Genomic DNA, 114761 nt, shown 5'->3' on the forward strand with positions numbered 1-114761 from the left:
GCGGCACGATGTGCGGGTCGAGGTGGTGCCCGACGACGAGAGCGGCGCCCTGTCCGTCGAGGCGCTGCGAGACATGATCGACGAGCGGGTCAAGCTGATCGCCGTCACCCACGTGCCGACCCAGGGCGGCCTGGTCAACCCGGCGGCAGAAATCGGCGCCGTGGCACGGGAGGCGGGGGTGACGTTCCTGCTGGACGCCTGCCAGTCGATCGGGCAGTCGCGGGTCGACGTCCGGGAGATCGGCTGCGACCTGTTGTCGGCGACCGGCCGCAAGTTCCTGCGCGGGCCGCGTGGCACCGGGTTCCTGTACTGCTCGCGGCGGATGCTCGACCGCCTGGAGCCGCCGTTCCTCGACCTGCACGCCGCCACCTGGACCTCCGCGGACTCCTACGAGGTGCGCGGCGACGCCCGGCGGTTCGAGAACTGGGAGGGCTATGTGGCCGGCAAGATCGGCCTCGGTGTGGCGGCCGACTACGCGCTGAGCCTCGGGCTCGACGCCATCGAGGAGCGGGTGACCGGCCTCGCCGGGGCGCTGCGCGGGCGGCTGGCCGCGATCCCCGGGGTGACCGTGCACGACCGGGGCGCGCGGCGGTGCGGCATCGTGACGTTCACCGTGGACGGGCACGACAGCCGGGACGTGGCCGCCCGGCTGTCGGCCGCGAAGGTCAACGTCTCGGTGTCCGCGGCGTACTCCGCCCGATGGGACTTCGAGGCCCGGGCGCTGCCCTCGCTCGTGCGGTCCTCGGTGCACTACTACAACACCGAGGACGAGCTGGACCGGCTGTGCGAGGCCCTGCCCTCCGCCTGAGCTACAGACTCCAGTCGATGACCGGCCCCGCGGGCACGATGCGCAGGGGGTTGATCTTCGGGTGGGTGCCGTAGTAGTGCCGTTTGATGTGGGCGAAGTTCGTCGTGCCGCCGAAGGCCGGGTTCGCGTAGAGGTCGCGGGCGTAGCGCCAGAGGTTGGGGTAGTCGGACAGGCGGCGGAGGTTCGCCTTGAAGTGGGTCACGTAGACCGCGTCGAAGCGGGCCAGCGTGACCCACAGGCGGACGTCCGCCTCGGTGAGCCGGTCGCCGAACAGGTAGCGGCCGCCGCCCAGGCGCTCCTCGAGCTCGTCGAGCGCCGCGAACAACGTCGTCACGGCCGCGTCGTACGCCTCCTGGCTCTCGGCGAAGCCGCACTTGTACACGCCGTTGTTGACGTCGGCGTACACGCGCTCGTTGAGCACGTCGATGTCGCCCCGCAGGTCCTCCGGGTAGAGGTCGATCCCCGGCCTGGCCCACCGCGCGAACGCCTGACCCAGGTCGAGGCTGATGTCGGGGAAGTTGTTGCTGACGATCCGGCGGGTGCGCCGGTCCCACAGGACGGGCACCGACACGTGGCCGTCGTAGCCGGGCTCGGTCGCCTCGTACGCCTCTCGCAGCAGCGTGAAGCCGTTCAGCTCGTCGGGGCCGTGGCCGGGGCCCTCGCGGAACGCCCACCCGCGACCGTCGCGCACGGGATCGACCACGGACATCGACACCACGTCCTCCAGGCCGAGGAGCGCCCGGACGATGACCGAGCGGTGGGCCCACGGGCAGGCCAGCGACACGTACAGGTGATACCGGCCGGGCTCGGCGCGATATCCGCCGCTCCCGTCGGCCGTCACGCGGTCGCGGAAGCGGTACAGGGGCCGCTCGAACGACCCGTCCGGCCGGGTGGCCGCTTTGATCGTGTAGTCGCCGTAGGTCGCGAAGTCCACCGGACTCGCGACGGGGGCCGTTGTCGTCACGCCGCCACCGTCCTCTCGTCTCCGACGAGACGAGCGTAACGGGAGCCGGTGACACGACCGCCATGGCGTGGCGTCGACCGCCGGCGTCGACCGCCTCGGGACGGTGGTCCCGGGCCCGGGACGGCGGTGCCGCGCCTGCGCGCCGCGTGGCCGGCGCGGGGCGGGGCGCCGCCAGCCGGAGGCCGGAGTCCGGTCAGTGGGCCGGTCCCATGTGCGCCGATCCCGTCGTGCGGAAGCCGCCGGGCTGCCCGCGCTCCATCATGCCGAACCGCATGGTCGCCAGGCCGAAGAGCAGGATGAGCGCGCCCACGACCACGTTGCTGATGATCGTCGCGGTGGTCGCCATGCCCCCGCGGATCACCCAGGGGGCGATGATGGTCCAGATACCGAGCAGCGGGGCGACCCAGGAGATTCCGTAGGTGCGCCCGAACGCCGAGCTGTACCCCATCGCCAGGAGCGCCACAGCGAGGCCCGTGATCAGGTTGTTCACGGCAAGCGGAGTTCGCGTGCCGCTGAATCCGACGATCCACGGCGAGAGCGCTAGATACAGGCCGCTCAGGAGCGTGAGACCGTCGGCGAGCTGCGCGGCGGGATTCGCCGCGGCGGCCTCGTAGCGAGCGCGCATCTGCATGATGTCGGGATGCGTCCCGATGTCGGCGCCGTGTGTCATACGTCACACCACCCTTCAGAGGTGTGTGCTGTAGTCCTTATTCCTAGCGTACGCCCGGTTCGTCACTTTTTCCCGTTTTGGTGGGATTGTGTTTGCGGGGTGTGAGCGGCGACACGTCGAGCGGCGTTTAGCCCCTTCACCAGCGGAAAGAGGGAGTTCGTCAGCTTCTGGAACCGAGAGGAGCGTCCGGATGAGCACGGAGGACAAGTTCCGCAACAAGTCGGAAGAGGTCGCCGGCAAGGCCAAGGAGGGGCTCGGCAGGATCACCGACGACGAGAGCCTGGAGGCCGAGGGCCGGGCCGACCAGTCCGAGAGCCACATGAAGCAGGCCGGCGAGAAGGTCAAGGACGCCGCCGGCAAGGTGAAGGACGCCTTCAAGGACTGACCCGCGCGGGGACGACGATCCCGCGGGAGGTGACAGGCCGCAAAGGGCCCGGTCGGACGGGCCGGTGGCCGTCGCCGGGGGGCGAGGGGCCGCCGAGCCGGGCACGATCGCCCGGCGCTCCCGTCCCCATTGATGGTGTGGAGAGCGGCCGGCTCCGCGAGGAGCCGGCTTCCGCGTTCACCGGGCTGTTCACTGACTGTTCACCTGACGCAACGGTCGTCTCGGGGAGAGCCGTTGGTTCCGGGCCGGCGGCTCCGGCCCGCGATGACGAAAGACGCCCGCCGGTCAGGCCGCGTGCGGCAGCCGGACGCGGAAGGTCGACGTCACAAGAGCCTGGACGAGACGCACGAGCAGCGCCTCCAGGACCATGATGGCCGCCCGGGAGAGTACGGCGGCGAGGAACTCAGACACTTCACACCTCATTAGGACAAATCGGCTTCTATGGAAGAGTGACGCATCAACCTCCCAAAACGGCGTAGTTAAGGTTACCGTTCGGTGAACGGTCGGTGACCGTTGCGGATACGCGTCCTGATCATGCGTCCCCTGCCATGTCCCCGATCATGATTCGCCCCCCGGGTGGCCGTGGGCGTGCCCCGGGCCACGCGACTCACGCGCCGGCCCCGCACCGCTCCCGTGCCCGTGGTCGCCGCACAGTGGTCCCCGCACAGTGATCCCCGCACATCGCCCGCCGGATGCCGCCGGGCGCGGATGTCGCCGGGCGCGCGCCGATCGCGCGGTGCCGCCGGTTCGCGGACCCGCGCGAGGCGCCCCGCGTTACTTGGCGCCGGCCCTGGTGCGCCGGGCGGTGGTGGTGCCGGTGGTGGCGGGGGTCTTCGCCTCGCCCTTGGCCGTGCTGGTTCTCCTCCCGGCCGCCCGCCCTGTCGTCGGCGTCGCGGGCTCCTGCATGGCTCCGGCTCCGGTGGCGGGCGTCCCCGGTGTGGGCGCCCCGCGGGTCTCCCTCTGCGCGCCGCCGAGGGGCGACCAGCGCTGCTCACGGCCCCTGGCGCGCTGGGCGATCATCGTTCCCGCGCCGATCGCCGCCGCCACCGGCCACTCCAGGATGCCGAGCGCGGCCAGTGCGCCGAGACCGCCGTAGTACATGATCCGCTCGGGCGGCGGAAGGAACGTGCGGGCGACGTCCATGGCGTGCCCGACGTCACGTCCGCTGATGTGCGGCATGCCCACGTGCGGCAGGTGCATCTCGGGCGCCCGTAGCTGGAGCCGCAGGAACGGCAGGTTCAGGTCCAGCTGGGGCCGGTGCTCCTCCTTCATCTCCATGCCCGGGCCGGTGGGCGGAGCCGGAGTGGGCGTGGGTGTGGGCGGCGTGGTCGTCCGGGCACGGGTCGCCCGGCCCCGGGCGGTCGTCGTGCCGGTCGTGGCCGTGCCGGCAGTCGTGCCTGCCGTGGTCGTGCCCGGCGTCGCCTCGGTCGTGGTCATGGATCCTCCCCGATGACGTGTCCCCGACGCGGATCTCTGCCCGATCCGCGAGAGCTTCGGGAAAATGACCTTTCTATCCTCTATCGAGCCCCCTGTGGTTGCTGGTGCTGATAGCGACTATTTGCCCACTTTTGCCGGTGCTTTCGTCTCCGTACGCCCCTGCGCGAGGATGGCGGGCATGACACGGATAGGGATCTTGCTGTTCGACCGGGTGGAGGAACTGGACGCGGTGGGCCCGTGGGAGGTCTTCGGCGTGTGGACGAAACTGTTCCCGGACGAGGCGGAGGTCGTCGCGTTCGCGCCGCGGGCGGGAGCCGTACGGGCGTCCAAGGGGCTGACGCTCCATGCCGACAGGTCGGCGGCCGACGTCGGCCACCTGGACGTCTTCCTGCACCCGGGCGGCGCCGGGACCCGTCCCCAGCTCAAGGACCCGGACCACCTCGCCTGGGTGCGGGACCTGCGCGGACGCGTGCCCCTGATGACCAGCGTCTGCACCGGGTCCCTCGTCCTCGCCGCGGCCGGGCTGCTGGCGGGCCGCCCGGCGACCACGCATTGGGGCGCCCTCGACCTGCTCGCCGAGCTGGACCCGACCATCGACGTCCGGCGCGAGGAGCGCTTCGTCGACGACGGCGACGTCGTCACCTCGTCCGGGGTGTCGGCGGGCATCGACATGGCGCTCCACCTGGTGGCACGGCTCGCGGGGGTCGAGCGGGCCCGCGAGGTGCGCCGGCACATGCAGTACGACCCCGAGCCCCCCGTGTGATCACCCGGCCGGACGAGCGCCCCCCGGCAGTGCCAGGGCATACGGCGTGCGCACTGGATACGGCCGCGGTCGCCGGGGAGACGCCGAGCAGCAGGTGTGCGGTCTGTCACCAGGTCTGCTCGCCGGCGCGCACGAGGATCTCGTTGACGGCGACTCGACGGTCCCGGGTGACGATGTAGGAGACGGCGTCGGCGATGTCCTCCGGACGCAGCAACTCGATGTTCTCGATCTGGCGCTCTACGGCCTGTCGCACGCCGTCGCGGAGGTGGGAGCTCAGCTCGGTGTCCACCGTGCCGGGCTCGACCACGCTCACCCGGAGGCCCTTCCCCACGACCTCCTGCCGCAGGGCCTCGGTGAACCCGTTGACGCCGAACTTCGTCAGGTTGTAGACGGCCGTCCCGGGCCGGGCGACCCGGCCTGCCGTGGAACTGATGTTGACCAGGTCCGCCACCTTCCGCGGGGAGTCCTCCGCGGCGCGGAGGAGGTGCGGCAGGGCGGCATGGGTGGTGTACAGCAGGCCCTGGACATTGACCGCGAGCATGTGATCCCACTCCTCGAGCGGGGAATCCGCAGCCTGCCCCACGCCCATGAAACCGGCGTTGTTGACGAGGGTGTCCAGGCGGCCGAGCTTGGTCACCACGCTTTCCACCGCCGCTGCGGCCTGCCGCCGGTCGGTGATGTCGGCCTCCACGACGAGGGCGGTGCCGCCGTCGGCCCGGACCTTGTCCGCGAGCTCCTCCAGCCTGCCGCGTCGCCGCCCGAGGACGGCGACGGCCGCGCCCTCCGCGGCGAGGCCGCGGGCGGTCGCCTCGCCGATTCCGCTGCCGGCGCCGGTCACCAGCGCCACCGTCTTCCGTAGTCGTCCGGTCATGTCGTCTTCCTCCAGATGTCGTGGTCGTGGCCTTCGCGGGCCCCGAGCTGCGGCCGTCCGCGGCTGTGAACCTCGAGAGGGCCCGGCGAGTGTGTCGCCGCCGTGCCGCCTGCTGTGGAAAGTGCTTCCTGCTCGGGCCCGCCGGAGCTCACCCCGTGCCGGCGGGGGTGAGGAGCGGCGCGTGACGTCCGCCGGTGGACGGCCGAGTACGGCCGCTCGCGGAGAAGCCCGAAGCCGCGATAGCCTCGTATCCGGAACCGGTTCCGGTTGAACCATAACCGGAACTGGTTCCGGTTTCAAGCGTGAGAGAAAGGGCTGGGATTGGCCGACAACGGCGAGGACGGCGCCGCACGGCGGCACAGGCCGCTGCGAGCCGACGCGAAGCGCAACGAAGACCGGCTGCTCAAGGCCGCGGCAGCCGTCTTCGCCCGCGACGGAGCCGACGCCTCGGTCAAGGACGTCGCCCGCGAGGCCGGCGTGGGTGTCGGCACGCTCTACCGCCGGTTCCCGTCCAAGGAACTGCTGATCGAGGCGGTGTACCGGCACGAAGTGCGGCTCCTGTGCGAGGCGGCGCCCGAGCTCGCGGCCTCGCTGCCCCCGGTGGACGCGCTACGGACGTGGATGGAGCGCTTCATCGACTTCATGGCCGCCAAGCACGGCATGGCCGGCGCCCTCCGCGTGGTGCTGACCGACGACAGCGAGCGGCTGCAGACCCGCGCCGCCCTCGTCCAAGCAGTGGAACGCCTTCTCGCTGCCGGGAGGAGCCAAGGGGCCATGCGGGAACAGGCGAAGCCCCAGGACGTCCTGATGGCGCTCGGCGGCATCAGCTACATGGCCGGCGCCGAGCAGGAACCCGGCCTCGCCACAAGGCTCATCGACCTGCTCCTGCACGGCATCGTGACGAGCTGAACGGCACCTGGCCCGCGACGCCGGCGTCGCCGGCGTGGTCCTGGTCGGCGTTATTCGAAAGAACGAAGCACTAACGGTCGAGGACGTGCAGCGCGCGGGAGCCGGTGCTGAGCAGCTCCGGCCCCTCCTCACCGCACACGACCACGTCGGCCACCCGGGCGCCGAAGAGGTCGGGCAGGTAGATGGCGGGCTCCAGGCAGACGGCCATCCCGGCCTCGAACCTCTCCCCGGCCGCCAGCCAGGGCCCCTCCACCGGGCTCAGCCCGATGCCCCGGCCGGCCCGGGCGGCGGCGTAGTCGCCGTAGCCGCTGCCGTCGATGACCTCGCCGGCGATCGCCGCGGCCTCGGCACACGCCACTCCGGGGCGTACGAGGTCGACGGCGGCCCGCTGCGCGGCGAGAACGACCGAGTACATGGCGTCGAAGTCCTCCGGCGGCTCGGCGACCGCGAAGACCCGGGCGACCTCGGCGCAGTAGCCGTTCCAGCGCCCGCCGACCGAGACGAGCAGCGCGTCACCGGGGTTGATCACCCGCTCGCACGGCTGGTGACGCTCGTCGGCGGAGTGCTCGCCCGCCGCGACGAGCACGGAGGGCGCTCCCTCACAGCCCGTCTCGGCGAGCATCGCCCGCAGCCTGCGGGCCATCGCCAGCTCGGTGGCGCCGAACCACGCCAGCTCGCGGGCCGCGAGCAGCACGGCGTCGGCCGCCGCGGCGGCGTGCCGCATCGCGGTCACCTCGTCGGCCCGCTTGCGCAGGCGGAGCGGCGCGAGCACGGCCGAGGCCAGCACGAGCTCCGCGTCCAGGCGCAGCGCGAACAGCTCGGCGGCGTGCATCTGCGGGTCCACCGCCACGCGGCGGGCCGTCGGGGGCACGAGGGCCGCCGCCTGCGCGGGGTCGCCGGCCGGGGTGGGCGGCCCGTCGAGCGCCACCACGAGATAGCTCTCGTCGCCCGCGCCCGACAGCGGGGCCGCTCGCAGGTACCGGAAGTCCGGGGAGGGCCGCAGCACGAGGGCGTCGATGCCGGCCCCGGCCATTCCGGCGCGTACGTCCTCCAGCATGAGGGGGTCGATCATGACGGGGAGGACGGCTCCGGCTCGTGCAGCCAGCAGGCCACCGGCCCGAACTGCGCCGATCCACCCAAGGGCTCCCGCTCCCGGCACACGTCCATGACGAACGGGCAGCGGGGGTGGAACCGGCAGCCCGCCGGAGGATCGGCGGGGTCGGGCACGTCCCCGGGCAACTCGGCGGGCAGCACCCCGGCGCCGTCGGGGGAGGGGATCGCGGCGAGCAGCGCCCGCGTGTACGGGTGCTTGGGGTCGGCCCACACCTCCGCGGTCGGCCCGGTCTCCACGACCTTGCCGAGGTACATGACCGCGATCCGGTCGGCGATCAGCCGCACGACGGACAGGTCGTGGCTGATGAACAGCAGGCCCGCGCCGGACTCCACGGCGAGGTCGCGCATCAGCCGGGCCACCTGAGCCTGGGCGGAGGCGTCCAGGGCGGAGATGGGCTCGTCGCCGATCAGCAGCGACGGCCGGGCGGCGAGCGCCCGCGCGATGGCGACGCGCTGCCGCTGCCCCCCGGAGAACTCGTGCGGGTATCGGCCGGCGAACGCGCGCGGCAGCCCGACCCGTTCGAGCAGGTCGGCGGGGCTGGTCGTGGTGTCGCCCGCCGTCCGCAGCCCGTCGGCGATCTGCGCGCCCACGCGGCGGCGGGGGTTCAGCGAGGAGTACGGATCCTGGAACACCATCTGCACGCCGGTCAGCGCGGGGTCCCTGCGGCGCAGCCCGAGGGGCGTCACCGGGTGCCCGCCGATGAGGATCCGTCCGGAGGCAGCGCCGTGCAGCCCGCACACCGCCCGGGCCAGGGTGGACTTGCCGCATCCCGACTCGCCGACTAGGCCGACGACCTCGCCGGCGGCGACGTGCAGGCCGGTCCCGGCCACGGCCCTCACGACCGGGCGGCCCGGCGTGCGGTGCTCCACGACCAGGTCCTCCACGGACAACAGGGGCCCTGTCAGAGGCATGGTCATGGCGAGTTCTCCCCAGGAGGCACGGGCAGGGCGTCGAGCAGCGAGCGGGTGTAGGGGTGGCGCGGCTCGCGCAGCACCTGGCCGCGCGGGCCGGTCTCCACGACCAGCCCGTCCTTCATCACGCTCACCTCGTCGGCGACCGCCGACATCACGCCGAGGTCGTGGGTGACGAGGAGGACGGCGAGGCCGAGGTCGTCGCACAGGCCGCGCAGCAGGCGGAGGATCCCGGCCTGCACGGTCACGTCGAGCGCGGTCGTCGGCTCGTCGGCGATGAGCACCTCGGGCTCGCAGGCCAGCGCGACGGCGATGGCGATCCGCTGCCGCATGCCGCCGGAGAACTGGTGCGGGTAGCGCTTCAGCGCCTCCTCAGGACCCGGGATGCGCACCTTGGCGAGCAGGCCTGCGGCCCGCTCGCGCGCTTCCTTCCTGCCGATGCCGAGGTGGTGGCGCATGTGCTCGGTGAGCTGCCGCTCGACCGTCAGCATCGGGTGCAGGCTGGTCGCCGGGTCCTGGAAGACCATGGCGATCTTTGCGCCGCGCACCTCGTTGAGCTCACGGGCGGGCATCTCCAGCAGGTCACGGCCGCCGAAGGCGATCCGTCCCGACGCGCGGGAGCCGTGGGGGAGCAGGCCGAGCACGGCGAGACCGGTCATGGTCTTGCCCGAGCCGCTCTCGCCGGCGAGGCCGTGCACACGGCCCGCCTCAAGGGTCAGGTCGACGCCGTGCAGGACGTCGTGGCCGCCGATCGACATCCGCAGCCTCTCGATCGTCAACGCCGCCGTCTTCTGTGCGGCCGTCACAGCGCACGCTCCTTGATCGCCCCGGCGGTACGCGGGTCGAGCGCGTCGCGCAGCGTGTCGCCGAGGAAGTTGAACGCGAGGACGACCGTCAGGATGGCCAGCCCGGGGAACGTCGCGACCCACCAGCTGTCGAAGACGTCCACGCCGGCGGCGACCATCGCGCCCCACTCGGGCGACGGCGGCTTCGCGCCGAGCCCGAGGAACGACAGGCCCGACAGCAGCAGCAGCGCGGTGCCGATGTCGAGGGTGGCGAGCACCAGGACGGGTCCGGTGACGTTCGGCAGCACGTCCACCCGCAGCGACCGCCAGGCGGAAAAGCCCAGCAGCCGGCCGCTCAGCACGAACTCCCGCGCCCGTACGCCGAGCACGAGGCCGCGGGTCACCCGGGCGTAGGCCGGCCAGGCGACGACGAGCACGGCGAGCACCGCGTTGCCGAGGCTCGCGCCGAGGGCGGCGGCGACGACCATCGCGAGGATGACGGTGGGGAAGGCGAACACGAGGTCGGCCAGGCGCATGATCGTCTCGTCCACCCACCGGCCGAAATACCCGGCGCAGGCGCCGAGCAGGCCGCCGACCGCCACCGACAGCGCCACGAGCAGCAGCGTGAGCGGGATGGACACCCGCGCGCCGTACATGATCCGGCTGAGGATGTCGCGGCCGAGCTGGTCGGTGCCGAGCCAGTGGCCCGGGCCGGGCGGCGCGAGCCGGGGCAGCTCCTGCGCCAGCGGGTCGTGCGGCGCGAGCACCGGCGCGGCCAGCGCGACCACGATCCAGGCCAGCGCGACGACGGTGCCGACGACCGCCAGCGGCCGCCGCCACGCCTGCGGGAGCCGGCTCACGCGGCTGCGCGCGAACAGGCCGGCGCGCTTCATGAGACCCTCACCCTCGGGTCGATGACGCCGTACAGCACGTCGACGACCAGGTTGATGACGAGGTAGACCACGCCCACCACGAGACCGACGCCCATGACGGCGGGCAGGTCGAGGGTGGTGGCGCTCCTGTAGGCGTACTGGCCGACCCCCGGCCACGCGAAGACGGCCTCCACCAGCACGGTGCCGGACAGCAGGCTGCCGAACGCCAGGCCGGCGACGGTGATGACGGGCACAAGCGCCGGGCGCAGGACATACCGGAACAGCACCACGCGGCCGGGCAGGCCCTTGGCGCGGGCGGAGCGTACGTAGTCCTGCCCGAGCACCTCCAGCACCGCCGAGCGGGTGAACCGCGTCAGCAGGCCGATCGTGTAGAGGGCCAGCACGAGCGCCGGCGCGGCCAGGTGGCCGGCGGCCGAGGAGAGCACGTCCCAGCGTCCCGACAGCAGGGCGTCGACCGTGTAGAGGCCGGTGACCTGCGGCGGCGGGGTCATCCCGGGATCGATGCGGCCACTGCCCGGGGTGATCTGCAGCCGGAAGAAGAACACGTAGAACGCCACCAGCGCGAGCCAGAACGTCGGCACCGAGATCCCGACCAGGCTCAGCACCCGCAGCACGTGGTCGGAGAGCCTGTCCCGGCGCAGCGCCGCGACCACCCCGAATCCGACGCCGAGGACCAGCGAGACGAGGATGGCGGCCCCGGCCAGCTCCAGCGTGGCCGGCACGGACTCGGCGAGGTCGTCCAGCACCGGGCGGTGGCTCTGCTGGCTCGTCCCGAGGTCGCCGTGCAGCAGCCCTTCGAGGTGCATCAGGTATTGCTGCGGCAGCGGCCGGTCGAGGCCGTGGTCGGCGCGCCACTGGGCCACGATCGCCGGGTCGCCGAGCGCGCGCTGGCCGAGGTTGGCCGCCACCGGGTCGCCCGGCACCAGGTTGGTCAGCACGAAGGTGACCAGCGTGATCCCCACCGCCAGCAGCAGCGCCGTGACGATCCGCCGCACCAGGAACCGGGCGAGCGGGCTGCGCACCGCCCGGTTCCCCGTACGGCGTCTACTTGGCGCCGAGGTCGGCGACATTGATCGTCCACACGGGGTGGTACTCCACGCCGGTGACGGACGCCGCCGTCACGATGTTCTGGCCCGGCTGGATCAGCGGCATGAACGGACCGGTCGCGTTGAGCTTCTGCTGGAAGTCGGTGTACGCCTGCTTGCGGTCGTCGTCGGTCACCGCGGCGCCGGCCTTGTCGGCCGCGGCCTCGACGTCCTTGTCCGCGCCCGCCTTCCATCCGGCCCGCAGGCCGACCAGCTTGCCCGGGGCGAACGACAGGTAGTTGCTGGGGTCGGGGAAGTCGGGGCCCCAGTACCACAGGCCCAGCTCCTCCTTGCCGTTGCGGTAGTTGTCCAGCGCGGTGGTGACCGGAGCGGGCGTCAGCTCGACCGTGATGCCGACCTCCTTGAGGTTGGCCTGGATGCGCTCGGCCAGCGGCTGGAACGACAGGCCGTTCACGGTCAGCTCGCTGGGGTACTCGAGCTTGACCGTGGGAGCGGTCACGCCGCTCTGCGCCAGCGCCGCCTTGGCGCCCTCGACGTCGCGCTTGGCCGCCTGGTCGGCCGGGAGCGCGCCGAGGAACATCGACGGGATGATGCCCGACGCCTGGGTCGAGCCCTCGCCGGCCAGCTCAAGCAGGCCCTGGTAGTCGATGCCCTTGCGCACGGCTTCGACGAACTTGGGGTTGGAGGTGACCTTGCTGACGCCCGAGTCCTGGTTGGCGAGCAGGAAGAACACGTACGCCGAGGCGGTCCGCTTGACCTGCAGGCCGCCGGAGATGCCGGCCACCTGGTCACCGGACAGGTTCAGCGCCACCTGGCTGTCGCCGCGCTGCACGTTGAGCTTCTGCGTGGCCGACTCGACGTTGCGGATGACCACCTTGTCGTAGTACGGCTTCTTCGCGCCCCAGTACTGCGCGTTGGCCTTCAGCACGACCTGGCTGCTCACGTTGAAGGACTCGATCGTGTACGGCCCGGAGCCCGCCGAAGCGGAGTTCAGGTACTGCTCGGCCTTGTCGTTCGGGTCGTTCGTCGCGCCGTGCTCCTTGGCCGCCTTCGAGTTGAGGATGCCGAGGGCCGGGTTCGGCAGGATGTACGGAAGCGCCGGGTTCGGGGTCTTCGACGTCAGCGTGATGGTCGTGTCGTCGGTCTTGGCGATCTCCACGCCGTCGAGCAGGAACGACGGCGTGCCCTTCATGTCGCGCACGCGGGTGAGGGAGAACACCACGTCGTCGGCCGTCACCGGGGAGCCGTCGGCGAACTTGGCGCCCTGCCGCAGCTTGAGTGTGAGCTCCTTGCCGTCGGACGACAGTTCGTACGACTCGGCGAGCGACGGCACCGGCTTGGTGACGTCGGAGCCGTCGAACGTGAGAAGCGTGTCGTAGGTCGCCTTGTCGACGATCAGGCCGGTCGGCTCGTAGGTCCGCCCCGGGTCCGCCGTCTTGAGGTCGAACGAGGTGTCGATCACGAGCGTCTTGCCCGCGGCGCCGCTTGGGGTGCTGCTGGACGAGCCGCCGCCGGAGCAGGCCGCGAGGGCGAGGGCGCCGGTGAGCACAACCGGGAGCAGGCCGGCCCTCACCTGCCACGAACGGGTCGTCATTATGTGTCCTCCGAAAACAGGCCAACTCGTGGCCGTATGGACGTTTGGTCGCCGATCGTCCAGGATTGTCCGGCAGAAAGTCCAGCTCGTGCGGCCAAGCCGAGACGAATCTCCCGTGGAGGAACAACCAGTGACCGAAACGTCAAGCAACTCGGGGTCCGGGGGCGGCGCAACTGGACGGATCGGCATCGGCCTGGAGCTGGACGCCACCCATCTGAAGATCCTCGAGGTGCTCAGGGACAACGGGCGCGTCTCGGTGTCCGCCCTCGCCGAGCGGGTGGGGATCTCCCGGGCCAACGCCTACACGCGCTTCGAGGCGCTGCGCGCCGACGGCGTGATCAGGCGCTTCACCGCCGAGATCGACCACCAGCGCGCCGGCCTCGGCATCGTGGCGCTGATCTTCGTGACCGTGCGCCAGCAGATGTGGCCGCAGTTCCGCGCCCAGCTCGCGCAGATGCCGGAGGTGGAGTACTGCGCCATCACCACCGGGCAGCACGACGCCATGATCCAGGTGAGGATGGCCGACGTGGCCGAGGTGCACGCGATGGTCACAGAGCGCCTGGCCAACATCCCGGCCGTCAAGGCCACCGAGACCGTGTTCATCCTCGACGAGGTGCTCAGGCGGCCGTACGTGCTGCCGAGCGACAGGGAGCGGGACCGGGGCCGCGGCGTCCCGCGGCGGCCCGCCCCCTCGGCCTCGTCGGAGCCCGAACAGGGACAGGGGCTGCCGCTCGGCAAGATGCGCTTCGTCGGCGCGGCCGAGGGCCGCGCCGCGCTGCGCGACGCGACGTAGAAGGGACGAATCAGGAGACCACTTCGGCGCAGACGCTGACGTGGGTGGCGTCGTCGTCCTCGAACTGGAACTCCTCCACCAGGCGCAGCCGGCCGTCCTCGGCCGTCTCGATGCGGCTGGTGCTGCGGCCGCTCGCGCGTTCGCCGGTCTTCAGCAGATGGACGTAGGACAGCTCGATGCGGTCGGCGTCCCGGGTGCCGACGAACCGCCCGTGGATGACGGTGTCGCCCGTGTAGTGCCCCCAGATGACGCCGCCCGACTCCTCGTACGCGAACTCGGTGGGCGCGTCGGCGTCCACCGCGCTGGCCGTGGAGCTGATCATGACGAAGCGGCGGCCGTTGAGCAGGTCTGTGTCGTTCACGAGTCCGCATCGTGCCGAACCGAACGAGATTCGCAACCCGCTCTGGACGTTCCGCTCACCGGACCCCGGCCGGGCGGGTGATCCGTCCAGATCACTCGCCGTGGCCGGGCCCGATCGTGAACAGGTGTCAGCGGCCGACGATCTCGGCGAGGGCGGCGAGCGCCGCGCCCCGGGCGCCGGCCATGTCGAGGTCCTCGACCAGCGTCACCGTGGCCACCCGCCGCTGCTCCTCGCGCAGCAGGGTGTGCTCGCGGACCTTCTCCAGGAACCACTCGCGGAAGTGCGGGGCCGCCTCGACCACCCCGCCGCCCAGGAAGTACGCGTCCGGGTCGGTGAAGTTGGCCGCGATGGTGAACAGCCTGCCGATGGCCATGGCCTGCTGCTCGAAGACCTTGAGCGCGAGCGGGTCGCCGTTCTCGGCGTAACCGCGCAGCAGCTTGGCGGCCTTCCCGGCGGGCTCGACCCCGTGGAGCTCGTGGCCGGGGAAGCGGGTCAGCCAGTAGGGCAGCAGGTTCTTCTCGATGCCGGTCAGCGAGGCGACGCTCTCGGCGTCGCCGACGAAACCGCAGTTGCACTCGGGCAACGGCTGGCCGTCCTCCAGCAGGCCCTGCAGGGGGATGTGGACGTGCCCGAGCTCGCCGGCCATCCCGGCGGCGCCCTTCACCACGTGCCCCGACTGGATGACGCCGCCGCCGAGGCCGGTGCCGACGATCGCCGAGACCGACGAGTGCTGCCAGGCGTCCGGCCCGAAGCGTACGTGGTGGGAGTAGAGGGCCGCGGCGTTGCCGTCGTTGTTGTAGGCGACCGGCAGCCCCAGCCGGGACTCCAGGGCCCCGCGGAAGTCGAAGCCGAACCAGCCCGGATCGACGAAGTTGGTCGCGCCCTTCGAGGAGATCACGCCGTCGGCGCTGGCCGGGCCTGGGGTGTCCAGGCCCACCGCGCGGACGGTGGAGCGCGGCGTGCCGGTCAGCTCCAGCACGTTGTCGAGGGCGAGCAGAAGCTGCTCGACCGCGACCTCAGGACCCTCCCGTACGAGGCTGGGGGTCTCGACCATCCGGTCCACCAGGAACCGCCCTGAGGCGTCGAGAACGGTCGCGTTGTTGCTTGTGCCGCCGTTGTCGAGCCCGACGACGACCCAGGACCCTGCATCTGCCATTGGGGGTTGTCCTTTGCGTTCGCGCGTGTCAGTGCGAAGACTACGAGAGTCGGGTGCTCGGGGGCACCGGCCGGGGCCGGACAGGCAGGGCGCGTGCCGTGCGCGGGCGCGCAGGGGCCCGGTGGCGAGGGCGGGCCCGGGTGCCCACGGTGAAAGATTCAGTTCGCGCCGTCGCCCGCGCCCGGCCGTCTCCGGCCCATGTCGTGCCCGTGAGCTGCGCGGGCGTCGTCGCCGCTCGGGCGGGACCGGCCCGGGGGCGGCGGCGTCCGTTGACCCGTTCCGCGACCCGGAGAAAACATCTGCGTCCGGGGGCCGCAGCGTCGCGACCCATCTGTCCCAGTGGCTGCGGCCCCGAGCGGGAGCGCCTGACCTCGCCTGTCCATGCTCGTTCCGGCAGGAGGGCGGGACGCGCGAGCCGGGTGGCGTGCCGTACGAGCAGATGCGCAGAAATCGAGGTACGCATGAAGCAGTTCCGTCCCGTCCGAGGGCATCGCCCCGCCGCCCGCGGCCTGCCGGGCTCTCCGGCGGCGCGCCTGGTCGCGGCCCTGGCCGCGCTGGTCGCCGGCCTCGTGGTCGTGCTGGTGCCCGGCCCCGCGACCGCGGCTCCCGTCTGCAAGGTGGACTACACGACCAACCAGTGGCCGGGCGGCTTCACCGCGTCGGTGCGTCTCACCAACCTCGGCTCGGCGGTCAGCGGATGGACGCTGCGCTGGACGGCGGGCACCGGCCAGCAGATCACCAACGCCTGGAGCGCCCAGGTCAGCCAGTCGGGCACGACCGTGACCGCGACCAACGTCGGCTGGAACGGCTCGCTGGCCACGGGCGGCACCACCGACTTCGGGTTCCAGGGCACCTGGTCGGGCAGCCTCACGACGCCGTCCGACTGGTCGCTGAACGGCGTGCCGTGCGACGGCACCTCCTCTCCCTCTCCCTCTCCCTCTCCCTCGCCGTCGCCGTCGCCGTCGCCGACCGTGGACCACTCGCCGTCGCCGTCCCCTTCGCCCTCGGCGTCGCCGTCCTCATCGCCGTCCCCTTCGCCTTCACCGTCCCCTTCGCCTTCGCCTTCGCCGTCCCCCTCGCCCAGTCCTTCGGTGACGCCGTCGCCGTCCGGCTGCTCGGGGAACGGCCTGGTCGTCTGCTCCGGCTTCGAGGACCAGTCGGGCACGCCGTCGGGTGAGTGGCAGGTGACCACCCCGAACTGCTCGGGCACCGGCACCGCCACGATCGACACCGCCACCGTGCACAGCGGCGGCAGGTCGTTGCGGATCAACGGCGGCGGCAACTACTGCAACCACATCTTCGCCGCGACCACCAAGAACGTCTCCTCCGTCTCGCCCGTGGTGTACGGGCGCATGTGGGTGCGCCACACGACGGCGCTCCCGGCGGGCCACGTCGCGATGATCACCATGGCGGACTCCAGGGACGGCGGCAAGGACCTGCGCATCGGCGGCCAGAACGGCGCGCTGCAGTGGAATCGGGAGTCCGACGACGCCACGCTGCCCGAGCAGAGCCCCTCCGGCGTCGCGCTGAGCGCCCCGCTGCCCGTCAACCGCTGGGTCTGCCTGCGCTTCCAGATCGACACCACGCAGCAGGCCATGCGTACGTACCTGGACGACCAGGAGATCGCCGGCCTGCGGGTGGACGGCACGCCGACCACCGACGTGGACGCCCAGTGGCTGCGCCGCTCCACCGCGCCGCGACCCACGACGTTCCGCCTCGGATGGGAGAGCTACGGCGGCGACTCGGACACCATCTGGTACGACGACGTGGCGCTGGGGTCGAGTCCGATCGGCTGCTGATCACCGCGCCCCAGGGGTAAGTAGCCGGGTGTCCGCCAAGTGCGGTCAGGCTCGACCGTGGTCCCGTTTCGTCCGGCGCCCGGCCTCCCGTGGGAGGCCGGGCGCTGTATCCGAGGGGAGAGGGACATGACCGACGTGCAGCACCCGGTGCCCGAACTGATGAAGGAAGGCGACGTCGTCGACCTGCTCGTCCATCAGCACGCGCTGATCAGGGACATGTTCGACGAGGTGGAGCACGCCGCGCCGGGCACGCGCCACGAGCCGTTCCGGCGGCTGGTGCGCATGCTGGCCGTCCACGAGACGGCGGAGGAGGAGATCGTCCACCCCTATACGCGGCTGCGGGTGGACGGGGGAGCGGGCGTGGTGGCCGACCGGCTCAAGGAGGAGCGCGAGGCCAAGGAGATGCTCCGCAGGCTGCACGAGATGGGCCCGGAGCACCCCGGCTTCATGCCCGAGCTGAACAAGCTGCGAATGGCCGTGCTCACGCACGCGCGGGCCGAGGAGCGCTACGAGTTCACCAGGCTCCGGGCCGAGACGACGGCGGCCGAGCGGCGGGCGATGGCGCTCGGCGTCCGGGCCGCCCTGGCGATGGCCCCGACCCGTCCGCACCCGGGGGTGGAGTCGATGACGAGGAACCTGCTGCTGGGCCCGCCCGCGGCGATCATGGATCGGGCGCGCGACCTGATCCGGCAGGCGCTTCGCAGGTAGGGACATGATCCCCGGCCCGGGTCCGTACGCGTACGCGCGCGGGCACGGGCCGGGGCCCGCCCTCAGTGGGTGCGCAGGCTGTAAAGGGGGTGGGTGCCCTCGGTCTCCAGGCGGTACTCGTCGCCCGACCTGGCGCGGTTCTCGTCGATGACGCGCTCGCTGGGCGGTTCCTCCCCGCCCATGAGCTGCTCCTGCCAGCGCTGGAACCGCTCGTGGGCCTCCTGGACATACCCGGTGCCCAGGGTCGTGTAGTCGATCTGCGTGGCGATCAGCTCGCGCAGGTAGTCCTTGTTCGGCTCGAACGTCACCGGCTTCGGCAACTCCCGGGCCACCAACTGCTCCGGGTCGCGCCCGTCGTGCTGGCGGAACAGGTCCGCGGCGATCCGCAGGTGCTCCAGCTCCATGTTCAGATGCAGCTCCCAGATCGCCCTGATCCTCGGGTCGGACTCGGTCTCCATGAACGAGTGGTACAGGTAGCACTCGTTGTACTCGTGGTTGAGCCACTGCTCCCACCACGACTCGCCCGGATCGAGCAGCGACTCGTAGTGCGTGACGTGCTCTTCCTCGATGAGCCCGATCTCCTGGTAGAGCTGCCGCGCGATCGGCTCCATGTACATCGGGCCGACGTTCATGTAGAAGTTCATCGTCTGCTGCTCGGCGGACATGATGGTCAACGCGTGCAGTTTGGATATCGCCTGCGTCGTCTCCCGGTTGTAGTGCTCGCGGACGTTGTCGGCCGGGTGGCGGTGGTGCATCTTCGTCGGCCGGCCCGGCATCACCTCGGTCAGCTGGTCGACGATCTTCTCGGCCTTGCGGTGCTCGATCATCTCGTACAGGTTGGCGTACCGATACAGGTGGTCGAAGTCCTCCAGCACGCCGAACTGGTAGGCCTGCTTGAGATAGGGGTCGGGCTCCATCCGGGCCACCCAGGCGGTCAGGTCCACCGCCACCTGTTCGTAGGCGAGGGTCGTCTCCAGCACCGAGGCCGGCCCAGGCAGCAGCCAGTTGACCGCCTTCTGCTGCTGGGCCTCGATGTAGCGCACCTCCGCCAGGCGCTGCCGCACCTCCAGGTCGGGACAGCGCCTGGCGAAATGATGGCTGAACATGATCGCTTCGATCTCGATGCCGTTCATCGTGATGATCCGGCACCGGGTGTAGGGGTCGGCGCGGTCGGGATCGATCGGCGTGACATTCAGCTCGCGCCAGTTGCGCAGCTGCCGATCCAGCGGGATCCCCCGCTCCTGCAGCGGATTGAACGTCATCTCGGTGCTCCTCCCCACGATTGGCGCTGGGCGTACCCAAAGCATGGAATGCGACAAACGTGGACATTCGGAGGCTTTGACCGGGATTGTCATCCGGTGGCGTGGGGTCCCTCAGCCGCTGGACGCCGTCTCGGAGTGCGGGTCGCCGACCTTCTTCGACTGCGGTGAGCCCCGCTCGCGCAGGAAGATCGCCAGCAGGACCATGGAGGCGACCGCCAGGAACTCCGACTGCCAGTTCTGCAGGGTGCGGTTCCAGAAATCGGGGGAGGTCACGTAGCCGCCCCAGCTGACCGGGTCCTCCAACTGGGCGAGCTGCTCGTTGTTGTACGCCGCGAGGCCGGCGACCGACTGGGCCAGCCAGGACAGCAGGAAGAGCAGGCCCATCGCGATGCCCAGGGAGTGGCTGAAGACCGTCTTCCGCCAGCCGTCCGCCGCCGCCCAGGCGGGGGAGCCGGGGGCGGCGTGCGGGCCGACCTTCTGCTCGGCATCGGACTCCAGGCCCTCCTCGCCTCTCTTCTTCGACTCCGGCGAGCCGCGCTGGATCAGCCAGACGGTGATGAGGATGTAGAGGAAGAACTGCAGGTACTCCGACTGCCAGTTCTCGGCGACGTCGACCGCGAAGCTCGACGAGGTGACGTATTCGGCCCACGTGACGGAGGAGCCGCCGTTGGCCACCTGCTCCTCGTTGAAGGCCGCCGTGCCCGCGACCGACTGCCCGGCCAGGGTGGCCAGGAACAGCAGCAGGAAGCACAGCGCGAGCGCGTTGTCCCTGACCAGACGCTTCATCGCCGCTACCTTCCCGCCAGGCCGACGACGATCACGTACGCGAGGACCAGCGCGATCGTGACCAGCAGCACCGCGTAGAGCGTGCGCGCACCGTTCACGTGTTCACCTCGCATTCGTACGGCTGCCCTGTGTGCGACTGATCCGGGCGGGGCTCGCAGCCCGCGGCCCGCACCCGCCAGCCGTCGGGGAACCGGTGCAGGAAGAGCGTGTCGCCGTCCACCCATACGCGTGCCTCGTCGCCCCAGACGTCGACACCGCGCACCACGCCCGCCCGCAGCCCGACCGACACGATCTGTTTCTCGCAGTCGTCCAGCGATCGCGCGGCCTCGGGGGCCAGGAGAAGGCACGCCTGTCCTCCCCGGCCTTCCCCTGCCGCGGACAGGAATCGCTCCGCCGTCGAGGTGACCGAGGTGCCCTCCGCCGAGGCGCACCCTGTGGTGATCAGTGCGGTGGCGACCAGCGCGAGGCAGACGACCACCGTTGCTCGTATGCCCATGGACCGCGACTACCCGGGGGGTGGAAGTGAAACCTGAGCAGAGTTTTCGTCGGCGATATGGGATTAATCACCCGTCGCGCGTAAAATGGGCGAGGCCGGAAGCGGTCCGGATAGGCTCGTCTCACCAGCGGAGGTGGGACCCTTGCACGACTTCCAGGTGTCGGTGGCGCAGTCGCCTCCCTTCACTCTAGTCACCCTCAGCGGCGAACTCGATGTGATCACGGTCCCCCGGCTGCGTGAGAAGGTGGCCCCTCTCCTGGCCTGTCCCGCGACGCGCATCCTGTTCGACGTGGAGAAACTGCGGTTCATCGACAGCGCCGGCATGAGGGTGCTCATCGACGCCTGCGTCCGCACGCCGCCGAAGGACGGCGACGGCGCGGTCTGCGGGATGAGCCCGCAGATGCGCCACCTGTTCTCGCTGCTCGGCCTGATCTCACGGCTCACCGTGTATCCGACCCGCGCCGACGCGTTGAGCCATCCGGCGGCCATGCCCTCTGAAACGGCCCACACCGACACGGCCCACACCGACACGGCCCGGATGAACTGACCGGCCGGCGCGGGACCGGCTACTCAGATGATCGTCTGCCACCAGCCGTCCACCGGCGGCGGATCGTCGAGCGTGACGCGCTCGCCCGGCCGCGGCACCACGAGGCGCACGTCGCGTGCCTTGGCCTCCCGCCACAGCTGGTCGATCGGGTCGTTCCAGGCGTGCGGGGCGAGTGAGAACGTGCCCCAGTGCACCGGCAGCAGCACCCGGGCGCGCACGTCGAGGTGGGTGAGGATCGCCTCCTCGGGCGTCATGTGGATGTCCGGCCAGCCCTTGCTGTATGCGCCGATCTGGATCACCGACAGGTCGAAGGGGCCGTACGTCTCGCCGATCGCGGCGTACCCGTCGAAGTAGCCGGAGTCGCCGGTGTAGAAGACCCGCCGGCGCTCGCCCGCGACCACCCACGAGGCCCAGAGGGTCTGGTCCCGGCGGAACCCGCGGCCGGAGAAGTGACGGCCGGGGGTCGCCACGAACCGGAGGCCGGACACCGTGGCCTCCTCGTTCCAGTCGAGCTCGATGATCCGGGACGCGGGCACCCGCCACCGTTCGAGATGGGCGCCGACCCCGAGCGGCACCAGGAACGGCGCGGACTGCGTGCGGGCCAGCAGGCGCACCGTGTCCATGTCGAGGTGGTCGTAGTGGTCGTGCGAGATGACGATCGCGTCGAGCTCGGGCAACTGGTACAGGGGCACCGGCGGAGGGTGCAGACGGCGCGGCCCGGTGAACGACGCCGGGGAGCAACGCTCGCTCCACACCGGGTCGAGCAGCACCCGCCGCCCCTCGATCTCGATCAGCGCAGAGGAGTGGCCATACCAGACGGCGTCGAGGTCGCCGCCCTGGGACGGACCGGGAGTCATCAGGGGAACGGGCAGGCGGGGCTTGCGCTGCGTCCGGCGGAGGAACTCGCGGGCGACCTGCTGCCTGGTCCCCGGCGGGAGGATGGGACTGGGCGTCGTGTTGCGGAACGCGCCGTCACGGAACTGTTTCGAGCGCCGCACCCGACTCGCCCGCTCGCCCGACGGTCGCGCCCCTAAAGCGGCGGGGACGTTCCGCACCGCCCACACCGCCGCCGCCAGGGCGGCCGCTCCCGCCACGAGCCCCACGCGACGGCCCAGGTCACTACTTCTCAAACCACCGGTCTTCAACGGCAATCTCCTTGCTGGGTTCTGCCGATCAGACTAGGCAATCTCCGCGCCGGTCGCGCTGACGGCGCCTTGCCTGTGGACAACCCTCCCTGGAGACTGCGTGTTGAATGAAAGTATGCAGACCGAACGGCCCGGCACGGGCAGGCGAGGCGAGGGGACGATGAACACCGGCCACAACGCGGACGACGGCCCGGCCGGCCACCGCGACAACCGCCACAACCGCGACAACCGCCACAACCGCGATGACCGCCACAACCGCGATGACCGCCACAACCGCGATGACCGCGACCAGGGCGACGACCGCGACGTTCCCGATGACCTCAGCGGCCTCGGCGGTCTCGGCGGCCTTGACGGCGACGCCGCGTCCCGCCTGCTGCGGCTGTTCGAGGGGCAGCGACTGACGCCCGTGCAGCGCAGGATCGCCCACTGCCTCGCGCAGCACGCCGCCGAGGCGCCGTTCCTGTCGAGCATCGAAGTGGCCGAGTTGGCCGGGGTCAGCCAGCCGTCGGTGACCCGCTTCGCGATGGCGCTGGGCTACAGCGGATACCCCGGCCTCCGGCGCAGGTTCCGCGAGCTGGGCGTGCGGCCCGGCCGGGGATGGGACGGCACCGGCCGGAACGGGGAGGACGCCGGTCCGGATGCCGGCCCCTCCGCGCGCGCGGCTGCCCTCCGGCTCCCCGACGCCGGTGCGGCCGTGCGGAGCGGGGGCCGAGAGGGGGTCGGGGAGACGCTTCCTGCGACGGCGGAGGACTCTCGTCGCCCGTCGTCGCGACCCGGCGCGCCCGCGCGCCCGACGCCTCAGGATCCCGCCGCCCAGAATCCCGCCGCCCAGAATCCCGCCGCCCAGAATCCCGCGGCCCAGAATCCCGTCACCGCGGATCCCGTCCCCCTGGGTCCCGCGCCCGCGGATCACGATCCCGGCCTGGATCGGGCAACGGGCCCGGGTGGCGAATACCGGCGGGCCGTGCTGGCGGAGATCGAGAACCTGCGTGCCCTCGCCCGGTCGCTCGACGACCCCGGACCCGTCGCCGCGGCCGCCCGCCTGCTCGCCGCCTCGCGGCCGCTGCCGGTGCTGGGCCTGCGGGCCGCCGCGGCCCAGGCCGCCGGGTTCGCCTACTTTGCGGCGAAGGTCCACCCCGACGTACGGCCTCTGCACGAGGCGGGGTCGCTCCTGGCCGACCGTGTCGAGCAGGCGGCGGCGGCCGGGGCGACGGCTTTGCTGTGCTTCGCCCTGCCGCGCTACCCGGCCGAACTGGTGGACGCCCTCCGGACCGCCCGCACCGCCGGGCTGGCCGTCGTCACGGTCGCGGACCGGCGGGTGCCGTCCCTCGCCGCTCTGTCGCACGTTCTGCTCACCGCCGCGGTGGGCACGCACCTGGTGTTCGACACGGCGTGCGCGCCGATGATGCTCGGCCGGGTGCTGCTCGAGGCGATGTGCGACGAACTGCCCGGGGCGCAGGCCCGCCTGGAGGCGTTCGAGGCATCGGCCACCGCCCGTGGAGTGTTTCTCATTGACTGAATCTATTCATTCACCCAGGATGGATGAGACTCGCTGAATGGGACCATGCGCCGCGCGCGCGGGTGGAAGGAGGACTCGTGGCCGACGACGGCGGCAGCGCCCTCGACGACGGCGCTCTCGACAACAGGGCTCCACGCGACAGGGCTTTCGACAACCGGGCTTCCGGCGACCGGGCTCCCATCCGAGCTCCACGCGGCGGCACCCTGAACACGCGCGGCTGGCAGCAGGAGGCCGCCCTGCGCATGCTCATGAACAACCTCGACCCCGAGGTCGCCGAGCATCCGGAGCGGCTCGTCGTCTACGGCGGCAGCGGCAAGGCTGCCCGCGACTGGCCGTCGTACGACGCCATCGTGCGCGAGCTCACCACCCTGCGGGCCGACGAGACGCTGCTGGTGCAGTCGGGCCGGCCGGTCGGCGTGATGACCACCCACGAGTGGGCTCCCCGGGTGCTCATCGCCAACTCGAACCTCGTCGGCGACTGGGCGACGTGGCCGGAGTTCCGGCGGCTGGAGCGGCTCGGGCTCACGATGTACGGGCAGATGACGGCCGGTTCGTGGATCTACATCGGCACTCAGGGCATCCTGCAGGGGACGTACGAGACGTTCGCGGCGGTCGCGGCCAAGCGGTTCGGCGGCAGTCTCGCGGGGACGATCACGCTCACCGCCGGGCTCGGCGGCATGGGCGGCGCGCAGCCGCTCGCGGTCACGATGAACGGCGGCGTGGCGATCTGCGTGGACTGCGATCCGCGCAGCGTCGATCGCCGGATCGGCCACCGCTACCTCGACGTCCGGGCCGAGAGCCTGGACGAGGCGCTGCGCCTTGCGTACGAGGCCAGGGACGCGCGCCGCCCGCTGTCGATCGGGGTCGTGGCCAACGCGGCCGAGGCCGTGCCCGCCCTGCTGGCGGGGGGTGCGGAGATCGACATCGTGACCGACCAGACCAGCGCGCACGACCCGCTGGCCTACCTGCCGCTGGGCGTCGCGTTCGAGGACATGGCCGCGCTGGCGCGCAAGGACCCCGAGGGCTTCACCCGCCGGGCCCGCGAGTCGATGGCCCGGCATGTCGAGGCGATGGTCGGCTTCCAGGACGCGGGCGCGGAGGTGTTCGACTACGGCAACTCGATCAGAGGCGAGGCGAGCCTCGCCGGATATGCCCGGGCGTTCGATTTCCCGGGATTCGTGCCGGCCTACATCCGGCCGCTGTTCTGCGAGGGGAAGGGCCCGTTCCGGTGGGCGGCGCTGTCCGGCGACCCGGCCGACATCGCGACGACCGACCGTGCGATCCTCGATCTCTTCCCCGACAACGAACCGCTGGCCCGGTGGATCCGGATGGCGGGGGAGCGGGTGCGGTTCCAGGGCCTGCCCGCGCGGATCTGCTGGCTGGGGTACGGCGAGCGCGACCGGGCCGGCGAGCGGTTCAACGACCTCGTCGCCTCAGGGGAGATCTCCGCGCCCATCGTGATCGGGCGCGACCACCTCGACTGCGGCTCGGTCGCCTCGCCCTACCGCGAGACGGAGGGCATGCTGGACGGCTCCGACGCGATCGCCGACTGGCCGCTGCTCAACGCCATGGTCAACGTCGCCTCCGGCGCGTCCTGGGTGTCGATCCACCACGGCGGCGGGGTCGGCATCGGCCGTTCCATCCACGCCGGACAGGTCACCGTCGCCGACGGCACGCCGCTGGCGGGGGAGAAGATCCGCCGGGTGCTGACCAACGACCCCGGCATGGGCGTGATCCGGCACGTGGACGCCGGATACGACCGGGCCGCCGAGGTCGCCCGGGAGCGCGGCGTACGCGTTCCGATGGCCGAGGCGGAGCCGGCCGGCCCCGACGCCGATGTCTGAGGGGGCGGCGCGGGTCCTGCCGGAGGAGGTGGCGGACGGCTTCCGCCGGATGTGGCGCGACCTGCTCCCCGTGGGCCGGTGCGACGCGACGGGCGGCTACCGCCGGCACGCCTGGACGGCGGCCGACGCGGAGTGCCGGGCCTGGTTCGCCGAACAGGCCCGGGAGCGTGGCCTGACGTACGAGACCGACGGCAACGGCAACCAGTGGGCCTGGCTGGGAGATCCCACGGCGGGTGACGCCGTGGTGACCGGCTCCCACCTGGACTCGGTGCCCGACGGCGGGGCGTACGACGGCCCGCTGGGCGTGGTGGGAGCGTTCGCCGCGCTCGACGCGCTGCGGGCGCGCGGGCTCCGGCCGGAGCGGCCGCTGGCGGTGGTGAACTTCACCGAGGAGGAGGGTGCCAGATTCGGCCTCGCCTGCCTGGGATCGCGGCTGATGACCGGAGCCGTCCGCCCGGAGACGGCGGGGGCGCTGCGCGACGCGGACGGCGTCACCCTGACGGCGGCGATGGAGCGGGCGGGACGCGATCCGGCGTCCACCGGGCGTGACGACGAGCGCCTCGCGCGGATCGGCGCGTTCGTGGAACTGCACGTGGAGCAGGGCCGCCACCTCGCCGCCACGCCGCACCCGGTCGGCGTCGCCTCCGCGATCTGGCCGCACGGCCGCTGGCGTTTCGACTTCCGCGGGGAGGCCAACCACGCCGGGACCACCCGGCTGGAGGACCGGCGCGATCCCATGCCGGTGTACGCGGCGGCGGTGCTGGCCGCCCGGGCGAACGCCGAGCGCCTGGGGGCCCTGGCCACCTTCGGCAGGATCAGGGTCGAGCCCAACGGCACCAACGCCATCGCGTCGCTGGTCAGCGCCTGGCTCGACTGCCGGGCGCCGGACGCCGCCCTGCTGGACAGGCTCGTCGAGGAGACGGCCCGGGCGGCCGAGGGGGCCGAGGTGATCCGGGAGTCCTACACGGCGGTCGTGAACTTCGACGTGCCCCTGCGTGACCGCGTCGCGCGCGTACTGGGCGGCGCGCCCGTGCTGCCCACGGGGGCGGGACACGACGCGGGCATCCTCGCCGGCGAGGTCCCGGCGGCCATGCTGTTCGTGCGCAATCCCACGGGCGTCTCGCACTCACCGTACGAGCACGCCGAGGAGGCCGACTGCCTCGCCGGGGTCGCCGCCCTCGCCGCCGTCCTGGAGGACCTGCTCACGTCGGCCGCCGACGGCCTCGACGCGGCTCGCTGAGCGCGCGGACGGCCTCGCCACGGGCGAGGCGGAGGCGGTCGTGAGGACCTTCGAGGTCATGGAAGCAACAATTGGAATCCCAAATCGGGGGAATTCGCTCCGGGTCTCGGCAAAGCCGTAATCGCCGACCTGTTCGAGTGGAGGCAGACATCCCCGCACTTTCGGGCCCATGTGCTTTTTGATGCCAAAAATTCTTATTTGCCCCCTGATGGGTGACTGGGGCGTTTGTTGCCTCTAGCGTGAGAATCAGGGTCCAGATCCAGGGTTCGATGGATCGATTCGAGCTCCGTGAATTCGGATGTCGTCCGCTTTCTCGTCACGGAGCCGACGGAGGGATACCCATGTTCAAAGAAGCATTGGCTGCTGCCGTCATGACGGCTTCGGCCCTCGTCGTCCCTGTCGCGATGCAGACGCAGCCGGCCAACGCCGCCGGCACGACCGAGCAGGTCATCCGGCCGTCCACCACGGGGGACTGCCCGGGAGGCAGATGCCGCGGCAGGCACCACCATCACCGTCACTACCGTCACCACCGCCACCATCGGGGGGAGTTACCGCAGCAGCAGCAGCAACAACAGCAACAGCAACAGGGCCGCGGCGGTCAGCAACAGCAGCAGCAGCAACAGCAGCAGCAACAACAACAGCAACAGCACGGCCGTGGGGGTCAGCAGCAGCAACAGCAGCAGCAGTGACCCAATGACCGTCCATCGTGCCTGATCAACCCTGTGCCCCGCGTATCGCCTCGCGGGGCATTTTCCGTCGCCGGCGGACGCGGGCCCGGCGCACCGAAGGCGGCGCCGGGCCAGAGAGGCCGGATCGAGTGGGACCGTCAGCGGGAGCGGCGGTCACCGGAGCCGGGATCGGCCAGACCGGCCCGGCGCAGCGCCTCGGCCATGGCCCCGCCCAGCGGCGCGCCGCTCGAGCCCCGGCCGTTGCCGCGGCCCGATCCGCCCCTGCCACCCGGGTTCTGGCCACCCTGGTTCTGGCCGCCCTGGTCTTGGCGGGACGGGTTCTGGCGGGACGGGTTCTGGCGCGACTGGCCGCGGCGGCCGCCCTGCCGGTCGTCGCGGGCCTCGCCGTTCGGCCCGCCCCTGCGGCCGTTGCCCGCTGTCTCGTCGTCCAGACGTAGCGTGAGCGAGATGCGCTTGCGCTGGAGGTCCACGTCGAGCACCTTGACCCGGACGATGTCGCCGGGCTTGACCACCTCGCGGGGGTCCTTCACGAAGGAGTTGGACATCGCGGACACGTGGACCAGGCCGTCCTGGTGCACGCCGACGTCGACGAACGCCCCGAACGCGGCGACGTTGGTGACGACGCCCTCCAGGATCATGCCGGGCGACAGGTCGGACGGCTTCTCGACGCCCTCCTTGAAGGTGGCGGTCTTGAACGCCGGGCGGGGGTCGCGGCCCGGCTTCTCCAGTTCCTTGAGGATGTCGGTGACGGTCGGCAGGCCGAAGGTGTCGTCGACGAACTCCGACGGCTTCAGCGAGCGGAGCGCCGAGGTGTTACCGATCAGCGTGCGCAGGTCGCCCTTGGTGAAGTCGAGGATGCGGCGCACCACCGGGTAGGCCTCCGGGTGCACGCTGGAGGCGTCGAGCGGGTCGTCACCGCCGGGGATCCGCAGGAAGCCCGCGCACTGCTCGAACGCCTTCGGGCCGAGCCGCGGCACCTCCTTCAGCCCGGTCCGCGAGCGGAACGGCCCGTTGGCGTCGCGGTGCGCGACGATGTTCTCCGCCAGTCCGGCGCCGATGCCGGAGACGCGGGTCAGCAGCGGGGGGGACGCGGTGTTGACGTCCACGCCCACCGCGTTCACGCAGTCCTCCACCACCGCGTCGAGCGAGCGCGACAGCTTCACCTCGGACACGTCGTGCTGGTACTGGCCGACGCCGATGGACTTGGGGTCGATCTTCACCAGCTCGGCCAGCGGGTCCTGCAGACGCCGCGCGATCGACACCGCGCCGCGCAGCGAGACGTCCAGGCCCGGCAGTTCCTGCGAGGCGTAGGCCGACGCGGAGTACACCGAGGCCCCGGCCTCCGAGACCACGATCTTGGTGACGTGTGGCATGTGCTTGACCAGCTCACCGGCGAGCTTGTCGGTCTCCCGCGACGCGGTGCCGTTGCCGATGGCGATCAGCTCCACCTTGTGCTCGGTCGCCAGCCGGGCCAGCACCGCGAGCGACTGGTCCCACTGCCGCTTGGGCTCGTGCGGATAGATCGTCTCGGTGGCCACGACCTTGCCGGTGCCGTCCACGACCGCGACCTTCACGCCGGTGCGCAGCCCCGGGTCGAGGCCCATGGTCGGCCTCGCCCCGGCGGGGGCGGCGAGCAGCAGGTCGCGCAGGTTGGCCGCGAAAACGCGCACGGCCTCCTCCTCGGCCGCCTGCCACAACCGGGTGCGCAGATCGATGCCCAGATGCACGAGAACGCGGGTGCGCCAGGCCCAGCGCACGGTGTCGAGCAGCCACTTGTCGGCCGGGCGGCCGAGGTCGGCGATGCCGAAGCGCCGGGCGATCCGCGCCTCGTAGTCGTTCGGCTCCTCGGCCTCCGGGTCGAGGGTGAGCGTGAGCACCTCCTCCTTCTCGCCCCGGAACATCGCGAGGATGCGGTGCGAGGGCAGGCGGGTGAAGGGCTCGGAGAAGTCGAAGTAGTCGGAGAACTTGGCCCCGGACTCCTGCTTGTCCTCCCGCACCTGGGAGATCAGCCGCCCGCGGGACCACATCCGCTCCCGCAGGTCGCCGATGAGGTCGGCGTCCTCGGCGAAACGCTCGACCAGGATGGCCCTGGCGCCCTCCAGCGCGGCGGCGGCGTCGGCCACGCCCTCGCGCACGTACGCCTCGGCGGTCGCCTGCGGGTCCAGCGACGGGTCGGCGAGCAGCGCGTCCGCCAGCGGCTCCAGCCCCAGCTCCCTGGCGATCTGCGCCTTGGTGCGGCGCTTGGGCTTGAAGGGCAGGTAGATGTCCTCCAGCCGGGCCTTCGAGTCGGCCTCCATGATCCGCGCTTCCAGGGCCTCGTCGAGCTTGCCCTGCGAGCGGATCGAGTCGAGGATGGCGGCCCGCCGCTCCTCCAGCTCGCGCAGGTAGCGCAGCCGCTCCTCCAGCGTGCGCAGCTGGGCGTCGTCGAGCGCGCCCGTGGCCTCCTTGCGGTAACGGGCGATGAACGGCACCGTCGCCCCGCCGTCGAGCAGGTCGACGGCCGCGGTGACCTGACTCTCGCGCACGCCGAGCTCTTCGGCGATCCGCTGCTGAATGGACGTGGTCACGATCCTGATCCGCCTTCTTCCGAGTCCGCCCTCTCCGGGGGCCACCCTCTCCGGAGGCTCTCATTCTGCCGGATCCGCCGGGCCCCCTCGCTCCACCTGTGGACAACCCGTGCGGGCCGCGATGTCGGATGCCACCGCCATCGAATCCTCCGCCCGGCCATTGGAGGAGAAAGGACGACGGGCTTGTCGCCCTTGTCGTGCATATGGATCCCGGTATGCCGCTCGACACGGACACGAGGCGATTCCGGCCCGCGACGCAGTGGGAATCGCGCGGCGACGGCTCACGCGTTCTGTACGACCAGAACGAGCCCGAATGCCTGTACGGCAGCTGGGGCACCCTCAAGGAACGGCGCCGGGAGACCTATTGCGGCGCCTTGCACAGCGGCGCGACATCGCGCCGCACGGAGACGCACTCCCTGTTCGAGGGAGCCGTCACCCTGACCGAATACCGCGATCCATTCGACGACGGCGTGCGCTTCGTGCTCGAAAGGATCCGTGAGCCGGGACCCGGGCGACCTCCACCGGCCTCCGCCGGCCTCCGCCGGCCTCCGCCGGCCTCCACCGGAGGACGCCGCGGCCCGGGCGCATGCTCAGCGGACGTGGAGCCGCTCGTACAGACCGGCGCCGGTCAGCAGCAGGAGCGCGAGGGTGAGCAGCGCGTGCGACGCGAACGGCGCGCCCCGGGCAGGTGTCTCGCCGGCCGGGGCCTTCACCGCGGGCCGGCCCAGCGTGATCTCCGGATGGTGGGCCAGGTAGCCGGTCGGGAACGTGGTCACGGTCCCGCAGCCGCATCCTGGGCAGGTCATCCCGGACCAGGGCGGCTGGACGGCCACGTCGTCCCGCGTCCACACCACGACGTCGACGCCCTGCTCGTCGCGCGCGCGGTGGACGACATACTCCTCCTCCCAGACGCGCAGGCAGTGCAGGCACTCGAACGGCCACGTCTCCCTGGCGCTGATTGCCTCCCGCACCGGTACCACCCCCGAACTCACGACCTCCGCCTACGAGTCTCAACACAGGGTGAAACCACTGCAAGTGGTGCGAAGGACACGAACAGTAATGATTGCCCAGTCGGGCGGTGCTTCTCGTGCTCCGTCAGACCACCTCGAGCAGCTCGTCGACCAGGCCGAGCGCCAGCGTCTTGTAGCCCACGGAGTCGAACAGCACGGTGATCCGGTCCTGCTCGCGGCTCATCACGATCCCGTGTCCCCACTCGGCGTGCCGTACGTTCGCGTGCATGGGGAACCGCCCGTCGCCGGTCTCCGGCGGGGTCGCAGTCCCGGAGCGGCAGGTGTCGCAGTCGCCGCACGACCGCTCGTACGGCTCGCCGAAGTACTCCAGCAGGAAGCGGCGCCGGCAGCCGGTCGTCTCCGCGTAGCCGCGCATCATCTCCAGCCGGGAGTCCTCCATCCGGTGCCGGAGATCGTCGATCTCCACCGCGCGGGCGGCGGCCTCGTCCGGCGGCGGGCCGTCCGGCGCGTAGTGCAGGGCGCCACCGTGGCTGACCTCGACCGCGCCCGCCCGTTCCAGCAGGTTGACGTGCGAGGTCAGCCTGGCGGTCCCGATGTCGAGGAGCTCGCGCAGGTCGGCGGCGGCCACCTCCCCGCCGTGCTCGTGGACCAGCGTCGCGACGCGCCGCATCAGGGCCTCGTCCGCGCGGCCCGAGGCGAAGAACTTGCGCAGCCCCAGGTCCTCGGGCCGGTAGAACAGCACGGTCTCGGCCGGGTTGCCGTCCCGGCCGGCCCGGCCGATCTCCTGGTAGTACGCGTCGAGCGACTCGGGGGGCGCGGCGTGCAGCACGTAGCGCACGTCGTGCTTGTCGATGCCCATCCCGAAGGCCGAGGTCGCCACGACGGTGTCGAGGTCGTCGTCCTGGAACCGCTCGTGGATGCGGCGGCGTTCCTTCGTCTTCATCCCCGCGTGGTACGCCTCGGCCCGGCGGCCGCGCTCCTTCAGCAGGTCGGCGTACTCCTCGGCCTGGCGCCGCGTCGCGACGTAGACCAGCCCCACGCCGTTCAGCCCGGCGGCGTGGTCGGCCAGGGCCCTGCGCTTGTCGTCGTCGCTCGTGAACCGGTGGACCTCGAGATGCAGGTTGGGCCGGTCGAATCCCCGCACGATCTGCTGGGCCCCGATCAGGCCGAGCGATTCGACGATCTCCTCGCGGACGGTCGGCGCGGCCGTGGCCGTCATCGCGATCACCGGGGGATGGCCCAGACGCTCGATGACCTTGCCGAGCCGCAGATACTCCGGCCGGAAGTCGTGGCCCCAGGTGGACACGCAGTGCGCCTCGTCCACGGCGATCAGGGAGGGCCGGGCCTGGGCCAGCCGCTCGACCACCTCGGGCTTGGCGAGCTGCTCCGGCGACAGGAACACGTACTCGGCGTCGCCCGCGGTGACCTGGTCGAGCCCCGCCTCGACCGAGCCGGCCGAGTTGACCGCCACCGCGCCCGCGGCCCCCGCCTTGAGCAGGCCCATGACCTGGTCGCGCTGCAGGGCGATGAGAGGCGAGACGATGACCGTCGGGCCCTCGAGGAGCAAGCCGGGCACCTGGTAGACGGCCGACTTGCCGCCGCCGGTCGGCATCACCAGCAGCACGTCGCGTCCCGCGAGCAGGAGCTCCATCGCCTCCTGCTGGCCCGGGCGCAGCTGCTGCCAGCCGAAGGCCTCCCTGGCCGTGGCCCGCAGGCGCCTGCCCCTGCGTCCGTAATGCCGGCCGAAGCGGCCCCCCGCCCAGCCTCTGGCCCAGCTTCCCGACCAGTCCCTCGACCAGCCGCCTCCCGTGCCGCCGAGCCTGTCACCGGCCCTTCCACCGGACAGGCCCCCATACCTCTGCCTGACGCTCATTCCACCGCACCCCCTCGCCCGATCGGCCTGCAACTACCCGAGCGGAAAGGGCCGAACCGGAATAGCGTCACGGACCCGGCGGCTTAGAGCCGGTATGAGAGCGATCGTGTATTCCGAGACCGGTGACAGCGGTGTCCTGCGCCTGACCGACCGGCCGGTGCCCGAGCCGGGGCCCGGAGAGGTACGCGTGCGAGTGGTGCGCTCGGGCGTCAATCCGACCGATTGGAAGGCGCGGCGCGGCGCGTTGAGCCATCCGGAGGCCGTGCCCAACCAGGACGGCGCCGGAATCGTGGACGCCGCCGGGCCGGGCGTGACAGGAGTGGCACCGGGAGACCGCGTGTGGCTGTGGGAGGCCGCCTGGGGGCGGCCGGACGGCACCGCGCAGGAGTACGTCGTCCTGCCCGAACGGCAGGTCGTGCCGCTGCCGGGCGGGGCCTCCCTCGACCTCGGCGCGAGTCTCGGCATCCCCGCGCTGACCGCGCATCGCTGCCTGACCGTGGCCGAGGGCGGGCCGGACCGGCTCGCCCCCGGGGCCCTCGACGGCAGGACCGTCCTGGTCGCGGGTGGCGCCGGGGCCGTGGGCAACGCGGCGATCCAGCTCGCCCGCTGGGCCGGGGCGACCGTGGTGACCACGGTCAGCGGGCCGGAGAAGGCGGCGCTGGCCCGGGCCGCGGGGGCGCACCACGTGGTCGACTACCGCACCGGGGATCCGGCGGCGGCGATCCGCGCCGTGGCCCCGCAGGGCGCCGACATCGTGGTGGAGGTCGCGCCGGCGCCGAACGCCGCCCTGGACAGGGCGGTCACCGCGCCGCAGGGGGTCGTCGCGGTGTACGCCAACAACGGGGGAGACGAGGTCGCGCTTTCGGTGCGCGAGCTGTTCACCCGCAACATCCGTTACCAGTTCGTCCTCGTCTACACCGTGCCCGACGCCGCCAAGGACGCCGCCGTGGCGGACGTGCGCGCGGCGGTCGAGGCGGGCGCGCTGCGGGTGGGGGAGGAGGCCGGGCTGCCCCTCCACCACTTCCCGCTGGAGCGCACGGCGGACGCCCACGACGCGGTCGAGTCGGGTGCGGTCGGCAAGGTGCTCGTGGACGTCGCACCGGAGTGAGCCCCAGGTGAGTCCGGGGGCCGGGAGGGGCGGTGGATCTTTCCCCGGCGGACGGTAGCGTCGGGGCATGCGACTCGGAGTCCTGGACGTCGGTTCCAACACGGTGCACCTGCTGGTGATGGACGCGCATCAGGGTGCCCGGCCTCTGCCCGCGTTCTCCCACAAGGAGGAGCTGCGGCTGACCGAGCATCTCGTCGACGGCGACAGGCTCAGCGAGGAGGGCGCGGCGCGGCTCGGGGCCTTCGTGCGCGAAGCGGCACGCATCGCCGAGGACAAGGGCGTGGAGGACCTGGTCGCCTTCGCCACCTCGGCGGTCCGCGACGCGGTCAACGGCGAGGACGTGCTGGCCCAGATCAAGGCCGACACCCGGGTGGACATCCAGGTGCTGTCGGGGGACGACGAGGCCAGGCTGACGTTCCTGGCCGTCCGCCGCTGGTTCGGCTGGTCCTCGGGGCGGCTGCTGGTGACCGACATCGGGGGCGGGTCGCTGGAGATCGCCTCCGGCGTCGACGAGGAGCCCGACGTCGCCGTCTCCCTCCCGCTCGGCGCGGGACGGCTCACCCGCGACTGGTTCACCGCCGACCCGCCCGATCCCGAAGAGGTCCGCGCGCTGCGGAGGCACGTACGCACCGAGATCGCGCGGACGGTCGGGGCGGTCGCCAGGTACGGCAGGCCGGACCACGCGGTCGCCACGTCCAAGACCTTCCGCCAGCTCGCACGCATCGCGGGGGCGGCGTCGTCCAGCGAGGGCCCGTACGTCAAGCGGACGCTGACGCACGAGGACCTGGTCGAGTGGACGGCCCGGCTGGCCACGATGCCGGCGGCCCGCCGGGCGGAGCTTCCCGGCGTGTCCGCTGGGCGGGCCGCCCAGCTTCTCGCCGGCGCGGTCGTCGCGGACGCCGCGATGGACCTGTTCGAGCTGCCGGTGCTGGAGATCTGCCCGTGGGCGCTGCGGGAGGGCGTGATCCTGCGCAGGCTCGACGGCCTGCCCATGGGTCGGCCCCCGCTAGCCGATCAGTAAGGTATGAGGGTCATCCAAACGGGGCAAGGCACCAATAACCGGCAATTTCCGTTCCTCTACGTGGCAGGTGATCTTCCGCCGGCCACCGGAGTGCCGTAATCGGGGTCGACCTCTGGAGGAATCTAAATGGTGGAGCTGCTGGGAGCCGTGGTCTCCCTGGCGGCGGTGGCGGTGCTGGTGCTCGGAGCCGTGGTGGTCATCGCGATCGCGACCCTCGTATGGCTGGGTGCGATGGCGGTGAGCACCGGGCGCGAGTCCTATGGGCGGGCGAAACCCGTCCCGGCGGGCACGGATGCGGACGCGTCCGGGATATCGCCCGTCAACGCGTCCGGGATAGCGCTCATCACCGCGTCCGGCAACGGACACGTGAACGGGCGCGCCGCGGGCCGGGGCGTGGACCGGCAGGTCCGGGCCGTCGCCGCCTCCGCGCGTCGCGCGTAGCGAGGCCCACGCCGGCGTCGGCGTCCCCGTCAGGTCTGTCCTGGCGGGGACGCCGTCGTCTGGGGCGCCTCGCTGCCGGACGGGCCGCCGTCAGCGGCTCTCCCTGCTCTGGCCGGACAGCGTCTTGACCAGCTCGGTCAGGTGGGCGACCTGAGTCTCCAGCCCGCGTACGCGCGCCTCGAGCTCGGACAGGGTGGGGGCCTGGTAGCCGTCGGCGATCTGCCTGCTCATCGTTCCTCCCAAGCGGGACCGGCCGGGGGAGACCGGTGTAGGGGTGCAGGACATGAGGGTCGTGCGGGTCGTGGATCTCTATTCCCCGAATATGTGATTTGGCACCTCTTCTCCGCGGGGAAGATGGAACGGTGAAGGTCGTCGTGCTCGCGGACACCCATGCTCCCCGGCGCTGGAAGTCCTGCCCGCCCGCGGTCGCCGAGCACCTGCGGGGGGCGGACCTGATCCTGCACGCCGGCGACGTCTGCACCGCCGACGTCCTGGTGGAGCTGTCCGCGTACGCTCCGGTCCACGCGGTGCTCGGCAACAACGACGGCCAGGACGTCGCGGCCTGGGGCGCTCCCGAGACGCTCGAACTCGACCTCGGCGGGCTCCGGGTGGCGATGATCCACGACAGCGGACAGGCCGCCGGACGGACCGCGCGCATGCGGCGCCGCTTCCCCGAGGCCGACCTGGTCGTCTTCGGCCACTCGCACATCCCCATGGACCTGACCGGCGACGGGATGCGGGTGTTCAACCCCGGCTCGCCCACCGACCGCCGCCGTCAGCCGCACGGCACCATCGGAATACTCGACGTCGAGAGCGGCGTGCTGCGGCGGGCCGAGATCGTCCCCGTCACCTGACCTGCCTAAGGGCCGTACGGCGGGGCATGGGGCCGGTATGAGAGAGAACAGACCACAGCCCGACCCGCGTTCGCGGTTCGAGGACGAAGGCATTCCGGACCTGCAGGAGGGCACGCCCGAGCAGCAGTGGGCCGAGGACCCGCAGGAGATGCCGCTGCCCGGCGACCGGCCCCTGGGCCTCGACGAGTACGGCACCACGCCCAACGAGATGCGCGAGGGCGAGTCCCTCCGCCGTCGCCTGTCCCGCGAGGTCCCCGACGTGGATGTCCGGTTCGGCACGGAGCCGGGCACGGCGGGTGGCCCCGACGTCCTCGGCGAGAGCGGCGACCAGCCGTACGAGAGGTACGGCGCCGGCACCGCGGAGTCCGGCCAGGCCGGCCGGCTCGTCGATCCGGACGGCGGCATGGGCGTGGACACCGAAAAGGACATGATCGCCGAGGACGTGGGGCCGGATTTCGGCGGCTACACGGCGGAGGAGCAGGCGATGCGCATAGAGGACGAGACGCCGTAGGGCGAGACGACACAAGACGGGACGACACAGAGCGAGACGCCACAGGCGGAGACGGCGGCGGCCGTGCGGCCGGGCCGCCGCCGCACGGCGTGAGGGGCCGGGAAGCAGCCGCGAGAGGACCTCGCATTCGTTACGCTGCCTCGATGGCGGGAGTTGAGGAGCCGCGGCACGAATGGCGGGTGCCGCGTGGGATCGTTGCGCTGAAGGCCGTCGGCACGATGCTGTGCGGTGTGCTGGCGATCGCCGGCGACGGCGCGCAGCTCTTCCTCGCCGGCGTGGCCACCGTCGGTTTCGGCCTGCTGACCGGCCGCGACCTGGTCGCGCCGGTGCGGCTCGCGGCGGGGGATGACGGGCTGGTCGTCACCGGGCTCTCCGGCCGGGAACGCATCTCCTGGAACGACGTGGACCGCATCCGGGTGGACTCCCACCGCCGTTACGGCCTGACGACCGAGCTGCTGGAGATCGACGCGGGCGAGCAGATCCACCTGTTCAGCCGTTTCGACCTCGGCGAGCCGGTCGTCGACGTGGCCGAGGCGCTCATGCGGATGCGCCCCTGATCCGTACGCGCGTCGCGGTTTGGGAACGGTGCAAGCCGATCGCAAGCATGGGGCCCTAAGGTCCGATCGTGTCACAAACCGCTCTCATCACACTGATCCTTTCGGGGCTCGGACTCGTCTTCGGCCTCATCGGCGGCGGCATCACCATGAACGCCCGGGAGTTCCGCCGCCGGGCGCAGCGCAGCCGCGGCCTGGTCGTCGGACTGCGGGCGAGCCGGTCCGACGACGGAACCTCGTACTACCCGATCATTCGTTTCACGACCGTCTACGGCCAGCAGGTCGAGGCCGAGACCACCTATGGGAGCAACCCGCCGCCCGCGCGGCCGGGTGAGGAGGTCACGGTGCTGTACGACCCGGCCAGGCCGACGCGGATCCGCATCGACAGCGCGGCCGGGAGCGGCGCGCTCCTCGGCGGCATCTTCCTCACGGTCGGCATCGTCCTGTTCACCGCGGGGGCGGGGGTGGCGCTGGCCCAGACGTTCTGAGCCCAGGCGCTCCGTCCCCACCCCCTCCGGCGCGTGGTCATCCGGTCGTGCAGGCCGTCCCGTTCAGGGTGAACGCGGTGGGGGCGGGGTTGGCGCCGCTGTAGGACCCCTGGAAGCCGAAGCTCGCCGTGCCGCCGCCCGCGCCGATGGTTCCGTTCCAGGTGGCGTTGGACGCGGTGACCTGCCGGCCCGACTGGGTGATCGTCGAGTTCCAGTAGCCGGTGACCTTCTGGTCGCCGGCGTAGGTCCACTGGAGCCGCCAGCCGTTGACCGGGCTCGACGACCTGTTGGTGATCGTCACGTCGGCGGTGAACCCGCTGCCCCAGTCGTTCACCTTGTACGTCACCACACACCCGCCAGGCAAGGGCGACGACGAGGGCGACGGGCTGGCGCTGGGCGAGGGGCTGGGGGACGGAGAAGGGGACGGGGACGGGGATGGCGAGGGGGACGCGGAGGGCGACGGGGAGGGGGACGGGCTGGTGCCCGTGTAGGTCAGCCCGAAGCCGTACTCGAACAGCGCCTGCTTGCCGTCCCCGGCGTTGATCGGCTCCTGGTCGGCGCTGCGCGGCCACGTCATCGGCAGCTTCCCGTTCGGTGCGTAGTCGCCGAACAGCACGTCGGCCACGCCGCGCCCCTCGGTGCCCGGCAGCCAGGCCGCCACCAGCGCGTTCCACTGGTCGATCTGGCCGGCGACGTCCAGCGGCCGGCCGGAGACGAGTACCACGACCAGCGGCACGCCGGACGCCTTGAGCCGCTGCAGCGTGGCCAGGTCGGTCGAGTCGAGGCTCATCGACCCGGTCCGGTCGCCCTGGCCCTCCGCGTACGGCGTCTCGCCCACGACGGCGATCGCCGCGCGGTAGGAGGAGTCGATGCCACTGCCGTCCCGGTTGTAGGTGACCTGCGTGCCGGAGCCGACGGCGTCGCGGATGCCCTGCAGGATCGTGGTGCCGGTGGTGGTGTTGCCGGACGAGCCCTGCCAGCTGATCGTCCAGCCGCCGCTCTGGTTGCCGATGTCGTCGGCGCTCTTGCCCGCCACGAAGATCTTGCCGCCGCTCTTGCCGAGCGGGAGCACGTTGCCCGCGTTCTTCAGCAGGACCAGCGACTCGCGTACGGCCTCGCGGGCGACGGCACGGTGGGCCGCGCTGCCCACGGTGGAGGTGTAGGACCGGTCGGTAAGCGGCCTCTCGAACAGCCCCAGCTCGAACTTCTTGGTCAGGATGCGCCGGTTGGCGTCGTCGATCCGCGACGTCGCGATCCGGCCCCCCTGGACCTCCGACTTCAGCAGTGAGACGAACCTCTTGTAGTCGGTCGGCACCATCACCATGTCGACGCCCGCGTTGATCGCCGTGGTGATCTCGCTCGCCGTGAAGCCGGTCTGGCCGTCGAGCTGGTCGATGCCCGCCCAGTCGGTGACCACGAAGCCGGTGAAGCCCAGCTCGCCCTTCAGCACGTCGGTGATCAGGTACTTGTTGCCGTGCATCTTCACGCCGTTCCAGGAGCTGTAGGACACCATGACGGAGCCCACGCCGCGCTGCACGGCGGCCTTGAACGGCGCGAGGTGGATGGCCCGCAGGTCGGCCTCGCTGAGCTCGGTGTTGCCCTGGTCCTTGCCGCCCGTGGTGCCGCCGTCGCCGACGTAGTGCTTGGCGGTGGCGAGGATGGAGGCGTTCCCGGCCTTCTGGAAGCCGTCCACGATCGTCGTCATCTGGGTGACGAGCTGCGGGTCCTCACTGAAGGACTCGTACGTGCGGCCCCACCGGTCGTTGCGGGCCACGCACAGGCAGGGCGCGAAGGTCCAGTCGATGCCGGTGCCCGACACCTCCTCGGCCGTCGCCCGCCCGACCCGCTCCACCAGGTCGGGGTCGCGGGTGGCCCCCAGCCCGATGTTGTGCGGGAAGATCGTCGCGCCGACGACGTTGTTGTGCCCGTGCACGGCGTCGATCCCGTAGATCATCGGAATGCCGAGCGGGGTGGACAGCGCCTGGCGCTGGAAGTTGTCGTACATGTCGGCCCAGGACGACGCGGTGTTCGGGGAGGGCGCCGAGCCGCCGCCGGACAGGATCGAGCCCAGCCGGTACGTCGCCACGTCGGAGACCGTCGTCAGGGCCGACCGGTCGGCCTGGGTCATCTGCCCGACCTTGTCGTCCAGCGACATCCTGGACAGAAGGTCGTCCACCCGCGCGGCCACCGGGAGGCTCGGATCCTTGTACGGGGCGTCCGCCGCCCGCGCGGCCCCGTGGTCGGCGGCGAAGACGGCGGTCAGCGCCGCGGCGAGCAGCGTCACGAGCGCGGTGACCCAGGCGGGCCTCAGCCGGGATGTCATCAGGTCCTCCTCGATGTTCCCGCCGACCGTAGGAATCACCGAGAATTCGGGTCAAACGATGTGACTCCCGGACACTCGCCACCAGCCGCGCACGAGGAAACTTTCACGCACGCGGGGCCGTCGCGGGCGCGTCGTCGTGCAGCGATCCGATCGCCGCGCTGAGGGCGCCCTGCTCCTCGCCCGGCAGTGCCCCGGCGGCGTGCAGCATTCGCAGCGCGGTCAGGAGCCGCATCCGGTCGGCCTCGGTGCCGAGGTCCGCGAGGTAGGCGGGCACGACCAGGCCGAGAGCCTTGAGGTCGCCGCGTGCGCAGAACCCGGCGAGCAGATCCCTCAGGAGGGCGTCGCCGGTCCGTGGGCCGTGCCCTGCGGCCGAGCGCAGCCCTTCGGCGATCGCGAACCTGACCCAGTCGGCGTACGGCCCGTGCGGCACCTCGCCGACGTGCGCCGCCGCCAGTTCGTAGTGACGGCGTGCCCGGCCGGGGTCCCCGAGATCCGCGTGAGCCTTGGCCATGTTCAGGTGCAGGGAGGCGTAGAAGCCCTTCACCCGGTCGTCGCCCACGCGGTCCGCCCGGTCCAGGCGCTCCTGGTTCCAGCGAAGCGTCTCCTGCGGGGTCGTCTGGTGCCGGGCGACGTAGTGGGCGGCGACGCACGCGTCGTAGTCGTCCTCCGCGATCTCCCACGCCTGCTCGAACGCGGCGCGCGCGTCCCCGTCGCGGCCCTCTGCCTCGGCCTGCATGCCCTCGGCGCAGAGCCGGACGACGGGGTTGCCGGGGTTCACGGTTGTCCATCCTCATGTGTCGTAGTGGTGGTGTCGCGGACCGGCATCACCAGGGTGGTGAAGCTGCCCTGGCCGGCGGAGCGGACCACGACGGGTTCGGTCGCGGACGCGACCTCGAACAGCCCGTGGGGCCCGACACCGGCGTCTATGGCCGCGAGAAGCACGGCCGGGTCGAAGGCGATGCGCAGCGGCGGTCCGGTGGAGACGGCGGGCAGCGTGGCCGGAAAGAGCCCGGGGCGTTCCACCACCAGCCGGTCGGTGTCGGCGCGCAGGACGACCGGCCCTTCCTGCTCACCGTCGGCGAGCCGGTCGCGCAGCGCCTCCCTGCCCGCGACGCGTCGATGTCGTCCATGCAGGGGATTGTCGAGGTTCAACCTGCTTGAAGGTCAACCGTCGCACGCTTCGGCCATGGGCGGAATCGCTAGGGGCGAAGACCGCGCCGGTGGCCGGCCGGGCGGCCCTAACGTCGTCACATGGATCTGGTCGAACTGCTCCCCAGCCTGTACTTCCTGCGGTTTCCCGTCGGGCACGTCTACCTGTGGCGCGATCCCGACGGGCTCACCCTGATCGACTCCGGGGTCCCCGGCTCCGCGCCGCTCATCGAGGACGCCGTCCGCTCGCTCGGGCACTCGCCGTCCGACGTACGGCGCCTGGTGCTGACGCACTTCCACGAGGACCACACCGGCTCGGCCGCCGACATCGCCTCCTGGGGTGACGTCACCGTGTACGCCCACCGCGACGACGCGCCCTTCGTCCGGGGCGAGGCGGCCGGGCCCCCGCCGGTCCTGTCCGGATGGGAGCGGGAGCTGTGGGACGCGGTCCACGCGGGCATGCCGCACGTGCCCGCGCCGCCCGTGCGCGTGGACCGCGAACTGGGCGACGGCGACACGCTGGACTTCGGCGGCGGGGCACGGGTGCTGGCCGTGCCGGGTCACACGCCCGGCAGCCTCGCCGTGCACCTGCCGGGGCCGGGCGTGCTGTTCACCGGCGACACCATCGCCCGCGCCCCCGACGGGCAGGTCATCCTCGGCGTGTTCAACGCCGACCCGCCCGCGGCGGCCGCCTCCTTCCTACGGCAGGCGGCCCTCGACGTCGAGATCGCCTGTTTCGGCCACGGCGAACCCCTCACCGAGGACGCGGCCGGCTGCCTGCGCGCCGCCGCGGCCCGCCTGCCCGGCTGACGCGGTCAGGTGCTCAGGGGAGGGCGCTCACGGAACGGTGCCCACGGGGTGCTCACGGCATGGAGGCGGCGGCGCCGGCGAAACCGGCCGCGGCCGCCGTGACCCGGCCGCCGGGTGCGACCGGCACGCGTGCGACGCCGTCCGCCCCGGTGACGGCGGTCCTGCCGCCCGCGGTCACCGTCGCGCCCCTGACCGGCCTGGGGGTGGGATCCTCCGGCACGGTCGCGGTGACCCGGACCTCGGAGGTCCCGCCGCCCGCCGGCCGTACGACCAGGGACAGGGGCGGCCTGCGCACCCCGGGGCAGTCGGCCTGGGTGGGCACCCCGGAGAGCAGGCGGCCGTCGACCTCGCTGCGCACGGTCCCGCTGAAGCGGGCGGGGGAGCGGACGTCGAGGTCGCCGCGCAGGTATCCGTGGTGCCGCCCGGTGACCGTGAGATCGGCCCGCCAGGTCGCGGACACGAGCGACGCCGGAGTGGTCAGCGACTCCGTGCCGCTGACGAAGCTCTCCCCGTCGTCGGAGTAGTGGTCGTAGCGGACCTCCCAGCGGCCGGAGAGGAAGGTGCCGGTGAACTCCATCCGCGCCGTGCCGCCCCCGGCCCCGTGCACCGTACGGCCGTGCACCTGGCGGGAGGCCACACCCCGGTAGCGGGTGTAGGGCACGGTGGACCTCGACAGGTCGATCGTGTCGAGGTCGACGACGGGTGTCGGCGTCACCGGGGTGCGGGCGGGGAACCGCAGGACCCGCATGCGCATCTCGGGGGCGTGGCCGGGGGTGCCGGTGGCGGCGGTCACGTGCTCCTCCGCGATCAGCGCCCGGGTGCCGTCGGGGAGCCACGACCAGGACCGGATGCCCCAGCCGTCCTCGGTGACCACGGGCTGGCCGCCGTAGGTGCCGCGCTGGCCCTCGCGGTCCATGAGCCAGCGCTCGTTCATGCACCGCCGGTTGTTCCACAGGCCGACGCGGCCGATCTGGGCGAAGGCCGCCATGTCGATGAACGGCGGGCGCCGGAGCTGGGTGAACACGTCCATGCGGTCGAGCCCCCGGGCGGAGGTGTAGGAGATCCAGCGGCCGTCGGGCGAGGGGTCGGTGCCCTCGTTGTAGTCGATGTCGGTGGTCAGCCGCCGGCGCTCGCCGGTGGCCAGGTCGAGGGTGAAGATGTCGTAGTTGAGCGCGCTGCCGGTGGCGCCGATCTTCAGGGTTCGGCCGCCGTCCATCCACTGCCCGGCCTCGTAGTAGCTCCCGGCGTCGGCCCAGCCCTTCGGGTCGTCGCCGAGCGTGTAGGCGGGGTTCACGACCCGGGGTTCGGTCACCCGGTAGCCGTCGCCGCGGCGCACCAGTTTGCCGATCGTCATGCGCGGCCCTTCCAGGGTGCGCACCTCGGTCCAGCGGATGTGCTTCCCATCGGGGTGCAACTGGGTCGCCCTGTTCTGGGCGCCTTGCTTCAGGCCGGGGATCGGGAACGTCACCGGAAGGACCTTGCCTGTGCGGCAGTCGTACACGCTCGGCGCGCACTCGAGCACCGAGTAGCGCACGTCGGCGATCCCGCCGCTGGACCCGGCGGCCCCGGAGTCCTCCGGCACCCGCTCGACCCACAGGCGCCTGCCGTCGGGGAACACCTCGTTTCCGCGCGCCGTCGGCAGCTTCCCGCAGGTCACACAGCTGAAGCCGGTGCCGTCGAGGTTCATCGCGCCGACGTGCTCGTGACCCTGGTAGACCACACTCATGACGACGTGGCGTCCGTCCGGGGCCAGCCGTACGCCCTGGGACGACGTGAGCGTCACGCCGGAGGGGAGCGGGACGTCGCGCTCGACCTCGACCGGTTCGAAGGGCGGGACGGCGGCGGCCTTCGCGGGAGCCTGGTGGACCGCCTGGGCTTGCGGGAGCGCGGGGGCGTGGGGGAACGCGGCGGCCGCGAGCACGGCCGCTCCCGCCATCGAGGATCGGATGAGTCTCATGGCCGTCCACCCCACCCCCGGGCGGTGGGAACTGCCTGTGCGGGAGAAGGGGGACAGATGAGAGCCTCTTCGGCAACCCCACAGCCGGTTCACAGCGAACTCACATCCGGGACTGGTGTGCTGTCCCCGACATGCCTGGAGAGAAGATCCTCGTCGTCGACGACGAGCCGAACATCCTCGACGTGCTGGCCACGGTGCTGGGGTTCCACGGGTTCGAGGTGACGACGGCCGCCACCGGGGCGCAGGCGATGGCCTGCGCCGAGGCCGCCGCGCCGGACCTCGTGGTCCTGGACGTGATGCTGCCCGACATGGGCGGCCTCGAGGTCTGCCGGAGCCTGCGGGCCCGCGGCCACCGCTTCGGCATCGTCTTCCTCACCGCCAGGGACGCCCGCCAGGACAAGGTGTCCGGGCTCACCTACGGCGGCGACGACTACGTGACCAAGCCCTTCGCCCTGGACGAGCTGCTGGCCCGGGTCAGGGCCGTGCTCCGCCGGGTCGCGCAGCCTCCGCCGCCTCCCGGGGGCGAGCGCCTCAGGGTCGCCGACCTGGAGCTGGACGAGGACGCCTGCGAGGTGCGGCGCGGCGGAGTGCCCGTCCGCCTGTCGCCGACCGAGTTCAACCTCCTGCGCTACCTGATGAGCAACCGCGGCAGGGTCCTGTCGCGCGCCCAGATCCTCGACGCGGTGTGGGACTACGACTTCAGGGGGACCTCCAACGTGGTCGATCTGTACGTCGGCTACCTCCGCCGCAAGCTCGACCGGCTGGGGCCGCCGCTCATCCACACCCAGCGCGGGTTCGGGTACGTGCTCCGCGACAGCGGGACGGCGTCGTGACCCTCCGCGCCCGGCTTCTGCTCGTGCTCGTGGTCCTGGCCGCCGCCGCGCTGACGGCCACCGGCGCCGCCGTCGCCCTCGCCCTGCGGGCCTATCTCGTCGGCCGGGTGGACGAGCAGCTCCTCGCGGCGGCGGCGACCGCCCGCACCAACCCGCTGCTGCGGGAGAGCACGGACCGCACCGGCCTGCTGCGCGCCGCCGTGGCGCCGACCGACTACGCGGTGCGGATCTGGCGGCACGACGGGAGCGTCCTCGGCGCCTGGGGCGGGCGGGCCGGCGCCGCGCTGCTCGACCGTGCCCCGTCCCCGGCGGCGGGCGGCGTCTCCGGCCCCGTGACGCTCGGCAGCGGCACGGGGGCGTACCGCGTCGTGTCGTTCGTGGGGGCGGGCGGCCAGACCCGGGCGGCGGTGGGGCTGCCCCTGAGGCCGGTGGAGGAGACGGTCGGCCGGCTGCTGCTGATCGAGACGATGGCCGGCGCCGCCTCCCTGGGCGTGCTCGCCCTGGTCGCGCACCGCCTGGTCGCCCGCGGCCTGCGGCCCCTCGCCGCGATCGCGGCCACCGCCGGGGCGATCGCCGGCGGCGACCTGGACCGGCGCGCCCCGGTCGCCTCGCCCAGGACGGAGGCCGGCCGGCTCGCGCTGGCCGTGAACGGCATGCTCGCCCGGATCCAGGCGGCGATGGAGGCCAGGGCCCGGTCGGAGGACCGGCTGCGGCGTTTCGTCGCCGACGCCTCCCACGAGCTGCGCACCCCGCTGACGGCCGTGCGCGGCTACCTCCAGATGCTCAGGTATGGCGTGGTCAGCCAGGCCGACCGGCCCGACGCCGTACGGCGGGCCGACGACGAGGCGGCGCGCATGGCGAAGATCGTAGACGACCTGCTCTACCTGGCCCGGCTCGACCAGGAGCCGTGCCTGCGACGGCGGCCGGTGGACCTGGCCGCCGTCGCCGCCGACGCGATCTGCGACGCGCGGGCCGTCGCGCCGGACCGGGTCGTCGCCCTGGAGGCCGGTGACGCCGTCGAGGTCGCGGCCGACGAGGACGCCGTCCGGCAGGTGCTGGCCAACCTGCTCGGCAACGTCCGCACGCACACGCCCCCGGGGACGAGCGCGACGGTGGCCGTACGCGCCGGGCCGGGTGGCGGCGGGGTGATCGAGGTGCGCGACGCCGGACCGGGCATGGCGCCGGAGGTGGCGGAGCGGGCCTTCTCCCGGTTCTACCGGGGGGCCTCCCGTCCCGGAGCCCCCGGCAGCGGCCTCGGGCTGTCGATCGTCGCCGCGATCGCCCGGGCCCACGGCGGCGAGGCGACCCTCGACAGCGGGTCCGGAGAGGGCACCGTCGTCCGGGTCACGTTCCCGTCGCCCGCCCGATCGGGACGACGAGGGTAGAGGGCGCCGCGCGCGGGGGATGTTCTCGCCGTCACCTTGTCCCCCAGCGGCGGCCGCGCGGCGCCGGAGTAAGGGGTGCCGATGCGGATCACCTCCGTCGAGTCCACCGAGCTGTTCGTCCGCACGGCCACCGGCGAGGGCCCGCGCCAGATCGTCCGGGTCGTCCTCGACGAGGTGCCGGACGGCCGGTCCCCGTTGGTCGAGGTCACCGGCCCGGGAGTGCGGGGCGAGCACGGAGCGGGCGGGCGGTCTCCCGGCGTGGCGGTGGAGGTGCCCGTGGAGGCCGCCGCGCCCGCCGCGGTCCCGGGCGCGCGCGTCCCGATCACCGTGCGGGCCGCCGCCGGCCGGGAGCGGTGCACGGCCGAGGGCGAACTGCTCGTGGCCGAGCCGGGGTGGACGGTCTGGATGATCCCCCACTTCCACTACGACCCGGTCTGGTGGAACACCCAGGCCGCCTACACCGCCACCTGGGACCACGCGGGCGGCCTGGCGCAGGCGAACCGGCAGGAGTTCCAGCACGCGGGATTCGACCTCGTCCGGCTCCACCTCGACACCGCCAGGAGGGAGCCCGAATACAAGTTCGTGCTCGCCGAGGTCGACTACCTCAAGCCGTACTGGAACGCCCACCCCGAGGACCGGGCCCACCTGCGCCGCCTGCTCGCGGAGGGCCGGCTGGAGATCATGGGTGGCACGTACAACGAGCCGAACACCAACCTGACCGGCCCCGAGGCGACGATCCGCAACATCGTCCACGGGATCGGCTTCCAGCGCGACGTGCTCGGCGGCGATCCGGCGACCGCCTGGCAGCTCGACGCGTTCGGGCACGACCCCCAGTTTCCCGGGCTGGTCGCCGAGGCGGGGCTGACCTCCAGCTCGTGGGCGCGCGGGCCCTACCACCAGTGGGGGCCGATGCTCGCCGGCGCCGGCTGGGGCGACCCGTCGGTCATGCAGTTCCCCTCGGAGTTCGAGTGGCTGTCGCCGTCGGGGCGCGGGGTCACGACCCACTACATGCCGGCCCACTACAGCGCCGGGTGGTGGATGGACTCCGCGCCGTCCCTGGAGCAGGCCGAGGCCGCCGTCTACGAACTGTTCACGCTGCTCAAGAAGGTCGCCGCGACCCGCAACGTGCTGCTGCCCGTCGGCACCGACTACACCCCGCCCAACAAGTGGGTCATGGAGATCCAGCGCGACTGGAACCGGCGCTACGTCTCACCCCGGTTCGTCTGCGGGCTGCCGAGGGAGTTCTTCGCCGCCGTGCGGGACGAGGGCGTCCGCCTGACGCCGCAGACGCGGGACATGAACCCGGTCTACACCGGCAAGGACGTGTCGTACATCGACACCAAGCAGGCGCAGCGGCACGCCGAGACGCGGCTCGCCGATGCCGAGAAGTTCGCCGCAGTCGCCACGGCGACCCTCGGCGCGCCCTACCCGCACGCCGCCCTCGACAAGGCCTGGCGCCAGATCGCGTACGGCGCGCACCACGACGGCATCACCGGATCGGAGTCCGACCAGGTCTACCTCGACCTGATGACGGGCTGGCGGGAGGCGCACGACCTGGGCGGCCGGGTCCTCGACGCGTCGCTGCGCCGCCTCGGCGAGGGCCTGACCGGCGTCGCCGTCTGGAACCCCTCCTCCTGGCCCAGGACCGACCTCGTCCGCGTGCGGCTGACGCTGCCCGAGCCGGGGTCGTACGGCGTCGCGTTCGACCCGCCCGCGCGCGGTCTGCTGCTTGAGCACCCAGAGCGCCACCCTGACGGCAGCCTCGCGGCCGTGGACGCGGTCTTCGTCGCCCACGACGTGCCCGCGCTCGGGTACCGGACGTTCCGGCTGGCGCCCACCGCCGAGCCCGCCCCGATCGGCTGGGCCGTACGCGAGGGGAGCAGGATCGAGAACGCCACGCACGCGGTGGAGGTCGACCCCGAGCGCGGCGGGACGGTGTCGAGCCTCACCGTCGAGGGCCGCGAGCTGCTGCAGCAGGACCGGGTGGGCAACGAGCTGCTCGTCTACGACGAGCATCCGGCGCATCCGCGCTTCGGCGAGGGCCCCTGGCACCTGGTGCCGAGCGGCGGGGTGAGCGGCTCGGCCGCGGCCACCGCGGAGGTCGCCGTCGCCGAGTGCCCGGCGGGCCGGCGGATCATCGTCGGCGGCCGGGTCGGCCCGGTCGTCTACACGCAGGAGATCACGCTCTGGGACGGGCTGCCGCGGGTGGATCTCACCACCCACGTGGACGAGTTCCACGGCTCCGACGTGCTGCTCCGGCTGCGCTGGCCGGTGCGGGTGCCGGGGGCGCTGCCGGTCAGCGAGGTCGCCGGAGCCGTCGTCGGCCGCGGGTTCGGCCTGATCGACGTGGACTCCGCGGAGCATCCGTGGACGCTGGACAACCCCGCGCACAACTGGTTCGCGCTGTCGTCCACGGCCCGCGTCGCGCTGCGCTCGCCCGCCGGACGCCCCCTCGGCGCGCGGGCCGTCGGCGTCGCCGAGATCATCGCCCCGCCGGACGCGGACACCGGCGGCCTGAGGGACCTCGCCGTGGCGCTCGTACGGCAGGGCGTGACCTCGACGTGCTCCACCGGGCCCGGCCCCCGGTACGGGAACCTGTCCGTGGACTCCAACCTGCCCGACGTGCGCATCGCGGTCGGCACGCCGGAGGAGAACCCGTTCGTCGCGGCGCTGCTGGACGACGCGGAGGCCGCGGAGCTGCGCGCGCGTCTCGACGCCGAGGGCCGGGCCCACCTGTGGGTGCCGGCGGACGAGCCGCTGGAGAAGGTCTGGGTGCCGGGCGCCGACCTCACCGGCCCCCGCGACCTTCCCGTGCTCGTGATCTGCGGCGAGGGCGCGGTCGGGGAGCTGGTCGCGGACCTCGCCGACGCGGCCGTGGAGGTGGTGACGGACGCCGAGCCGGCGGATGCCGTCCTCGACGACTACACGATCGGGCTGGTGAACCGGGGCGTCCCGGGCTTCGCGGTCGATCCGTCCGGGGCGCTGCACGTGTCGCTGATGCGGTCGTGCACCGGCTGGCCGTCCGGCGTGTGGATCGACCCGCCGCGCCGCACCGCGCCCGACGGCTCCGGCTTCCAGCTCCAGCACTGGACCCACTCGTTCGAGTGCTCGCTGGTGGCCGCCCCGGGCGACTGGCGCGCGGCCGATCTCGTACGGCTCGGCCACGACGTCAACCATCCGCTGGCGGCGACGGTGGGGGAGGACGGGCCGGCTGGCGAGTCGCGGTCGTTCCTGGAGACCGGGCCCGGCCTGGTCCTCACCGCGCTCAAGGCGGCCGGGAACCCGATCGCCTCGGGCCGGACGCCCGGTCCGGTGACCGCGCTGACCGCCCGCGTCCACGAGGCCGGCGGCCGGACCGTCCCGCTGTCGGTCGCCACGACGCTGCCCCTGGGACTGTGGCGGCGGGCCGACCTCCTGGAGAACGTCACCGGGGACGCCCCCGTCACGCTCGACGGCATGGAGATCGTCACGCTCGTCGCCCCGCTCCGTCCCGGGCCGCCCGTGGACGTGGTGGGCGAGCGGGCGGCCGGTCCCTGGGCGGGCGTCGCGGCTGCGGGCGGCGCGGGGACGGGCGGCGCGGGGACGGGTGGCAGGGTGGCGGCCTGCGGGACCGTCCCCGAAGTGCCGGAGACCGAGCCGCACCAGCCGGTTCACACGCGCTACTGGCTCGGCAACACCGGGCCCGCGCCGATGGGAGACCTGCCGGTCGCCGTGCACCTGTCCCCGCCGGATCTGGACGTCGCGGGGCCGGTGGAGCTGACCCTGACCATCGCCTCCAGCCTCACGGAGGACCGGGCGGAGGGTGTGGTCACGCTCACCGCCCCCGACGGCTGGTCGGTGGCGCCCGCCGTCCGGCCGTACGTGCTGCCTCCGGGAGGCCACGCCACCGTGCCGGTGCGGCTCACACCGCCCCCCGGCGCCGAGGGCGGCCTCTACCTGCTCACCGCGCGCACCGAGTTCGGCGGCCAGGCGTACGAGGACGTGACCCGGCTGCACGTGCTCCGGCCGGGGGAGGGCGGACGGCGGTCGCCGGGGCTGGAAGTGACGCTGGAGGGTCTCGGTCACCCGCCACACCTGCGGCTGACGCCCGGCGGCCGGGCGGAGGTCGTGGTCCGGCTGCGGTCCGAGGCGCGGTCGCCGATCGCCGCGCGGGCGCAGCTCGTCAGCCCGTGGCAGACGTTCGAGATGTTCCCCGAGTGGAACGGCGGGGCCGTCGTGCCGCCCGAGGGTGAGGCGGAGGTGCGCTTCCCGGTACGCGTGCCGCCGGGCGCTCGCCCGGGCCGCTGGTGGGCGCTCGTGAAGATCGCCTGCGCCGGGTGGCTGCACTACACCGACACGATCGAGGTCGAGGTCGAGCCGTGAGCGGCCCGGACGCTCCCCTGACCGGCGGCGCCGCGCCGGCGGCACGCGGAGAGGGCGGCGGCCGGCTCTTGGACGGCCGCCCCCGCCCGGGTCCGCCTGCCGTGCGGGCCGCGGCGACGGCGGGGGATCGGGTGATCACGGTCGCCGAGGTGGACCGGCGGCTGCGCCTGCTGCGCAGCGGCCCGCTCGCGGCGCGGCTGCCGCGCCCGGAGACCGCCGAGGGCCGCAACCTGCGCCGCTGGCTGGTGCAGGTCATGGTGGCCGAGGCGCTGGCCGAGCAGGAGGCGGCCCGCCTCGGCCTGCCTGCCGGGCACGCACCGCCGCCGGGAGGTCCTTCGCCGGCCGGGCGGGCGGCTCCACCCGGACCCGAGGCGGTGCTCACCCTGGCGGGCGCGCTCCGGACGGGCGGCGTCGCGGCCGCGGTCCTGGTGACGACGCCGGCCGCCAGGGAGGTGTGCCGGGCGCTCGCCGCGGGCCGCGAGCCGTCCGAGGACGAGGTGCGCGACTACTACCGGCGCAACCTCGACCGGTTCACCACCCCGGAGACGCGCTGGGTCCGTCCGTTCGGGCCGGTCCGGCGCGGGCAGCTCGCCGGGCCGATCGAGGACGCGGTCTTCGCGGCCCGGGAGGGCGAGACGGTCGGGCCCGTGGAGGGCCCCGGCGGCCCCTGGACCCTGGTGGTCGAGCGGATCAAGGCGGCGCGGCGGAAGCCGTACGCGGCCGTGCGGGAGCGGATCCGCGCGGAGCTGGCGAAGGAGAACGGGGAGCGGGCCTTCGCCCGGTGGCTCGACGCACGGCACGCCGACTCGGTCGTGCTCACGCCGGGGCACGAGCATCCGGCCGACCCGGCCCAGCCCGACGCCGACCACCGGCACTGACCATGCGAGGCTCGGCGCCCCGGTGCCGGCGCGCATCCCCAGCCGGTTCGATCGCCACTCGCACCGGCCGTCAGAACACGAGATCGCCTCGACCCATGCATGGACCCGGCGAAGCGGAAATATCGGCGTGAACTCCTAACTCTGTGGCTCCGGCGCCGCCTTCGGCTTGCGCGAAAGCCGCACTTCGATATCACACCATGTGATGGACTGATCAGATCATGGCCATTCTCCCGGCGCGCTCAGGAAGTAAAAGCCGGCGCATTCCGGGATCGCGAACGAATGGGGGCGCATCGTGATGGAGCGGCGACCAGGCCACGGGCGTCGCTTACCGAAGAGGCATGCGGAGCGTGATGGTTCCGGCTTATGGCGTCGATCGCTACGAAAGCCGATTACGTGGGTATTAGGCACAATAGCCGCCGTACTGACGGCGACCATCACCGCTGTCGCCACGGATGCCTCGAAAGAGCTCCTAGACATCGGAGAGGCCACGAAAGGAGCATCCCCGGCCCCCGCTCATGCTCGGAGCTCTGGCGCAGGCGCCTCACCCCACGGCCTGCCGAGTGCTGCGGCGGGCCCGAATGCGGTGTCCGTGAAGCCGGTGCTGATGGACAAGCTGTATCCGGACAACAACTCATGGGTGTTTCCCGACAGGAAGAGCCTGCCGGAAAAGCAGGTTCGGTCGATCAATGAGAGGTTCCTGAGCGGCAACGAGTACGACGAATACATGCGCGGGCTAGGCGCCGTGGATACCGAAGGGGTCAATCTGACGGTGGTTGTCGAGGGTGCCCGACCATATCCGGTACGGGTACTGGACATGCGCGTCGAGAAGCGATGCGTGAGCCCCGGTGGCGTCCTCTTCTTCTCGCCCACGCAGGGGGCGGAGAAGAGCACGGCCATCGGTTTCGATCTCGACCGGCGGGACCCGGAGCCGCTGATACCCGGCGACGAGAGTGATCCGAAGGAGTGGAAGGGGAACTACTTCGATCAGCACACCGTGAGCCTCAAGCCACAGGAGCAGGCGGTGTTTCGGATCCGAGCGGTGACGGATGCCGGCTACTGCGCGTTTCGCGTGGTGCTCGTCGTGGCGGACAAGGGTCGTCTGGTCCGCCAGATGCTGGACGACGGCGGCCGTCCGTTCCGGGTGTGTGGACTGAAGGAGAGTTCGCGCGCCAAGGGACTGTTCTCAGAGTTCGACGGACTGTACGTAGGCGGAGTCTTCAACATGAAGGACAGTGATGGGAGATTCGCCAGGCGTGACCCCGGACGGTGGCAGGCGACCGACGGTTAGGCGGCGCCGATCCGGGGCGGCCCGGGCGGTCCGATCCCGGCGTTTCGGGGCACGTGAGTAGGCATGGCAGAGCAAGTCAGCGCCTTCGACGCGCAGTTCCTCAACTTCGAGACGGGCACGAACCTCGCCCACATCGCGGCGCTCACGATCCTCGACCCCTCCGGCAGGCCCGGCGGCGCGCTGAGCCGCGAGGACCTGATCGGGCTGCTCAAGCGGCGGCTCCATCTCGCGCCGCCGCTGCGCAGGCGGCTGGTCGAGGTGCCCTTCGGGCTCGACCACCCCTACTGGGCGGAGGACCGCGAGGTCGACTTCGACTACCACGTAAGGGACCTGGCGCTGCCTCCCCCCGGCGACGACCACAAGCTCGCCGAGCAGGTCGCCCGGCTGCACGGGGCACGGCTCGACCGGGGACGGCCCTTGTGGGAGATCTACCTGATCCACGGCCTGACCGGGGGCCGGGTGGCGATCTACACGAAGGTCCACCACGCCGCCGTCGACGGCGTCACCGGGGCCGAGGTGCTGGCCGCGCTGATGGACTTCAAGCCCGAGCCGGCCGCCGTTCCCGCCCCGGAGACCGCGGCCGAGCCGCAGCGGGCCCCCGACGCGGTGGAGATGGTGATCAGGGGCGTGGCTCGAGTGCTGGACAACCCGTTCGCCCTGCTGCGTTTCATCGCCGAGGCGGTGCCGCGGCTGGACGAGGTGCCGTTCGTGGCGCAGCTCCCGGGGGCGGGGGTGGTCTCGCGGTTCGTCCGCGGCATCGGCGGGGGGGACGCCGAGCCCCTGCCCGAGCTGCCCCGCATGGTGGTGCCGCGCACGCCGTTCTCCGGGCCGATCTCGCGGCACCGCCGGTTCGCCTTCGGCCAGCTCCCCCTGGACGAGGTCAAGCGGATCAAGAACGCCTTCGGCGTCACCGTGAACGACGTCGTCATGGCGATGTGCGCCACGGCGCTGCGGCGCTGGCTGGCCAAGCGCGACGAGCTGCCCCGTCAGCCGCTCGTCGCCGGGATCCCGGTCTCCACCCGGGGACAGGCCTCCAACGGCTCGGCCGCCAACGAGGTCATGCTGACTATGACCACCCTGCCGACGGACGTGCCCGACCCGCGCGACCGGCTGCTGTCGGTGAACCGCTCGATGGGCCTGCTCAAGGAACGGCTCGCCGCGGCGCCGGCGGCCTGGCTCCTGGAGTTCAGCCAGGCGATGCCGGCCGCGTTGAGCGCGCTGGCGGCGAGGTCCGCCTTCAGGATCGCCTCGCGTAGGGCCTCCGCCATGAACCTGCTGGTCTCCAACGTGCCGGGGCCCCAGACGCCGCTCTACGTGTGCGGGGCGCGGGTCACCGCGCTCTACCCGATGTCGGTGATCACGGACGTCAGCGGGGGGATCAACATCACGGTGTTCTCCTACGACGGCAGGCTCGGCTTCGGAATCGTCACCGACCGCGACATGGTGCCCGACGTGTGGGACCTCATCGACTACCTGCGCGACTCGCTGGCCGAGTACGGTGCTCTGGCGGCCCCGCCCGCGCCGGGCACGGCGAAGCCGGGAAAGCGCGCGGAGCCGGGAAAGCGCGCGGAGCCGGGAAAGCGCGCGGAGCCGGGAAAGCCCGCGAGGCCGCGAAGGACGGCGAAGGCGGGCGCGGCAGCGGCGCGCGGCGCGGGGGCGGCCGACGGGCCGCCGCAGGAGCAGGGCACGGCACCGAAGCCGAGGCGGACCCGCAAGCCTCCGGAGCCGCCGCCCGCCTGATGCCTCCGGTCGCCTGACGCCTCCGCCTCCTCGCCCATGCCGGGCACCCGGAGGGCGGCGGTCAGGAGGAGAAGGCGCCCGTGGGGTCCGGTCCGGCCTGGTCTGCGCCGAGTCCGGACGTGGAGCCGGGGATGGCGGGGGGCCGCGCTCCCTGGTCGCCGTCTCCCAGCGTCAGCGCCGCGATCCCGGCCGTGAGCAGCAGGGCGAAGACGGCGGCGATCACGGCGAACACGATCGACTGGCGGGACATGCCGGTGCGCGGCGGGAGTGGGGGAGTGGACCCTCGCCGGGGGCTCTGCGGCCGGTGCCCGTCCGGCCGATGACCGGAGGGCCGGTGCCCGCCTGGCGGGGGGCCCGGCACCGCGTTCGGCGCGGTCGCCGCGCGGCGCAGGTCCTGACCGCTCGCGGGAACGCCTCCGGCCGGGCCGGTGAGCGAGTGCCCCGGCGCGGCGGGAACGCGGGTCTCGACAGGCCGCCGCTCCCCGGGGTGCCGTCCGGTCACCGCGGCGGGCCAAGAGGGGGGCGGAACGGGCCCGGAGGGGGACGGGGAGCCCCACCCCGGGACGCCGCCTCGGTCCCCGGACGCGGCGGGATGCGGGTGATCCTCCGAGGCGGAGCCGTCCGGCGTCAGGGCGGCGAGCGCGTCCCGCAGCCCGGTGGCCGTCGCGATCCGCTGGGCCGGATCGGTCTCCATGCCGTGGCGCAGGACGGCGGTGAGCGCGGCGGGCACGCCGGGGATATCGGAGATCGGCAGCCGGTGCAGCGCCATGATGGCCGCGATGTTCACCACGCCGCTGTCCGGGAATCGCGGCGGCCTGCCCTGGAGCAGGGCGTACAACGTGGCCGAGAGCGCGTACACGTCCCCGGCGGCCGTGGGCTCGGTGAGGTCGAACGCCTCCGGCGGCGCGTAGGCGGGCGTGAGCGACTCGCGCGTGACCGACATCTCGCCCCGCGCCGCGCCGCCCTGCCCCGGCATCGTGGCCAGCCCGAAGTCCGACAGGGCGACCATGCCGTACGAGTTGACCAGGATGTTGGCGGGCTTGACGTCGCGGTGGAGGACACCCACGGCGTGGGCGGCGGCCAGCGCGTCGGCGATCTTGATGCCGATGTCGCGCACCTCGCGGGGGCCGAGCGGGCCGGCGTCACGCAGGCGGTCGGCCAGCGACCCGTTCGGGCACAGCTCCAGCACCATGTACGGCCGGCCGTCGGGCAGCACGCCCGCGTCGTAGACGTCGGCCACGTGCGGGTGGCCGGACAGGGCGCCGGCGGACGTCACCTCGCGCATGAACCTGCGCCGGTCGCGGTCGGAGACGAGCACGCGGTTGTCGACCTTGAGCGCGACCTCGCGGCCCACCGCGAGCTGCCTGGCCCGGTACACGACCCCGAAGCCTCCCTGGCCCAGGATTCCGAGCACCTCGTAGCCCGGCACCAGCGGTCCGCCCGCCTCGCCCACCCCGCACCTCCAGAGGACCCGGCGGAACCGTGACACCACAAAAAACCGGACCAGAAAACCCGCGTCCGGCACATTACCGGAGTGATCGCCCATAGGGCCCGGTCTTGATCCAGGAGACGCGGAATCGGCACCTATGCTGTGCTCATGACGGGGCTCACGACGGGTGGCACGGCGGGAGGCATGGCGGGAGGCACCACGACGGGCGGCCGGAGCCCGGAGCGGCGCAGGGACCTGCTCGACGCGGCCGACCGGGTGATCCGCAGAGAGGGCCCGCAGGCGTCGATGGCCGCGATCGCGGCGGAGGCGGGGATCACCAAGCCGATCCTCTACCGCCACTTCGGCGACAAGAGCGGCCTGTACCAGGCGCTCGCGGAACGCCACACGCGCGTCGTGATCGACCTGCTGCGCCCGGAGTTCGCCAGAGCCATGGCCGACCCCCGGGTCCGCGCCCGGGGCGCCATCGAGGCCTACCTGGAGACCATCTCGGCCAACCCCAACCTCTACCGCTTCCTGTTCCACCGGGCCAGTGCCGAGGACTGCCGCACCCGCACGCAGATGGCCGCCATCGTGCGCAGCGTCGGCGAGGAACTGGGAGCGGCGCTCGCGGAGGAGGGCGTCGCCGACCCGGTACGCGCCCGGGTGCTCGGCCACGCGTTCGTCGGCATGGTGCAGGCGATCGGCGACTGGTGGCTGGAGAACCCCGGGCTCGACCGCGACACGGTGGTGGACAGCCTTGCCGACGTGATCGCCGGGGCGCTCACGTCCTGACGCCGCCTCCTCCCGTTAGCCGAAATCAGGTCAGATAACGCCCAAATCCGTTTAAGGGCCCCATCGTGGCCTTAGTTGCGCATGCCCGTGAAACATCGATGTCACCCGGTCGGGGTAATTTAGTTGCGCTAACTAACTGTCCGTCCGTCGCGCGCTGCGCGGAAACAGGCCGCGCGCTGTACGGGCCAAGAGGAGGGGAACCACTCCGTGGCCGTAGCGAACCAGTCCCTGGCGGGGGCGTCGCCGCAGTCGGCGCCGTCCTCGCGGTACAAATGGATCGCGCTGTCCAACACCACCCTCGGCGTCCTGATGGTGACGATCAACCAGTCCATCGTGCTGATCGCCCTTCCTGACGTCTTCCGCGGCATCCACCTGAACCCGCTCGACCCCGGCAACACGGGCTACCTGCTGTGGATGATGATGGGCTTCATGGTCGTCACGGCCGTGCTGGTGGTGATGTTCGGCCGCCTGGGCGACATGTTCGGCCGGGTCCGCATGTACAACCTCGGGTTCGCGGTCTTCAGTCTGTGCTCGATCATGCTGTCGCTGACCTGGATGGACGGCGACGCCGGGGCGATGTGGCTGATCGGCTGGCGGGTCGTGCAGGGCGTCGGCGGCGCGCTGCTGTTCGCCAACTCCACCGCGATCCTCACCGACGCCTTCCCCGTGCGCCAGCGCGGCACCGCGCTCGGCATCAACTCGATCGCCGCCATCGCGGGCTCCTTCCTCGGCCTGGTCATCGGCGGGGTCCTGGCCCCGGTCGACTGGAAGGCGATCTTCCTGGTCTCCGTGCCGTTCGGCGTCTTCGGCACCGTCTGGGCGTACGTCAAGCTCAAGGACAACGGCGTGCGGCGCCGGGCGCGGATGGACTGGTGGGGCAACGCCACCTTCGCCGTCGGGCTCATCGCGCTGCTGGTCGGCATCACCTACGGCATCCAGCCGTACGGGACCGGCGTGATGGGCTGGGGCAACCCCTGGGTGATCGCCGCGCTCGGCGGGGGCGTCCTGCTGCTCGCGCTGTTCGCCTGGATCGAGACGAGGGTGGACGAGCCGCTGTTCCGGCTCTCGCTGTTCCGCAACCGCGCGTTCCTCGCGGGCAACATCGCCAGCCTGCTGACCGCCCTCGGACGCGGCGGCCTGCAGTTCATGCTGATCATCTGGCTGCAGGGCATCTGGCTGCCGCTGCACGGCTACAGCTTCGAGGAGACGCCCCTGTGGGCGGGCATCTACATGATCCCGCTGACGGTGGGCTTCCTGCTGTCGGCGCCGGTCTCCGGCTGGCTGTCGGACCGGTTCGGGCCGCGGATGTTCACGGTCGGCGGCGCGCTGGTCACCGCGGCGAGCTTCTACGCCCTGATGACCCTGCCCACGGACTTCGGCTACGGCGTCTTCGCGCTGCTCATCCTGATCAACGGCCTCGGCTCCGGCCTGTTCTCCTCGCCCAACCGGGCGGAGATCATGAACTCGGTCCCGGCGGAGTCCCGCGGCGTCGGCGCGGGCATGACCGCCACCTTCCAGAACTCCTCGATGGTCCTGTCCATCGGCGTGTTCTTCAGCCTGATGATCGCGGGCCTGTCGCAGTCGCTGCCGCACACCATGCACGACGAGCTGGTGGCCCAGGGCGTGCCCGCCGCGCAGGCCGAGGGCCTCGCCCAGCTGCCGCCGATCGCCGTGCTGTTCGCGGCGTTCCTCGGATACAACCCGTTCCGGCAGCTTCTCGGCGGCGTCCTGGACCGGCTGCCCGACGGCGGCGCCCACCTGACGAGCAAGGAGTTCTTCCCGCACCTCATCGCGGGCCCCTTCCACCAGGGCCTGGTCATCGCCTTCTGGTTCGCCGTGGCCGCGTGCGTGGTGGCGGCCCTGTCGTCGCTGCTGACCGACCGCGTCGGCCGCGGGCACCGCGCCGCCGCCCACGAGTCGCTCGGCTCCGAGCTCGCCGCGGTGGCCGGCGAGGCCGGCCTGGCCGGCAACGAGCTGGTCATCCCGGACGAGGAGTTCGACGCCCAGCGGGCCGCACCGGACACGACGAAGCCCTGACGGCCCCGCCGTGTCCCCGGCTCGTCCCCTGCTCGTCCTCACGGGGGCGCGGCGGGTCGGGCCGGCCCTCAGCGGGCCGGCACCCCGGCGTACCGATAGGCGGGGTCACGCCGGAAGGGCGTCGAGAGGGTCGAGCACCACGACCGGGATGCGGCGCGGCGTCATGCCCTTGTAGACCTCGTAGACGGGGTGCCGCCGGCTCATCGTCCGCCACAGGCGTTCGTACTCCTCGCCCGTGGCCTCGGCGGCGCGCACCTTGAGCACGGTGAGCCCGCCGGCGCCGCCCACCTCGATCTCGGCGACGGGGTCGTCCCGCAGGTTGAGCCACCAGGCGGGAGTGGTGTCGTCGCCGCCGTTCGAGGCGATCACGACGAAGCGCCGGCCGTCCCTGCCGTACCCGACCGGCCGGGTCCGGGGCAGGCCGGTCCTGCGGCCCCGGGTCGTGAGGAGCAGGACGGGGATGCCGCGCATGGTGGCGGGCCTGCGCCCGCCGGTCCTGCGATAGGTGCGAACCTGCCAGTCGCAGATGTACTTGATCGCCAGGTTGAACAGGCGGGAGCGTCGTGCCATGTCCGCTCAGCTCCCGAAGACGATCCGCCGGCGGCGGCGGTGACCGGGACGGAGCAGTGTCAGCAGCAGGCTGAGGACCGGCCCCGCGAGCTTGCGGATGTGCGCCATCTCGTCCGGGCTCGCGTACCGGTCGACCCAGGCGAGCTCGAAACGCGGGTCGCCGCCTCTGAGTGATTTCTCCATCTCCTTCCAGTCGGCCGCCGAGACGTACTTCTCGATGACCGGGAAGATCCTGCGCTCCTCCTCTTCGATGTGCTCGTCGATGAGCTCCGAGAGCGTGCGCAGCGCGGCCGCCAGGTCACAGACGCCCCGGCCGCCCGCGAAGGCCCGAGCCGTCACGCGGACCCGGTCGAGCAGGGGATCGAGCTCCGAGTGGTCGTCGGAGAGATCGGTGAGGTCCACGGCGGCCCCCGCCGACCGCTCGATCACCGGCCAGACGACCTCGTCCTCCCTGGTGTGGTGGTGATGGATCGCCGCGCAGACGTCCTCCGCGTAACGGGCGACGGCGGCGACGCGGGCGGAGTCCGCCCGCGCGCGTCCCGCCTCGAGGTCCTCGGCGAGCGCGCGGAGCCGGTGCAGGTCGCCGCGCATCGCGCGGTGGATGATGCGGATCCCGGTGAGATCGGGAGTGTCCAACGTGAGCCTCCAAGATGTCCGAACTGGTCTCGGAAACCACGCTGGCCCCACCCGCTAAACGCCTGTTTGGCGACCACTTGGCGGTGCTGTCCTCACGATTTCAGCGTGTCGAGCGCCCGCAGCGCCTCCCCACGCCAGTGCGGCGAATCGAGCTGCCCGGCGACGTCGGCGGCCGTGGCGTAGTGCTCCGCCGCCGCGGCGGGATCGTCCAGAAACTCCGCCAGCCGCCCGAGCACGAGAGCGGTGGGGCCGAGCGTGATCGCCCCGGTGTCCAGGCCGGCCATCTCTCCCCGGAACGGGAGGAGAAGCCGGTAGCACTCCTCGGCCACCTCCCGCGCGCCGAGCGCCATCGCGGTGCCGGCGCGGAGCGCCACGTTGATCGTGTGATAGACCCACCGGGTCGGCCACCGGTCCGGCCAGGCGGACCTGGCCTCCTCGAGACGCCCTGCGGCGACCAGCGCGCTGACGTGGAACTCGTCGATCTCGTGCGCGATGTGATCGCGGGCGGCGGCGAGCTCGGCCACCGACTCGTGGGCACGGCCGCACGCGAGGCGCACGGTGAACCGGGCGAGGCTTCCGAAGACGCCGGCGTTGGACCCTCCGGCCTCTTCCAGCCGGTCGGACAGGGCCGTGTAGGCCGCCTCGGCCTGCTCGAACTCCCCCTTCACCAGGAGCCCGAGGGCGTCGAGGAACGCGATGATGGCCAGGACGAGGCCCAGCTGACCGCTGGTGGAGCATTCCACCGCCCGCGCGGCGTGCGCCTGAGCCGTGGCCCAGTCGTTGCGCCCGAGCGCGACCATCGCCAGCACGTGGTGACCGAGCGTCTGATAGCCGAGCAGCCCGGCGCGGACGGAGATCTCCAGCAGCTCGTGCCCGAGCGCCTCCAGTTCGCCGGGGCGGCCCGGCACGAACATCGCCCAGTAGCGCGCGTTGAGCGCCAGGCACAGCAGACGGGGGTCGCCGAGGTCGCGGGCGATCGCGACGGCCTCGGCACTCGCGGCCTCGACGAGCTCTTCGTCGTGACCGCCCATCTCGTGCGCCAGGGCGGCGAGCAGCCGGCAGCGCAGCTCGCCGGTCGTGCCCGGCAGGCAGCCGCGGATGGCTTCGACGACGTCGGCGTCGGCCTCGTGCTCGGTCTGCCAGACCATGGGCGCGTCGTTGGCGACCGCGGCACGGGCGAGAGCGAGCGGATCGCCGAGCCGCCTGGCCACCGCGAGGGCCTGATTGCGCGTGACCATCGCCCGCCCCTCGTCGCCGGCGCTCGCCTGCGCGGAGACCAGGCGGCACAGCAGGTCCAGCCGGAGGTCGTCCGCGGGCTCGGTCGCGAGATCCAGGGCCTCGAGCGCGCCCTCGAGCAGGGTCGCCGCCTCCCTGTGGGCGTACACGCCGGACGCCTGCTCGGCCGCCCTCCGCGCGTACTCCGCGGCCTCGCGCGCCGTGGCCGGCGTCGCGGCGGCCAGCGCGTGGTAGCCGAGCGCGCCGACGTCGCCCGGGTGCACCCGCTCCAGCGCGGTGAGGACCTTCGCGTGCAGCCGCGTACGGCGCAGCCGGGGGATGTCCTCGTAGAGGGTCTCGCGGACCAGGACGTGCGTGAACCGGACCCTGCCGGGGGCCGGCTCAGTGAGCAGCCCGGCGAGCACTCCCGCCTCCAGGCCGTCGAGGACGGTCTCCTCGTCGGCGTCCTGAACGGCGACCAGCACATCGATGTCGGCGTCCCGGCCCATGACGGCGGCGTTGCGCAGGGTCGTCCGCGCCGTCGCGGGCAGGCGGGCGATCCGCCTGCGGATGAGGTCGCGGACCCCGGGCGGCAGCGAGTGCGCCGCCGCCGCCCCCTCGGTCGCCAGCAGCCGGGCGGTCTCGGCCACGAACAGCGGATTGCCTCCGGTGCGCTCGGCGACCGTCCGGGCGGTGCCGGCGTCCACCTCCATGCCGGACCGTTCCACCAGCAGGCGCCGGACGTCGTCGTCGCCGAGCCCCTGCAGGGTCACGTTCTCGGCCGTCTGCACGGCCAGGGCGGCCCCGGTCGCCGTCAGGTCGTCGCCCGCCTCCGAGGGCCGGTGGGTCAGGACCACCAGGACCGGCGTGTCCGCCAGTCTGGCCGCCAGATGACGCAGCAACTCGAGAGTCGCGTCGTCGGCGCGGTGCACGTCCTCCAGCACGAGCAGCCGCGGACCCGGCACGCTCTCCAGGTAGTCACCCACCGCCTGGGCCAGCCGGAACTGCCCGGCGCCGGGGGAGTCCTCCTGCACCAGGGGCGCGAGCCGCGCCTCCGTACCCGGGTCCGGGGGGTGAGCGGCGAACAGGGTCCGCAGGACCTCGCTCCACGCCCACGCGGGAGGCACCCCGCCGAGCGTCTCCGGGCACCGGCCGACCGCGACCCGCCAGCCCTCGTCGCCGAGACGCCGGAGCAGGGCGTCGGCCAGCGTGCTCTTGCCCGCGCCGGGATCCCCGCCGACCCAGGCCACGCGAAAACCGCGCCCCGCCTGCTCGGCGGCGGAGACCAGGCGGGCGAGCTCCGCCGTACGGCCGACCATCCCGGGCGAGGCCGGTGCGGCCGGCGATGGAACGCCCGGTGCCGGGGTGGCCGGTGCCGGGGCGAGAGGCGCGGGCGTCGTGACGGCCTTCGGCGCGTCGAGGGCCTCGCTGTGCGCGAGGATGCCGGCCTCGAGAGCCCGCAGGGCGGGGCCCGGGTCCATGCCCAGCTCTTCGGCGAGCCTGGCCCTGGTCCTGCGCAGCGCCGCGAGGGCGTCGGCCTGCCGACCCGAGCGGTAGTAGGCGAGGGCCAGCAGCCGTACCGCGTCCTCGCGCAGCGGGTGGCCGGCGACGTGCCGCTCCAGCTCCGGCACGACCTCGGCATGCCGGCCGAGCGCGAGCTTCGCCTCCGCGCGATACTCGATGGCCAGGACCCGCAGCTCCTCCAGCCGCGCCGCCTCCGGCACCGCCCAGTCCTCGTCGCCGAACTCGGCGAAGGCGGCCCCGCTCCACAGCGACAGGGCCTCGTCGACCACGCGCAGTGCCCCCGGCGGATCCCCCTCGGCGAGGAGGGCCGACGCCGTGTTCATGAGCGTGGGGAAGCGCCACGCGTCGACGGCGCCGGCGTCGAGGTGCAGCACGTATCCGGGTGGAGCGGTCACCAGGACCTTCGCCGCACTGCGCGGCGCGCGGCCCGGTTCGAGGAGGCGGCGCAGGTTGGAGACGTAGACCTGCAGCGCGCCCAGCGCCTTCGGCGGGGGCTGGCCCTGCCACAGATCGTCGATGAACCGGTCGGTCGAGACGACATGGCCGCCGGCGCAGACCAGCCGCGCCAGCACCGCTCGCTGGAGCGGCGGTCCCAGGTCGGCCGGACGCCCGCCCACTTCGGCCCGGAACTGACCGAGAACCCACAAACGCACCATTTCCAGCAGAGCATAGGGATCGTTCCACGCCCCGGCATAGTCACGATTCGGCGGTGGCTGCCGCCGGCGGACGCTCCGGCTGAGAAGCGGGCGCGGCGGATTCAGACGGTGACGACGAGCTTGTTCGCGGAGACGCCGCCGCGGAGCCGCCGCAGCGCGTCGGGAATGCGGGCGAGTCCGTGGCCCACGACGGTCGCGTCCGGCGCGGCCCGATAGGCGCCGGTGGCGAGCGCGGCCGGGAGGAAGTCGACGTAGATTCCCGGTCCGACCTCGTTGTCCTTCAGGGTGCCGCCCCAGATTCCGCTCACCCGCACCCCCGGCCGGCGGGCTCTCGGGCCCCGGATGCGCGTGACCCACCCGGGCTGCGCCGACGCGACCCGCTTGCCGCCCGTGGTCCGGGACGCGATCGCGACAGCCGGCACGAGTGACCCGGATCCGATCGCGAGCGTGCCGGCGAGCGGACCGGCGCCGATCAGGTCCACGATCTCGCCGACGGCGGTGCGGCTGCGGCGGTCGACCACCTCGGCCGCGCCCAGCGATCGGAGGTAGTCGAAGTTGTGCGGTGACGCGGTCGCGACGACCCGGTAACCGGCGTTGCGGGCGAGCTGGATCGCGTTGCTCCCGACGCTCGTCGAACCGCCCCACACCAGCACCGTCTCCGACCGCTCGACGGGCTCTGCGGTCGGCATCGCAAGGCCGAGATGGTCCTGCTGGAACAGGCCGGTGGCCGCGGTCGAGAGCGCCAGCGGCAGCACGGCCGCCTGCTCGAAGGACAGCGAGCCGGGGATGGGGGAGACCATGTGCTGTATGAGCACGACGTAGTGCTGGAAGGCGCCCTCCGCCGCGCGGTTCTGCGACTTCTCGACACCGAACGCGTGCCCGAGAACGCGATCGCCCGGCCGCAGCCGCGTGACGCCCGTGCCGACCGCGACGACCTCGCCGGCGACGTCCGAGCCCACGACGGCGGGGAAGGTCAGCCAGGGCAGGACCACGCGGTACAGGAAGCCCGGTAAGGCGTCGACGGGATTCACGGCGACCGCCCGCACTCGCACGACGACCTCGTTCGCCGCCGGGGGCGTGTAGGGAGCGGACCCCACTTCGAAGCGCGCGCCTCGCTTCGGCAGCCCTTGCCTCGGAAGCCACAGTGCGACGTTCTGATCGCTCATCTCAAGGTCTCTTTCCTCTGCGTGATCGCTGGGCCGCGGCCTCGGATCAGGCGAGCCGCATGAGGAGACTAGACAGTGTCTAGAAACTAGTCAATGTCTACTTTAAGTATCATGGGGCGGTGTCCGATCGGCCTTTCCACCATGGCAATCTCCGTGCCGTGCTGCTCGACCAGGCGGAGGCGGTGCTTCGCGAGCGGGGGATCGACGCGCTGTCCCTCCGGGAACTGGCGCGTGAGGCGGGTGTCAGTCATGGAGCCCCCCGGAGTCATTTCGTGGATCGCAGCGCGCTCCTCGACGCGCTGGCGGAACGGGGCTTCATCCGGCTCGCCGACGAGATGCGCGAGGCGGTTTCGCGCGTGCCCGGAGACTTCGCACACGTCATTCGCGCGGCGGCCTCGGCGTACGTGAGCTTCGCCGTGCGGGAGCCGGCACTGCTCGATCTCATGTTCGCGGCGAAAGTGGACGGCCCGTCGGAGGCGGTGCGAAACGCCGCGCAGCGCCTGTTCGACACCATGACCGACATCATGAGCGCCGGGGTCCAGGCAGGCGCGTATGAGGCGGGCGAGGTCGGCCGGCTGACGCTGCTGCTGGCCGCGACCGTTCAGGGCATCTCGGCGCTCGTCACGTCTCGGCGGATCACGACGCCTCAGAGCGAGGCGCTCATCGACGACGCCGTCACTCGATTCCTCCGATCGCCGGCCGGAGCGTAGCCATACGCGGACACCCGTCCGCCCGGCGCCTCCCGTCGGGGGGGCAGCCCTACCTCCGATCGGGGGGCCCTTCGGATTCCGCCCGCGTACGCGTCTCGGCGAGCGTGAGAAGAAGCGGCACACCGCGAAGGAGGACACGGCGCCTGCGTGGCAGAACACGACTCGTGGCCGCCGGGCTCACGACGGCGGCGATGACGGCCGGGCTCGTCCCGGGGCAGGCACGGGCCGCGGAGGACCGGCCGGCGATCACGTGGACGGCGTGCGCCGGGGACGGGTTCCCGGCGGGAACGCGGTGCGGCACGCTCGACGTGCCGCTCGACTGGGCGCATCCGGACGGGAGGACGACGACCCTGCGTCTCGCGCGGCTGCCGGCCACCGATCCCGTCCGCCGGATCGGCAGCGTGCTGCACATCCCCGGCGGTCCTGGCTCCAGCGGGATCGAGGACGTCAAGCGGGCGGCGGGTGACCTTGCCGGGCTTCGGAAGCGCTTCGACCTCGTCGCCTACGATCCACGTAACACCGGGCTCACCGCCACGCTGCCCGAGTCCTGCGCGCAGCCGGCGGTACCGGCCCTGACCGAGCCCCGGAACCGGGCCGAGTACGACGCCCAGGCCAGGACGATCGCCGCGGCCATCCGCGAATGCCGGGCCGAGGACCGCAGCGGGCTGTACGGCAGGCTCGACTCGTTGTCGGTCGCCCGCGACATGGAGGCGATCCGCGCGGCCATCGGTGAGCGGCGGCTCAGCTTCATGGCCAACTCCTACGGAGGGGTGCCGGCCGCCGCCTACCTCCGGCTGTTCCCGGAACACGTCCGCGCCATGTACCTGGACGGCGTAATCAACCAGACCGCCGGCTGGGCGAACCAGAGCCTGCTCGGCTACCAGGGCCTGGAGCGCGAGTTCCAGAGCTTCACCACCTGGTGTGCGGCGACGCCCGCCTGCGCCCTGCACGGCGAGGACGCCGGGAAGGTCTGGCGCGACCTCACCGCGCGGGCCGACAGGTCGCCGATCCCGGTCACCTCCCAGCGGTTCGGCCGGGGGGAGCTGACCGGCTCCTCCCTGCGCTGGTTCGGGTTCGCCCCCGACCCCGGGCCGGGAGACTTCCGATGGCTGACCTTCGCCGAGGCGGTCGACAAGGCCCGGCACGGCGACGGCTCGGGCTTCGCCGACGCTTCCCTGGGCAACGCCCGCGGCTGGGCGATGCCCCTCATGCTCGGCATGACCTGCGCCGACGACCGGGGGCTACCACGGGTACGAGGAGTACGCCAGGGTGCGCCGCGAGGCACGGAGGATCTCCCCGAACTTCGGCGGCGCGGACCCCGACGCGCTCGCCTGCTCGGGGTGGCCGCTGCCGGTCGCGAACCCGTCCCGTCCCCTGCCGGTCCACGGCCTGCCGCCGCTGCTCGGCGCGGGGACCTGGGGCGACTTCGCGTGGACCGACAGTCTGGTCCGGCGGGTTCCCGGCTCGGCCACGATCCAGTACGAGAGACCCGGCCACGTTCTCTATCTGTCCGGCAACCGGTGCGCGATCGGGCACGCCACGCGGTATCTCACGGACCTGACGTTGCCCCCGCACGGCACCGTCTGCCTTCCCGGCGACTGACCGGGCTCCCCGGGCTTTCCGGGCGCGGCCTCCGCACCGTCGTGGCGGAGGCCGCCGGCCAGGTCACCCGTACACCTGTTCACCCGTATACCTGCGACACCCGGCGCTCGTAGGCCCGGCGCCAGGAGAGCCGGTAGAGGACCCGCATGATGGCCGGAGCGGAGCCGAAGATGTGGTCGCGGTCGGCGGGCGTGGCCACGTCGAGCAGCCAGGCGGCGAGCATCGGCAGGTCGCGGCCGTGGGTCTTGGTGACCTTCTTACCCGACTCCTCCCACCAGGCCGCGCTGACGTGCTCTCTGATGAGCGGGACGACCTCGGACTCCTCCAGGTCGAGGTGGGTGTTCAGCAGCCGGTCGAGCGTGCGCAGGTCGGCCGCGACCTCGCGGGCCGGCCTACCGCCGCCGGAGAGCCTGCCGATGACGGCGTCCATCTCCTGGTGGTCGGCCTCCAGCCGGTCCAGCACCGTCCGGGCCTCGGGGGCGAGACCGCGCAGCAGCGGCCAGATCGCCTCGTCCTCCTCGGTGTGGTGGTGGTGCAGGGCGCGCAGCAGCAGCGCGAGGTGCTCGTCGACGACCGCGCGGCGCCGCTCGTCGCGGGGGTCGCAGCGGTCGAGGACCTCGGCCAGCCTGCCGAACTCGCGCCGCAGGCCGGTGTGGAAGACGAGGAACGTGACGAGGTCGGGAGCGGGGTCGCCCGGCCGGCGCCGGGTCTGCGTCGGTGTTGTCATGGCCCCACGATGGGCCCGCCCTCTTCACCGTCACTCAACGTCCACTTGCGGCCCGCTCCCCGGCCGGTTGTCATCGGCGTACGGCCTCGCGTTCGCGGGCGATCCGTCCGGCCCACCAGGTCAGCCCGGCCGCCGCGCAGCGCTCGGCGGCCGTGTCCAGATGCGCCCGCGCCGTCTCCGGCCCGGCCGCCCGGCCCAGGTAAGCCATCCGCCCCAGGTAGTAGCCGACCGGCCCGGCGCAGAACGTCCCCGCCCCGAAGGCGATCCTGTCCTCGTACGGCAGGAGCCTGCGATAGGTCAGGGCGCACGCTTCGTGGTCGCCCGCGACGATCTGGGCCTCGCCCAGCAGGCACAGCCCGGGCAGCTCGCCGAAGTCGCGCGGCAGCGGGTGCCAGCCCTGCTCGCGCGCCGTCTCGGCCGCCGTGCGGTCGCCCCGCCAGTCGCCGATGAGCACACCCATCACCTGCCGGTGAGCGGGGAAGGGGGAGTAGTGCGCCATCAGCTCCTCGGCGCCGCCGAAGTCCCGCATCGCGAAGTGCCGGGTGAGCAGCGCCGAGGAGAGCGTGCTGCTCGTGTGCCACAGGTTGAGCCGCTCACCGGCCTCGGCCGCCACGGCGTACGCGTTGCCCGCGCCCTCGAAGTCCCCGTCGAGGAGGCGCCGGGTCCCGGTCCAGATCAGGTGCTGGAACCGGGGCCAGGGCAGGTCGAGCCGCTCGACCAGCACGCCCGCCCGCTCGGCGGCCCGGTCGGCGCCGGCCACGTCGAACAGGTCGATCCGGGTCCGCTCTCTGATCATGTGACCGAGCAGCTCGAACCCGGGCAACCCGAGCCCGGTGAGCTCCTCGCCGATCGCGTCGAGCTCCGCCATGTGCTCGGGCAGCTGCACGCCCAGATATCGCGCGTTCAGGGTGATCGCCAGCAGTTCCCGGCCGGCCTCACCGGAGGCCACCAGGCGGCGGGCCATCGCCAGCGCCTCGGCCGTGGCGGTGTCGCACCGGGGGTCGGCCGAGCCGTCGTAACGTTCCATCCCCAGGCAGCCGAGCAGCCTGCAGCGCAGTTCGGAGTCCCCCTCCGGCAGCGCGGTGAGGGCGTCCTCGATGCGCCGCACGGTGTGCAGCTCGATGTCGCCATAGGTGTAGAACTTCCACAACCCCGGGGCGTCCAGGCTGGTCAGCGCCCGCGCGGCGAGCAGCGGGTCGCCCGACCTGTCGGCCGCGAGCACCGCCTCCGCCCGGGTCTGCCGTGCCGAGAAGCCGTGACCGGCGGCGAGCTGCGCCCGGACCAGTTGGAGCAGGAGTTCGACGTGCTCGCGGGGGTCCGCGCCGGGCAGCGTCCCGTGCGCCTCCACCGCCCGGCGCCACCACTGCGCGGCGTCCTCGTACGCGTGCCGTCCGGCCGCCTGCCCCGCCGTGGCCGACGCCCAGCGCACCGCGTCCGCCGCGGCGGCGGGCCCGGCGGCCAGCGCGTGCCTGGCGAGGACCGCGAGGTCGGCCCCCGGCCGCAGTTCGAGCGCCCGGAGCGCGGCCAGGTGCAGCCCGGCCCGGCGGCGCGGCGGGATGCCGGCGTAGACCGTCTCCCGGACCAGATCGTGGGTGAAGCGCAGGTCCTCGTCCAGAACGCGGAGGGCGGTCGCGGCGTCGAGCGCCTCGTCCACGTCCGCGCCCGAGGCGTCCGCGACGACCTCGGCCAGCAGCCGCCGGTCCGCGCCGGTGCCGAGCACGGCCGCCGCGTCGATGGCGGGGCGGTGCCGGGCGGGCAGGTCGAGCAGGCGGCGGCGCAGGACGTCGGCCAGGCCCTCGGGAACCCCGGTGAGCGCCCTCTCGATGCCCCGGTCCTCGGCCAGCCGGAGGGTCTCGCGGATGAACAGCGGATTGCCCCGGGTGCGCTCGGCGAGCGCCGCCACGCTCGCCGCGTCGCGCAGCCCCGACAGCTCGGCGACCGCGGCGCGGTCGAGCCCGGCCAGCGGCAGGCGGAGGGCGTCGTGCCGCCCGAGCAGGCCGAGCGTGTCGTGCACCGCGGCCGGGCCCTCGCCGGACCGCACGGTGATCACGATGGCGACCGCGCCGCGCAGCAGCAACGCGAGGTCGGACAGCAGGCCCAGCGACGCCGTGTCGGCCCACTGGAGATCGTCGATCGCCACGAGCAGCGGCCGGTCGGCCGCGGCCGTCCCCAGGTACGCCGCGGTCGCCTGGTGCAGCCGGAACCGGGCCTCGCTCGCCTCGGCGGGCCGTTCGGCCCCCGGGGCGGGGTCGTCTCCCGGGGCGTCGTCGGCGAGCAGCACCCGCAGGGCGGCGGCCTGCGCGGGGGAGGGGGGGACCCGGGCGGCGAGATCCCGGACGATCTGCTGCCACGGCCACAGCGCGGGCACGCCGGAGGTCTCGTGACATCTGCCCCAGGCGACCAGCCAGCCCTCGGCGGCCCGCCGCGCGGCGAACGCCTCCGCCAGCCACGTCTTGCCGATCCCCGGCTCACCGGAGATCACCGCGATCCCCGGCCCGCGCTGGGCCACTCCCCGGGCCGCCTGGATGACGTCCCGCGCCAGCTCGTCGAGCCGGTCGAACTGCGTCCCCCGGCCGACGGCGCGCCGCTCCGGCCGGTCCGCCTCGGCCCGTGCCGCTTCGGCGCGTGCCGCTTGGACTGGCACCGCGCGGCCCTGCCGTACGGGGACGGGGCCGTCGAGGGCCGGGTCCTGGGCGAGGATCGCCTCCTCCAGGCGTCGCAGCGCCGGGCCGGGGTCGAGGCCGAGTTCCTCGGCCAGGTGGACCCGGGCCGTGCGCAGCGCCTCCAGGGCGTCCGCCTGCCGGCCCAGGGCGTAGAGCGTGCGGGCGAGCAGCTCCCACAGCCCCTCGCGCAGGGGATGCCCGGCCACCAGGGCCTCCAGCTCGCCCACCACGTGCGGGTCGCCCACCCGCCCGGCCAGGAGACGTTCCCGCGTCACCAGATGCGCCTCGGCGAGCCGCTCGATCTCCGGCCGGAGCCAGGGCACGTCGCCGAACTCCTCGTACGGCATGCCGCGCCACAGGGCCAGTGCGCGTTCCGGCTCGCCTGCCTGGGCCAGGCGGAGGAACTCGTCGGCGTCCACCTCGTGCGGCCCGAGCGCGTACCCCGGAGGGCGGCTGAGGAGCACGGACGAGGGCGTGCGCGGAGCACGGCCGGGTTCGAGCACCCGGCGCAGGTTGGAGATGTAGCTGTGCAGCGTGCTCTGGGCGCGCGGCGGCGGCGTGCCGTCGTACAGGTCGTCGAGGATCGCGTCCACCGACACGGTCGCGCCCCTGGCGATCAGCAGGCGGGCCACCAGCAACCGGGGCCGCGGCCCGCCGAGGTCGACGGGAACGCCGTCGACGTACGCCTCGACCGGGCCGAGCACCCGGAACATGACCGCCATGCCGGGATTGTGCCACGATCATCGGCCGAGACTGAGCCCTCAGGCGGAGAGCACTGCGCTTCAGGTGCAGAGCACCCTGTTCTCAGGTGCGGAGCACCCTGTCTCAGGCGCGGAGCAGCCCGGGCACGGCTTCGCGGAGGTGGGCGAGGCTCGCCGCCGCGGCGTCCATGGCCCGCCCGACCGGCCCGGTGAGCACGCCGTCCCGCTTCACGACCACGCCGTCGCAGACGACCGTGCGGACCAGCCCGGGGTGGCCGGCGAGGACGACGGCGGCGCGCGGGTCGAGCATCGGCGCCATGGCGGGGGTGGCGGCCTCGATCACGATCAGGTCGGCCCGCTTGCCGGGCGTGAGGCTGCCGGTGACGGCGGACAGCCCGGCCACCGCGGCGCCGTCGGCGGTGACCATCCGCAGCAGGCCGTCGGCGGTGAGCGGCGCCGGATCCTGCGTGAACCGGTGGTGCGCCAGGGCGGCGCGCATCTGGGTGAACATGTCTCCCGAGGTGGCGACCTCGGTGTCGGTGCTGAGGCCGGTGACGAGGCCCGCCCGCAGGAGACGGCCGGTCGCGGGCGTGCCGAGCCCGGGCATGGTCATCTCGATGAACGGCGACACGCTCGCGGTCGCGCCGGCGTCCGCGGCGGCCTTCAGCTCGTCGTCGCCGGTCGCGCTCGCGTGCACCAGCGTGATCGTCTCGTCGAGCAGGCCTTCGTCGTGCAGCCACCCGACGCTGCCCGCCTTGTCGGCGGAGCCGACGTGCATGGTGGCCCGCAGGCCGAGCTCCCGCGCGAGCAACAGGTCACGCCGGGCGGCGGCGGGAGCCGACATCTCGGGGCCCCGCGCCGCCAGGGCCATCGTCACGCGGGCGGTGTCGTCGCGGAGCACGTCCCTGATCCGGCGGACGTCGGCGGGAAGCTCCGCGTCGCTGTGGTCACCCACCCAGGTGAGCGGGTCGATCTGGGGCCAGCCGTAGGCGAAGACCCCGCGGATCCCGCTGTCGCGCAGTGCGGCCACGGCGGCGTCGCTGTGCTCGGGGGTGTTCTGGATGTGGGACCAGTCGAGGAGCGTGGTGATCCCGGACTCCAGCGCGCCGAGCGCGCCGAGCAGGGTGCCGGCGTAGACGTCCTCGGGCCGGAAGTTCGGCCCGAGCTGGAGGAACGCGGCCCCGAGGTAGTCCATCAGGCTCCAGTCCAGCCCGATGTGACGCAGCGCGGACTGCCAGGTGTGGCGGTGGGTGTCCACCAGGCCCGGCATCACCACGCAGCCCGAGGCGTCCACGACGTCCGCCTCCGGGGACGCTCCTGCGGCAGGGCCGACCGACACGATCACGCCGTCGTGGACGACGACGTCGGCGGGGCCGTCCGGCACCGCCGGGTCCATGCCGATCACGTGGCCGCCGGTGACGATCAGATCGTTGCTGAGAGGCATCCTTCGCTCCTTCGATGTTCGAGGTGATGCCTCTTTGTCCCACCGCATGCTTGTGGCCGGCTCCACGCGGCGCGCGCCGCCGCGTCAAGCCGGCCACAAGTCGGTGTGGACCCCGGTCAGGCGGCGGGCGCCGTGGTTTCCAGTTCGTGGACGCGCGGGTCGCCCTGGTCGGCGAAGTAGTCCTCCGGCCGGGTGCCGTCCGGGCCGTCGGTGCTCTTGAGGGCACGGGCCACGAAGGTCCCGAGCACGGCGACGACCAGGTTGACGATCAGCGCGAGGAACCCGGCGTACACCGTGATCTTGGTGTCGAACCCGAGCTGCGACAGCGGGAAGGCCGAACCGCCGAAGTGGGCGTGGTTGGTGGCCGGGTTGGCGATGTTGTACAGCAGCACCATCCCGGCCGCCATGCCCGCGGCCCAGCCCGCGATCAGGCCGCCCCGGTGGAACCAGCGGGTGTACAGGCCGAGGCCCACCGACGGGAGCGTCTGCAGGATGATCACGCCGCCGATGAGCTGCAGGTCGATCGAGAACTGCGGTTCGATGAGCAGGATGCACAGCACCGCGCCGATCTTCACGACCAGCGACGCGATCTTGCTGACCGTGGCCTCCTGGGCGGCGGTGGCGTCCCGCTTGATGTACTCCTTGTAGATGTTGCGGGAGAACAGGTTGGCCGCGGCGATCGACATGATCGCGGCCGGCACGAGCGCGCCGATGCCGACGGCGGCGAAAGCCACTCCGGCGAACCAGTCGGGGAACACGTTGTCGAACAGCTGCGGCACGATCGTGTTGCTGTCCTTGCCGATCGGCTTGACCCCGGCCGCGATCGCCATGTAGCCGAGCAGCGCGATCAGGCCGAGCAGCAGGCTGTAGGCCGGCAGGGCCGACATGTTCCGCTTGATGACGTTCCGGTTCCGCGACGCGAGGATCCCGGTGACGCTGTGCGGATAGAGGAACAGCGCCAGCGCCGAGCCGAACGCGAGCGTGACGTACTGGAGCTGGTTGTTGGCGTTCAGCAGCGGGCCGTCGCCTGGGTTCGGGGTCGCGTCGAACTTGGCCTTCGCGGCGTCGAAGATCGACCCCCAGCCGCCGAGCTTGGCCGGGATGTAGATGATCGCGACCAGGATCACCAGGTAGATCAGCGAGTCCTTGACGAACGCGATCAGCGCGGGGGCGCGCAGCCCGGACTGGTAGGTGTAGGCCGCGAGGATCGCGAACGCGATGATCAGCGGCAGGTCGCCCGTCAGCCCCATCGTCTTCAGCACCGCCTCGATGCCGATGAGCTGCAGCGCGATGTACGGCATGGTCGCGACGATGCCGGTGATCGCCACGAGCAGCGCCAGCGTCGGGGAGCCGAAGCGCACGCGGACGAAGTCGGCCGGCGTGACGAGGTTGTGCACGTGTGAGACCGACCACAGCCGGACCAGCACGAGCATCACCATCGGGTAGACGACCACCGTGTACGGCACGGCGTAGAAGCCCATGGCGCCCGCGCCGAAGATCAGGGCGGGCACGGCCACGAACGTGTAGGCCGTGTAGAGGTCGCCGCCGATCAGGAACCAGGTGATCCAGCTGCCGAAGCTGCGCCCGCCGAGACCCCACTCGTCCAGCGTGGCGAGGTCGCCGGGACGGCGCCAGCGGGCGGCGAGGAAGCCCATGCCGCTGACGACCAGGAACAGGAGCGTGAAGATGACGATCTCGGTGGTCTTCACCGGCTCCTCCTCGTCGCGCGGTAGACGAGGGTGGTGGAGGTGACGCCGAGGATGATGAAGGCGAGTTGCAGCCAGTAGAACATCGGGATGCCGAACAGCCGCGGTTCGTCGGCGTTGAACAGGGGCGGGATGAGCGGGATCACGATCGGCAGCAGGAGCAGCCAGTTCAGCGGGCTTCGGTCAGGGTTTCGGCCGCGGTCGGCGCGGGGGGTCGTCACACGTTCTCCAATCGGACACGGACCAGGCGTGCCCGGCAGATCCGCGCGACGGGGCCGTCGCGCGGACCAGCGGGACGGTTGCTCGGCGGCAGCGTAAGGACTCACAGGTCACAGGGAGATCACCGATCGCCGAACGGTCGTGTTGGCGCGCCCAGCGACGATCGGCGACTCACCGGCGAAGGATCGGCGAGTGATCGGCGGTCGATATGGCGACGACGCGGATCAGGGCGCCCACGGCGGCGATCGCGGGGGAGGTCGCCGACCAGATGGCCGCCCGATACCTGACGCGGTCTGACAGGAACGGGGGATAGCCTCCCGCCGGAAGGAGGCGATGCGATGCGATACGTGGCGCTGCTGCGCGGCATCAACGTCAACCCCGCCACCGCGGTGGCGATGGCCGATCTCAGGGCACTGCTGGAACGGCTCGGATACGGAAACGTGCGCACGCACCTGCGCAGCGGGAACGCCCTGTTCACCGCGGACGGCGACGCCGAGCCGATCGCCGCCGCGATCGAGCGCGGGATCCGGGAGGAGCTCGGCCTGTCCGTCGCGGTGATCGTCCGTACGGCTGAGCAGCTTCGCGGCGTGGTGGAGCACAACCCCCTGGAGGTCCGGGACCCCGCCCGGTTCGCCGTGGTCTTCCTGGCCCGGCCGCCGGACCGGGAGGGGCTGGCGAGCATCGATCCGGCGGCGTACGCCCCGGAGGAGATGCGGATAGGCGAGCGGGAGCTCTACGTCTACTTCCCCGACGGGCTGCGGCGTCCCAAGCTGCCGCCCCTCATGGAGAAGTATTCGACCGGCCCGGCCACCATGCGCAACTGGAACACCGTCACCCGCCTGCTCTCGCTCGCCGAGGGCCTCTAGGAACACTCCTCGGCCCGGGACCCAGTAGGGTCTGTGTCCTGATGAGCGCCACTCTTGTCGCGAAGGAACTCACCGCCGGGCACGGCGACCGCGTCCTGTTCACGGATCTCGATCTGGTCGTCGCGCCCGGGGACGTCGTGGGGCTGGTGGGTGTGAACGGCGCGGGCAAGTCGACGCTGCTGCGCCTGCTGGCCGGCCTCGACGCCCCCGAGCACGGCAGCGTCCGGCTCAGCCCGCCCACCGCCAACATCGGCCATCTGCCGCAGGAGCCCGAACGGCGGCCCGGTGAGACCGTCGCCGCCTTCCTCGCCCGCCGGACCGGGGTCGCCCCCGCGCAGCGGGCCCTCGACGCGGCCACCGAGGCCCTCGTAAGCGGCGATCCCGGCGACGCGTACGCCGAGGCCCTCGATCGCTGGCTCGCCCTCGGCGGCGCCGACCTGGAGGAGCGGGCCGAGGAGGTGGTCGCCGACCTCGGGCTCACGGTCGGCCTGGAGCAGGAGATGACGTCCCTGTCCGGCGGCCAGGCGGCCCGGGCGGGGCTGGCCTCGCTGCTGCTCAGCCGTTACGACGTGTTCCTCCTCGACGAGCCCACCAACGACCTCGACCTCGACGGTTTGGACCGGCTCGAACGCTTCGTGACGGGGCTGCGCGCCGGGACCGTGGTCGTCAGTCACGACCGCGAGTTCCTCGCCCGTACGGTGAACAGGGTGGTCGAGCTCGACCTGGCCCAGCAGCAGGTCCGCGCGTACGGCGGCGGTTACGACGCCTACCTGGAGGAGCGCGAGATCGCCCGCAGGCACGCGCGCGAGCAGTACGAGGACTACGCCGAGACGAGGGCGTCTTTGGAAGCCCGCGCCCGGGCCCAGCGCGCCTGGATGGAGAAGGGCGTCAAGAACGCGCGCCGCAAGGCCACCGACGGGGACAAGATCGGGCGGAAGTTCCGCACCGAGGCGACGGAGAAGCAGGCGGCCAAGGCCCGGCAGACCGAGAGGCTGATCGAGCGGATGGACGTCGTCGAGGAGCCGCGTAAGGAGTGGGAGCTGCGGATGGAGATCGCCGCCGCGCCTCGCTCCGGGGCCGTGGTCGCAACGCTGCGCGGCGCGGTCGCGCGACGTGGCGCCTTCACGCTCGGGCCCGTCGACCTGCAGATCGACTGGGCGGACCGGGTCGCGATCACCGGCGCGAACGGCTCGGGCAAGAGCACCCTGCTCGGCGTGCTGCTCGGCCGGGTGCCCCTCGACGAGGGGACGGCGGCGCTCGGCCCCAGTGTGGTCGTCGGCGAGGTCGACCAGGCCCGCGCCCTCTTCGAAGGCGACGAGCCGCTCCTCGACGCGTTCGGCGCGCTCGTCGACCTGCCGCCCGCCGACGTCCGCACGCTGCTGGCCAAGTTCGGCCTGCGCGCCGACCACGTGCTCCGCTCTGCGGCCACGCTGTCGCCGGGCGAGCGCACGAGAGCGGCCCTCGCTCTCCTGCAGGCCCGTGGGGTCAACCTGCTCGTCCTGGACGAACCCACCAACCATCTCGACCTTGCGGCGATCGAACAGCTGGAGTCCGCGCTCGCCTCGTACACGGGGACCCTGCTGCTCGTCACCCACGACCGGCGCATGCTGAAGGCCGTCCACACGACCCGCCGCATCGTCGCCGAGGCCGGCCGCGTCCGCGAGGCCTGAAGCGCGAGAGGTTCGACGCGTTTGTCGATCAATCACATGGCGTGATGCTGATGGGTGGTTGATGATGCCGGTATGCGCGGATGGGGACCGGTCTGGGGTGGGGCCGGGGTCGCGGTGGCGGCCCTGGCGGCGCTGGGCGTCTACTTGTCGCAGGTGGGGCTGGATAAGGCGGACAAGCTGGCCAGCGTGATCGGGCTGTTCGTCGCCCTGGCCGGGCTGGGGATGGCGGTGTACGGGCTGGTCGCCGAGCGGAAGAGCGGTGGTGGCGGTGTGCGGCAGCGGGCCGAGGCCACCGGGCGTGGCCGCGTCTTTCAGGCCGGCCGTGACATCAACGCCGGGCTGCCACGGCGGCACGGAGGAAGCGACGACGACACGGTGGGTGGCACCGCCGCCGGTGCAGCGCACCCGGTGTGGCAGCAGGCCACGGCCACTGAGGACGGCCAGGTGGATCAGGCCGGCCGCGACATCGACAAGCGGTGAAGCCGGCACGCGGGTCACGCAAGGTGATCCAGCATGCGGAAGGCGCGGGGCTGGCCCGGATCTACCAGGCCGCCGGAGACCTGATCGTGTATGGAGGCGAGGAGCCGTACCGGTGGGCCCTGTGGCCTGCACCGCCGCCTGCGACGGCGGGCGAGGCGCGCGCGCAGCCGAGTGAGCTGTTGCGGGCCTCTCGCGCGCTGATCGCCTTCACCGGCCGCCGTGATTTGCTGGCGGAGCTGGCGAGCTGGCGGGACGCCGGCACCGGGCAGGACGTGGCGGTGCGTCTGATCCATGGGCCGGGCGGGCAGGGCAAGACCCGGCTGGCCGGACATGTGGCGCACCTGTGGGGGCAGCAGGGATGGGTGGTGCTGACGGCCCACCACCGGCGTGATCGCTCCACCGCGGCGGACTTCGAGGTTCCCGCCTTCGACGAGGCGGCCGGGGTGCTGGTGCTGGTGGACTATGCCGAACGGTGGGACACCGCCGACCTGCTCACCCTGCTGCGTGATGCGCATGCGTCCGGGCGGGTGCCGGTGCGGGTGCTGTTGCTGGCCCGCCCGGCCGGCACCTGGTGGGACAGCCTGAAGGGGCGGATGCAGCGGGACCTGGGCCTGGTGCCCAGCCGGCGGGAGCTGGAGCCGTTGGAGCGGGAGAGCGGGATCACTCGTGCGGGGCTGTTCGCCGCGGCCCGTGATCGGTTCGCCGAACTGCTGCGGGTGCCCGAGGCCGGTTCGGTGGCCGCGCCGTCCGGGCTGGAGCGGCATGAGGCCTATCGGCTGGTGCTGACCGTGCACATGGCCGCTTTGGCCGCGGTGCTGGCCGCCGAGCGTGGTCAGGTGGCGCCCGTCGATCCCGTGCGGGTGTCGGAGTTCCTGCTGGCGCGTGAACGAGATCATTGGGAGGCGATGGCGTCCCCGCGCCGGGAGAAGCCGCTGGCGACCTCGCCGGAGGCGATGGGCCAGATCGTCTACACCGCGACGCTGACCGGACGGCTCGGCTACGACGACGGCAAAGCCGCCCTGGCACGCGCCGAGGTCGAGTCGACCCAGGCGATCGGGCAGCTTCTGAAGGACCACGCGGTGTGCTACCCGCCCGCCGGGCCGGCCTCGCCGGAGGGGGTATCGACTGCTCACGCGAGCGCCACGGTGCTGGAGCCGTTGTATCCCGACCGGCTGGGCGAGGACTTCCTCGCCTTGTCCGTCCCCGGCCATTCCTGCGATTTTCCCGTCGACCCGTGGGCGCAGACGGCGCCTGCCCGGCTGCTGGCCCCGCCCGTCGGCGCCGGTGACGGACCGGACCAGGGCGGCGGCGTACCGGCATGGGTACAGCATGCGGTGACCACGCTGATCGAGGCCGCGTGCCGGTGGCCCCATCTGACGCAGCGGCAGTTGTATCCGCTGCTGGCCGATGCCCCGCACCTGGCTGTGCACGCCGGCGGCGCCGCTTTGGCCAGGCTGGCCGGCCTGGACGACATCGATGCGAGGTTACTGGCGGCCATCGAGGCGATGCTGCCCGATCATCGGCATATCGATCTCGATATCGGGGCCGCCGCGGTAGCCTCCCGCCTGGCCGAGCACCGGCTGGCCGCCGCCACCGATCCGGCCACCCGTGCCCACATCTATGACGCCTTGGCTGTCCGCCTGTCCTACGCGGGGCTGCACGCACGCGCCCTGGCCGAAGGCCACCAGGCCGTCCGGCTCTGGCGTCGGCTCGCCGCGCTGGACCGGGACGCTCACCTGCCCGACCTGGCGTTGTCGTTGCACAATCACGCGACCCGGCTGGCGGAGGTCGGGCGGCGGGCCGAGGCGGTGCCGGTCAGCGTGGAGGCCGTTCGCCTGCACGGCGAGCTGGCCGAGCTCGACCGGGACGCCTACCTGCCCGGTCTGGCCGACTCGTTGCACAACCACGCCGCCTTACTGTCGGAGGTCGGGCGGCGGGCCGAGGCGGTGCCGGTCAGCGTGGAGGCCGTTCGCCTGCACGGCGAGCTGGCCGAGCTCGACCGGGATGCCTACCTGCCCGGCCTGGCCGCCTCGTTGAACAACCACGCTCTGCGGCTGGCGGAGGTCGGGCGGCGGGCCGAGGCGGTTCCCTTCAGTGAGGAGGCCGTGCGTCTGCGCCGGGTGCTGGTCGAGCTCAACCGGGACGCCTACCTGCCCGGCCTGGCCGACTCGTTGGGCAACTACGCGAACCAGCTGGCGGAGGTCGGGCGGCGGGCCGAGGCGGTTCCCTTCAGTGAGGAGGCCGTGCGTCTGCGCCGGGAGTTGGCCGAGCTCAACCGGGACGCCTACCTGCCCGGCCTGGCCGGCTCGTTGACCAATCACGCTCTGCGGCTGGCGGAGGTCGGGCGGCGGGCCGAGGCGGTTCCCTTCAGTGAGGAGGCCGTCCGTCTTCACGGCGAGCTGGCCGAGCTCGACCGGGACGCTCACCTGCCCGACGTGGCGATGTCGTTGCACAATTACGCCGCCTTGCTGGCGGAGGTCGGGCGGCGGGCCGAGGCGGTTCCCTTCAGTGAGGAGGCCCTCCGCCTGCACCGGGTGCTGGTCGAGCTCAACCGGGACGCCCACCTGCCCGACCTGGCCCGCTCGTTGACCAATCACGCCGCCTTCCTGGCGGGCATGCGGCGCCGGGCCGAGGCGGTTCCCTTCAGCGAGGAGGCCCTCCGCCTGCACCGGGAGTTGGCCGAGCTCAACCGGGACGCCTACCTACCCGGCCTGGCGATGTCGTTGAACAACCACGCTGCCTTGCTGGCGGGTGTCGGGCGGGGGGCCGAGGCGGTTCCGGTCAGTGAGGAGGCCGTGTGCCTGCACCGGGAGTTGGCCGAGCTCGATCGGGACGCCTACCTGCCCGGCTATGTCAGAAGCCTTGCGGCCCGCGGGTATGTGAGGATCGAGGACTCCCGATTCGGTGCCGCCGTAACCCCGCTGATCGAGGCGTTGCTGGCGTCGCGGGAACTGCCCGAGCACATCGCCCAGGACATCATCGGCTCGGTCGCCGACCTGCTGCTTCTCGCCTATGCGGGAGACGCCGCCGCGGTGGCCGAGGAGTTCCGTGTCGTCACCGGCCGGGACATCCCGGTCTGGATGAAGGAGCCGCCCTCCGCCACCTCAGGCTGACGAGAGCGACCTCGGTGATGTGCCGCCGGGCTCGCGGCCGTCGCGGTTCGCGTCGCTGATTTGCGTTTCTGACACTCCCCGAGGGCCGGACCACGAGACCCTCTCGCCCGCCATCACGCCCGAGAAGTTCCGCCGGAGCCGAAGTAGCGGGCCACGACCCGCGTGTGCAGTGGGAACGCCAGCTCCTGAGGGCCGTCGATCACCAGCCACTCGCTGGTCTCCGCGGTGCGCGCGACCGGCGGGAGGGCGTCGGAGGTCGTGCGCGGCCCGAGGCCGAAGATCAGCACGGTGCCGTCGGGCGCGCTGACCGCGTCGAACAGCCGCACGCCGGCCGCGTCGGCGACGACGCCCGTCTCCTCGCGGAGCTCCCTCACGGCGGCCTGCTGCCAGGACTCGCCGATGTCGATGAAGCCGCCGGGGAGGGCGAGCAGACCGCGGTGCGGCTCGACGTCCCGGCGGACCACGAGAAGGCCGTCGTCCACCGGAAGCACCATGACCGCGACCGGCACGGGGTTGAGATAGCTGGTGCCGCCGCACTCCTGGCAGGTCCTCGGCCAGGGCAGGCCGGGCGCGTAGGCCGCTCCGCAGAAGGAGCAGTGGGAGTTCCTGATCGCCACGATCGCGAGAGTAGCAACGTCCGCCGGAACGGTCGTGGGCCGGCTCAGGGCAGCGCGGGGAGGATCACGGCCGAGGGATGGCGGGGGTCGTGCAGGATCTCCTGGTCGGAGGCGACCATCGGGGTGCCCGCCGTCAGCGGCGCGCCGGTGCCCGGGTTGCGCGCGATGCGCGGATAGGCCCCGCTCGCCACCTGCACCCGGATGCGGTGCCCGCGGCGGAACCTGTGGCCCATCGGCCACAGGTCGATCTCCACCCGGCGCACGCCGTCCTCGTCGCCGCGGTCTGCGGGGGTCAGGCGGCGCACGCCCTCGCAGACGTTCATCGACGTGCCGTCGGGATGCACGTCGCACACCCGTACGACGAGGTCGGTGTGCTCCCTGCCGGTGCGCACGAACAGCTCGGCGCTCACCGGGCCGATCATGTCGGTGTCCCGGCCGAGCACGTCCGAGGTGTAGACGAGCACGTCACGCCGGGCCTCCAGACGGCGGTTGTCCCGCGGCTCGGAGTTGCCGATCAGCACCGGGCCGCCGATCACGGGCGTGGGGTGCTCGGGGTCGTAGCGGTAGCGGTCCGGCTCGCCGCCCGCCGGGTTGTCCCGCGACAGGGCGAAGCCCGGCTGCAGGTGCCAGCGCTCGCGCCGCATGCGGGGCGGCGGCCAGTCGGACTCGTCCCGCCACTCGCCCGCGCCGGTGACGTACAGCCGGACGGGGGAGGTGCGCAGCCCCGACGGGTCGCCGAGCAGGTGGGCGCGGAACCAGGCAAGAGCGTCGGCGTTGGCGGCCCGCCCATGGCGGACGTCGGCGTGATACCACGGCCCGATGGTCAGGTGCGGGTGCCGCCCGGCCGCCCGCAGTGCCGCGTAGTCCTTGAGCTGCCAGGGCAGGAACACGTCGTACCAGCCGCCGGTCATCGTGATCTCCGCGCCGACCTGCCCCACCGACGCGGAGAAGTCCGCCTTGTCCCAGTACGAGCAGAGGGTCTCACCGTGGTGGGCCAGCAGTTCGCGGAAGAACGGCAGCGGCCTGCCCGCCGACAGCAGGTCGAGCTCGGGCAGCGGGCGGCCCGACAGCACGGCCCGCCGCGTGCGCCGGGGCGCGGTGAACGCGGCCACGCCGCCCAGCCTGCCCTCCAGGTGCGCGGTGAGCGTCGTCCAAATCAGCGTCGACTCCAGCGCGAACGACCCTCCGACGTACGCCGCGTCCCGGAAGCACGAGGCGGTCACCTGGACGGCCATCGCCCGCAGGTCGGGCGTCTCCGCCGCGATCGCCCACTGGGTGTAGCCGAGGTAGGAGGGCCCGTGCATGGCGAAGCTGCCGCCATACCACGACTGCGCCCGCATCCACTCGACCGTCGCCAGGCCGTCCTCCTGCTCGTGGACCAGGGGATCGAGCCGCCCGCCGGAGCCGAAGCCGCCCCGGCAGCTCTGCAGCAGCACCTGGAACCCGTGCCGGGCGAAGGTCCAGCCGTACATCCAGCCGACCACTCCGCCCCTGCCGTACGGCGTGCGGATCAGGATCGTGGGGGGCCGGTCGGTGCCGACGGGCGCGTAGTGATCGGCCAGGAGCGTCACGCCGTCCGGCATCGGCACGGGCATGTCACGGCGGACCCGGACCCGGCGGCCCTGCGGCCCGCTCGAACTCCCGCTCGTACCCCTCAGCTCGCCCAGCCCTCCCGGGCCGTGGCGGTGCACAGGCAGGCGGGCCGGCACGCGGACCATGCCCCCTCCTTCCCCGGCCTCGGGCGGATCGCTCCTCGCCGAGAGTGAGGTTTCCCTACCAGTAACAGAATATCTATCCGCTGTTCGCCCTTCCAGTCATGCCGCGTTGCATGATCGCGGTTTCCGCCGCTACCCTTGACGCATGCGAACTCATGCACCTTCCCAGTGGTGGCGCCGCTGACAGGCGGCGTTTTCGCATTCGCGTCGAATAGACCGGCCGCCCCATGAGTGGCGGCCTTCTGTATGTCCGCCCCGGGGCATACGAAAAAAGGGGCGTGGACAGTGGAGATCAGCGGATATACCACGGCCGGCGGCATCGCGGTCGAGCGCCGGGTGCGCGAGGTGCCCGAGGAGGCGCTGGAGCGGATCGTCACGTCGCTGGGGGAGCGGCGCGGCGGGGCCTTCTCGTCCGGCATGGACTACCCGGGCAGGTACAGCAGGTGGGCGTTCGGCTACGTCGATCCCTGCCTTGAGATCGTGGCGCGGGGGCGGCGCATCTCCGCCCGCGCGCTCAACGAGCGCGGACAGGTCGTGCTGCCCGTTGTCGCCTCCTGCCTGCTGGCGGCCGGCAAGCCGGTGGCCGAGCCGGCCCACGGCTACGTCGAGGTGCACGTCCCCGAGTCCGAGGACCTGCTGCCCGAGGAGATGCGCAGCCGCAGGCCCACCGTCTTCACCGCCATCCGCGAGATCATCGCGGCCTTCCGGTCCGACGACCCGCACCTCGGCCTGTACGGCGCCTTCGGCTACGACCTGGCCTTCCAGTTCGAGCCGATCCGCTACCGCCTGACCCGCCCCGGCGACCAGCGCGACCTGGTGCTGCACCTGCCCGACCGGCTCGTCGTGATCGACCGGGTCCGCGAGACCAGCGTCGAGCACTGCTACGAGTTCACCGTGGACGGCGTCTCCACCAGCGGCCTCGAGCGCACCGGCGAGACGATCCCCCTGGCCGCGCCCCGCGAGATCCCGCCGAACCCGGTGCGGGGGACCTACTCCGAGGTCGTCGCCAAGGCCAAGGAGAAGTTCCAGCGCGGCGACCTGTTCGAGGTCGTCCCCGGCCAGGTCTTCCACGGCGCCTGCGCCGACCCGTCCGCCTTCTACCGTTCGCTGCGCACCGAGAACCCGGCGCCGTACGAGTTCCTGCTCAGCCTCGGCGACGGCGAGCACCTGGTCGGCGCCTCGCCGGAGATGTACGTCCGGGTGACCGGCGACCGGGTCGAGACCTGCCCGATCTCCGGCACCATCGCCCGCGGGGCCAACCCCGTCGAGGACGCCGAGGCGATCCGCACGCTCCTGTCCAGCGTGAAGGAGGAGTCGGAGCTGACCATGTGCACGGACGTGGACCGCAATGACAAGTCGCGGATCTGCGTGCCGGGCAGCGTCCGGGTGATCGGCCGCCGCCAGATCGAGATGTACTCCCGGCTGATCCACACCGTCGACCACATCGAGGGCCGCCTGCGCCCCGAGTTCGACGCCCTCGACGCGTTCCTCACCCACATGTGGGCCGTCACCGTCACCGGCGCCCCCAAGACGTGGGCCATGCAGTTCATCGAGGACCACGAGGAGACCACCCGGCGCTGGTATGGCGGCGCGGTCGGCTTCATCGGCTTCGACGGCTCGATGAACACCGGCCTGACCCTGCGCACCGCGCAGATCCGCGACGGCGTCGCCACCGTGCGCGCCGGGGCCACGCTGCTGTACGACTCCGACCCCGAGGCCGAGGAGCGGGAGACCGAGCTCAAGGCCAGCGCCCTCCTCGGCGCGCTCGCCGCGTCCGCCCGTCCCCGGGAGGAGGCGCGGACGGAGCCCCGCGCCGACCTGCCGGGCGAGGGCCACCGCGTGCTGCTCGTGGACCACGAGGACTCCTTCGTCAACACGCTCGCCGACTACTTCCGCCAGCAGGGCGCGTCGGTGGTCACGCTGCGGCACGGGTTCCCGCTGGAGAAGCTGGACGAGATCGCGCCCACGCTCGTCGTGCTGTCGCCCGGGCCCGGCTGGCCGTCCGACTTCGGCTGCTCGGCGCTGATCGAGGCGCTGTACGCCCGGAGGCTCCCCGTGTTCGGGGTGTGCCTGGGCCTGCAGGCCATGGTCGAGCAGGCGGGCGGCACACTCGAACTGCTGCCCTACCCGGAGCACGGCAAGCGCGGCCGGGTCCGCCGCGAGGGAGACAGCGCGCTGCTCGACGGCCTGCCCGGCGAGTTCGTCGCGGCCCGCTACCACTCCGTGCACGCCAAGGAGCCGGGAGTCAAGGGCTTCCAGGTCACCGCGTACACGCCGGACGGCGCGGCCATGGCGATCGAGGACGCCGAGAACCTGCGCTTCGGCGTGCAGTTCCACCCCGAGTCGATCCTGACCACGCAGGGCGGGGCCGGAGCGCGGATCATCGCCAACGTCCTGCGGCTTTGCGCACGCCATGGCTGAGTAAAGGGGCCGTTTAGGGCGGTGCCGGCGCGGCGGGGGAGCCGTAGAGTCCACTGCCGTGCCGGAGCCGAGATCCCACGACATGCTGCCCGTGCCCCTTCCCGACGCGGTGCGGGCCGCCCTGCTCGCGCCCATGGTCGACCAGCACTGCTGCGGCGTGCGCAGAGACGACACCACCAGGTCGGGATTCGAGCAGCTCATCGGCGAGGGCGGCACGCCCGCGCCGCCCGGCACCACGCACTTCGACACCCCGGCCGGCGCCGCCATCCGCCGTTGGTGCGCGCCGGTCCTCGGCCTGGAGCCGCACGCCTCGCCCACCGTCTACCTGTCGCGCCGCGCCGAACTCGGCGCGGCCGAGGTCAACCGGCGGCTGCTGCGCGGCGCCGGGGTGTCGGCCTTCCTGGTCGACACCGGGCCCGACGTCCCCGCGCTGCTCTCGCCCGCCGAGATGGGGCGTCTCGGCTCGGCCGCCGCCGACGAGATCGTCCGGCTGGAGCAGGCCGAGCAGGACGTCGCCGAGGCCGGGCTGCCCGCCGCCGACTACGCCGGGATGCTGCGAGACGAGCTCGCGGTCCGCGCGGCCCGCGCCGCCGCGCTCAAGTCGGTCGCGGCGCATCGCTGCGGCCTCGGCTTCGACCCCTCCCGGCCCTCGCGCGGCAGCGTGATCGCGGCGGCCGGCCGCAGGCTCGCCGACCCCAAGTCGCGCCTGGACGACCCCGTCCTCGTACGGCACCTGCTCTGGGCGGCGGTCGACGTCGCCAGAGAGCGGGGCCTGCCGCTGCAGTTCCACTGTGGTTTATCCGGCGGTGGTCTGTCCGGCTGGGGCCTGTCCGGTGGTGGCCTGTCCGGTGGTGCGCTGCCCGGCATCGGGGCCGGCCACCTGACCGATCCCGCACTGCTGACCGGGTTCGTCCGCGCCCTCGCCCCTCTCGGGGTGACGGTCGTCCTGCTGCACTGCTACCCCTACCACCGCCAGGCGGCGCACCTCGCGGGCGTCTTCCCGCACGTGTACGTGGACGCCGGGCCCGCCATCGCCCACACCGCCGCCGGCTCCGCCCACGTCCTGCGCGAGCTGCTCGAACTCGTCCCGTTCCACAAACAGATGTACGGCTCCGGCTGCCATGGCGCCGCCGAGCTGTGTTTCCTCGCCGCGCTCTGCCATCGCCGCGGCCTGGCCCGCGTGCTCGCCGACCGGATCGCCGAAGGCGAGTGGAGCCCTGCCGACGCCGCCCGGATCGCTCACATGATCGGCTCGGGCAACGCCCGCCGCGTCTACCGGCTGTGATCGTCGAGACGGCTCACTGCCTGATCGCTTCGGCCAGCTCGTCGCGGAACTCGGCCCCGGCCAGGGGGTTGGCGTAGTCGCGCGAGTGCACGATCAGGCCGTCCCTGATGCGCATCACCATGACGTAGGAGAAGACGAAGGGCCGGCCGGACCTCGTCATCGACCCGTGCAGGTCGTACTCCACGATGACGACCTCCGGGTCGCGGGTCTCGTGGACGACGACGGGAGCGGCCTTCTCGAACCGCCGCAGCGGTGCGGCGGCCTTGAACCGGGCGCGGAACAACTCCCGCCCCTGTGATCGGGCGGGGACGCCCTCGGGCGCGAAGGGGATCTCGACCATCGCGTCCGGGGCGTACAGGTCGGCGAGGTCGTCCCAGGCGTTGGCGGCCGAGGCGCGCAGGAAGCGGTCGACGATCTCGCGGGGGGAGGGCGTGCTCATGAGACTCCTTCAGGGAAGCCCGGCCGTGCGGCGGCCGCGGATAGAATCGGAACGATCGGCCCGGTTGGGACGTTACGGAACGATCGCCCCGGTTGTCAACGCGGGCGAAGGAGGAGCACATGTCCGACGACGACGACGGTCGCGTCGGCGCCGCGCCCGCGCGGGCGGACGCGCGGCGCAACCGGGAGCGCGTGCTGGAGGCGGCGCAGCGTGCCTTCGCGGAGCTCGGCCTCGCGGTGCCGCTCGACGAGATCGCGCGGCGCGCGGGAGTGGGAGCCGGCACGGTCTACAGGCATTTCCCGAGCAAGGAAGCCCTGTTCGAGGCCGTGGTGCTGGAGCGCCTGAAACGGCTCGCCGAGGAGGTCCTCGCCCTGGCCGCTTCGCCTCGTCCCGCCGAGGCCTTCTTCCACGCCGTCCACCTCACTGTCGAACGGGCGGCGCTGAACAAGGCGCTGTGCGACGCCCTGTCCGCCGGGGTGGACCTGCGCCTCGCCGCGCCGGTCCGGGAGGAGTACGCGGCCGCCCTCGGCGTGCTGCTCGACCGGGCCCAGCGGGCCGGCGCCGTACGGCCGGACGTCGACGCGGCCGACGTGCAGGCGCTCCTCGCCGGGTGCCTTGCGATGGAGGGCAGGCCGGGCCGCGCCCCCGGACGGGCGACGGCGATCGTCCTCGACGGGCTGCGTCCCTCCCCGGCGGGCGGGCGTCCTCCGCTCCCCGCCGTAACGAAACTTCCTCCCGACCTGTCACGGAACTCGGTGGCGGGGGTGGCCGGCGGTAACGGAACTGACGGTGCGGACGGATCCGGAGAAGAGGATGGACCGCGCTGCCCGGAGTGTGGTCGGCCCCTCCGGCTCTCCCGCACTGGGCGGCCGGCCCGGTTCTGCGGCCCCGCATGCCGGCAGAAGGCGCACCGCCGCCGGGCCGCCGCGCGCTGAGGCGGGCGGGGGCCGGGTCGCGATCGTGGGCCTGAGCTGGTTTGCTTGGACGGTCACCCATCGGCACCACTTCACGGGGAATGTGAATGCGCAGCGTCGAGCCCGAGGTCTTCCTCGTCGCCAAACCGTCCGTCGACTACGACGAACTGGCCCGCTACCTCCACGAGATCGGCGGGGAGAGCTGGCTGGAGCGGCTGGAGCGGGGCGAGTTCGACGCCCAGAACCTCGCCGAGTTCGCCGGACGGCTGTGCTACCGGTCGTTCGAGCCGGGCCTGAACCCTAACGTCACGAGAGTGCGCACCGACCAGGAGGCGTACCTGCGCAACATCCTGGCCAGCGCGCACGGCAGCGTCCTGGAGCACCTCAGCTTCAGCTTCGTGCTGCACAACGTCTCGCGGGTGCTCACCCACGAGCTGGTGCGGCACCGGCCCGGGGTCGCGATCTCGCAGGAGTCGCTGCGGTTCGTCCGGCTGAGCGACATCCCGTTCTGGTTCCCCGAGTGGGCGCGCGAGGACGCCGAGCTGATGAAGCGGGCGACCGAGATGCTCGACCGGATGGAGGAGTTCCAGAACTGGATGGCGGCCCACTTCGGGCTGGACGAGGACGGTGTGCCGTTCGCGGAGAAGAAGCACCGCACCTCGTTCATGCGCCGCTTCGCGCCCGAGGGCGTCGGGACCGGCCTGGTCTGGACGGCCAACGTGCGCACCCTGCGGCACACGATCGAGGCCCGTACGGCCGCGGGAGCCGAGGAGGAGATCCGCCTCGTCTTCAACCGCATCGGGGAGGTCATGCGGGAGGAGGCCCCGGCCCTGTTCGGCGACTACGTCGTCGAGGACGGCGCCTGGGTTCCCGGCTACCGCAAGGTCTGAGCCGGCCGAGCCTGCCTCGTCGAGGGTTGGGCCCCGAAGGGCCAGTGAGGACTGATCCGCGGAGGTCGTGAACCGCCGCCCCGCGGTCGCCCGGAAGGGCGCCGCGGGGTCAGTGGCGGCGGGTCAGAGGACGGCGGCCCGCACGCACAGCACGTCGGGCAGGTGACGGGCGATCAGTGACCAGGTCTCGCCCGCGTCGGCCGAGCCGTACACCTCGCCGTCCCGGGTGCCGAAGAACACCCCGGCGGGCCCGGCGGACATCGCGTCCCTGAGCACCGAGGCGTGCACCGGGCCCTCGGGCAGCCCGGCGGAGTGTCCGTGCCAGGTGGCCCCGGCGTCGTCGCTGCGGAACACCTGGTATCGGTGGCCGAGCGGCGTCCGGTCGACGTCACCGTGCAGCGGGAAGACGTACAGCCTGTCCGGGTCGTCCGGATCGACCGCGATCGGGAACCCGAAGTCGGAGGGCAGGCCGGACCCGATCTCGGTCCAGGAGTCGCCGAAGTCGTCGGACCGGTAGACCCCGAAGTGGTGCTGCAGGTAGAGCCGCTCGGGCGCAGCGGGATGCTGCGTCACCTTGTGCACGCACTGGCCGAACTCGGGATACTGCGCGCCCTCGGGAAGGAAGGGCGCGCGGATGTTCTTGTTGGACGGCCGCCAGGTGGCCCCCGCGTCGTCGCTGCGGAAGAACCCCACGGCGGAGGCGGCGATCCCGATGCGCCGCGGGTCAGAGGAGTGGGGGATCACGGTGTGGAGGCACAGCCCGCCACCACCGGGCTGCCACTGGGGCCGGGTGGGGTGGTCCCACAGGCCGTCGACCATGGTGTAGGTGGCCCCGCGGTCCTCCGACCGGAACAGCGCGGCGGGCTCGGCGCCCGCCCAGACCACGTCCGGCTCGGACGGCGACGGCTGGAGCTGCCAGACCCGGGCCAGTGCGGCCCCGGTGCGCTCGGGGAAGGCGACCGGCGGGGTCGTCGCCTCCTCCCAGGTCTCGCCGAGGTCGTCGGACCACATCACCGACGGGCCGAAATGGCCGTACTCGATGCCGGCGAGGAGGCGGGGCGTGCTCCCGCGGGTGTCGATCGCGACCGAGTGGATCGCGATCGTGGAGAACCGCACGGGCTCGACCTCGAACGAGCCGCCTTCCGAGGAGCGCGCGAGGAACAATCCCTTGCGAGTACCGATCGCGAGCAGTGCGGTCATATGTCCTCCCTGTGCCGATTTCGATTATGTTTTCGATTCGAATCCTGCCAGGAAAGCGTCCACGTCGCCCGCCGTTCCGGTCAAGCCTCGCTCTGCGCCGTGCTGCTCCGCACCGTGTCGCTCTGTATCGGGTCGCGGTGGATCCGCGCGAGCGGCACCCCCGAGATCTGCAGGCGCCGTACGGTCTCGTTGACCATCGAGGTCGGCCCGCAGACGTACGCCTCGTGGTCGGCCCAGGAGTGGAACCTCTCGACCACGTCGGGGAGCCGGCCGCGCATCCCCTCGTAGGCCGGGTCGTCGGAGACCGCCGGCACGACCCGCAGCCAGGGGAAGCTGGCCTCCATCCTCGCCAGGTCCGGCATGTCGTACAGATCGCACGCGCGCCGGACACCGAACAGCAGGTGGATGTTCGGGCGGTCGCCGGAGGCGATGACGTGCTCGATGACGGCCTTGAGCGGCGCGAGGCCGGTGCCGCCGGCGACGCAGAGGAGGTCGCGGTCGGACTCGGGCGGCGTCATCGTGCCCACCGGCGGGCCGAGCAGGAGCTGGTCGCCGATGCGGGTGTGGCGGACCAGCGCCGTGCTCACCCAGCCGCCCGGCACGGCGCGCACGTGCAGGCGGAGCGTGCCGTCCGCGCGGGGCGCGTTGGCGATGGAGAACCGCCGCCACACCCGTGGCCACCTCGCCGTCTGGACCGTGACGTACTGCCCGGGGACGAAGTCCATGCGCTGCGAGGGCCGCAGCGTGAGCACCGCGATGTCCCGGGTGCGCGGCTCGTGGTCGATCACCTCCGCCAGCCACCAGGCGGGCGTGGTCTCCGCGGCGGCGGCGTCGATCATGATCTTCGCCGCCATGGCGTACGCCTCGGTCCAGGCGGCCTCGATCTCGTCGGTCCAGATCTCGGCGGCGAAATGCCTGATCGTTGCGAGAAGTGCGCTTCCCACGGCTCTGTAGTGCTCGGGGGACACGCCGTACTTGCGATGGTCCCGCCCGAGCTGGGCGAGATAGGACGCCAGCCCCTCGGGGCTGTCGAGCATCCAGACGACCCTCGTGAGCGCGTTGAACAGCCGGTCGCGCTGCACCTCCATGCCCGGCGGGAACATGCCCCGCATGTGCGGGCAGTGCGTGAACAGTCGTCCGTAGAAGTACCCCGCGGCCTTCCCGGCGACGGGCTCGACGACCGAGAAGCTCTCCTTGACGAGGCGTGGATTCAGCGGCATCAGTTGTGTCCCACCCTAGGGACCGGAAGCGTGCTCCGGTCTGTCGATCCACCTCCCTGACGGCTCCGGGTGACGAGCGCCGGCGGCCCCGGCTCGACCGATCGCTCAACGGGGAGTGTTCCACTCGCTCTCGGGCGTCACAACCGATTCCCCGCAAGGCAACCGACTGTGAACACTTCGTTATTTGTCGTGACGCCACCCACTGTGACTGGTGTGACTGATGTGAAAACTGACAAAAAGGAAAACGATCTGCGCCATGATGGGCCTGCCTGCTCGCACACCCCCAGGAGATGGCCATGGCGCGTCCCATCGTCGGCATCACCACCTATCTCGAGGCCGCGCGCTGGGGCACGTGGGTCCGTGAGGCGGCGGTCTCACCCCAGGCGTACGCGCGGGCGGTGGAGAAGGCGGGCGGCGCGCCCGTCCTGCTGCCGCCGCTGAGCCCCGTGTCCGCCGGCGACTATGTGCGACGCCTGGACGCGGTCATCCTCGCCGGGGGCGTGGAAGTCGATCCTGCGCTGTACGGCGAGGTCCCGGCGGGGGAGCCGGACGACGACGGGCTCGGCGGGCCGCAGCCCCAGCGCGATCGGTTCGAGACCGCGCTGGCGCAGGCGGCGGTGGAGGCGGAGGTGCCGCTGCTGGCGATCTCGCGCGGCATGCACGTGCTCAATGTCGCCCAGGGCGGCACGCTGATCACATCTCTGCGGGAGGCCGTCGGCCACGACCGTCACGAGACGGCCGCGCACGTGGTCACCGTCAGCGTGTCGAGCAAGGTCGGCAAGGCCGTGGGCGACCGCGCGGAGGTGACCGGCGCGCACCGCCGGGCCGTCCGGCGGCTCGGCACCGGCCTGATCGCGGTGGCCTGGGCGGACGACCAGATCGTCGAGGCCGTCGAACTCCAGGGGCACCGGTTCGCGGTCGGCGTCCAGTGGCATCCCGAGCGCGGCGCGGACAACCGCCTGGTGGAGGCCCTGGTGGACGCGGCCCGCCCCTGACCCGTACGGACCGTGTCCCGGAGGCGGCGCGGGCGCCGGTCGGCCGGGAGAGCGCGCCGCGGCCGCTTCGGCGGTTGTGTCGGCGGGCGCTGTTACTGTGCGGGGCATGGCGTTGCATCCCCAGGCGGAGTCCTATCTCAAGCTGTTCCCCTCGGACCTCGGTGTGGACCTCGCCTCCCTCACCCGTGAGCAGATCGCCCGGCTGCGGTCCCTGGACGGGATGGTGGAGCAGCGCGGGCCGAGGATCGACCTGCCTGCGGTCAGGGACGAGACGGCGGCCGGGGTGCCGGTCCGGATCTACCGCCCGGAGCCGGGCGAGCATCCGCTGCCGGTGCTCGTCTACTTCCACGGCGGCGGCTGGGTCTTCGGCAGCGTCGAGCGCAACGACGCCCTTGGCCGCGACTTCACCCACAGGACCGGAGCGGTCGTCGTCTCGGTGGACTACCGCCTCGCGCCCGAGCACCCGTTCCCCGCGGCCGTCGAAGACGCCTTCGGCGTGGTCCGCGACGTGCACGCCCGCCCGGCGTTCTACGGCGCGGACGCGCGCAGGGTGGCGGTCGTCGGCGACAGCGCCGGCGGCAACCTCGCGGCGGTGGCGGCCTGGCTGGCCAGGGACGCCGGGCTCCGCCTCGCCCACCAGGCGCTGATCTGCCCGGTCATCGACGTCGCTGCCGACACGCCCAGCTACCGGACGTACGGGAAGGGGTTCGGGCTCGACGCGGCGGAGATGAGGTGGTTCATCGAGCAGTACGCCGGCGGCGCCGACCCCCGCGACCCCCGGCTCGCGCCGATCCACCTGCCGGACAAGTCGGGCCTGGCGCCCGCGACGGTGATCACGGCGGAGTGCGACCCGCTGTGCGACGAGGGCGCGGCCTACGCGCGGGCGCTCGCCGAGGCGGGCGTCCCCGTGGAGCACCGCTGCTTCGAGGGCGCGCTGCACGGCTTCCTCGGCCTGCCCGGGTTCTTCGACCAGGCCATGGAGGGCCGCGACTTCCTCGCCGCCAGGATCAGGGAAGCCCTGGGAGTGGCGTCGTGAGGGAGTACGAGAAGCTGAAGGTCGGCTGGGCGGCCGACGGCGTCCTGCGCGTCGTGATCAGCGAGCCGTCGCGGCGCAACGCGGTGGACCGCACCGGTCACCGCGAGCTGGCCGAGATCTGGCGCGACGTGGACCGCGACGACGACGTCAGGGCGGTGATCGTGCGCGGGGAGGGCGAGGCGTTCTCGGCGGGCGGCGACCTGTCGATGATCGAGGAGATGATCCGCGACCACGCCACGCGCCTGGAGGTCTTCGCCGAGGCCCGTGACATCGTCTACAACGTGCTCAACTGCTCGAAGCCTGTCGTCTCGGCGATCCAGGGCCCGGCGGTGGGGGCGGGACTGGCCGTCGCGCTGCTGGCCGACATCTCGGTGGCCGGGAGGACGGCCCGCATCATCGACGGCCACACCCGGCTGGGCGTCGTGGCGGGCGACCACGCGGCGATCATCTGGCCGCTGCTGTGCGGGATGGCCAAAGCCAAGTATCACCTGCTGCTGTGCGAGCCGGTCACCGGCGAGCAGGCCGAGGCGATGGGGCTGGTGAGCCTGTGCGTCGACGACGACCAGGTCCACGACAGGGCGCTGGACATCGCGACGCGGCTGGCGGCCGGGTCGGCCGAGGCGATCCGGCTGACCAAATACGCGCTGAACAACTGGCTGCGTATGGCCGGGCCGTCGTTCGACGCCTCGCTGGCCATGGAGTTCCTCGGCTTCACCGGCCCCGACGCCGCCGAGGGCGTGCTGGCCCTGCGGGAGAAGCGCCCGCCCCGCTTTCGGCCGGAGTCGTGAGGAGAGGCGCGAGGAGTGGCGGACACGACCTAGCTGAAGCGCTTGCGGAGCGACTCCAGGCCGGGGACGAAGACGCCCCGGGTGAGGATCTTGGCGATCTTGTCCGGGGCGTCGGCCTCGTAGCTCGCGTACCACTCCACGAACGCCTGCCCGGAGTCGGTCACCGGGGCGACCCGGCACGTCGCGCGGTAGTCGCGCATCGGCAGCGGGGACTCGAGGGTGGCGTACGTCAGCGTGCGCTCCTCGTCGTCGAGGGTCAGCAGTTGCTCGCGGAACACCCCGCCCGCCCCCTCGACCCGCCGCACGACCCCCGGGGCGAGCGGTTCGCCGTCCTCGATCTCACAGGTGGACACGCCGGGCAGCCACTCGTGGAGGTTGCCGAACTCCCGCAGATACGCCCAGACGTCCCCGGCGTCCGCGCTGATCACCGTGCTGGCGTACGGACCGCGCATGTGTGACTCCTTCCGCTGCCTCAGGTAAGTGCCCCGCAGGGGCGGCACGCAAGCGGCCGGAAGTGATCGGAGCGGTCAGAAGCTCCTGGGCAGGCCGAGCACCTGGGTGGCCAGGTAGTTGAGCAGCAGTTCCTCGGTCACCGGCGCGATCCGGCCGATCCTGGCGTCGGCCAGCAGTCGTGCGACGGGGTACTCCAGCGAGTACGCCATGCCCCCGTGGGTCTGGAACGCGGCGTCGGCGGCCTCCCACGCGGCCTGCGAGGCCGTCAGTTTGGCGATGTTGGCCTCCGTGCCGCAGGGCAGGCGGTTGTCGAACGACCAGGCCGCCTTGTGCAGCATCAGCCTGGCCAGCTCGATCTTGGCCTTGACCTGCGCCAGCGGGAACGCGATGGCCTGGTTGGCCCCGATGGGCCGGCCGAAGACCTCTCGCTGCTTCGCGTAGTCCACGCCCACCCGCAGCGCCACCTCGGCTCCGCCGAGGGCACTGGCCGCCAGCAGGATCCGCTCGGGGTTCAGCACGTCCCACAGCACGGCCGCCCCCCGGTCCACCTCGCCGAGCACGCTGGAGGCGGGCAGTCGCAGGTCGTCGATGAAGACCATGTTGGACGGCGTGGTGTTCGCGCCCATCTTGGGGATCGGCCGGTAGGACAGCCGCCCCGCCGCCACGGCCTCCGGCACGTTCACCAGGAACACCGTCAGCCCGTCGCTGCGCGGCCTGGCCTGCGCCGCCGGGATCGTCCGGGTGACGAGCAGCATCCAGGCGGCCCGCTGGACCCCGGTGATCCAGATCTTCTGACCGTTGACGACGAAGTCGTCGCCGTCCCTGCGGGCGAAGGTCGAGATCGCCAGGGAGTTGGACCCGGCGTCGGGCTCGGTCAGCGCGAAGCAGGTCTCGATCTCCCCCGTGGCCAGCTTCGGCAGCAGCGCGGCCTTCTGCTCGGCCGAGCCGTGCCTGGCCAGCGTGAGCGCCCCGAACCCCGGCGTCAGCACGTACATGAAGGCCGAACCGCCGGCGGAGCCGGAGGCCGACAGGGTCTCGGTGGCCACGGCCAGCTCCAGCAGGCCCTGTCCGGCTCCGCCGTACTCCTCGGGCACGGCCAGGCCGAGCCAGCCGCCCTTGGCGAGCTCGGCCCACACCTCCTCGGGCCAGCGCTTGTCCGATTCGCAGCGCTGCCAGTAGTCCATGTCGTACCGCGAGCAGATGTCCGCGATGCCCCGACGCACCGCCTGCGCGCTCTCCGGCAGCGTGAAGTCCATGCCCGCCACTCTAGAACGCCATTCGGCGGGCTGGCGAGATCACCGGCGGGGCCGGCGCGCGTGGTAGACGAAGGCGGGCGGCAGGTTCCGCCACACCGTGCGCCCGGCCACCACCTCCTCGAACGCCTCGCCCAGCCTGCGGCGGAACCGCAGGGCCGCGGGCAGGGCGCGGGCGTGGACGTAGGAGAACGTCGTGAACGCGCCTCCCGGCGCGAGCGAGGCGACCACGGCCCGCAGCAGGTCCGCCTGGTGGGCGGGGGGAAACGCCGCCCAGGGCAGCCCGCTCACGATCACGTCGGCGGCGGCCACGCCCCGGCCGGCGAGGAGCTCGGGCAGCCGCGCGGCGTTGTCGACCACGAGCTCCACCCCCGGGTAGCGGGCGCCGAGGTGGCCGGCCAGCCGCGCATTGATCTCGACCGCCAGGTGCCGCCCCCGCCCGCCGATGCGGCGCTGGATCTCGGCGGTGAAGGGGCCGGTGCCCGGCCCCAGCTCGACCACGACGGGGTCGCCGCGCTCCGGAACCGGCACGCACACCGCCTCCGACAACCGCCGTGAGCTGGGCGCGACCGCCCCGGTCACGGCGGGGGAGCGCAGGAACTGCCCGAAGAAGACCGCTGTTTCGTTCGCCATGCGGCGACGCTAGGGCCGCGCGACCGCCCGGGTCGCCCGCCGTCCGGGCCGACCTGGTGGCCAGGTGGATCACCGCGTGCGGCCCCTCGGGCGGACGGAAGCGGCCAGAAGGAGGAGAAGCGTCCTCCCAACGGAGGACCGGCCTCCGCACGGGCGGGCGGTAGCGTTCCCTCATGCGGTGGCCCTCGACGCGCCGGCTCGTCCCTCGGCGTCCCCTCAGCGGCAGGCCCTTCGCGCTCTCGCGCGGCACGGCACTCGACATCGGCCTGGCGGTGGGCGGGACCGGGCTCGACGCGCTCGTCAGCGCCGGGTCCTGGAGCGGCGGGAGCGGCCCTGCCCCGGCGTGGGTGGGGATGGGCTTCGCCCTGCTGGCCGGGCTGCCGATGGGCCTGCTGCGCCGATGGCCCGGCCCTGTGGCCGTCTACCTGTCCGTGCTGCTGGTGGTGTGCGACCAGCTCGGCGCGTTCACCGTCAACACCCTGCAGGTCCTGCTGCCGATCTCGGTGGGCGTGCTGGCCAGGTCGCGCGGCTGGGGCTGGACGGCGCCGGCCGCCGTGCTCGCCTCCGCCGCGACCGCCGTGAACCTCGCCGACCCCGGCATCGCCCTCACGAGCAACACCTGGTTCTACTCCGTCGCGCTGATCGCGGCCCCGGTGCTGATCGGCCGCTACCTGCACGGTCAGGAGGGGCGCCGCAAGGAGGACCCCGCGCCGCTGCTCGACCTGCTGCTCGCCGGCGGGGGGGTGGCGCTGTCGGTGCTGACCACCTGGCCGTACTGGCACGGCGGCGAGCCACCCGTGTGGGCGGTCGCGCTCGGGGTGATGCTCGCGGGGCTCGCGCTGGGCGTCGTGCGGCACCTGCCCGGCGCGGTGCTGCTGCTGGAGAGCCTCGCGCTGGTCGTGGCCGACCAGTACGTCCCGAGGGCCGGCAACAGCCTGCAACTGCTCGCCCTGGTGGCCCTCGGCGTGTTCGCGACCCGCGCCGCCTGGTCCTGGGTCGCCGCGGCGTACGCCCTGACCTGCTCGGTCGCCGCGATCGTGGTCGTGGACGACCTCGCCGACATCACCCCGTTCCGGGTGGTGGCGCTGATGACGATGGTGACCGCGCCCGTGGCGATCGGCCGGTACGTCGGCGTGCGGCAGGCCCAGGCCAGGCACGCCTCCGAACTGGCCGCCGAGCGGGACAGGGCCGGCCGGCTCGCCGAGCGGGAGCGGATCGCCCGCGAGGTCCACGACATCGTGGCCCACCATGTGGGGGCGATGGTGCTGCGGGCGAGCGCGGCGCAGTACGCGGGAGCCGCCGGCCCGGCCGCCGAGGCGCTGGCCGACATCAGGGACACCGGCCATCGCGTCCTGGAGGACCTGCGCGGCCTGCTGGCCGTGCTGCGCGACCCGGACGAGGCACTGGGCTCCGACCTCATGCTCGCGAACATGCTGGCCGACCCCGGCGACGTGCTGCGCGACGCCGTGTCCCGGATGTCGGCGGCCGGCCTGCGCGTGGACCTGCGTCTCGCGCCCGAAGTGGAACGGGCCCCGCTGGTGGTGCGGGCGTCGGCGGCGAGGATCGTCCAGGAGGGGCTGACGAACGTGCTCAAGCACGCCGGCCCGGGGGCCCGGGCGGAGGTCGATGTGGCGATGCGCCCGGACGCGCTCACGGTCGAGGTGCGCAACGGCCCCGGCACGTCCCGTCCCCCGGACGTGCTGCCGTCCCACGGCCAGGGCATCGCGGGCATGCGGGAGCGGGCTCGCGCCTTCGGCGGGCACGTCACCGCGGGCCCGGCCGAGGGCGGCGGCTGGCGGCTGGCCGCCTCGCTGCCGGTGCCGCGTGAGGACCGGCCGGAGTGCCGCCGCATGGCGGGGAGGTTCGCGTGATCCGCGTCGTGGTCGCCGACGACCAGGCCCTGGTGCGGGCGGGCGTCCGGATGATGCTGGAGGCGGCCGGCGACATGGAGGTGTGCGGGGAGGCCGCCGACGGGGCCGAGGCCGTACGGCTGGTCGAGCGGCACCGTCCCGACGTGGTGCTGATGGACCTGCGGATGCCGCGCGTCGACGGACTGGAGGCCACCCGCAGGATCCTCGCCGCCCAGCCGTCCGCCCGGATCGTCGTGCTCACCACGTTCTCCGAGGACGAGAACCTCTACGCCGCGCTGGGCGCGGGCGCGCTCGGGTTCCTGGTCAAGGACGACCCGCCGGCCCGGATGGTCGAGTCGGTCCGGCGGGCCGCGACGGGGGAGCCTCCGCTCGCGCCGTCGGTGCTGCGGCGCGTCGTCGAACGGGCCCTGGCGGCCGAGCGGCAGGCGGTGCCGCTTCCGCCGGGTCTCACCGGGCGCGAGGCACAGGTGCTCACCCTGGTCGGGGTCGGCCTGTCCAACGCGGAGATCGCCGACCGGCTGCACGTGGGGGTCACGACGGTCAAGAGCCATGTCGCCGCGCTCATCGACAAGCTGGGGCTGCGCAACCGCACCCAGGCGGCGGTGATGGCGCACCGGTTCGGCTTGGTCGACACCGGGTTCACCCCCGTGGCTCCTGCCGGGAGCGACCGGGAGAGCGGCGTCTCCGGCTCCTGACCGTGACGCCGGCCGCCGTCGTCCTGCTCGGCGCCTGCCACGGGATCAACCGAGGGCGGTGCTCGCCGGGTTCGGGCCGTGGCACCTGCTCGCCCGGCGGCGCTTCCGCCGGGTGCCCTCGTCTTTGCGGCCTGGGCACCCCGGACCATAAGCGACCGTTCAGCCGATGCCTAGATCGTCCAAAGTGGACACCAAGAAGGCCCTCCTAGCGTCTGTGTCCGGCGCCCGACCGGGTGCCCTCACATCAGGAACCGCGCCGTCCCCGGACGGCTGGAGGGATCACAATGCCCAAGATCAGAATCGACGACATCGCGGCGGCCGGCCCGGAGCTCGACGAGGGAGACCTCCGTCTCGTCAACGGCGGCCAGAGGTTCGAGTGGTCGAGCCACGTCATCTCCCCGGACGGCAGCATCGACGCCCAGGACCCCGACTTCTGAGCGACCCCTGCCGAGTGACCGCGCGGGGCGCCCTTCCGGCGCCCCGCGCCCCATCGGGAAGCCAGACCAGGAAGAGCGAGATGTCCGGCGAGATACTCATCCTCACGATCGACGGAGACCCCCATGCGGAGCACGTGGCCCGTCTGCTGGCCGCGCGGGAGGCGGAAGCGGTCGTCTTCGACCCGGCCGACTATCCGGTCCGCGCGGTGCTCGACGCGGTTTACCACCGTGACGGGCGGGTGCGGCGGCGGCTGCGCACGGAGAAGGCGGACGTCGATCTCGATCATCTGACGGCGGTGTGGTTCCGCCGTCCCCAGGCTCCCGTCGCGCATCCCGAGATCGCCGACCCGGTGGCACGTGCCCACATAGAGCAGGAGTGCGCGGTGTTCGCCGGGGACCTGTGGGAGCAGCTCGACTGCCGCATGGTGCCCGCGCCCAGGGAACGGGTGCGGCTGGCCCAGCGCAAGCCGTCACAGCTGGTCCTGGCCGGCCGTCTCGGATTCGAACTGCCGGACACGCTGATCACCAACGACCCCGACGAGTTCCTGGACTTCTTCAACCGGCACCAGGGCCGCATCATCACCAAGCCCCTGGGCGTTCCCACGAGCCTGCGCGCCGACGGGGAGGGCGTGGCCCGGATGTCGGAACCGGTGTCCACCCGGGATATGGCGTACGCGGACGCGATCAGGTTCGGCCCGGTCGTCATCCAGGAGTACGTGCCCAAGCGGGTCGAGCTGCGGGTGACCGTCGTGGGGCGGGCCGTCTTCGCAGCGGAGATCCACTCACAGGAGAGCAATCACACGAGGCTCGACTGGCGCCGCTACGACCCGGGCAGCACCCGCCATGAGGTGCACGAGCTGCCGCCGGAGGTGGCCGAGCGCTGCGTGCGGATCGTGCGGCGGCTCGGCCTGTGCTACGGCGCGATCGATCTCATCCTGACCCCCGACGGGCGTTACGTCTTCCTCGAAGTCAACCCCAGTGGCCAGTGGCTCTGGATCGAGAAGGCCACGGGCCTGCCGATCGGCGCGGCCCTGTGTGATCTGTTGATGTACGGCACGGTCGGAGAGGAGACCGCGCATGTTGCCGGACGCCCTTGAAACCCTCCGCGGCCTGGACGGCGTCGATCCGTCCGAGGCCCAGGAGCGCCTGCGGGAGTTGCGGGAGCGCCATCCCGGCGTGCGCTTCCGGCTGCTGTGGCAGCGGGAGGACTACGACGACTCGCTCCACTACGACCTTCTGATCAAACGGCCGGGGGAGGGGACGGTGTCGCTGTCCTGGTGCCCCGACCGTGCCCTGCCCTGGCCCCTGCGGGGTGTGCAGCGGGCCGGCGAGATGCTGCTGCTGCGGATCGACGGAGTCGGGGTCAAGGTGGTCGACGCGGTCGCCTGGCTCGACTTCCTGTGGGACGAGGCCCGGCTGGTGGACCGGATCATCGCCGCCGCCCTCGTCCAGGCCGAGATGGAGGAGGCGCCGGTCGAGCTCTCCGACCACGAGATCCAGGAGGCGGTGGACGCGTTCCGGCGCGCCCGGGGACTGCTCACCGCCGAACGGACGCGCGAGTGGATGGACCGCCGCTCCCTCACCGTCGTGGACCTCCAGGAGTTGGTCGCGGGGGAGGTGGCCGCCGCCCGCGTCCGCGAGCGGGTGACGGCCGGACGGGTCGAGCCGTACTTCGAGGAGCACCGGGAGGAGTTCGGCACGGCCCGGGTCGCCCGCCTCACCTTCCCCGACTCCGAGGCGGCCCGGCGGGCGGCGGCCGAGATCGACGCCGGAGCCGGCTTCTTCGCGCTGGCGGAGCGGACGCGCGGCGCCCGGCTGGTCGTCGAGGACGTGCCCGCGGCCGAGACGGGCACCGCCCGCCCCGGCGACGTCGTCTCGCCCGCCCCGGACGTCCTGCTCAAGGTGATCTCCGTGGCCGGCGCCGAGCTCGACGCGGACACGCGCCGCCGCGTCGAACGGCGGGTCTTCGACCTGTGGATCGATGAACGCCGCCGGGCCGCGAAGATCGAATGGTTCTGGGGAACCACGGCGCGGACCGGCACGCTGTGAACAGGCAGATCTTCCGTGCCGAGGCGCTGCGCCGCCATGCCGCACCGCCGTCCGCCCCGGCCGCTGTCAAGGAGGTCGGCAACCGTAGCCTCGTCCTGCTCTGGTGCGCGGTCGCGGTGCTCACCTCGGGGCTGGCCGTTCTCACCGCTCTGGTCCTGAGGGGTGGCGGGTGAGACGGGTCCCGGTCTTTCTGCAGAACTCGGCGACCGAGTGCGGCGCGGCCTGCCTGGCCGTGATCCTGTCCTTCCACGGCCACCGCACCACCGTGCAGGAGGTCACCGACCACCTCCAAGTGGGCAGGGACGGCCTGAGCGCGCTGGCCATCGTCCGCGCCGCGCGGGAGTTCGGCCTGAACGCCAAGGCGTTCTCGCTGGATCCGGCCGACCTCGGGCGGGTGCCCATGCCCGCGATCGTCCACTGGGAGTTCCAGCACTTCGTGGTGGTGGAGCGGTGGACGCCCGATCACGTGGACATCGTGGACCCCGGCCAGGGACGCAGGCGGCTCACGCCCGCCGAGTTCGACGCCGGCTTCACCGGCGTGCTGCTGGCGTTCGAGCCGGAGCCTGGGTTCCGCCAGGTGCGGTCCAGCGCCGCGCGGGCGTGGCGGCGCGACTTCCTGCGCGCCCTGGTGTTCCGCAGGAAGGGCCTGCTCGCCCAGGTGGTCGCGGCCTCGATGCTGCTCCAGGTGCTCGGCCTCGGGCTCGCGACGGCGTTCCAGATCGTCGTCGACCGGATCCTCCCGCACGGGGGCTCCGGGCTTCTCTCGCTCCTCGGCGTGGCCGTGCTGGTCGCCGTGGTCACCCAGTTCGCGGTGAGCTACCTGCGTTCGGTGCTGCTCGTCGCGCTCCGCTCGCGCACCGACGGCGAGGTGACGCGGAACCTGGTGTCGCACCTTGTCGCGCTGCCGTACCGGTACTTCGCGGTGCGCGGCAAGGGAGACCTGGTGAACCGATCGAACAGCGTCATCGCCCTGCGCGAGACGCTGACCGGGCAGATTCTCTCATCGTTGCTCGACGGGCCGCTCGCCCTGGTCTACCTGCTGCTCGTCTTCGCCCGGGACCCGGTCTTCGGCGGCTTCCTCGCGCTGCTCGCCGCGGGGCAGGCCGCCCTCCTGCTCGGCACCGCCCGCCGGGTGGGCGACCTGACCAGGCGCGAGCTGGCCGCTCTCGCCGTCACGCAGGGCCGGCTCATGGAGGCCGTCGGCGGCATCGAGACGCTCAAGGCGTCCGGGGCCGAGCCGCGGGCGATGCAGCGCTGGTCGGACCTGTTCGCCCGGCAACTCGACGCCGACGTGCGGGGAGGGCTCGTCCGGGGGCTCATCGAGGCGGCGCTCGGGGCGGTGCGCTATCTCGCGCCGCTGGGGCTGCTGTGGGTCGGCGCGTGGCGGGTGCTCGACGGGTCGCTGAGCCTCGGGACGCTGCTCGCGCTGAACGCCCTGGCCACCGCCGCGCTCACCCCGATCGGCTCGCTGATGACCAGCCTGCGCAGCCTTCAGCAGGCCGGGGCGCACTTCGACCGGCTGTCGGACATCCTCGCCTCCGAGCCCGAGCCGTCCACGGGGATCGAGGTGCTGCGGCTGCGCGGCGGCATCGAGCTGCGCGGGGTGGGTTTCCGACACGACCCGCGCGGCCCGTGGACGCTGCGCGACGTCTCACTGGTCGTACGGCCGGGGCAGAAGGTCGCGCTGGTCGGTCCCTCTGGGTCGGGCAAGAGCACGCTCGCCCGCCTCCTGCTCGCCCTGTACCAGCCGACGACCGGGGAGATCCGATACGACGGCGTTCCCGCGGCCGAGCTCAACCCGCGATCGCTGCGCCGCCAGTTCGGCGTGGTCACCCAGGAGCCGTCGCTGTTCACCGGGACGATCCGGGAGAACATCGCACTCAACTTCCCCGAGGCCGGCATGGACCGGATCGCCGAGGCGGCCCGGCTCGCCGCCCTGCACGACGAGATCATGGCGATGCCGATGGGCTACGAGACGATCCTGGTCGAGGGCGGCGGCCTGTCGGGTGGACAGCGCCAGCGCCTCGCCCTGGCCCGCGCGCTGCTGCCCCGCCCCAAGGTGCTGCTGCTCGACGAGGCGACCAGCAACCTGGACAGTGCGACCGAGGCCGACATCGAGGCGCGGCTGTCCCGCCTGACGCAGACCCGCATCGTGATCGCGCACCGGCTGAGCACGGTGCGGGACGCCGACCTGATCCTGGTCGTCGAGCGGGGCACGGTGGTGGAGCGGGGCACCCACGAGGAGCTGCTGGCCCTGGGTGGGCGCTACACCCGACTCGTCGCCGCGCAAACGGCCTCCACCCAGGCCGGCACCCGTAGGCGAACCCCCGTGGCTCCTGCCCGGATCGACAGGGAGAGCGGCATGTAGGGTCTGGGGCGTGAACGCTGCCGAGGACCGGATCTGGACGGTGCCCAACCTGCTGAGCGCCCTGCGGCTGCTCGGCGTCCCCGTCTTCCTCTGGCTCGTGCTGGGTCCCCACGCCGACGGGTGGGCCATCGCGCTGCTGGCGCTCGCCGGCTTCAGCGACTGGCTCGACGGCAAGCTCGCCCGCGCCTGGAACCAGATCAGCAGGCTGGGCCGGCTCATCGACCCGCTCGCCGACCGGCTCTACATCCTCGCCACCCTGATCGGCCTGGTGCTGCGGGGCGCCGTCCCCTGGTGGCTGGCGCTCGCGGTGCCGCTGCGCGACGTGCTGCTGCTGTGGATGCCGCCCGTGCTGCGGCGGCACGGGTACGGCCCGGCGCTGCCCGTCCACTTCCTCGGCAAGGCCGGCACCGCCGCCCTGATGTACGCGTTCCCGCTGCTGTTCCTCGCCTCTCACGAGGGATGGTACGCCGAGATTGCCGCGATCTTCGGATGGGCCTTCGCCATCTGGGGAACTGGTCTGTATTGGTGGGCGGGGGTGTTGTATGTCGTACAGGTGCGCCAGCTAACGAAGGGGTGACCCGTGAAGGCCGTCGTCATGGCGGGCGGGGAGGGGACACGGCTGCGGCCGATGACCGCGAACCAGCCCAAGCCCCTGCTCCCCATCATCAACCGGCCGATCATGGAGCACGTGCTCCGGCTGCTCAAGCGGCACGGGTTCACCGAGACCGTGGTGACCGTGCAGTTCCTGGCCGCGCTGATCCGCAACTACTTCGGCGACGGCGACGAGCTGGGCATGACCCTCCACTACGCCACCGAGGAGGTCCCCCTCGGGACGGCCGGCAGCGTGAAGAACGCCGCCGACAAGCTCCGCGACGACCGCTTCCTGGTCATCTCCGGCGACGCGCTCACCGACATCGACCTGACCGACATGCTCCGCTTCCACCGCGAGAACCGGGCGCTGGTCACCATCGGGCTCAAGCGCGTGCCCAACCCGCTGGAGTTCGGGATCATCATCGTCGACGACAGCGGCCGCATCCAGCGCTTCCTGGAGAAGCCCACCTGGGGTCAGGTGTTCTCCGACACGGTCAACACCGGCATCTACATCATGGAGCCGTCGGTCCTCGACGAGATCGCCCCCGGCCAGTCGGTCGACTGGTCGTCCGACATCTTCCCCGACATGCTCGAACGGGGCTGCCGGCTGTTCGGCTACGTGGCCGAGGGCTACTGGGAGGACGTCGGCACGCACGAGAGCTACCTCAAGGCCCAGGCCGACGTGCTGGAGGGCAAGGTCAAGGTCGACTTCGACGCGTTCGAGCTGGCCCCGGGCGTGTGGGCCGCCGAGGGCGCCTCGGTGGACCCCGAGGCCGTGCTCAAGGGCCCCCTCTACATCGGCGACTACGCCAAGGTCGAGGCCGGCGCCGAACTGCGGGAGTACACCGTGCTCGGCAGCAACGCCGTCGTCAAGGAGGGCGCCTTCCTCCACCGCGCCGTGGTCAGCGACAACGTGTACGTCGGCCCGGCCGCCCACCTGCGCGGCTGCGTGATCGGCAAGAACACCGACGTGATGACCGGCGCCAGGATCGAGGAGAACGCCGTCGTCGGCGACGAGTGCGTCATCGAGGCCGAGGCGTACGTCTCCTCCGGCGTGAAGATCTACCCGTTCAAGACGATCGAGGCGGGCACGGTCGTCAACACCAGCGTCATCTGGGAGTCGCGCGGCCAGCGCAGCCTGTTCGGCCCCCGCGGGGTCTCCGGGCTGGTCAACGTCGAGATCACCCCGGAGCTGTGCGTACGGCTGGCCAGCGCGTACGCCACGACGCTGCGCAAGGGTGACACGGTCGTCACCTCCCGCGACGCCTCGCGCGCGGCACGGGCGCTCAAGCGGGCGGTGATCAGCGCGCTGAACTCCAGCGCGATCAACGTGGTCGACCTGGAGGCCGCCGCCCTGCCGGTCGCCAGGTTCAACACCTCGCGGGAGAACGTCCGGGGCGGCATCGCCCTGCGCACCACGGCGGGCGACCCCCAGAGCGTCGACATCGTGTTCATGGACGAGACGGGGGCCGACCTGTCCCAGGCGACCCAGCGCAAGCTGGAGCGGGTCTTCTCCCGGCAGGAGTACCGGCGCGCCTTCCCCGGCGAGATCGCCGAGCTGACCTTCCCCGCCCGCGCCGTCGACACGTACGCACGGGAGCTGCTGGCCTGCATCGACATGTCCGGGGTGAAGGACACCGAGATGAAGGTCGTGGTCGACTGCGCGGGCGGCACCTCCTCGCTCGTGCTGCCGAGCCTGCTGGGCCGGGCCGGGGTCGACGTGCTCACCGTGAACAACCGCCTCGACGACGCCTCGCCGACCGAGACGCTCGCCGAGCGCCGCCGCGATCTGCAGCGCCTGGCGGAGCTGGTGGCCTCGGCGCGGGCCGCCTTCGGCGTACGGTTCGACCCGGTGGGGGAGCGGGTCTCCCTGGTGGACGAGATGGGCCAGCTGATCAGCGAGGAGCGCGCGCTGCTCGTCGTGCTCGACCTGGTGGCGGCCGAGCGCCGGGGCGGCCGGGTGGCCCTGCCGGTCACCACGACCCGGGTGGCGGAGATGGTGTGCCGCTTCCACGGCGTGCAGGTCGACTGGACGGCCACGAGCCTCGACACGCTGACGCGGGCGGCCCGGCACCCCGACACGATCTTCGCCGGCGACGGGAAGGGCGGCTTCATCGTCCCGGAGTTCGCGCCCACCGTGGACGGCCTGGCGGTGTTCCTGCGCCTGCTCGGCCTGGTCGCGCGCACCCGGCTGTCGCTCAGCCAGATCGACGCCCGCATCCCGGAGGCCAAGCTGCTCAAGCGGACCGTTCCCACGCCATGGGCGCACAAGGGGGCCGTGATGCGCTCGGTCGTCGAGGCGGCCGAGGGCCACCGCCTGGACACCACCGACGGCGTCCGGGTCGTGGAGGACGACGGAAGCTGGGCCCTCGTCCTGCCCGACCCCGCCGAGGCCGTCACCCACCTGTGGGCGGAGGGCCACGACATGGACACCGCCCAGGCCCTCCTGGAGCGCTGGGCCCACGTCGTCGAACAAGCCGCCGGCGCCCACTGACCCCTCAAGTAAGGTACGGCGCGCGACCATCACGCGAGGGGCGCGGCTACCCCTGCGAGGATTGCGGTGCCCAGCCCTCACGCGAGGGGCGCGGCTACCCCCGCGCGAGGATTACGGTGCGCAACCATCACGCGAGGGGCGCGGCCGCGACTGGACTGAGGAGCGCCCGGAGCGAGGAACGAGCGAGGACGCGACGAGGGCTGTGCTCATGGCGCGCCTCCGGCACGACGACGTGAAGGCGCCCCGAGCCGCCGCGCCGGAGGCGCGGCAATACAACACGTGTGGCGGGATGGACCTTGAACCTCCGCTGGCTGTAGCGTTGGTCAGTCCACGCCCAGCCGCGGTCTTGACCTTTGTGCCTGATCAGCGTAAGTTGCGGCATTCGCAGTTTGAGCCAGTCCTAGAGCAAGTCGTGAGAGAGGCCGAGCCGTTCGATGCCCAGCGTCTACTGCACGCAGTGCGGTCATGCCAACCCCGAGGATGCCCGTTTCTGTTCACGATGCGGTTCGCCGCTGAGCGCTCCGGCGCCCGTCGCAGCCGACACGACCTCGACGATCTCACTTGAGGCGCTCGAGGCGGAGACGGGCCAGACGCTTCTGCCGGACAGGGCCGCGGTCGAGCAGTTGCCGCCCGGCACGGCTCTGCTGGTGGTCATGCGGGGGCCGAACGCGGGGAGCCGTTTTCTGCTCGACAGCGACCTCACTACGGCGGGTCGCCACCCGGAAAGCGACATTTTCCTGGACGATGTGACGGTGTCCAGGAGGCACGTGGAGTTCTACCGGCGCGGCGGCCAGTTCACCGTGCGTGACGTGGGCAGCCTCAACGGCACCTACGTCAACCGGGAGCGCATCGAGGAGTCCCCGTTGCAGGGTGGCGACGAGGTGCAGATCGGCAAGTTCCGGCTGGTGTTCCTCACGCGTGGTCCTGGAGGGCTGTGATCGGTGAGGAGGAGGAGTCATGAGCGCGCAAGCCGTACGGGCGTTCATGAGCATCGGGGAGGTGCTCGCCCTGCTGCAGGGCGAGTTCCCGGACGTGACCGTCTCCAAGATCCGGTTTCTGGAGGGTGAGGGGCTGATCGAGCCCCAGCGGAGCCCGTCGGGGTACCGCAAGTTCACCTACAACGACGTCGAGCGCCTGCGGTACATCCTGCGTGCGCAGCGTGACCAGTACCTGCCGCTCCGCGTGATCAAGGATCAGCTGGACGAGCAGGCGGTCCGTCCGCACGCCGTGTCCGACGGCGCTCCGCCCGTGCGTCTCAGCCGGGAGGAGCTCATCGAGGCCGCAGGCATCGACGAGGAGACCCTGGCCGAGATGGAGAGCTTCGGCCTGGTCGCCCCCGTGGCACGCCGCTACGACGGCGAGGCGCTGGAGGTCGCGCGCAGCGTGGGGGCGCTGGCGCGGTTCGGCCTGCAGGCGCGGCACCTGAGAGCGATCCGCGCCGCGGTGGAGCGGGAGACCGGTCTCATCGAGCAGGCGGTGGCCCCGCTGCTGCGGCGCAAGGCGCCGGGGGCGATCGCGGAGGCGGACGAGACCGCCCGGGAAATCTCCGGACTTCTCCAGGAACTTCACAATGCGTTACTGCGTGGGAGTGTTCGCGGCGTTCTGGGGCGGTGACCGGCACATCCGCACCTCCGTGGGTGTTACGTTGAATGCCTGGTGATATGCCGCGACGCTTGAGACGGAGCCGCCCGTGTTGCAGATGGAGGTCGTGGGGGTTCGCGTTGAGATGCCCACCAACCAGCCGATCGTTCTCCTGAAGGAGACGAGCGGTGATCGGTATCTGCCGATCTGGATAGGCATGACCGAGGCGACCGCTATCGCGTTGGCCCAGGCGGAGGAGCCGCCGCCCCGGCCGCTGACCCACGACTTGTTCCGTGACGTTCTTGAGGCCTTGGGGGTGCGGTTGCGCACCGTCAACATCGTCGCGCTCCGCGATGGAATCTTCTTCGCCGATCTGGTCTTCTCCAACGGCGTGGAGGTCAGCGCCCGTCCTTCGGACTCGATCGCGCTGGCGTTGCGTACGGGCGCGACGATCTACGCGAGTGAGGACGTGATCCAGGAGGCGGGCGTGAGCATGCCCGACGACCAGGAAGACGAAGTGGAAAAGTTTCGCGAGTTCCTGGACAAAATCACACCGGAAGACTTCGGCCGGGCGGGCTGACGTGCCGGACGATTTCGGGAGATTACGCTTCACGACGCGCCGGACGGGGTCGTTGACTGACGATGGCCCCGGTCCTACGGTGCAAGGGAAACCACGGTTGTAATTCACGAACCCCCAGATCAGACCGTGGGATGAGAGAAAGCCGGAGGTCCGCAGTGGCGGTCAGCAGCGGCGAGGGTAAGTCGGCCGGCCAGCACGACCCGGTTCGGCAGGCGGCGCGCGAGCGCGCCGGCGAACAGGGTCTGCTGTTCGACGAGCAGCCGACGGCGCTGCCCCAGGGCATCGGATACCGCGGGCCCACGGCGTGCGCGGCGGCCGGGATCACCTACCGGCAACTCGACTACTGGGCCCGGACCGAACTGGTGCTCCCGACGATAAGGGCCGCCCAGGGATCCGGGTCCCAGCGACTGTACAGCTTCCGCGACATCCTCGTCCTGAAGGTCGTCAAACGTCTTCTGGACACGGGGGTCTCCCTCCAGCAGATACGCACCGCCGTACGGCATCTGCGCGACCGCGGCGTCAACGACCTGGCCCAGATCACTTTGATGAGCGACGGCGTGAGCGTCTACGAGTGCACGAGCGCCGACGAGGTGATCGACCTGCTGCAGGGTGGCCAGGGCGTGTTCGGCATCGCGCTCGGGCGGGTGTGGCGGGAGGTCGAGGGATCGCTGGCCGAGCTTCCGGGCGAGCGCGCGGAGGCCGCTCCGGATGCGGAGGGGGACCATCCCTCGGACGAGCTGGCCCGCCGGAGAAAGGCCCGCAGGACCGGCTGAGATCATTCCGCAGGGGTGGGAGTGATGCCCGATAACGGGTAGCCGGTAGAGTGGAACACGGCCGACGACCTCGTGCGGGAGAGACCCCTGGCCTTCAGGGGCGCCGAAGGAGCAAACCTCCCCGGAATCTCTCAGGCATCCGTACCGCACGGACGAGGCGACTCTGAAAAGCAGGCCCGCCGGCCAGGCGGCGCCTCACCGAAGGGGAAAGCCGGGCTCGACGGCCCGGTGAAGCTCTCAGGTCCGATGACAGAGGGGGAGACCGCTTCACGACCGGCCGCGCCACGCAGGGCGCCGGACGGTCGCCGCAGGTCTCGACCCGCCCAGGAGGCCCCTGTCATGACCGATCGGTCCACGCTTCGCGATCTTTCCGCTCCGCCCTTCGCCACCCGTCACATCGGCCCCTCCGAGGCCGGCCGCGCCCGGATGCTGGAGGCCGTCGGCTACGAGTCGGTGGCCGACCTGCTCGCGCTGGCCGTGCCCGAGGCCATCCGCACGCGCGGCCCGCTGAACCTGCCCGAGGCGGTGGGGGAGGCCGAGGCCCTGGCCGAGCTGCGCGCCCTCGCCGGCCGCAACCGGGTGCTGACCCCGATGATCGGCCTCGGGTACCACGACACGATCACCCCGGGTGTCGTCCTCCGCAACGTGATGGAGAACCCCGGCTGGTACACCGCGTACACGCCCTACCAGCCGGAGATCTCGCAGGGGCGGCTGGAGGCGCTGCTGAACTTCCAGACGGTCGTGTCGGACCTCACCGGCCTCGACGTCGCCGGCGCGTCCCTGCTCGACGAGGCGACGGCCGCGGCCGAGGCGATGACGCTGGCCCGGCGGGCGAGCAAGGTGAAGACCGACGTGTTCGTGGTGGACGCGGACGCGCTGCCGCAGACCAAGGCCGTGCTGGCGACCCGCGCCGAGCCGCTCGGCATCACGCTGGTCGAGTCCGACCTCGCCGGCGAGCTGCCCGAGTGCTTCGGAGTCCTCGTCCAGTATCCGGGCGCGAGCGGCCGGGTGGCCTCCTTCCGCCCGGTCGCCGAGCGGGCGCACGCCCAGGGGGCGCTGCTGGTGGCCGCGGCCGACCTGCTGGCGCTGACCCTGCTGGAGTCCCCGGGCGAGCAGGGCGCCGACATCGCCGTCGGCTCCTCTCAGCGCTTCGGTGTCCCGCTGGGCTACGGCGGCCCCCACGCCGCGTACATGGCCGTCCGCGAGGGACTGCAGCGGCAGATGCCGGGCCGCCTGGTCGGCGTCTCGGTGGACGCCGACGGCCGCACGGCCTACCGCCTGGCCCTGCAGACCCGCGAGCAGCACATCCGGCGGGAGAAGGCCACCAGCAACATCTGCACCGCGCAGGTGCTGCTCGCCGTCATGGCGTCGATGTACGCCGTTTACCACGGCCCGGAGGGCCTCAGGAGGATCGCCCAGCGGGCGCACCGCCACGCTGCCGTCCTGGCCGCCGGGCTGCGCGAGGGCGGCGTGGAGGTCGTCCACGACGAGTTCTTCGACACGGTGCTCGCCCGCGTGCCCGGGCGGGCCACTCAGGTCGTGGCCGCCGCCGCGGAGCGGGGCGTGAACCTGCGCCTGGCCGACGACGACCACGTCGGCGTCGCCTGCGACGAGAAGACCACCACGGACCACCTGCGGGCGGTCTGGGCGGCGTTCGGCGCGCCCGAACTCGTGGTCGAGGACCTCGACCGGGTGACCTCCGACGCGCTCCCGGCCGACCTGCAGCGGACCTCGGACTTCCTCACCCACCCGGTGTTCCACTCCCACCGGTCCGAGACGGCGATGTTGCGTTACCTGCGGCGGCTGCAGGACAAGGACATCGCGCTCGACCGCTCGATGATCCCGCTGGGCTCCTGCACGATGAAGCTCAACGCGACCACAGAGATGGAGCCGGTCACCTGGCCGGAGTTCGCCTCGATCCACCCGTTCGCGCCGGCGGAGCAGGCCGAGGGATACGCCGAGCTGATCGCGACGCTGGAGGGCTGGCTGGCCGAGGTCACCGGCTACGACCGGGTGTCGATCCAGCCGAACGCGGGCTCCCAGGGCGAGTTCGCCGGACTGCTGGCGATCAGGTCCTACCACCGCTCCAGGGGCGAGGGCGGCCGCGACGTGTGCCTCATCCCGTCCTCCGCCCACGGCACCAACGCCGCCAGCGCCGTCATGGCGGGCATGCGGGTGGTCGTGGTGGCCTGCGACGAGAACGGCAACGTCGACGTCGCCGACCTCGCCGCCAAGATCGACAAGCACCGCGACGCGCTCGCCGCGATCATGGTGACCTACCCGTCCACCCACGGGGTGTACGAGGAGACGATCGTCGAGATCTGCGAGCGGGTGCACGAGGCCGGCGGGCAGGTCTACGTGGACGGGGCCAACCTCAACGCGCTGGTGGGCCTGGCCAAGCTGGGCGAGTTCGGCGCGGACGTCTCCCACCTGAACCTGCACAAGACCTTCTGCATCCCGCACGGCGGCGGTGGCCCCGGCGTCGGCCCGGTGGCGGTCAAGGCGCACCTCGCCGAGCACCTGCCGGCGCACGTGTCCGCCGCGCCGTACGGCTCGGCGGGCATCCTGCCGATCTCCTGGGCGTACGTCAGGATGATGGGCGCCGACGGGCTGCGACAGGCCACCGAGCAGGCGATCCTGTCGGCCAACTACCTGGCCCGGCGGCTGGCGCCGCACTATCCGGTGCTGTACACCGGCAGGGACGGCCTGGTCGCCCACGAGTGCATCGTCGACCTGCGCCAGATCACCAAGGAGACCGGCGTCACGGTGGACGACGTGGCCAAGCGGCTGATCGACTACGGCTTCCACGCGCCCACGATGTCGTTCCCCGTCGCCGGGACGCTCATGATCGAGCCGACGGAGAGCGAGGACCTGGCCGAACTCGACCGCTTCGTCGACGCGATGATCGCCATCCGGGACGAGATCGCCAAGGTGGCGTCGGGAGAGTACGACAAGACCGACAACCCGCTCCGCAACGCCCCGCACACGGCCGAGTGCCTCACCGCCGACGAGTGGACCCACCCGTACTCGCGGGCGGTGGCCGCCTACCCGGTGCCCGGCCTGCGGGACGACAAGTACTGGTCGCCGGTGCGCCGCATCGACCAGGCGTACGGCGACCGCAACCTCGTCTGCTCCTGCCCGCCCCTGGAGGCGTACGAGGACTGATCAGTTGGGTATGTCGGCCCCGCCCGGCGGCCGGTCTCGTTAAGATCGCGGTGATCGTTCCTCATCACCTGCGACCATGCGAGGCCCCTGTATGACGGCCATCGATTCCGGGCGGCGGTCCGACCGGCTCGACCACGCGCGCCGGCTCGCCGAAAGCGGCGACCTCGACGGCGCTGCCGCGATCTTCGCGGAACTCGCCGCGGACGAGGACGCGCCGGACCGCGGCGAGGCCGGCGAGGGTCTTTCCGTCGTGGTCGAGCGGATGGCCGAGCGGCTGCTGGAGGACGGCGAACCCGAGCGGGCCGCCGACGTCCTGCTTGAGGCGCTGTCGGTCAGCGCGGTGGCCGACCCGGCGCGCCTGCGGGTGCTGCTCGGCATGGCGCACCTGGAGATGGCGTGCGCGCAGTTCGCCGGGGCGGTGGAGGACAGCCGCCAGGAGGGGGCCGACGCAGGCACCGGCGCGCTCGCGATCGAACTGCTGGCCCGCACGCTGCCGCTGCGGGGCCGCGACGCCGACGCGGAGACCGTGTGGCGCTACGGCCTCGACCATCCCGACCCCGCGCTCGCCGAGCAGGTACTGCTGCGCCTGGGGCGGGACGTCCGCCCCCCGATGGAGGCCGGCGCGGCCGGCTGAGGGCGCTCAGCCGGCGGCGGTGACCGCCGGGGCCGGACCACCGCTCCCGGCAAGACCTACCTCGTCCGACGGGCGGCCGCGCATCGCGTGGAGATCGAGGACAACCGGCGCCGATGGACGCCGACTGATCCCGCCGGGTGTCAGCGCTGGGAGCGTCGGCTGACGGCGTAGGCGAAGTTGACCGCGATGATCCCGCCCCAGGCCAGGAGCAGGCCCGCGGGGCCCGCGTTCGCCACCGCGATCCCGGTCAGCGGGATGCCCAGGGCCAGCGACCCCATGGCCACGCCCACGGCGCTGTCCTTCTGCTTGACCAGGGGGCCGGGCGGCTGGTGACGTAGCTGGGCCGCCACCTCGTTGCGTATCCGTGCGGCGATCTCGACGTCGAGCTTGTCGAGGAACGAGTCGACCAGCGCGTCCTCGTACTCAGGGCCGAGGTCGCGGCGGGCCGCCATGACGGCGCGCAGGTCCTCGCGGGTCGAGGGGGCCGCCGGCGGCGGAGGGACGGGGCGCCCGGTCGCGGGCGGCGGCTGCTGCGATGCGATGTCCGTCACCATGACATTCTGGCCCCTTTCGCGGGGGCCCGCCATCCTCCGATCGTAGGGTCGCCTGCTCCTGCTCCGGTCGGACCCGCTACCGTCGCCGGCATGGAGATCGAGACTCCGCACGGCCGCGCCCTGGCCGAGGTGGACGAGGCGGCCGATCCCCGGCTGCTGCTGGTCCTGACCCACGGGTCCGGGGGAGGTGTGGACGCCCCCGACCTGCTCGCCGTGCGGGACGCGGTGCTGGCGATCGGGGGGACCGTCGCACGGGTGACCCAGCCCTTCCGGCTGCGCGGCGCGCGGGCGCCGGGGTCGGCGGTCAAGCAGGACGAGGCGTGGCTGTCGATCGTCGCCGAGCTCCGCGAGCGCCACCCGGGCCTGCCGCTCGTCCAGGGCGGGCGGAGCAACGGCGCGCGGGTCGCCTGCCGCACCGCGAGCGCCGCCGGGGCCGAGGCGGTGGTGGCGCTCGCGTTCCCGCTCCACCCGCCGGGCAAGCCGGAACGGTCGCGGGCGGAAGAGCTGAGGCAGGCGGGGACCCCCGTGCTCGTGGTCAACGGGGATCGGGATCCGTTCGGCGTGCCGGACGAGAAG

Annotated in this window: 101 protein-coding genes and 1 riboswitch (2 of these 102 only partly in view); of the genes, 56 read left to right on the forward strand and 45 right to left on the reverse strand. The window is 72.5% G+C overall.

Going from position 1 to position 114761, the window contains the following annotated elements; translation table 11 throughout:
• Nucleotides 1-808: the 3' portion of an aminotransferase class V-fold PLP-dependent enzyme gene (locus FH610_RS27300; protein WP_240809218.1), read on the forward strand. Its footprint begins 365 nt before the window's first position; 808 of the gene's 1173 nt are visible here — the last part of the coding sequence; its start codon lies off the left edge, out of view; its stop codon occupies nt 806-808.
• 1 nt (nt 809) lies between these two features.
• Here the strand turns inward: FH610_RS27300 and FH610_RS27305 are convergent, their stop codons facing one another.
• The gene (locus tag FH610_RS27305; RefSeq protein WP_139577751.1) at nt 810-1772 is read right to left on the reverse strand and encodes a glutathione S-transferase family protein; all 963 of its coding nucleotides are present in this window, start codon (nt 1770-1772) and stop codon (nt 810-812) included.
• A gap of 193 nt (nt 1773-1965) precedes the next feature.
• Nucleotides 1966-2442 (reverse strand): SPW repeat protein, encoded by a 477-nt coding sequence (locus tag FH610_RS27310; RefSeq protein WP_079316576.1) that lies wholly within the window; start codon nt 2440-2442, stop codon nt 1966-1968.
• 190 nt (nt 2443-2632) lie between these two features.
• On the opposite strand from FH610_RS27310, the gene FH610_RS27315 reads away from it, so the two are divergent.
• Nucleotides 2633-2827: a CsbD family protein gene (locus FH610_RS27315; RefSeq protein ID WP_139577752.1), complete on the forward strand. Its 195-nt coding sequence runs from the start codon at nt 2633-2635 to the stop codon at nt 2825-2827.
• Nucleotides 2828-3112: 285 nt separating this feature from the next.
• Here the strand turns inward: FH610_RS27315 and FH610_RS45315 are convergent, their stop codons facing one another.
• Together FH610_RS45315 and FH610_RS27320 are read right to left on the reverse strand one after the other, a co-directional pair.
• Nucleotides 3113-3238, reverse strand: a complete 126-nt coding sequence (locus FH610_RS45315; protein WP_256862831.1) for a hypothetical protein — start codon at nt 3236-3238, stop codon at nt 3113-3115.
• Between the two features lie 363 nt (nt 3239-3601).
• Nucleotides 3602-4264, reverse strand: a complete 663-nt coding sequence (locus tag FH610_RS27320) for a hypothetical protein (protein WP_139577753.1) — start codon at nt 4262-4264, stop codon at nt 3602-3604.
• Between the two features lie 178 nt (nt 4265-4442).
• Here FH610_RS27320 and FH610_RS27325 point away from each other — a divergent pair, with 178 nt between their 5' ends.
• Nucleotides 4443-5027, forward strand: a complete 585-nt coding sequence (locus tag FH610_RS27325; RefSeq protein ID WP_139577754.1) for a DJ-1/PfpI family protein — start codon at nt 4443-4445, stop codon at nt 5025-5027.
• A 106-nt stretch (nt 5028-5133) separates the two neighbouring features.
• On the opposite strand, the gene FH610_RS27330 is transcribed toward FH610_RS27325, so the two are convergent.
• Nucleotides 5134-5898 (reverse strand): SDR family NAD(P)-dependent oxidoreductase, encoded by a 765-nt coding sequence (locus FH610_RS27330; protein WP_139577755.1) that lies wholly within the window; start codon nt 5896-5898, stop codon nt 5134-5136.
• Nucleotides 5899-6219: 321 nt separating this feature from the next.
• On the opposite strand from FH610_RS27330, the gene FH610_RS27335 reads away from it, so the two are divergent.
• A complete protein-coding gene (locus tag FH610_RS27335; protein WP_205826102.1) occupies nt 6220-6807 on the forward strand; it encodes a TetR/AcrR family transcriptional regulator in 588 nt (195 codons plus the stop codon).
• A 70-nt stretch (nt 6808-6877) separates the two neighbouring features.
• On the opposite strand, the gene FH610_RS27340 is transcribed toward FH610_RS27335, so the two are convergent.
• The 6 genes from FH610_RS27340 to FH610_RS27365 are packed head-to-tail and all read right to left on the reverse strand — an operon-like array spanning nt 6878 to nt 13150.
• A complete protein-coding gene (locus FH610_RS27340; RefSeq protein ID WP_240809219.1) occupies nt 6878-7879 on the reverse strand; it encodes a M24 family metallopeptidase in 1002 nt (333 codons plus the stop codon).
• Nucleotides 7876-8838, reverse strand: coding sequence for an ABC transporter ATP-binding protein (locus FH610_RS27345; protein ID WP_139577761.1), 963 nt, complete (start codon nt 8836-8838; stop codon nt 7876-7878). The genes FH610_RS27340 and FH610_RS27345 overlap by 4 nt, the downstream gene beginning before the upstream one ends.
• Nucleotides 8835-9638, reverse strand: a complete 804-nt coding sequence (locus FH610_RS27350; protein WP_240809220.1) for an ABC transporter ATP-binding protein — start codon at nt 9636-9638, stop codon at nt 8835-8837. The genes FH610_RS27345 and FH610_RS27350 overlap by 4 nt, the downstream gene beginning before the upstream one ends.
• Complete coding sequence (locus tag FH610_RS27355; protein WP_139577766.1) at nt 9635-10510, reverse strand: ABC transporter permease; 876 nt, start codon at nt 10508-10510, stop codon at nt 9635-9637. Before FH610_RS27355 ends, FH610_RS27350 begins: the two co-directional genes overlap by 4 nt.
• Nucleotides 10507-11532, reverse strand: a complete 1026-nt coding sequence (locus FH610_RS27360; protein WP_240809221.1) for an ABC transporter permease — start codon at nt 11530-11532, stop codon at nt 10507-10509. The genes FH610_RS27355 and FH610_RS27360 overlap by 4 nt, the downstream gene beginning before the upstream one ends.
• A 22-nt stretch (nt 11533-11554) precedes the next feature.
• Nucleotides 11555-13150: an ABC transporter substrate-binding protein gene (locus FH610_RS27365; protein WP_139577778.1), complete on the reverse strand. Its 1596-nt coding sequence runs from the start codon at nt 13148-13150 to the stop codon at nt 11555-11557.
• Nucleotides 13151-13280: 130 nt separating this feature from the next.
• On the opposite strand from FH610_RS27365, the gene FH610_RS27370 reads away from it, so the two are divergent.
• Entirely contained in the window at nt 13281-13943 is a 663-nt protein-coding gene (locus FH610_RS27370) for an Lrp/AsnC family transcriptional regulator (RefSeq protein ID WP_240809222.1), read from the forward strand.
• A 10-nt stretch (nt 13944-13953) separates the two neighbouring features.
• Here FH610_RS27370 and FH610_RS27375 read toward each other — a convergent pair whose 3' ends face one another.
• The gene (locus FH610_RS27375; RefSeq protein WP_139577789.1) at nt 13954-14304 is read right to left on the reverse strand and encodes an avidin-fold protein; all 351 of its coding nucleotides are present in this window, start codon (nt 14302-14304) and stop codon (nt 13954-13956) included.
• Between the two features lie 127 nt (nt 14305-14431).
• Nucleotides 14432-15460 carry an ROK family protein gene (locus FH610_RS27380; protein WP_139577796.1) on the reverse strand — a complete coding sequence of 343 codons (1029 nt, stop codon included), beginning with the start codon at nt 15458-15460 and terminating at the stop codon, nt 14432-14434.
• A gap of 461 nt (nt 15461-15921) precedes the next feature.
• Between FH610_RS27380 and FH610_RS27385 the strand changes: the two genes are divergently transcribed.
• Nucleotides 15922-17259, forward strand: a complete 1338-nt coding sequence (locus FH610_RS27385; RefSeq protein ID WP_139577802.1) for a cellulose-binding domain-containing protein — start codon at nt 15922-15924, stop codon at nt 17257-17259.
• 126 nt (nt 17260-17385) lie between these two features.
• Nucleotides 17386-17967 carry a hemerythrin domain-containing protein gene (locus FH610_RS27390; RefSeq protein ID WP_139577809.1) on the forward strand — a complete coding sequence of 194 codons (582 nt, stop codon included), beginning with the start codon at nt 17386-17388 and terminating at the stop codon, nt 17965-17967.
• Nucleotides 17968-18029: 62 nt separating this feature from the next.
• Here the strand turns inward: FH610_RS27390 and FH610_RS27395 are convergent, their stop codons facing one another.
• The 3 genes from FH610_RS27395 to FH610_RS27405 form a co-directional block, all read right to left on the reverse strand.
• The gene (locus FH610_RS27395; protein WP_139577814.1) at nt 18030-19229 is read right to left on the reverse strand and encodes a hypothetical protein; all 1200 of its coding nucleotides are present in this window, start codon (nt 19227-19229) and stop codon (nt 18030-18032) included.
• A 111-nt stretch (nt 19230-19340) separates the two neighbouring features.
• On the reverse strand, nt 19341-20015 hold the full coding sequence (locus tag FH610_RS27400; RefSeq protein WP_139577820.1) for a DUF6766 family protein: 675 nt from the start codon (nt 20013-20015) through the stop codon (nt 19341-19343).
• Between the two features lie 94 nt (nt 20016-20109).
• Nucleotides 20110-20511, reverse strand: coding sequence for a hypothetical protein (locus tag FH610_RS27405; protein ID WP_139577826.1), 402 nt, complete (start codon nt 20509-20511; stop codon nt 20110-20112).
• A gap of 142 nt (nt 20512-20653) precedes the next feature.
• Between FH610_RS27405 and FH610_RS27410 the strand changes: the two genes are divergently transcribed.
• Nucleotides 20654-21058, forward strand: a complete 405-nt coding sequence (locus FH610_RS27410) for an STAS domain-containing protein (protein WP_161628092.1) — start codon at nt 20654-20656, stop codon at nt 21056-21058.
• Between the two features lie 23 nt (nt 21059-21081).
• Here the strand turns inward: FH610_RS27410 and FH610_RS27415 are convergent, their stop codons facing one another.
• A complete protein-coding gene (locus tag FH610_RS27415; protein ID WP_240809223.1) occupies nt 21082-22188 on the reverse strand; it encodes an MBL fold metallo-hydrolase in 1107 nt (368 codons plus the stop codon).
• A gap of 130 nt (nt 22189-22318) precedes the next feature.
• Here FH610_RS27415 and FH610_RS44675 point away from each other — a divergent pair, with 130 nt between their 5' ends.
• The 3 genes from FH610_RS44675 to FH610_RS27430 all read left to right on the forward strand — a co-directional run bounded on the left by FH610_RS44675 (nt 22319) and on the right by FH610_RS27430 (nt 26806).
• A complete protein-coding gene (locus tag FH610_RS44675; RefSeq protein WP_240809224.1) occupies nt 22319-23722 on the forward strand; it encodes a hypothetical protein in 1404 nt (467 codons plus the stop codon).
• A gap of 179 nt (nt 23723-23901) precedes the next feature.
• Nucleotides 23902-25566: a urocanate hydratase gene (gene hutU / locus FH610_RS27425; protein ID WP_240809237.1), complete on the forward strand. Its 1665-nt coding sequence runs from the start codon at nt 23902-23904 to the stop codon at nt 25564-25566.
• Entirely contained in the window at nt 25559-26806 is a 1248-nt protein-coding gene (locus FH610_RS27430) for an allantoate amidohydrolase (protein WP_240809225.1), read from the forward strand. Before hutU ends, FH610_RS27430 begins: the two co-directional genes overlap by 8 nt.
• A 548-nt stretch (nt 26807-27354) precedes the next feature.
• Here FH610_RS27430 and FH610_RS45320 read toward each other — a convergent pair.
• The 4 genes from FH610_RS45320 to FH610_RS27450 form a co-directional block, all read right to left on the reverse strand.
• Nucleotides 27355-27480, reverse strand: a complete 126-nt coding sequence (locus FH610_RS45320) for a hypothetical protein (protein WP_276607708.1) — start codon at nt 27478-27480, stop codon at nt 27355-27357.
• 152 nt (nt 27481-27632) lie between these two features.
• On the reverse strand, nt 27633-30062 hold the full coding sequence (locus FH610_RS27440; protein WP_139577857.1) for a Tex family protein: 2430 nt from the start codon (nt 30060-30062) through the stop codon (nt 27633-27635).
• Nucleotides 30063-30652: 590 nt separating this feature from the next.
• Nucleotides 30653-31033 (reverse strand): hypothetical protein, encoded by a 381-nt coding sequence (locus tag FH610_RS27445; protein WP_139577864.1) that lies wholly within the window; start codon nt 31031-31033, stop codon nt 30653-30655.
• A gap of 124 nt (nt 31034-31157) precedes the next feature.
• The gene (locus FH610_RS27450) at nt 31158-32906 is read right to left on the reverse strand and encodes a RecQ family ATP-dependent DNA helicase (protein ID WP_139577870.1); all 1749 of its coding nucleotides are present in this window, start codon (nt 32904-32906) and stop codon (nt 31158-31160) included.
• 94 nt (nt 32907-33000) lie between these two features.
• Here FH610_RS27450 and FH610_RS27455 point away from each other — a divergent pair, with 94 nt between their 5' ends.
• The 3 genes from FH610_RS27455 to FH610_RS27465 all read left to right on the forward strand — a co-directional run bounded on the left by FH610_RS27455 (nt 33001) and on the right by FH610_RS27465 (nt 35476).
• Nucleotides 33001-34014: an NADPH:quinone reductase gene (locus FH610_RS27455; protein WP_139577877.1), complete on the forward strand. Its 1014-nt coding sequence runs from the start codon at nt 33001-33003 to the stop codon at nt 34012-34014.
• A 67-nt stretch (nt 34015-34081) separates the two neighbouring features.
• Complete coding sequence (locus FH610_RS27460) at nt 34082-35035, forward strand: Ppx/GppA family phosphatase (protein WP_139577884.1); 954 nt, start codon at nt 34082-34084, stop codon at nt 35033-35035.
• A gap of 126 nt (nt 35036-35161) precedes the next feature.
• Nucleotides 35162-35476 (forward strand): hypothetical protein, encoded by a 315-nt coding sequence (locus FH610_RS27465; protein ID WP_139577889.1) that lies wholly within the window; start codon nt 35162-35164, stop codon nt 35474-35476.
• Between the two features lie 90 nt (nt 35477-35566).
• Here the strand turns inward: FH610_RS27465 and FH610_RS42975 are convergent, their stop codons facing one another.
• Nucleotides 35567-35707, reverse strand: a complete 141-nt coding sequence (locus FH610_RS42975; RefSeq protein WP_161628093.1) for a hypothetical protein — start codon at nt 35705-35707, stop codon at nt 35567-35569.
• A 131-nt stretch (nt 35708-35838) separates the two neighbouring features.
• Here FH610_RS42975 and FH610_RS27470 point away from each other — a divergent pair, with 131 nt between their 5' ends.
• The 4 genes from FH610_RS27470 (at nt 35839) to FH610_RS27485 (ending at nt 37883) form a co-directional block, all read left to right on the forward strand.
• Entirely contained in the window at nt 35839-36330 is a 492-nt protein-coding gene (locus FH610_RS27470) for a metallophosphoesterase family protein (protein WP_139577894.1), read from the forward strand.
• 37 nt (nt 36331-36367) lie between these two features.
• Nucleotides 36368-36841 (forward strand): DUF5709 domain-containing protein, encoded by a 474-nt coding sequence (locus tag FH610_RS27475; RefSeq protein WP_139577899.1) that lies wholly within the window; start codon nt 36368-36370, stop codon nt 36839-36841.
• A gap of 143 nt (nt 36842-36984) precedes the next feature.
• Nucleotides 36985-37398: a PH domain-containing protein gene (locus FH610_RS27480; protein ID WP_139577904.1), complete on the forward strand. Its 414-nt coding sequence runs from the start codon at nt 36985-36987 to the stop codon at nt 37396-37398.
• Between the two features lie 68 nt (nt 37399-37466).
• Nucleotides 37467-37883 carry a DUF3592 domain-containing protein gene (locus FH610_RS27485; RefSeq protein ID WP_161628094.1) on the forward strand — a complete coding sequence of 139 codons (417 nt, stop codon included), beginning with the start codon at nt 37467-37469 and terminating at the stop codon, nt 37881-37883.
• Nucleotides 37884-37920: 37 nt separating this feature from the next.
• Here FH610_RS27485 and FH610_RS27490 read toward each other — a convergent pair whose 3' ends face one another.
• The 3 genes from FH610_RS27490 to FH610_RS43895 form a co-directional block, all read right to left on the reverse strand.
• Nucleotides 37921-40206: a glycoside hydrolase family 3 N-terminal domain-containing protein gene (locus FH610_RS27490; RefSeq protein ID WP_139577917.1), complete on the reverse strand. Its 2286-nt coding sequence runs from the start codon at nt 40204-40206 to the stop codon at nt 37921-37923.
• Nucleotides 40207-40309: 103 nt separating this feature from the next.
• Nucleotides 40310-40984 (reverse strand): hypothetical protein, encoded by a 675-nt coding sequence (locus FH610_RS27495; protein ID WP_139577923.1) that lies wholly within the window; start codon nt 40982-40984, stop codon nt 40310-40312.
• On the reverse strand, nt 40981-41358 hold the full coding sequence (locus tag FH610_RS43895) for a hypothetical protein (RefSeq protein ID WP_205826103.1): 378 nt from the start codon (nt 41356-41358) through the stop codon (nt 40981-40983). Before FH610_RS43895 ends, FH610_RS27495 begins: the two co-directional genes overlap by 4 nt.
• A gap of 99 nt (nt 41359-41457) precedes the next feature.
• On the opposite strand from FH610_RS43895, the gene FH610_RS27505 reads away from it, so the two are divergent.
• Nucleotides 41458-42165: an MBL fold metallo-hydrolase gene (locus FH610_RS27505; protein WP_139577928.1), complete on the forward strand. Its 708-nt coding sequence runs from the start codon at nt 41458-41460 to the stop codon at nt 42163-42165.
• Nucleotides 42166-42217: 52 nt separating this feature from the next.
• Here FH610_RS27505 and FH610_RS27510 read toward each other — a convergent pair whose 3' ends face one another.
• Complete coding sequence (locus tag FH610_RS27510; protein ID WP_139577933.1) at nt 42218-44122, reverse strand: TolB family protein; 1905 nt, start codon at nt 44120-44122, stop codon at nt 42218-42220.
• A 131-nt stretch (nt 44123-44253) separates the two neighbouring features.
• Between FH610_RS27510 and FH610_RS27515 the strand changes: the two genes are divergently transcribed.
• The 6 genes from FH610_RS27515 (at nt 44254) to FH610_RS27540 (ending at nt 54608) form a co-directional block, all read left to right on the forward strand.
• A complete protein-coding gene (locus tag FH610_RS27515; protein WP_139577934.1) occupies nt 44254-44955 on the forward strand; it encodes a response regulator transcription factor in 702 nt (233 codons plus the stop codon).
• Entirely contained in the window at nt 44952-46340 is a 1389-nt protein-coding gene (locus FH610_RS27520) for a sensor histidine kinase (RefSeq protein ID WP_139577935.1), read from the forward strand. Before FH610_RS27515 ends, FH610_RS27520 begins: the two co-directional genes overlap by 4 nt.
• An 81-nt stretch (nt 46341-46421) precedes the next feature.
• Nucleotides 46422-50702: a glycoside hydrolase family 38 N-terminal domain-containing protein gene (locus FH610_RS27525; protein WP_139577936.1), complete on the forward strand. Its 4281-nt coding sequence runs from the start codon at nt 46422-46424 to the stop codon at nt 50700-50702.
• On the forward strand, nt 50699-51580 hold the full coding sequence (locus tag FH610_RS27530) for a peptidylprolyl isomerase (RefSeq protein WP_139577937.1): 882 nt from the start codon (nt 50699-50701) through the stop codon (nt 51578-51580). The genes FH610_RS27525 and FH610_RS27530 overlap by 4 nt, the downstream gene beginning before the upstream one ends.
• Nucleotides 51581-52169: 589 nt before the next feature.
• Nucleotides 52170-52868, forward strand: a complete 699-nt coding sequence (locus tag FH610_RS27535) for a hypothetical protein (protein WP_139577938.1) — start codon at nt 52170-52172, stop codon at nt 52866-52868.
• 63 nt (nt 52869-52931) lie between these two features.
• A complete protein-coding gene (locus tag FH610_RS27540; RefSeq protein WP_205826105.1) occupies nt 52932-54608 on the forward strand; it encodes a WS/DGAT/MGAT family O-acyltransferase in 1677 nt (558 codons plus the stop codon).
• Nucleotides 54609-54669: 61 nt separating this feature from the next.
• On the opposite strand, the gene FH610_RS27545 is transcribed toward FH610_RS27540, so the two are convergent.
• A complete protein-coding gene (locus tag FH610_RS27545; protein ID WP_205826106.1) occupies nt 54670-56061 on the reverse strand; it encodes a serine/threonine-protein kinase in 1392 nt (463 codons plus the stop codon).
• Between the two features lie 144 nt (nt 56062-56205).
• On the opposite strand from FH610_RS27545, the gene FH610_RS27550 reads away from it, so the two are divergent.
• On the forward strand, nt 56206-56829 hold the full coding sequence (locus tag FH610_RS27550; protein WP_240809226.1) for a TetR family transcriptional regulator: 624 nt from the start codon (nt 56206-56208) through the stop codon (nt 56827-56829).
• A gap of 207 nt (nt 56830-57036) precedes the next feature.
• On the forward strand, nt 57037-58866 hold the full coding sequence (locus FH610_RS27555; RefSeq protein ID WP_240809227.1) for an MFS transporter: 1830 nt from the start codon (nt 57037-57039) through the stop codon (nt 58864-58866).
• Between the two features lie 105 nt (nt 58867-58971).
• Here the strand turns inward: FH610_RS27555 and FH610_RS27560 are convergent, their stop codons facing one another.
• The 4 genes from FH610_RS27560 to FH610_RS27575 form a co-directional block, all read right to left on the reverse strand.
• The gene (locus tag FH610_RS27560; protein WP_139577940.1) at nt 58972-59436 is read right to left on the reverse strand and encodes a nitroreductase/quinone reductase family protein; all 465 of its coding nucleotides are present in this window, start codon (nt 59434-59436) and stop codon (nt 58972-58974) included.
• Between the two features lie 6 nt (nt 59437-59442).
• Nucleotides 59443-60072, reverse strand: coding sequence for a hemerythrin domain-containing protein (locus tag FH610_RS27565; protein WP_240809228.1), 630 nt, complete (start codon nt 60070-60072; stop codon nt 59443-59445).
• 92 nt (nt 60073-60164) lie between these two features.
• On the reverse strand, nt 60165-63467 hold the full coding sequence (locus FH610_RS27570) for an ATP-binding protein (protein ID WP_139577941.1): 3303 nt from the start codon (nt 63465-63467) through the stop codon (nt 60165-60167).
• A gap of 101 nt (nt 63468-63568) precedes the next feature.
• The gene (locus tag FH610_RS27575; protein WP_139577942.1) at nt 63569-64633 is read right to left on the reverse strand and encodes a zinc-binding alcohol dehydrogenase family protein; all 1065 of its coding nucleotides are present in this window, start codon (nt 64631-64633) and stop codon (nt 63569-63571) included.
• Between the two features lie 158 nt (nt 64634-64791).
• Between FH610_RS27575 and FH610_RS27580 the strand changes: the two genes are divergently transcribed.
• Both FH610_RS27580 and FH610_RS45860 read left to right on the forward strand, forming a co-directional pair.
• On the forward strand, nt 64792-65343 hold the full coding sequence (locus tag FH610_RS27580) for a TetR/AcrR family transcriptional regulator (RefSeq protein ID WP_205826107.1): 552 nt from the start codon (nt 64792-64794) through the stop codon (nt 65341-65343).
• A 164-nt stretch (nt 65344-65507) separates the two neighbouring features.
• Nucleotides 65508-67058 carry an alpha/beta fold hydrolase gene (locus FH610_RS45860; RefSeq protein ID WP_139577944.1) on the forward strand — a complete coding sequence of 517 codons (1551 nt, stop codon included), beginning with the start codon at nt 65508-65510 and terminating at the stop codon, nt 67056-67058.
• Here the strand turns inward: FH610_RS45860 and FH610_RS27590 are convergent.
• The 5 genes from FH610_RS27590 to FH610_RS27610 all read right to left on the reverse strand — a co-directional run bounded on the left by FH610_RS27590 (nt 67025) and on the right by FH610_RS27610 (nt 74407).
• A complete protein-coding gene (locus FH610_RS27590; protein WP_139577945.1) occupies nt 67025-67672 on the reverse strand; it encodes a hemerythrin domain-containing protein in 648 nt (215 codons plus the stop codon). The genes FH610_RS45860 and FH610_RS27590 overlap by 34 nt on opposite strands.
• A 70-nt stretch (nt 67673-67742) precedes the next feature.
• Nucleotides 67743-71057: an ATP-binding protein gene (locus FH610_RS27595; RefSeq protein ID WP_139577946.1), complete on the reverse strand. Its 3315-nt coding sequence runs from the start codon at nt 71055-71057 to the stop codon at nt 67743-67745.
• 103 nt (nt 71058-71160) lie between these two features.
• A complete protein-coding gene (locus FH610_RS27600; protein WP_161628095.1) occupies nt 71161-72480 on the reverse strand; it encodes an amidohydrolase family protein in 1320 nt (439 codons plus the stop codon).
• A 116-nt stretch (nt 72481-72596) separates the two neighbouring features.
• A complete protein-coding gene (gene mctP / locus FH610_RS27605) occupies nt 72597-74189 on the reverse strand; it encodes a monocarboxylate uptake permease MctP (protein ID WP_276607709.1) in 1593 nt (530 codons plus the stop codon).
• Complete coding sequence (locus tag FH610_RS27610; RefSeq protein ID WP_205826108.1) at nt 74186-74407, reverse strand: DUF3311 domain-containing protein; 222 nt, start codon at nt 74405-74407, stop codon at nt 74186-74188. The genes mctP and FH610_RS27610 overlap by 4 nt, the downstream gene beginning before the upstream one ends.
• 336 nt (nt 74408-74743) lie before the next feature.
• Here FH610_RS27610 and FH610_RS27615 point away from each other — a divergent pair, with 336 nt between their 5' ends.
• The 4 genes from FH610_RS27615 to FH610_RS27630 all read left to right on the forward strand — a co-directional run bounded on the left by FH610_RS27615 (nt 74744) and on the right by FH610_RS27630 (nt 80534).
• Nucleotides 74744-75271 carry a DUF1697 domain-containing protein gene (locus tag FH610_RS27615; protein ID WP_139577948.1) on the forward strand — a complete coding sequence of 176 codons (528 nt, stop codon included), beginning with the start codon at nt 74744-74746 and terminating at the stop codon, nt 75269-75271.
• 41 nt (nt 75272-75312) lie between these two features.
• Nucleotides 75313-76941: an ABC-F family ATP-binding cassette domain-containing protein gene (locus tag FH610_RS27620; RefSeq protein WP_139577949.1), complete on the forward strand. Its 1629-nt coding sequence runs from the start codon at nt 75313-75315 to the stop codon at nt 76939-76941.
• A gap of 72 nt (nt 76942-77013) precedes the next feature.
• Nucleotides 77014-77421 (forward strand): hypothetical protein, encoded by a 408-nt coding sequence (locus tag FH610_RS43900; protein ID WP_205826109.1) that lies wholly within the window; start codon nt 77014-77016, stop codon nt 77419-77421.
• Nucleotides 77422-77444: 23 nt separating this feature from the next.
• Nucleotides 77445-80534, forward strand: a complete 3090-nt coding sequence (locus FH610_RS27630; protein WP_139577950.1) for a tetratricopeptide repeat protein — start codon at nt 77445-77447, stop codon at nt 80532-80534.
• A 113-nt stretch (nt 80535-80647) separates the two neighbouring features.
• On the opposite strand, the gene FH610_RS27635 is transcribed toward FH610_RS27630, so the two are convergent.
• Both FH610_RS27635 and FH610_RS27640 read right to left on the reverse strand, forming a co-directional pair.
• A complete protein-coding gene (locus FH610_RS27635) occupies nt 80648-81151 on the reverse strand; it encodes an NUDIX domain-containing protein (RefSeq protein ID WP_139577951.1) in 504 nt (167 codons plus the stop codon).
• Nucleotides 81152-81195: 44 nt separating this feature from the next.
• Entirely contained in the window at nt 81196-82869 is a 1674-nt protein-coding gene (locus FH610_RS27640; RefSeq protein WP_205826110.1) for a CocE/NonD family hydrolase, read from the reverse strand.
• 243 nt (nt 82870-83112) lie between these two features.
• Between FH610_RS27640 and FH610_RS27645 the strand changes: the two genes are divergently transcribed.
• Entirely contained in the window at nt 83113-85287 is a 2175-nt protein-coding gene (locus FH610_RS27645; protein ID WP_205826111.1) for an anthranilate synthase component I, read from the forward strand.
• A 58-nt stretch (nt 85288-85345) separates the two neighbouring features.
• A complete protein-coding gene (locus FH610_RS27650; RefSeq protein ID WP_240809229.1) occupies nt 85346-86572 on the forward strand; it encodes an amidohydrolase family protein in 1227 nt (408 codons plus the stop codon).
• 13 nt (nt 86573-86585) lie between these two features.
• Here FH610_RS27650 and FH610_RS27655 read toward each other — a convergent pair whose 3' ends face one another.
• The gene (locus FH610_RS27655; RefSeq protein WP_139577953.1) at nt 86586-87011 is read right to left on the reverse strand and encodes a nuclear transport factor 2 family protein; all 426 of its coding nucleotides are present in this window, start codon (nt 87009-87011) and stop codon (nt 86586-86588) included.
• A gap of 119 nt (nt 87012-87130) precedes the next feature.
• Between FH610_RS27655 and FH610_RS27660 the strand changes: the two genes are divergently transcribed.
• A complete protein-coding gene (locus FH610_RS27660; protein WP_139577954.1) occupies nt 87131-87946 on the forward strand; it encodes a TetR/AcrR family transcriptional regulator in 816 nt (271 codons plus the stop codon).
• Between the two features lie 86 nt (nt 87947-88032).
• A complete protein-coding gene (gene thyX, locus FH610_RS27665) occupies nt 88033-88815 on the forward strand; it encodes an FAD-dependent thymidylate synthase (RefSeq protein WP_139577955.1) in 783 nt (260 codons plus the stop codon).
• A gap of 123 nt (nt 88816-88938) precedes the next feature.
• Here thyX and FH610_RS27670 read toward each other — a convergent pair whose 3' ends face one another.
• Both FH610_RS27670 and FH610_RS27675 read right to left on the reverse strand, forming a co-directional pair.
• Nucleotides 88939-90015 (reverse strand): WD40/YVTN/BNR-like repeat-containing protein, encoded by a 1077-nt coding sequence (locus tag FH610_RS27670; protein ID WP_139577956.1) that lies wholly within the window; start codon nt 90013-90015, stop codon nt 88939-88941.
• A gap of 80 nt (nt 90016-90095) precedes the next feature.
• Nucleotides 90096-91235, reverse strand: a complete 1140-nt coding sequence (locus tag FH610_RS27675; protein ID WP_139577957.1) for a globin domain-containing protein — start codon at nt 91233-91235, stop codon at nt 90096-90098.
• 296 nt (nt 91236-91531) lie between these two features.
• Between FH610_RS27675 and FH610_RS27680 the strand changes: the two genes are divergently transcribed.
• The 3 genes from FH610_RS27680 to FH610_RS27690 all read left to right on the forward strand — a co-directional run bounded on the left by FH610_RS27680 (nt 91532) and on the right by FH610_RS27690 (nt 94054).
• The gene (locus FH610_RS27680) at nt 91532-92230 is read left to right on the forward strand and encodes a gamma-glutamyl-gamma-aminobutyrate hydrolase family protein (RefSeq protein WP_139577958.1); all 699 of its coding nucleotides are present in this window, start codon (nt 91532-91534) and stop codon (nt 92228-92230) included.
• A gap of 106 nt (nt 92231-92336) precedes the next feature.
• Nucleotides 92337-93266: an alpha/beta hydrolase gene (locus FH610_RS27685; RefSeq protein ID WP_139577959.1), complete on the forward strand. Its 930-nt coding sequence runs from the start codon at nt 92337-92339 to the stop codon at nt 93264-93266.
• The gene (locus FH610_RS27690; RefSeq protein WP_139577960.1) at nt 93263-94054 is read left to right on the forward strand and encodes an enoyl-CoA hydratase/isomerase family protein; all 792 of its coding nucleotides are present in this window, start codon (nt 93263-93265) and stop codon (nt 94052-94054) included. The genes FH610_RS27685 and FH610_RS27690 overlap by 4 nt, the downstream gene beginning before the upstream one ends.
• Nucleotides 94055-94083: 29 nt before the next feature.
• Here FH610_RS27690 and FH610_RS27695 read toward each other — a convergent pair whose 3' ends face one another.
• The 3 genes from FH610_RS27695 to FH610_RS27705 all read right to left on the reverse strand — a co-directional run bounded on the left by FH610_RS27695 (nt 94084) and on the right by FH610_RS27705 (nt 96393).
• Nucleotides 94084-94506 (reverse strand): SRPBCC family protein, encoded by a 423-nt coding sequence (locus FH610_RS27695; RefSeq protein ID WP_139577961.1) that lies wholly within the window; start codon nt 94504-94506, stop codon nt 94084-94086.
• 75 nt (nt 94507-94581) lie between these two features.
• A complete protein-coding gene (locus FH610_RS27700; RefSeq protein WP_139577962.1) occupies nt 94582-95763 on the reverse strand; it encodes an acyl-CoA dehydrogenase family protein in 1182 nt (393 codons plus the stop codon).
• 39 nt (nt 95764-95802) lie between these two features.
• Nucleotides 95803-96393: a class I SAM-dependent methyltransferase gene (locus FH610_RS27705; RefSeq protein ID WP_139577963.1), complete on the reverse strand. Its 591-nt coding sequence runs from the start codon at nt 96391-96393 to the stop codon at nt 95803-95805.
• Nucleotides 96394-96566: 173 nt separating this feature from the next.
• On the opposite strand from FH610_RS27705, the gene FH610_RS27710 reads away from it, so the two are divergent.
• The 15 genes from FH610_RS27710 (at nt 96567) to FH610_RS27775 (ending at nt 113631) form a co-directional block, all read left to right on the forward strand.
• A complete protein-coding gene (locus tag FH610_RS27710; protein WP_139577964.1) occupies nt 96567-98264 on the forward strand; it encodes an ATP-binding protein in 1698 nt (565 codons plus the stop codon).
• Nucleotides 98261-98959, forward strand: coding sequence for a response regulator (locus FH610_RS27715; protein ID WP_139577965.1), 699 nt, complete (start codon nt 98261-98263; stop codon nt 98957-98959). The genes FH610_RS27710 and FH610_RS27715 overlap by 4 nt, the downstream gene beginning before the upstream one ends.
• A gap of 284 nt (nt 98960-99243) precedes the next feature.
• Nucleotides 99244-99396, forward strand: a complete 153-nt coding sequence (locus FH610_RS27720) for a putative ATP-grasp target RiPP (RefSeq protein WP_139577966.1) — start codon at nt 99244-99246, stop codon at nt 99394-99396.
• 80 nt (nt 99397-99476) lie between these two features.
• The gene (locus FH610_RS27725; RefSeq protein ID WP_139577967.1) at nt 99477-100493 is read left to right on the forward strand and encodes an MvdC/MvdD family ATP grasp protein; all 1017 of its coding nucleotides are present in this window, start codon (nt 99477-99479) and stop codon (nt 100491-100493) included.
• Nucleotides 100474-101445 carry a TIGR04500 family putative peptide maturation system protein gene (locus FH610_RS27730; protein ID WP_139577968.1) on the forward strand — a complete coding sequence of 324 codons (972 nt, stop codon included), beginning with the start codon at nt 100474-100476 and terminating at the stop codon, nt 101443-101445. The genes FH610_RS27725 and FH610_RS27730 overlap by 20 nt, the downstream gene beginning before the upstream one ends.
• The gene (locus FH610_RS42980) at nt 101442-101618 is read left to right on the forward strand and encodes a hypothetical protein (RefSeq protein ID WP_161628096.1); all 177 of its coding nucleotides are present in this window, start codon (nt 101442-101444) and stop codon (nt 101616-101618) included. Before FH610_RS27730 ends, FH610_RS42980 begins: the two co-directional genes overlap by 4 nt.
• The gene (locus tag FH610_RS27735) at nt 101615-103813 is read left to right on the forward strand and encodes a peptidase domain-containing ABC transporter (protein ID WP_139577969.1); all 2199 of its coding nucleotides are present in this window, start codon (nt 101615-101617) and stop codon (nt 103811-103813) included. Before FH610_RS42980 ends, FH610_RS27735 begins: the two co-directional genes overlap by 4 nt.
• 10 nt (nt 103814-103823) lie before the next feature.
• Nucleotides 103824-104390 (forward strand): cardiolipin synthase ClsA, encoded by a 567-nt coding sequence (clsA, locus tag FH610_RS27740; RefSeq protein ID WP_079313915.1) that lies wholly within the window; start codon nt 103824-103826, stop codon nt 104388-104390.
• Between the two features lie 3 nt (nt 104391-104393).
• Nucleotides 104394-106898 carry a mannose-1-phosphate guanyltransferase gene (locus FH610_RS27745; RefSeq protein ID WP_139577970.1) on the forward strand — a complete coding sequence of 835 codons (2505 nt, stop codon included), beginning with the start codon at nt 104394-104396 and terminating at the stop codon, nt 106896-106898.
• A 434-nt stretch (nt 106899-107332) separates the two neighbouring features.
• On the forward strand, nt 107333-107836 hold the full coding sequence (locus tag FH610_RS27750; protein WP_079313913.1) for an FHA domain-containing protein: 504 nt from the start codon (nt 107333-107335) through the stop codon (nt 107834-107836).
• 19 nt (nt 107837-107855) lie between these two features.
• Nucleotides 107856-108512 (forward strand): transcriptional regulator FtsR, encoded by a 657-nt coding sequence (gene ftsR, locus FH610_RS27755; protein ID WP_139577971.1) that lies wholly within the window; start codon nt 107856-107858, stop codon nt 108510-108512.
• A 76-nt stretch (nt 108513-108588) separates the two neighbouring features.
• A complete protein-coding gene (locus tag FH610_RS27760) occupies nt 108589-109059 on the forward strand; it encodes a bifunctional nuclease family protein (protein WP_139577972.1) in 471 nt (156 codons plus the stop codon).
• A gap of 155 nt (nt 109060-109214) precedes the next feature.
• Nucleotides 109215-109832 carry a MerR family transcriptional regulator gene (locus tag FH610_RS27765; protein ID WP_240809230.1) on the forward strand — a complete coding sequence of 206 codons (618 nt, stop codon included), beginning with the start codon at nt 109215-109217 and terminating at the stop codon, nt 109830-109832.
• Nucleotides 109833-109897: 65 nt separating this feature from the next.
• A riboswitch (glycine riboswitch) is annotated at nt 109898-109989 on the forward strand.
• A gap of 182 nt (nt 109990-110171) precedes the next feature.
• A complete protein-coding gene (gene gcvP, locus FH610_RS27770) occupies nt 110172-112997 on the forward strand; it encodes an aminomethyl-transferring glycine dehydrogenase (RefSeq protein WP_139577974.1) in 2826 nt (941 codons plus the stop codon).
• 91 nt (nt 112998-113088) lie between these two features.
• Nucleotides 113089-113631 carry a hypothetical protein gene (locus FH610_RS27775; protein ID WP_139577975.1) on the forward strand — a complete coding sequence of 181 codons (543 nt, stop codon included), beginning with the start codon at nt 113089-113091 and terminating at the stop codon, nt 113629-113631.
• Between the two features lie 140 nt (nt 113632-113771).
• Here FH610_RS27775 and FH610_RS27780 read toward each other — a convergent pair whose 3' ends face one another.
• The gene (locus FH610_RS27780; protein ID WP_139577976.1) at nt 113772-114182 is read right to left on the reverse strand and encodes a hypothetical protein; all 411 of its coding nucleotides are present in this window, start codon (nt 114180-114182) and stop codon (nt 113772-113774) included.
• Nucleotides 114183-114275: 93 nt separating this feature from the next.
• On the opposite strand from FH610_RS27780, the gene FH610_RS27785 reads away from it, so the two are divergent.
• A protein-coding gene (locus tag FH610_RS27785; protein ID WP_139577977.1) for an alpha/beta hydrolase family protein crosses the window boundary here: on the forward strand, nt 114276-114761 show its 5' portion. 111 nt of this gene lie beyond the right edge of the window; only the first 486 of its 597 coding nucleotides appear in the window; the start codon lies at nt 114276-114278; its stop codon lies beyond the right edge, outside the window.

It is taken from the genome of Microbispora catharanthi (assembly GCF_006334915.2).
GTDB lineage: Bacteria > Actinomycetota > Actinomycetes > Streptosporangiales > Streptosporangiaceae > Microbispora > Microbispora catharanthi.

Excerpts from the sequence above, each read along its gene's own strand:
- FH610_RS27725 (WP_139577967.1), top strand. The coding sequence starts at position 99,477 with ATGTCCGGCGAGATACTCATCCTCACGATCGACGGAGACCCCCATGCG.
- FH610_RS44675 (WP_240809224.1), top strand. The coding sequence starts at position 22,319 with ATGCAGACCGAACGGCCCGGCACGGGCAGGCGAGGCGAGGGGACGATG.
- FH610_RS27705 (WP_139577963.1), bottom strand. The coding sequence starts at position 96,393 with ATGGCGAACGAAACAGCGGTCTTCTTCGGGCAGTTCCTGCGCTCCCCC.
- FH610_RS27645 (WP_205826111.1), top strand. The coding sequence starts at position 83,113 with ATGTCCGCCCCGGGGCATACGAAAAAAGGGGCGTGGACAGTGGAGATC.
- FH610_RS27465 (WP_139577889.1), top strand. The coding sequence starts at position 35,162 with ATGGTGGAGCTGCTGGGAGCCGTGGTCTCCCTGGCGGCGGTGGCGGTG.
- FH610_RS27455 (WP_139577877.1), top strand. The coding sequence starts at position 33,001 with ATGAGAGCGATCGTGTATTCCGAGACCGGTGACAGCGGTGTCCTGCGC.
- FH610_RS27525 (WP_139577936.1), top strand. The coding sequence starts at position 46,422 with ATGCGGATCACCTCCGTCGAGTCCACCGAGCTGTTCGTCCGCACGGCC.
- FH610_RS27640 (WP_205826110.1), bottom strand. The coding sequence starts at position 82,869 with ATGGTCCGCGTGCCGGCCCGCCTGCCTGTGCACCGCCACGGCCCGGGA.
- FH610_RS27480 (WP_139577904.1), top strand. The coding sequence starts at position 36,985 with ATGGCGGGAGTTGAGGAGCCGCGGCACGAATGGCGGGTGCCGCGTGGG.
- FH610_RS27430 (WP_240809225.1), top strand. The coding sequence starts at position 25,559 with ATGTCTGAGGGGGCGGCGCGGGTCCTGCCGGAGGAGGTGGCGGACGGC.
- FH610_RS27310 (WP_079316576.1), bottom strand. The coding sequence starts at position 2,442 with ATGACACACGGCGCCGACATCGGGACGCATCCCGACATCATGCAGATG.
- FH610_RS27570 (WP_139577941.1), bottom strand. The coding sequence starts at position 63,467 with ATGGTGCGTTTGTGGGTTCTCGGTCAGTTCCGGGCCGAAGTGGGCGGG.
- FH610_RS27575 (WP_139577942.1), bottom strand. The coding sequence starts at position 64,633 with ATGAGCGATCAGAACGTCGCACTGTGGCTTCCGAGGCAAGGGCTGCCG.
- FH610_RS27380 (WP_139577796.1), bottom strand. The coding sequence starts at position 15,460 with ATGGCAGATGCAGGGTCCTGGGTCGTCGTCGGGCTCGACAACGGCGGC.
- FH610_RS27355 (WP_139577766.1), bottom strand. The coding sequence starts at position 10,510 with ATGAAGCGCGCCGGCCTGTTCGCGCGCAGCCGCGTGAGCCGGCTCCCG.
- FH610_RS27670 (WP_139577956.1), bottom strand. The coding sequence starts at position 90,015 with ATGACCGCACTGCTCGCGATCGGTACTCGCAAGGGATTGTTCCTCGCG.
- FH610_RS27510 (WP_139577933.1), bottom strand. The coding sequence starts at position 44,122 with ATGAGACTCATCCGATCCTCGATGGCGGGAGCGGCCGTGCTCGCGGCC.
- FH610_RS27675 (WP_139577957.1), bottom strand. The coding sequence starts at position 91,235 with ATGCCGCTGAATCCACGCCTCGTCAAGGAGAGCTTCTCGGTCGTCGAG.
- FH610_RS27695 (WP_139577961.1), bottom strand. The coding sequence starts at position 94,506 with ATGCGCGGTCCGTACGCCAGCACGGTGATCAGCGCGGACGCCGGGGAC.
- FH610_RS27450 (WP_139577870.1), bottom strand. The coding sequence starts at position 32,906 with ATGAGCGTCAGGCAGAGGTATGGGGGCCTGTCCGGTGGAAGGGCCGGT.
- FH610_RS27655 (WP_139577953.1), bottom strand. The coding sequence starts at position 87,011 with ATGAGCACGCCCTCCCCCCGCGAGATCGTCGACCGCTTCCTGCGCGCC.
- FH610_RS27320 (WP_139577753.1), bottom strand. The coding sequence starts at position 4,264 with ATGACCACGACCGAGGCGACGCCGGGCACGACCACGGCAGGCACGACT.
- FH610_RS27315 (WP_139577752.1), top strand. The coding sequence starts at position 2,633 with ATGAGCACGGAGGACAAGTTCCGCAACAAGTCGGAAGAGGTCGCCGGC.
- FH610_RS27515 (WP_139577934.1), top strand. The coding sequence starts at position 44,254 with ATGCCTGGAGAGAAGATCCTCGTCGTCGACGACGAGCCGAACATCCTC.
- FH610_RS27680 (WP_139577958.1), top strand. The coding sequence starts at position 91,532 with ATGGCGCGTCCCATCGTCGGCATCACCACCTATCTCGAGGCCGCGCGC.
- FH610_RS27550 (WP_240809226.1), top strand. The coding sequence starts at position 56,206 with ATGACGGGGCTCACGACGGGTGGCACGGCGGGAGGCATGGCGGGAGGC.
- FH610_RS43900 (WP_205826109.1), top strand. The coding sequence starts at position 77,014 with ATGCGCGGATGGGGACCGGTCTGGGGTGGGGCCGGGGTCGCGGTGGCG.
- FH610_RS27595 (WP_139577946.1), bottom strand. The coding sequence starts at position 71,057 with ATGGCGGTCATGTTCCGGGTGCTCGGCCCGGTCGAGGCGTACGTCGAC.
- FH610_RS27775 (WP_139577975.1), top strand. The coding sequence starts at position 113,089 with ATGACGGCCATCGATTCCGGGCGGCGGTCCGACCGGCTCGACCACGCG.
- FH610_RS27660 (WP_139577954.1), top strand. The coding sequence starts at position 87,131 with ATGTCCGACGACGACGACGGTCGCGTCGGCGCCGCGCCCGCGCGGGCG.
- FH610_RS27400 (WP_139577820.1), bottom strand. The coding sequence starts at position 20,015 with ATGAAGCGTCTGGTCAGGGACAACGCGCTCGCGCTGTGCTTCCTGCTG.
- gcvP (WP_139577974.1), top strand. The coding sequence starts at position 110,172 with ATGACCGATCGGTCCACGCTTCGCGATCTTTCCGCTCCGCCCTTCGCC.
- FH610_RS27750 (WP_079313913.1), top strand. The coding sequence starts at position 107,333 with ATGCCCAGCGTCTACTGCACGCAGTGCGGTCATGCCAACCCCGAGGAT.
- FH610_RS27685 (WP_139577959.1), top strand. The coding sequence starts at position 92,337 with ATGGCGTTGCATCCCCAGGCGGAGTCCTATCTCAAGCTGTTCCCCTCG.
- FH610_RS27405 (WP_139577826.1), bottom strand. The coding sequence starts at position 20,511 with ATGGGCATACGAGCAACGGTGGTCGTCTGCCTCGCGCTGGTCGCCACC.
- FH610_RS27600 (WP_161628095.1), bottom strand. The coding sequence starts at position 72,480 with ATGCCTCTCAGCAACGATCTGATCGTCACCGGCGGCCACGTGATCGGC.
- FH610_RS27340 (WP_240809219.1), bottom strand. The coding sequence starts at position 7,879 with ATGATCGACCCCCTCATGCTGGAGGACGTACGCGCCGGAATGGCCGGG.
- FH610_RS27700 (WP_139577962.1), bottom strand. The coding sequence starts at position 95,763 with ATGGACTTCACGCTGCCGGAGAGCGCGCAGGCGGTGCGTCGGGGCATC.
- FH610_RS27395 (WP_139577814.1), bottom strand. The coding sequence starts at position 19,229 with ATGACGTTCAATCCGCTGCAGGAGCGGGGGATCCCGCTGGATCGGCAG.
- ftsR (WP_139577971.1), top strand. The coding sequence starts at position 107,856 with ATGAGCGCGCAAGCCGTACGGGCGTTCATGAGCATCGGGGAGGTGCTC.
- FH610_RS42975 (WP_161628093.1), bottom strand. The coding sequence starts at position 35,707 with ATGAGCAGGCAGATCGCCGACGGCTACCAGGCCCCCACCCTGTCCGAG.
- FH610_RS27460 (WP_139577884.1), top strand. The coding sequence starts at position 34,082 with ATGCGACTCGGAGTCCTGGACGTCGGTTCCAACACGGTGCACCTGCTG.
- FH610_RS27345 (WP_139577761.1), bottom strand. The coding sequence starts at position 8,838 with ATGACCATGCCTCTGACAGGGCCCCTGTTGTCCGTGGAGGACCTGGTC.
- FH610_RS27590 (WP_139577945.1), bottom strand. The coding sequence starts at position 67,672 with ATGACAACACCGACGCAGACCCGGCGCCGGCCGGGCGACCCCGCTCCC.
- FH610_RS27560 (WP_139577940.1), bottom strand. The coding sequence starts at position 59,436 with ATGGCACGACGCTCCCGCCTGTTCAACCTGGCGATCAAGTACATCTGC.
- FH610_RS27490 (WP_139577917.1), bottom strand. The coding sequence starts at position 40,206 with ATGACATCCCGGCTGAGGCCCGCCTGGGTCACCGCGCTCGTGACGCTG.
- FH610_RS27325 (WP_139577754.1), top strand. The coding sequence starts at position 4,443 with ATGACACGGATAGGGATCTTGCTGTTCGACCGGGTGGAGGAACTGGAC.
- FH610_RS27720 (WP_139577966.1), top strand. The coding sequence starts at position 99,244 with ATGCCCAAGATCAGAATCGACGACATCGCGGCGGCCGGCCCGGAGCTC.
- FH610_RS27730 (WP_139577968.1), top strand. The coding sequence starts at position 100,474 with ATGTTGCCGGACGCCCTTGAAACCCTCCGCGGCCTGGACGGCGTCGAT.
- FH610_RS27615 (WP_139577948.1), top strand. The coding sequence starts at position 74,744 with ATGCGATACGTGGCGCTGCTGCGCGGCATCAACGTCAACCCCGCCACC.
- FH610_RS27475 (WP_139577899.1), top strand. The coding sequence starts at position 36,368 with ATGAGAGAGAACAGACCACAGCCCGACCCGCGTTCGCGGTTCGAGGAC.
- FH610_RS27330 (WP_139577755.1), bottom strand. The coding sequence starts at position 5,898 with ATGACCGGACGACTACGGAAGACGGTGGCGCTGGTGACCGGCGCCGGC.
- FH610_RS27390 (WP_139577809.1), top strand. The coding sequence starts at position 17,386 with ATGACCGACGTGCAGCACCCGGTGCCCGAACTGATGAAGGAAGGCGAC.
- FH610_RS27710 (WP_139577964.1), top strand. The coding sequence starts at position 96,567 with ATGCGGTGGCCCTCGACGCGCCGGCTCGTCCCTCGGCGTCCCCTCAGC.
- thyX (WP_139577955.1), top strand. The coding sequence starts at position 88,033 with ATGCGCAGCGTCGAGCCCGAGGTCTTCCTCGTCGCCAAACCGTCCGTC.
- FH610_RS27620 (WP_139577949.1), top strand. The coding sequence starts at position 75,313 with ATGAGCGCCACTCTTGTCGCGAAGGAACTCACCGCCGGGCACGGCGAC.
- FH610_RS27505 (WP_139577928.1), top strand. The coding sequence starts at position 41,458 with ATGGATCTGGTCGAACTGCTCCCCAGCCTGTACTTCCTGCGGTTTCCC.
- FH610_RS27385 (WP_139577802.1), top strand. The coding sequence starts at position 15,922 with ATGAAGCAGTTCCGTCCCGTCCGAGGGCATCGCCCCGCCGCCCGCGGC.
- FH610_RS27540 (WP_205826105.1), top strand. The coding sequence starts at position 52,932 with ATGGCAGAGCAAGTCAGCGCCTTCGACGCGCAGTTCCTCAACTTCGAG.
- FH610_RS27365 (WP_139577778.1), bottom strand. The coding sequence starts at position 13,150 with ATGACGACCCGTTCGTGGCAGGTGAGGGCCGGCCTGCTCCCGGTTGTG.